The following is a 115,343-nucleotide window of genomic DNA, read 5'->3' as shown; positions in this document are numbered from 1 at the left end:
TTTCGGAATTTCGTTCAGCTCTTCTTTTCCTTTTAATTCTTCTATACTCCTGCTAACACTTAAAATAATACCCAGTGCCACACTGGTAAACAAAATCGACGTCCCTCCCATACTGACTAGTGGTAACGGCACGCCTGTCACCGGCCCTAAACCAACTGCAACAGCCATATTCGCCAATGCCTGTATGGTTAGGCTAAATCCCAAGCCTGCCGCTAGGAAGGCTCCAAACGCACGCGGGCTCAGCGTCACGATGCGTATACAGCGATACATTAACGCAACGTATAGAAAAAGCAGGATAGCGCCCCCGATAGTTCCATACTCCTCTACAATAACCGCAAAAATGAAATCAGAATAGGGATGTGGTAATAAATTCCTACCTACGCTATTCCCCGCACCTTTACCAAATAGCTCTCCCGAAGCGATAGACATTTTGGCCAGATTTGCTTGGTAATTTTTATCTTCTTGAAAGGAGACATTACGCTGTACTGTTTGTTCGGTTTTAAAGAAGCTTTGAAAACGGCTGATATAAGTATCGCGTCGGGGCCCAATCAATATCACTAGCAACAACAGGAATGCTCCACCGACACAAACAATGCCAATTTGCTTAAAGCTCACACGGCCGATCAAAAGTAGCAATACACTTGTACCAAATAACATTAAGGCGGTGGACAAGTTTGCCCAAGCAATCAGGACAAAAACTAGACATACCGTCCCCATTATCGGGATGAATGACTTCTTAAGATCTTTGATTTCATGTGCTTTACGCGACAGCATACGGGCTAGAAACGTAATCAATGCTAATTTCGCCAAATCCGATGTTTGAAACGTTTGATTGATGACTGGAATCGTTACCCAACGGCTAGCGTCGTTGACCTTGTTACCGCCAATCAACGTGAAGAGCAATAGCGGTATGGTAATGATCATCAACAATTTCGAAATACCTGCATAATAACGGTAATCTAATTTATGTGATAAATACATCAGCAACAAACCTACAGCAATAATGGAGAAGTGTTTGAACAGATACAGTTCCGTACCTTTACCTTCTTTATAGGCAAGTGTACCTACCGAACTGTAAACCGCCAACAGAGACCACCCGGATAGGACAATCACAATAATCCATATCCATTTGTCACCTTTTAATTTACTGAAAATCTGATCCATCATCATCTATCACATTTTATTCGTTTTACAAAGACATGACAGCTTCCTTAAACTTTTCTCCCCGCTCCTCATAATTCTTAAACCAATCAAAGCTTGCGCAAGCTGGTGATAGCAGCACTGTATCCCCTTTTTTTGCTAAGTAAGAAGCGATCTCGACCGCGTCCTGCATAGACGAACTGTTTATAATCACCTCGGTTTCGTCCTCAAAGGATTCATGAATACGTACCGTATCCTTACCAATACATACAATGGCTTTAACTTTGGACTTTACGAGATCCCGCAACATTCCGTAATCATTGCCTTTATCTACTCCTCCCATAATCAAGATGATATCGGGCGAGAAACTCTCCAAGGCATACCAAACCGAATTGACATTTGTAGCCTTCGAATCATTAATATAATTCACCCCTCCTATACAAGCAACATGCTCTAAACGATGCTCGATGTTTACATACGATTCCATGCTTTCTTTCATCGTCTGGTTGCGTAATTCCTGAACCTTCGCAATCAAGCCTGAAGCCATGTTATTGTATGCATTGTGCTTCCCCTGTAATGATAACTCTTCCATATTCATCGCAAAAATGTCTTTGTTTGGTACTTGTATTATAATATTCTTTTGGTCGTCTATATAAGCTCCTTGCTCCACCAATTGCTTTTGTGTAAAAGGCAAGTGCTGCGCTTCTGTCTTAAATAAAGACAGTCCTTTTATCGTTTCCTCGTCGTCTAAGCAGTAGATGAAATAATCATCTTTTGTCTGGTTCCGGATTATGCGAAATTTGGATGCGACGTAGTTTTCCATATGTTGGTCGTAGCGGTCCAAATGATCGGGCGTTATATTTAAAATAACAGCTACATCAGCACGGAATTGGTACATATCATCCAACATAAAGCTGGATATCTCCAACACATATACGTCGTACTTTTCACGCGCTACCTGTAATGCAAAGCTTTTCCCGATGTTTCCCGCCAAACCAACGTTTACGCCACCACGCTGCAACATATAATAAGTCAACATAGTCGTGGTCGATTTGCCGTTAGATCCTGTAATGCAGTAAAGCTTGGCGTCCGTATATTGTGCAGCAAATTCTATCTCTGAAATAACTGGAATATTTGCCGCTTTTAATGCTTTTACGAGTGGCGCATGTTCCGGAATTCCAGGGCTCTTCACAACCAGCGCCGCTTGCATAATTTTATCTTCGCTATGTTGTTGCTCCTCGAAAGCAATCTTCTCTTTTCGTAATGTAGCCTTATAGTCATCGCTGATCCCCCCCTTATCGGAAACGAACACATCGAACCCCTTATCCTTGCCTAAAATAGCCGCACCAACGCCACTCTCCCCTGCGCCTAGAATCGCAAGAAAGCCAGATTGTGGATAATGTGTATGTGCTATATTCGACATCTTACCGTGTTTTTAATGTAACAATGGTCAGAATTGCAAGAATAATCGATACAATAAAAAAACGCATAACGATCTTCGATTCGTGATAACCTTTCTTTTGATAATGATGATGTAAAGGAGACATTAGAAATATTCGTCGCCCTTCTCCAAATTTTTTCTTAGTGTATTTAAAATACGATACCTGCATAATCACTGACAGGTTTTCAAGCAAGAATATACCACATAACATTGGAATCAACAGTTCTTTCCGAATGAGAATGGCAAATGTTGCGATAATACCGCCAATGGTTAAACTTCCCGTATCGCCCATAAACACCTGTGCAGGATAAGCGTTATACCATAGGAACCCTGTACAGGCACCTACGAATGCCCCCGCAAAAATTACCAGCTCTCCAGAGTTCGGGATATACATGATGTTCAAATAGTCCGAAAAAATCACATTACCAGACACGTACGCCAAAATTGCCAATGTAATTCCAATAATAGCAGAGGTTCCCGTCGCCAATCCATCTATCCCATCCGTAATATTTGCACCGTTAGACACGGCCGTAACGATGAACACGACTACAATTAAAAACACAATAAACGTGACAACGTAACCATTTAAACCGAACATGCTCAACACCTTCGCATAGTCAAACTCATTGTTTTTATAGAATGGAATATTGGTCTTCGTGGATTTCACATTTTCTGCATAATAACGCTCACCTGTTTGAGTATCCATCATAATCTCCACCGCTTTCGTCGAGGTGGGATTCGGCACTTTTTCCCGAACGACAATATCAGGATGGAAATACATGGTGATAGCGATCAATGTACCAAGCCCTACTTGTCCGATAATCTTAAACCGGCCGGCTAGCCCCTCTTTATTTTTTCGGAACACTTTAATGTAATCATCTAAGAAACCAATCGTACCCATCCAAACCGTTGTGATAATCATGATGATGATATAAATATTATCCAGTTTGGCAAATAAAACTGTAGGCACCAAAATACCTCCGATAATAATCAGCCCACCCATCGTAGGCGTACCGGCCTTTTTCTTTTCTCCTTCTAGCCCCAGATCACGAATCGTCTCACCCACCTGCTTATCTCGTAAAGCCCGTATTAGGCGGCTTCCGTATACCGTTGTAATAATTAACGACACAATAACGGCCATCGCTGTCCTGAAAGAGATGTATTGAAACAATCCCGCTCCTGGTAGATGTATGTGTTCTTGTAGCCAACTGAATAGATAATATAACATCCGTATTTCTTATTGTTCGTTAAACGTTTCTATTAAAACTTCCTTATCGTCAAAATGGTGACGCACACCGTTAATCTCTTGATATTTCTCGTGCCCTTTTCCCGCTACCAATACAATGTCGCCGGCTTGTGCCAAATGGCAAGCCGCCCGGATAGCCTCTTTGCGTTCAGCAATGGTAAAAACATGTTTACGATCTTTCGAATCTACCCCAGCTTCCATATCGCGGATTATAGCTATCGGATCCTCTGTTCTCGGATTATCCGATGTGATAATGACTTTATCACTCAAACGTACCGCCGCCCCCGCCATCTCAGGACGTTTGGATTTATCACGATCGCCCCCACAACCTAATACCGTAATAATCTGTTTACCGCTTTTCCGCAATTCGCGGATAGTCAACAGTACATTCTCCACCGCATCGGGTGTATGCGCATAATCCACAATACCGACCACACCATTTGCTGAGCGAACGATATCAAATCTACCTTCCGCTCCTGCGATATCACTCATCGCGGTCAACACTTTCATGGTTTCCTGTTCCAAGAGAATTGCGGCACCATAAACCGCCAGCAGATTATACGCATTAAATCCGCCAACTAATTTCACCCAGACTTCGTGGCCATCTACCTGTAATAACATACCATCCAAATGACTTTCGACGATCTTAGCCTTGAAATCGGCCATATTTTTCAAACCGTACGTTTTCTTATGAGCAAACGTATTTTGCAACATTACCGCTCCATTACGATCATCGATATTCGTCAACGCAAAAGCAAATCGATCCAAATCGTCAAAAAACTTCTTCTTGGCTTTGATATAATGTTCGAACGTACCATGAAAATCCAAGTGATCGTGTGTTATATTCGCGAATATTCCTCCGGCAAAACGTAATCCTGCAATACGTTGTTGCACGACAGCATGTGAACTTACTTCCATAAAACAGTAATCACATCCTTCGTCTACCATTTCCCGAAGCAACCTATTTAGTGCTATCGGATCTGGCGTAGTATGGGTTGCGGGAATAACTCGTTCGCCAATTTTGTTTTCCACAGTAGATAGCAATCCTACTTGATACCCTAAACTTTTGAACAAGTTGAAGAGAAGGGTAGCAATAGTCGTCTTACCATTTGTTCCCGTAACGCCGACAAGTTTAAGCGCTCTGGAAGGATCGCCATAAAAATTAGCTGCCAACAAGCCCAGTACATACGATGTGTCCGCCACAACCACATACGTCACATCTGTCTGTAACTGTGCTGGCAAGGTGTCGAGCACTAAAACCCTTGCCCCGTTTTCTATCGCTTTATCGAGGTATAAATGTCCATCAGTATGCACGCCCCGCACGGCAACAAAAAGACTATCCGCGGGTACTTTCCGCGAATCGAAGCATACGGACAACACCTCCACTTCGAGGGCTCCCTCGAGCTGTTGTACCGGAATCGCGTGTAATAGTTCTCTTAGCTTCATATCTTCTAATTCAACACCAATTCGATTGGTGTACCTGCCTTTAATCTTTTTCCCGCAATAAGGGACTGATTAACCACTTTACCCCAGCCCGAAATCTTTGTTTTAAACCCAGCATTCTCCATCGTAAATATCGCATCGGACAAACCCATACCCAATACGTTCGGTACAACTCCTTCTTTCACCTGAGCCTCCACGAAAGGAGCGGCTTTGGCGGAGGAATCTGTCGTCTGCGCTATCGCTTCCCAATTTGACGGCTTAAATCCTAGCGCTTGGTAAACAATATTTGATGCTTCTTTCGAGCCTCTCAGTGTAAGTGGTAATTTTGCTCCGGACGTATTTACTTTTCTGTTTGCTAGCGTTCCATGCAAGGTTAAATCATTTGCATAAATCATATCTGCCAATTCCTTAAAGACTGGTCCAGCGATAGCCCCACCGTAGTATCCTTTTCTTGGGTTTCGAATTACCACAATCATAGAATATTTCGGGTTTTCAGCCGGAAAATATCCTGCAAAGGATGATTGATAACGACGCTGCCCGTATCCTCGCGCACCATCGTTCATTTGTGCGGTTCCCGTTTTACCTGCTGAAGTATACAAGGGTGAGCTCAAACGCTTACCTGTTCCTTCTGTCATCACCCCTTCCAACATCGCCTGCATTTTACGGATAGCTTCTTTCGATGCAATTTGCTTGTTAAGCACCTTCGCATCAAAACGTTCCACCGTATTACCCAAATGCCGAATTTCCTTCACAAACAACGGTGCCAGCAATTCCCCATCGTTGGCCACCGCGTTGTAAAGCGCTAACGTCTGTAACGGTGTCAACCGTAATTCGTAACCGTAAGCCATTTGCACGAGCGATAGCTTACTCCACGTCCTACTATCGGGTGTCTTCACCCAAGGAATTGCCTCACCTGGAATCTGCAAACCCAAAGGCTTACCCAATCCAAAATGATGTAATTTCGACGTATATTTTTCCGGTTTCTGTCCGTAATAGGTATTTATCAACTTCGCAACACCTACGTTCGAAGATTCTTCAAAAGCTTCTTTCACCGTCAGGACAGATTTTTTGGGAGCATGCGAATCACGTATCGTATGTGCCGGCACTTTGTACGTACCGTTTCCTATATCCACCGTGCTCGATGTATCCACAAAGCCATCGTCCAACAAAGCCAAATAGCTGGCCAATTTAAACGTAGATCCCGGATCTGCACCCTGTGCTATAGCATAATTATATTTCTCCCGAAAAACACCTTCCTTATCCCGTGTGAAATTTGCGATAGCTCTTACTTCCCCCGTCTTTACCTCCATAACCACAACACAACCATTGTCTGCATCACTCGCTATCAACTGCTTCTGTAAGGCACGCTGCGCCATGTCCTGCATATTGACATCCAGTGTCGAAATAATATCCGAACCATCGACCGGGGCAACCTCTACCTCCCGATTGACAGGCACCCAGACACCACCCGCAATACGTTGCATTAATTGCGAACCACTCTTTCCATCGATATACTTTCCGTACGCACCTTCTAAGCCCACTAGCACCGTATCTCCCTTCGTGTTTTTATATCCTATAGTTCTAGCCGCCAAATTGGTAAAAGGCAAAATCCGCTTATTCTCCCGTATGGTAACCAGGCTTGTAGGATATCTCTTCCTACCCTCCCTAAATGCATGAAACAAAGGAAAGGTCTTAATGATCTTTAAGTCCTGATGCGAAACATTCCGTTTGACGAGAACATACCGCTGTCTTTTTGCTCGTGCATTTTTCAATAAAACCAAGTATTGTCGCGAAGATTTATCTTTAAAATGTGTCGACAAACGTGTTGCTAAAGAATCCACTTTTGAGTGAAACACATCGTCCGCCTCTAACGGTATCGACATAGCATCAAATCGAAGTTCATATTCTGGAACCGACGTAGCCAGTAGACTACCGTCATTAGCATAGATATTACCTCGGGCGGCTTCAATTCCGCGCTCGCTAATAGTCAAACTATCCACCATTGCGCGCCATTCTCCGCCATCTACATATTGCAAATGCAAAAGCTTACCGAACACCGTCAGTGCAAAAAGCACCATGAGGCCGAATGCCACGTATACGCGAATAAGTATAGTCTTCCTAATATTCATACGACTCCGTGTCTGTCTTGTTACTTTTTATCTTTTACTACTTCCAATTTAATGGGTGGCTCCAAACGTTCTTTCAATCCTAAGGTATCCGCCCGTTTCGCAATCTCGGTTTGCGTTGTTAGCTTCATCAACTCTGCAGATAGTGATTTGTAATCCCAACTCAACTCTTTCACATCTCGCCCTAACCGATCAATAGTCCGAACTGTTCTTTCTGCCAAATGCCGATTCGAAATATACAGTAAGCCAAGAAGTGCCACAAATGCCGCAAACGGCAGATTTCTCGCCACCAAATAGCTAGACAAACGCTTTGTTGAAAAAATAGAACGAAGGAAATGCTGTGTTTCCTCCACTTTCTCTTCAACAGATTCATTCATTTTTTCTTGAACCTCTGCGCTTAACTCTTTGTCTCTGACCGTGTTTTTCTTGGACATATCTCTCAAAAAATTTAAGCCTCACGCTCTGCTATACGCAATTTAGCACTACGCGCCCTATTGTTTGTCGCCAATTCACTTAAACTCGCCGTCACCGCTTTACGGCTAATGACTTTAAATGGCTTTATTTTATTCCCAAAGAAGTCCTTCTCCACCTCTCCTTTAAATTTTCCTTTTTGCATAAAATTCTTCACCAACCGATCTTCCAATGAGTGGTAGGACATGACAACCAATCGCCCACCCGGCTTTAGCACAGCAACGGTTTGTTCCAAAAATTCCTGCAATGCCCCCAATTCCTCATTCACTTCAATGCGCAAAGCCTGAAATACCTGCGCGTGATATTTATGTTCTTTTCCTTTCGGAACTAGACGTTTAATTATGTCTTTCAGAGTCCCCACAGTTTCTATAGGCGCATTTGGACGCGCTGTTACGATTGTTTTTGCCAGTGAACGTGCATTTTGTATTTCTCCATACATACCAAAAATGCGGTGCAACTCCGCCTCCGCGTATGTATTCAATATTTTCTTCGCATCTACATCAGCCACCTGATCCATCCGCATATCCAAATCCGCATCGTAACGAATAGAAAAACCACGGTCCGGCGAATCAAACTGATGAGAAGAAACCCCTAAATCAGCTAACACCCCGTCCACTTGTCGGATACCCAGTAACCTAAGATTGTTTTTCAAAAATCTAAAATTGTGCTGAACTAGGGTAAACCGCGGATCATCCAACGTGTTCTTTACTGCGTCTGGATCTTGGTCAAACGCTATCAATCTTCCATTATCGCCTAATCTTTTCAAGATCTCGCGTGAGTGGCCACCGCCACCAAAGGTTACATCCACGTATACACCATCCGGCTTAATACCCAGTCCATCCATACACTCACCCAACATTACCGGAACATGGTAAACTGTAGGATCACTCGCCATCCTGCCCTCCTTCCAAATCAAATGCGCCCATCACTTGCGCAGCCAAGTCTGAAAAATCATCTTCCGATATCGCATCCAACTGTTCTTCGTATTTTGCTTTAGACCAAACCTCAATTTTTTCCAGATTACAAGCCAACACCAGTTCACTTCCCACTTCTGCGTATTCTAACAGGCTCTTCGGCATCAAAACCCTACCTGCCGAATCAAGCATTAATTCTGTTGCCCCACTCATGAACTTTCTTACAAAATCCCGGTTCTTCGGCTGAAATTGATTAAGCCTAGACAATTGCTTCAAAATTTTATTCCATTCTGCACGCGTATAAATGACTAAATTTTTCTCGAATCCACGGTTCACAACAAGCCCATCCCGCTCCACATCAGGCAGTTGCCTTTTGAGCGCGGCAGGAACCACCACCCTACCTTTGGCGTCCAGCTTGCATTCGTATTCTCCGATTAAATAGTTCACAGTCTATATAGCTAATCTAAATTTTAATGTAAAAGTATACACTTTCCCCCACTTTCTCCCACAATATGACACAAAAAAGTTTTCCACATCGAAGAAGTACTACAAAAAGGCTTTTTCCCATCTTTGACCACAAAAGTGGCGCAGAACTCACCACTTTAAATTTGGTGCATCCCTCTACCCCGCACTTTCCCGCGTCGAGAATAGTTTTAAAAGGTGGATAGTGCGATATCATAGCCGAATGTGGGGCAAAGTGGGAGAACGAAAAAAAGAACAAACAAATCTTTATTCTCCATAAAATCCGATATTTTTGCGAACATGTACAGAAGTCACAATTGCGGCGAATTACGAGCAGCCGACATAAATAAAGAAGTCACATTAGCGGGCTGGGTTCAAAAGTCACGCGATAAGGGATTTATGATCTGGGTAGACTTACGTGACCGTTATGGAATCACGCAACTAATCTTCGACGAAGCACGCACCGACGAAAACATGATGCAACGAGCACGATCTTTGGGACGCGAATATGTTGTACAGATAAAAGGTACCGTTATCGAACGGGAATCTAAAAACTTGAATATTCCTACGGGGGAAATTGAAGTCCTCGTCAACGAATTAACGATACTGAACGAGGCTCAACTTCCTCCCTTTACTATCGAGGACGAAACCGACGGAGGGGAGGATTTGAGGATGAAATACCGTTACCTAGACATCCGTCGCAATCCGGTAAAAAACAGCCTATTGTTTCGTCACAAAGTTACACAAGAAGTACGCAATTATTTATCGAATTTAGACTTCTGCGAGGTAGAAACCCCTTATTTAATTAAATCTACACCTGAGGGAGCACGAGATTTCGTTGTTCCGTCCCGTATGAACCCCGGGCAGTTTTACGCCCTACCGCAGTCACCGCAAACATTCAAACAATTACTGATGGTAGGTGGTCTTGACAGGTATTTCCAAATAGTAAAATGTTTCCGCGACGAGGACTTACGAGCTGACCGTCAACCCGAGTTTACGCAGATCGATTGCGAAATGTCATTTATCGAACAAGAAGATATCCTAAAGGTGTTTGAAGGCTTGACCCGACATTTATTAAAAACGATTCACAACATCGACATAACACAGTTTCCCCGTATAACCTACGATGAAGCTATGGCCAAATATGGAAATGACAAACCAGATATCCGTTTCGGCATGGAGTTTGGCGAGTTGAACGCTGCTGCACAGCATAAAGATTTCAGTGTATTCAACCATGCTGAGCTCGTTGTCGGTATTGCTGTACCGGATGCGGCTTCTTACACGCGTAAACAGATAGACGCCTTAATTGACTGGGTAAAACGTCCGCAGGTAGGCGCTTCGGGCATGGTATATTGTAAGTGTGAGCTGGATGGAACCTTCAAATCATCTGTCGATAAGTTCTATGACCAAGCTGACCTTGCCAAATGGGCAGAAGTTACAGGAGCAAAGGCGGGAGATCTTATTTTGATATTGTCGGGTCCAGCGAACAAGACGCGCGCACAGCTAAGCGCGCTTCGGATGGAATTGGCCAACCGGTTGGGCTTACGCCAACCGAATGAATTTGCGCCGTTATGGGTCATGGATTTTCCTTTGCTAGAATGGGACGACGAAACGGGACGCTACCATGCCATGCATCATCCGTTCACGTCTCCAAAAAAAGAAGACATACATCTTCTGGACTCAGAGCCGGGAAAAGTTCGCGCTAACGCGTACGATTTGGTGTTGAACGGCAATGAAATTGGTGGCGGCTCAATCCGTATCCATGATAAGGAAACACAAGCGCTGATGTTTAAACATCTGGGGTTTACAACAGCCGAAGCACAGGAGCAGTTTGGCTTCTTAATGAATGCCTTCCAATACGGCGCACCTCCACACGGCGGGCTGGCATTTGGTCTCGACCGTTTGGTAGCTATTTTGGGCGGGCAGGAAACTATTCGCGACTTTATCGCCTTCCCGAAAAACAATGCAGGCCGCGATGTCATGATTGACGCACCGGCGACTATTGATAATGCACAGCTGGACGAACTAAGCCTAGTGCTGAATATAAAAGGATAATATAGCGTACTCCCATTACTTAACACAATGGGAGTATAGACTCTCTTTATATTCCTCTCTTACCCGGGAATGGCTCGCGAGTGATGCGATATTGCTTCGACTCAGAAAGCAGATGAGTCCAACATGAGTCCGTATTGTGTCCGAGTTAGCCACGTACCGACTTCGCCTAGATTTCTCCCCCATCTCGCGCGCACCTACTAGTACTATCGAACCTTGACCGAGGGAAAGCCTAGTGAAGGTGACCCACACCTGAAGGACGGTCAACGAACACAAAGATCCTTCTTAATTACAGCACCTTGTATATCTTTCGAAAAAAGATTAGTTTTACCTCATGGGAGAGCTTGTTGCAGATAAATTTTTAAGAGATGCCGTGGTTAATTCCGTTAACGAACGCCATCGAGAGATTATCAACACGAATATTGATAAATATAGTCTGGCGTTCGAGCGCGGCAAAAGTAAATTTTTCGATTTGGAAAATTCGAAAAAGAAAGCCCATCTTATGAAGTGGAAAACCATCGAAAACCTAGAGCGCTATTTGTTGGATTTCGAAACCAACTTCACTAAAAATGGCGGACAGGTGATCTGGGCGAACGATGCGGAAGAAGCCCGCCAGGAGATAGCCAAAATTATGGCGCGTCATCAAGCGCAATCTGTAGCGAAATCCAAGTCAATGGTAGCGGAGGAAATCGAGCTTAACCGATATTTAGAAAAACAAAAAATTGAAATCTTCGAGCATGATTTTGAAACGCCGTTAGATACCTCAGCAGAACAACTGACAATAGAAGCCGGTGAATTGTTACGGAAAAAGTACGTGCGGGCAGATATTGGTATCTCCGGCGCAAATTTTATTATCGCCGATACTGGAAGTATTGCCATTACGGAGAATGATGGGAATGCAAGATTTACTACTTCCTTTCCGAAAGTGCATATCGCATTAGCCGGAGTAGAGAAAATTATCCCGAGCATCAACGACTTGGATTTATTCTGGCCTTTACTAGCTTCCCACGGAACGGGGCAAAATCTCACTGCATACAATACAATTTTAAGCGGACCCCGACAAGAGCATGATGCGGATGGTCCAGAAAAAATGTATGTTATCTTACTGGATAACGGTCGGACCAATGTATTGGAAAAAAATGATCAGCGCCAAGCGCTTTACTGTATTTGTTGTGAAGCCAGCTTAAATGTATGTCCAACTTACCAAAATATTGCCGGACAAACGTATGACACCAGCTACAAGACCCTAATCAATTCACTTGTACCTTCCAACTTAAATAGCGTATCGGAGTTAAAACATCCGGCTTACGCTTCACCCCTTTGTGGAAAATGCTTCGAAGCATGTGCTGTTGACATCGACTTCCTCCGGTTGGCTTTACTTAATCGTCGGGATTCGGTGCAACAAGATCTAGTGTCAAAAAAGGAAAAACGCACCTGGAAAATATTTGCTTATATCGTCCAACGTCGTGGACTGATCGATTTTTTCAGTGGAAAAACGAAAAATTTCTTTTTACAAAATTTCTTCAAGAAAACGTGGGGACCGCATCGGAAATTACCAAAACTCGCTGAAAAATCGTTCGCTAAGCAATGGAAAGAGCGAGGCGATCAGTAGGGATCTACATCAATAGAAATACGTACGCCTTTGTATTGCTTCTCCATGCCAAATTGCGTTATCGCTTGGCTGATTAACATTTTCACGCGGGTAATGCTCACATTGGAACGCTCTATTTTTAAGGTTACCGTTTGAATAAAATGATTCCGGACACGGGATATCAACGGTGGTTCCGGCCCTAATACCCTATCACCCAGCTGCGCACGAAGCAAGTTTGCCAAACGGCTGGCCGCATCACTAGCATACTGCATTTCTGTATGACGAACATCCAATTTAATGATGCGATAAAAAGGAGGGTATTGATAGTTTTTACGTTCTTTTATCTCCGTCATGAACATACCTTCATAATCATGCTGAATGACTTGTTCGAGCACCCTATGATTTGGAGTATGCGTTTGAATAATTACTTTTCCTTTATGTTTCCGGCGCCCAGCGCGCCCTGCTACCTGCGAAAACAATGAAAAGGCTCGTTCATAGGCACGAAAGTCAGGAAAATTAATCATTGCATCGGCATTGATAATGCCAATTAGACTAACGCGTCCAAAATCCAATCCTTTTGCCACCATTTGTGTACCCACAAGAATATCAAACTCATGGTTATCGAACGCCGTGATAATATTCTCAAATCCATATTTCCCTTTGGTAGAGTCCAAATCTAGCCGTCCCAGTCGCGCTTGGGGTAGCAACAATTCCAGCTCCTCTTCTACCCTTTCGGTCCCAAAACCTTTGCTCTCGATATGTGGCATTCCACAAGCAGGGCAAACTTGCACCGGAGGTTCGGTATGTCCGCAATAATGGCAATGCAAATGACTGGTGGACTTATGATAAGTCAGACTAACATCGCAATTCACACATTTAGCCACCCAACCGCAAGTGTTGCACTGCATAAATGGTGTATGCCCACGTCTGTTCTGAAACAGAATGACCTGCTCCTTTCGCTCCAACGCATCGGTGATCCCCTGTAACAAAATACCGCTGAAATAAGAAAACATTTGGTCTTTACGGCCTTGCTCTTCTACGTTGACTATTTGTATCTCGGGTAATTGGGATTCTCCAAAGCGCTCCGTCAATTCGACTAACCCATATTTACCCGCCTTCGCGTTGTAGTAGCTTTCTATCGACGGCGTGGCTGATCCCAACAGTACTTTTGCTTGTTGTAGGTGCGCTAAATAGATCGCCGTATCACGAGCATGATACCGCGGGGCAGGTTCATATTGTTTGTAAGAATTCTCATGTTCTTCATCGACCACGACCAAGCCTAAATGCTGAAAAGGCAGGAATACAGACGAACGAGCGCCTACTACCACCTTATACTCTCCTTTCAATACCTTGTGCCATACCTCCGCCCGCTCATTATCATTAAATTTCGAATGATAAACCCCTAGTTTATCTCCAAAATGCAATTTCAAGCGATCCGTGATCTGCGTAGTAAGTGCTATTTCTGGTAAAAGGTATAAGGCATTTTTACCGTCCTTAATGGCTTGCTCAATCAGCCGTATGTAAATCTGTGTTTTGCCCGAAGCAGTGACGCCACGCAAAAGCACAACGTCTTTCGTTTCAAAAAAGCCTTTTATTTGATCGAAAGCTTGCTGCTGCCCAGCATTGAAAATAAAATCTGATGTTACTTCGACCTCTTCTCCTCCTAAACGAGAGACGATCTTCTCCTCCACAACAAACACTCCTTTTTCGATCAGGGATGCGACGATCCCCGAACTCACAGCGGTCAGCTCCATAATATCCTGCCGAGTAATATCAGTTTTAGCTTTTCGAAGCTGCATAAAGCCTAATACCGCATCCTGTTGTTTGGGCGCTCGGTTTAAAGAATCAAGCATGGTCCGTATGCCTTCGGCATCATCGAACTCCGGTGCGAATCTTAAACAGGCTTTACGCTTGGGCACATATCTGTTTTTGATCTCTTCTGATATTAATATATACCCTTGATCAAACAGCTTCTTTAGCAGTGGAAAAACGGTGCTCTGCCCTAATAGCTTAACGATATCGTTTATTGTCAGCTCTCCGGCCACATCCAACGCTTCCATGACCATATATCCCTTGTCGGATAAAAGCGAACGATCTAGGTTTGCATTTTCGGAGGCTGCGATTTTTGTTTCGCTCGCCATCTTTAAAGCCGCGGGTAGCGCCGCTTGCATAACCTCTCCCAAATAGCACATGTAATATCCTGAAATCCATTCCCAAAGAGCTAACTGGTTGGCATCAACCACCGCATTGTCATCTATTACGTTGAGTATATACTTCGCCTCGTAACTTAAAGGCGCTTCTTTGGAAATCCTATGAACAATTGCCGCATAGATTTTGTTGCGGCCAAATTGTACGATGACACGCTTTCCAATCGCAATATCAGCATTCCATTCTAAAGGAACGCGATAAGTGTATGTTTTGGCAATGTATAATGGTAAAATAACATCAACAAACAACGTCTCTCGATCGTTATGAAATAAAGAGGTTTCTGACATAATTCATCTTTCCCCTTTTTTCTTGATAAAAAAGGGGACAAAAAATCAAGACTTAATATTGTTCTGCTATTTTTCTTTGCCTATTCCTAAACAGCATGAAACTCGCTCCGCTCAGACAACATGCTGTTTTTTACGGAATATCCTTCATAAAAATGACCGCAGAACAATATAAGGTCATTTTAATCTACGTAACCGCCATCAATTATTGATCGCTTTATGTTACGCATTTGTATTATCCCTTATTAACACTAAAATGTCGCCTCCGGATGTTTTACAACTGTAGAAATTCATCCTTAATACTATCCCACATGTAAAACATCCGAAGCGACGAATTTTTTGGTTCTTTTTTATGGAAAAAAAGAACATAAAACTTAAGACCGATTCCGGACAGCAGCCACAAACAACCCTACCCATCCTACCATAAAGCAAAGTCCGCCGAGCGGTGTCACTGGCCCTAACCACCCCAACCCGTCTATTCCGATTAATGAACGGACACTTAACAGGTATAGCGATCCCGAAAACAATAGCATACCAATTGTAAATGCAATAAAAGAAATACGTATAGAGGCGTTCTTAGCCCTGGAAAAAGTCGATAAGAAGAGCAAGGCAAAAGTATGATAAAAGTGATACTGGTTTGCTGTTTTCCATGTTTCCAGATGATAATCGCTAATTTTCCCTTCTAAGCCATGTGCTCCGAATGCCCCTAATATTACGGCCGTCAACCCGAACAAAGAAGCTATCAGTATAATTTGTTTATTCATAAAAGAGATTGTATTCAAGTGATATTTCTTCCGTGGGTATAAATGTAATAAAATATACCACATATTGTATTTTAAATTTTACAAAACAAATTTCCAATTTGGAAAACTTGAAGTCGAACAAATATAAAACACTGATACGCAATTAAATTGCAAACAAAATGAATTAGCCGCGATAATTTTTATATCTTGGTATTATGCATTTTTGTTTATTTTTAAACGCTTGCATGAGCCCATTTAACATCTGGTTCGTGAATGCAAAGCTTTTTATTTAGGTTTGAATCCGTTAGAGGTTGCGTTTGATGAGAAATACGATTATCATTACCATTTTATTGTTTGTCGCCATTATTGGTGCTTCCCTATATTATTTTGCAGATTTAGAAGGAGAGAAAAAAGAAACGCTCCGGCCGCTCACTTTCCTCCCCAAAGAAACGTTTCTGGTTACCACCTTTAAAAACGACGCCACTACCGACAACATTTTCAAGGACTTTGAAATCTTCGAAGCCATAGCTGGAAGACAGGAATTTGAGCAATGGCAGACGTTAAAGGCTAAGCTCCTTAGACATTCTATGATCCAACCTTATGTAAATGAAGCCGACCTATACGTTTCTTTTCATCCAGAAAAAGAAACAATTGCTACCTTGTTTACTATCCCCACGTCAACGTCGATGGATAGGGAGACCATTTCTTCGTTCTTAAAGGAAGTCACTTCTACCTACACCGTCAGGCAAAAAGACACGCTTGAAAGCCGTATCTACAGCCTCGATAGGGGGGGTAAGGATTCTGTATTTCATATTGTATATCATGAAAACATTTTCTTTGCTTCCTTTTCGGATAGTCTATTATATAAGGTTATGGACAAACACGCTCCCAAATTGGAGAAAGACGAAATTGATTTTTTTGTAGAAAATAACAGCCGAAATTCTCCCCTCAGTGTGTATTTTGTTCATGAACAGATACCCCGTATCGCAGCTCACCTCATGCGCAGAAAGGCAGGCCATTTCATCAAATTGTTCAACAACCTCGGCGGGCAATCCGCATGGAATCTAAGTTTCAAGAATGATGCCCTTATATTGAGCGGCGAAAGCAAGACGGAGCATAACAAAGAAAACTACATCGAACTGTTCGGAAATCAGGGGAAAACGTCACAGACGTTGTATAATTATTTCCCCGAAAACACTGCTTCTTACCTCTCTTTCGCTATCAGCGATTCCGACAGATTCCAAAAAGATCTACTAGCGTTGTTAAAACGGCGGAACGAACTTGTACAGCTGCAGGCACAGTTTGCTGAAATGAAAAAAAGCAAAGATGTTTCTTTTGAAGAGGATATACGTCCTATTTTTGGACGAGAATTTGCTTTGGTAGAACAAAGTAACCAAACTGAATTAGCTTTTATTTCGGTCGCCGATTCTACGAAGCTAGATGCATTCATTTCATCTATGGCCACGAGGATATCGGATTCTCTCTATCGATTAGACCATTCGAATATTCCATACGCTCTTTATGGCGATCCGCTCAAATCGTTCACCCGTCCATTCTTCTTGCGTGTAGGGAATATTCTCGTGCTGGCCAAATACCAAAGCCTATTGACTGCGTATCAACGTGATTGGAGAGGTGCCAACCTATTGACCAACACATTAGGTTTCAAAAATTCAGAGAGAATACAGGGAAACGAAGCCAATATCACCTGTTTCGTTCGCACAAGCGCATCATCAGCTACTATTAACAATCTGCTCAAATCGGCCTATAGCAAAAGTTTTCGTGATAAGAACGATTTCGGTTATCAAGATTTTTATTCCTGGTCTATTCAGATAGCGGGTAATAATGGTAATTTCCAATCTAGTATTTACGGTGTGTACAAAAGTAAAAATGCATTGGGTGCAACAGCCGACTGGGTGTATGCGTTTAACAATCGGCCGATTACCGCACCGCAAGTTTTTGAACATTCGGATACCAGCCAATTTATTTTGATTCAAGAGCAAGATCATTCTGTGCACGCTATTAGCCCATCGGGTATTAAACTTTGGTCTACCGTATTCCACGGACGTATAGTTGGTGAAGCTCAACAATTGGATGACCGATCCATTGTGTTAGTAACGGACCGAAACAGGCTTTATCGATTTGACCCAGAGGGTCATTCTTTGCCCGGTTTTTCATTAGGGATGGATAGCGAACCGACCTATACGCCTACGATTAGCAACGTTGGTGGCGAACAGTTGATCTTCATTCCTGCAGGCCGTGATTTACTGGTGTACACAGCAGACGGAAAAAAGGTGGAAAACTGGGGTGATAAGCAGCTGGATGGAAAAATATTATTTGATATCAAAGTACACAGCAATCAAGTTTTTGTAGGGACAGAAAATGGTCATTTTTATCAATTCGATGCGCAAGGGAATCTTCTTAAAGAAGAAGTTATAGCAGACAGTCAGTTTAAAAACCCTATAGCGATTACCAAGTTGGAACAGAACCGACCCGCGGTGTATGCCATTGATACTGCTCAGGTTTCTTTTACTATAGATTTTAACGAAGAACCGAAATCCACAAAGCTGGAACAAGGAGGAACCCAATCTTTGATTTCGTATTTTCCGAACGCGGATGGTATCGCGTATCGTATGGCGATTATCGACCAAAAACACTTGCTGATAAAAAATATACAGGATAACGGCACATTATTCGATTTTACATTTACGCAGGAGATAAACGACCGTCCGCAGTATTTTACAGATCGTTCAAATAACTATTTACTAGGAGTTGCTTCTCGTAAAAATTATCTTGTTTATCTGTTTGATGAAAAGGGCTCAATACAGGATGGTTTTCCTATTGAAGCGCTACCGAATTTCTATTATGGTAAAATCGACTACAATAGTACGACCTACTTGCTTTGTGTCAGACGGGACCGAAAATTATATGCATTCAAACATTAAGCGGACATTAAGCTGCCCCACAATTTACAAATCTTAACATTTTTTAAGAAAGAGATAATAGTAAAAATTTTTGCAACCCGCAAAATAATAGTAGGTTTGCACACTTATAAGATTTATGCTGACAGGAGAAAATAATTTACATTTACTGGCCCAACCTAAGAATATCGTTATCACCACTCATCACAAACCCGATGGAGACGCACTAGGCTCTTCTTTAGGTTTATATCATTGGCTAAAAACGAAAGGTCACCAAGTAGAAGTCGTATTATCATCTGATTTCCCAGACTTCCTAAACTGGATGCCAGGGCGTGACGACGTTATTATCTTTCCGAATGAAACAATGCGGGCAGAACGTCTTATACAAGATGCCGATATTATCTTTTGCTTGGATTACAGTGTACTTAGCCGTACCAATATTTTGGAACCTGTTCTTCGCGCCGCAAAAGGTCAAAAATGGATGATAGACCACCATTTGGATCCTGAAGATTTTGCGTCCCTCAGCTATTGGGATGCTACGGCCGCAGCTACCGCCCAACTGGTCTATACATTTATCACCGACGCCTGTGACGACGTAGCGGGTATAACACCGGAAATTGCTACTTGCCTATATGCAGGCATCATGACAGATACCGGTTCATTTCGCTTTCGCTCCACCACTGCGGCGGTACATTTAATTATCTCTAAACTTATCGAATCGGGAGCTAAGAACTGGGAAATTCACGAACACGTTTACAATAGCTCTACTGAAAATCGATTAAAATTTTTGGGTTATTGCCTATTAAACTGCCTGGAAGTTATCCCCGAGTATAACACGGCAGTATTCGCTGTTACAAAAGAGGATTTAGAACAGTTCCAAGTGACCACGGGTGATACGGAAGGACTGGTAAACTACGCCTTGTCTGTTAAAGGTATCCGATTAGCAGCGTTATTTATTGACAGAACTGAATTAATTAAATTATCTTTGCGGTCGACTGGAGAAATTCCATGTAATGAAATTTGTAAAAAATACTTTAACGGAGGAGGACATTTAAACGCTGCGGGAGGAAGTTCGACAGAACAACTCAGCCAAGTGGTAAACAAGTTCAAATCTATATTGCCTGCATATAAAGAAATATTAACAACATAACTTAAGTGACTATATCAGAATGAAGAAATCAATTTTATTCCTTTCGGCCGCTGTAGGCTTACTAGCTACAACCAGTTGCCAAAATTTCAAGAAAGGCGATGGCGGTCTTGAATATAACATTGTTAAAGACGCAGGAGCAGAAAAAGCGCAGCCAGGCGATTTATTATCGGTAGACATGATCGTAACATCAGATCGTAAGGACTCCTTATTGCAAAGCACATACGACATCGGTTTACCTCAAATCGTCAATATTGCTCCAGATTCTATCCCAGGCTTATATGCTGGTGATTATAATTCCATGTTCAAAATGTTAGGAGAAGGCGATAGCGCTATTTTCCGTTTGGACTTAGATACTATGGCTGCAAAAACTGGGCAGCCGAAACCAGAATTTGCAGACAAATACGCTACCTTCAAGGTAAAGGTAAGAAAGCACTTCAAAAAAGGAGATTTGACGGATTCTGCCATGTATGCACAAGTCGACGAATATTTCAAAACAGAAATCGAAACGCTGAAACAAGCTGAAGAAGGTAAATTGGCAAACTACATAGCGAAAAATAAGTTGGACCCTAAGAAAACAGATTCCGGTTTACAATATGTAGTAAAAGAAGAAGGTTCCGGAAACAAGCCAGCTCTAGGAGACACAGTAGTAGTTAACTACACTGGTTCACTTGTATCGGGTACAATCTTTGACACTAATGATGCCGACGTCGCAAAAAAAGAAAATGTATTTAATCCAATGCGCCAATATGAGCCTATCCGTTTCCGTGTAGGCCATGATCCTGTTATCCAAGGATGGACAGAAGGTTTACAGTTATTGAGCAAAGGCTCTAAAGCAACGTTATTAGTTCCATCAAGCATCGGATACGGTGAACGTGGTGGCGGCAAGATTCCTCCATATGCCCCACTGGTATTTGATGTGGAATTGGTTGATATTGTACCTGGACCAAAAGAAGCTCCGGCAGATTCAACAGCTGCAAATTAATTTTTTAGTTATTTTATTTAAAAAGGCGAACGGAAAACTATCCCGTTCGCCTTTTTTATAACTCAGAAGTTTTTACCGTGCGTTTTTTCTATGATCCGATTTGTTATGGCAGGGAATTTTTTCAGCAACGATATGAATAGATTCGTTCGCCATTCCTTGCCCAATTGGCGTTGCACGAAGCGTCCAGCCTGCAGACGTACAGCGAACTGCTTCTTCCATTCGTCCACGTATGCTGCTAGCATTCCATCCAGTGAGAGTTGCTTTTGTAAATATTTATCGACTAGTTGGGTAAGCAATTTACCGCTATGCATAGCCATACTCATGCCATTCCCGCAAAGCGGGGTTATCATACCACACGTGTCTCCGATAAGTGGTGTACGGGCGAAAACAGGCTCCTTTGTATCAAATGAAATCTGAGAAATCGAGAGTGGTTGGTTATATTGAAACTCGCTTTGTTCAAACAATTGCCGCAAATAGGTATTCTTATATAGAAACTGCTGTTCCATCTCTTTAATACTGCCGCTGTCTTGCAAATTAGATGCTGTTGTCAAATAACAAAGACAATATTTGTTGTCTTCAATTTTAGAAATACCGCAATAACCATTCTTAAAATTATGTAGCGCGATTGTATCGTCTGGAAAATCGGTTTTGATGTGATACTTTATACCGATGTAATTGTTGAGTGCATTTGGTTTCCTCGATATAAAGTCGCGCTTCCAATATACATCGATATTACTACGTTTTCCGAAAGCACCGATAGCCATCCGAACCCGGACACTTGCAGTTGGGGAATGGATCAAATAATAATTTGAACGCCTTTCCATATGGTCTACCTTGCAGTTATCCTGAACCTCTACCCCTACCTCCCGAGCACGCATAGCAAGTAAACCATCTATTGTATAACGGCTAATACCAAAACCGCCTAAATCGAGACCCGTGTTCAACAATATCCCGCTTAAAGTACTTACCTGTAGATTCTTAATAACCGGTAGCGTCATGCCCGCTAGCTCAATACCACAATCGACGAGGTAATCCCAGCTTTCCAAACTAATGTATTCACCACAGACTCGGTGAAAAGGAAAACTGTTTTTTTCAAAGATGACAACAGAATAACCCCTTTTCCGTAACTGTATAGCGGTGGTTAAGCCAGCTAAGCCAGCACCGACAATGCCGATATCATAATCAATATCGACCATTCGTACACACAATTAGATATCGGAAAGCCCATCGCCAGTCTATAGTCGCCGCGCCAAGGCCTGCCTTTTCAAACAGATTGACCCACTCTGCTTTCGTAAATCCACGCTGCACAGATAGTGCGGCGTCGTTTTTGACTAGATAAGATTTCGAAAATAGTCTTGTTAACCATTTGATGCTGTAATAGGCAAACGGATGTCGGTGTAAGTCGTTTATAAAAAAGCCGTATCGGCTATTTACGCGCATCCAACGCAGCATCTCGACCAAATCTCCCTCATCAAAATGATGGCAGAAAAGTGAGTTAAAAAAAATATCCGGTTTTTTAGCAAGCCTAGTCGCCCGATAATCGTCACATATGAACTGAATGTCTAATATGCCATAACGTGACTTCGCATACGCGATAGCATGCGGATTGATATCGATACCTGTAAGCTCCGCTTCGATTCGGTATTTTTGACACCATTTGTAAATCACGGCCAGATTATCGCCTCCTCCACAACCAATTTCACAAACACTCACTTTCGTTCTGTTATTTAATAGCTTCTTTAAGCCCATCAAAGTCGTGCGATGCCCACCCAGCCAGGTATTAATCGTACCCAGCTCTTGCATGGTTTGCTTAATATCCTCAAATGGAACCGACGGATTATCTAACAATTCCTTTTCGTCACTGCGTTTTAGAAAATCAGACATGATAAAGATAAAAAGTTTCCAAGGTTAAACCCGGACCAAACGCCATGCCGACCATATTCTTTTTTTTCGCACGATGTGGGCTGTTCCTAATCATTTTTTCCAATACAAAAAGTACGGTTGGGCTACTCATATTACCGTAATCGCGAAGCACCTCGTAGCTGGCGTTCAGTTGTTCCTTTGTAATATCGGCGCCTCGCTCAATGGCTTCCAGTATCTTTTTTCCGCCGGGGTGTACACACCATAGATCCACGTCATCTTTTCCTATATTGTAGCGTTGTAGCGCACGTCCGATGACCGCATCGCAGGTACGCTCCAATATAGCGGGTATCTGGCTGGTCAAAGTCATGAGAAAACCATTCGCTGAAATCCGCCAGGCCATGTCATCAATGCCGTCAAAATTTATTTCACTGTAGAAATCTGCTAATTGCCAACCGCTGGTACGCGCATTATCGCCTTCTATCAGTGCAGCAGCAGCTCCGTCTCCGAAAATGATGGTACTGGTCACATTATCGATTGTCCGATCAGTTTGAAAATGCAGGGTACACAGTTCTACGCATACGAGCAATACCTTCGCGTCGATGTCCTTTTCCGTAATATAATATGCTTGCTTTAAACCATGGATAGCCGCATAACATCCCATGAAGTTTACAGAGGTGCGACAAATATCACTCCGCAGATTAAATCGTTGAATCAAGCCTATATCTATCCCTGGTGCTTTCACACCCGTGCAGCTGACGGTTATCAAATGGGTAATCTTATCTCGTTCAATCTCATCGGGCAAGCATTTCTCTACGACTTCTGCAGCTAATTTAATCGCTTCATCGTCGTATATCGTTAGCCGGTCTTCAAGCTTTCGCTGGATCGTCGTGTCGCTATCGTTGACCAAAAGTTTGCTATCCCCTATGTCCGGACAAAAATCAGGAACGACCGAATAACGGGTATCGATACCGCTCGATCTGTACATAAACCGTAGTTTGCGTTCATCCTCTTCCGTGTTGGCATGTATTTTTTTTACGACCTCAAATATCTGCATCTGTTTTTGCCCATATCGAGGTACCGCCGTCGCAATCGAAGTTAGTGTACCCATATATATAATAACAAATATAGCAGTAGGTGGTTTTGCGCTATTTCTGCTTATGGTCCTTAAAGCGTTACAGGAGCTCGGCCTACTTTGGATTCCAGCTTGTAAATGGGTTTTAGTGCACAGCATCCGCATTTTAGGAATTAGCAAAGAAATCCAAAACCTGTTAAAAATATCATATTTTTTTATCCTCATTAGGTGATTTAGGTGGAAAGCCCTAAATTTAGCCCACAATGACACTGTCTACTGAACCCTATATACTCACCGATACACACACGCATATCTATTATCATGCAGATAAGGCGACATTGGATGAACAACTGCAGCGCTGTTTCGATAAAAACGTTCAGCGTTTGTTTCTACCGAATGTGAACACCGACTCCTTCTCTCTTGTAATGCAAACCGTCGATGCCTATCCGGAGAATTGTTTCCCCATGTTGGGATTGCACCCATGTTCTGTTAGGGAAAACTACAAGGAAGAATTGCAACAACTCGAACAGCAGCTTTCCGAGAGCCCGATTTACGGTATAGGAGAAATCGGTTTAGACCTTTATTGGGATAAAAGCACATTAAATTTTCAACGCGACGCTTTCCGCATTCAGGTTGGCTGGGCAAAAGCTATGGGACTACCCATCGACATTCACTGCCGGGAGGCTTTTGAGGAATTATTCGAATTATTGGAGGAACTGAAGGACGCGAAGCTATTTGGTGTTTTCCACTGTTTCACCGGCACACTCGAACAAGCGAAACAGGCTATTGATTTGGGATTTACGTTAGGCATAGGCGGCGTTGTGACCTTTAAAAATGCTGGGCTAGACGCGGTGGTTAAAGAGATAGACCTACAACATATCGTGCTAGAAACGGACGCCCCCTACTTAGCTCCTTCCCCCTTTAGAGGAAAAGAAAACGAAAGTAGCTATCTCTATTACGTCGCGCAAAAAGTTGCGGATATACACCAAATGGATGTTGCAGAGGTCGCTAGAATAACAACAGATAACTCAAAAAAAGTATTCGGTATTTAAAATTAACCATGCAAAATATATTTATTATTTATACAGGCGGCACCATCGGCATGGTAAAGAATGCTGAAACGGGCACTTTTGTGCCGTTTGATTTCGAATTGATCGCCCGAAACTTACCTGACCTGAACAGGCTGGACTATAAGTTAACGGTACATTCCTTTACGCCTATTATTGACTCGTCCGATATGAATCCTGGCATATGGATAGAAATGGCAGAGATTATTCGAGATAATCACGACCACTATGACGGCTTCGTTATTTTACATGGTTCGGATACGATGTCATTTTCGGCCTCCATCCTAAGTTTTATGTTGGAAGGCCTTCAAAAGCCCGTTATCTTATCGGGTTCCCAGCTTCCCATCGGGGAAATTCGAACGGATGCACGGGAAAATATGATGACGGCATTGGAAATTGCTTCCGCAAAAGAAAATGGTAAATCTATTGTTCAGGAAGTGTGTATTTTATTTGACAATAAACTTTTCCGGGGTAACCGTTCATTCAAATACAATTCGGCTAAATTTGAAGCATTCCGTTCACCGAATTACCCGGTCTTAGCAGAAGCGGGCATCCATATCAATTATAACCGTGAAGCATTATTAGACAATACAGACAAAGAATTCATTATGCATACGGAACTTGACAACCGCGTTGGGGTGCTCAAATTGTTTCCGGGTATCAGTCCAGCTTTTGTGAAAGCCATCCTCGATTCAGATGTCCGAAGCATCGTGATGGAGACATTCGGGTCCGGAAATACCATGACAGATCAATGGTTTCTTGACTTGCTAGCCGAGGCGGTACGTAGCGGAAAGAACATCGTCGATATTTCCCAATGCAAAGTTGGTTCTGTTGAACTGGGACGATATGAGACATCCCAAGGACTGAAAGCACTCGGGATTCTCAATGGTTATGATATGACTTTTGAAGCAGCTGTCACAAAACTCATCTATTTACAAGGACAACTGACCGACCAAGAGGCTGTGGCTTATTGGGTAGAAAGGGACATACGGGGAGAATTGACGGTGAATGACTAGCTCGCATCAAGCCGGCACAACCTCCCTTTTTCTCCGCTCGAAGATACGCTTTATACGCCCTATCTTATAAAAATCGTATAGTGCGATGATTAATAAAATAGCACAAGTAAGGTAGAACGTACCATTTTCCAGATATAAGTAACCGATTCCTCCAAATAATCCGCCTGCTACGTAGGCAATCATAATCGTAAGTAGTAGATGAAATTTGTCTACCAACGCTTTGTTATGTCGATTTTCCTGCTTACTGAACATCGACACTATAATGGCCAAATCGGTCGTCAAACCGGTGAGGTGTGTTGTCTTTACAACAGAGTTTGATATGCTTGCAGTAAGACCATTCTGCAAGCCCATAGCGAAGAGGAGCGCTCCAACTAGAATTTCGGTCTCTTTAAGAGAATTCTGATAAAAAGCATCCAAGTAGATGCCAACGAACAGAATACTTAAGAACTCTAAAACAACCGGAATCGCGTGGGAAATATATTGGCTCCAACGCCCTTTTCCTTGGATAATCACGAAATTGGACAGAAAACTCCCGAGAAAAAATAACGTTACCCATAATAACACCACAGCTCCTTGATACCAATTCCCTTTGCTAATCTCCTGGGCAAGCACGGCATAATACCCCGTAATGTTAGAGGTAAAGGCGAAAAAAACCGTCACCGATGCGACATTGACCATTCCTGCTGAAAAAGCCGTTAATGCTCCCAATTTCACATTGTCGGATTGTGTTCTATGATTACTATATTTTCTTAGCATATTGGTCTAACTGCTCCTTTTTTTCCAAAACTATTTCAATAATCCCCTTAACTTGCAGATCGAAGTTTAAATGCAGTACCAAACGATCCCTGTTGATTTGCTGGATTTGAAAACTCTCAATCGGCTTTCCGTCCCTGCGAAGCTCCAACACATGTCCGCGCCCTTTGATAAACCATTCCATATTGCTTCCTTCTGCGGATGATGCAGATTTTAAGCTGCCGTCTTCGCTGAAATGCCAAACACCGAGGTGCAAATCCTCTACGTTTCGCAGAATTTCCTTCTTGAGCCCAGATTGGATCTGCGATTCCTCATCTGCTCCGGCATTATCCTTTTCTAATCGCCATTCCTTTTCTACCCATTGCCCCTGTATCAGGCGCTCGGGATTTTCAGCGTGTCTAATAACCAAGGAAGCGCCTATCAGCAGCAGGGCCAACAGCAAATAATTCAATTTCACCAATATATCCCTATTCATAACTAAACCTCCATTTCTTCCGAAAGAAAAAGCTATCTAGTGTATCGTGTCTTGACCTCTCGTCTTCACCCATAACTACAGGTATAACTTGGGGTAAAGCGAGCGGTTGGGAACGCAACAGCGCTGCCACATCAAAACTGTTCTCGACCTCTTGAAATTCAAAAGCATCAGGTAACACCACCTGCGTAAACTTACGGCCTTTGAGATAATTGCGTATGTAACGCTTATTTTTTGAAATCATAGAATCAGCATACATTTCCACTACTTTATCCTTAAACCGCGATTTGATAATCTCACATCCTTTGAGAAAATCGTCGTGCTGTAATTCTGCAAGATGATCATCTAACGTGAAGCCCAGCAGCATACTAATGGATTCGCTGAGCTTATACCCTCCGACTAAAACCAGCTCCACTTGTTCATCTTTGTTGTTTTCCAGATATTCTAACACAATTCGTAAAGAATTAACTGTAAAATCTGTTGGAACGAGCACCCGTTGTATCATAGATTTCTTTTTGTTTAATACAAAAGTAAATCAGCAACATAGCAATGGAATAAAACCCCAATTAGAATTCCATTAAACTTTAAGCATGGAAATTAAAACGGGATTAAAATGAGGTGGCGGTATTAAAAAGAGATTAAAGAGGGTTATGAAACCGGACGGAAAGTCGGCAATTCTATACGTACGGTTGTACCTTTTCCTAATGTTGAGGTAACTGATAGCTTGCCATCGTGCATTTTAATAATATTTCGAGCCAAGGGTAACCCAATACCATATCCAGAAAAATGCTGTGTATTGGATGCTCTGAAATAGGGGTCGTAGATGTAAGATAACTCTTGTTCGGGAATACCGATACCTTCATCTTTAATTAAAATAATAACACCTTTGTCAAATGCACCAAGCGCGACATATGCCGTATGATTTGGCGAATACTTACATGCATTGGAAACGATGTTAGAGATAGCTAACTGAAGTAAAGGTGCTAACCCGTTCACCTTAAGCTTCATGCTATCGTCGGGAAGCATGCTAAAGTCTGTCTTGATATGAAATCGTTCGTTAATGGCTTTAACCGTCATCTCCGCATCCATGATAATTTGGTCAATACGGACTGGCTTAAAGTTAAGCTTCGTATCTTTTTCATAGCCGGTTCTGGCAAGCAATAACAGTGCATTGGTTTTTTTTTCCAGATTTTCTGCGGAATCGACGATCTTCTGCATGGCTTGTTTATATTCTTCTTTACTTCGATCTTTGGATAGCGAAAGGTCAGCAATCCCAATAATGGATGTTAACGGTGTATTGAGTTCATGCGATGCATTGCTGATAAAATTCTTCTGCGTTTCGAAGGATGTCTCCACCCGATTAAGCATCCGATTAAAGGTATTCGCAAGCTTGTGCAGTACTCCTTTATAATTGTCCTCACGTAAGCGAAGATATAGATTTTCTGAGCCGATCTTTTTCACCTCGTCGATTATTCCATAGATAGGCTTAATAAAGGAGCGCTTTACTAATAAAGAAACCACAATAACAAATAATACGCCGAGGATAAGGGAAATCAGCAGTAAATTCTGTAAGTAACGTAAGTGATGGGTATAAAAATAGTTTTCTGCCGAGACACCAACAATATAGCTTTTACCCGGTTGTTGGTATAGCTTTGTCGAATAAAATGTATTTCCTTCTTTAAAATTGGTCGCACCGTATTTATCTACCTTTTCCCATAACAGCGCATTAAATCCACTATTGTTTATGATATTCCCTGTTTCATCGAATTCCACGATAAATTCTCGCTGATTGTTAAGTTCTTCCAAATAGGTAATTGACCAATCCTTTTGATTTTCTTTTCCATTTAACATCCGCTCAGCAGCGAGGTCTCGTCGTAGATCTAAGCGTTTGTAAAAATCCGAAAAGGCAAAGTTAGTAACTGAATAGAGGATAAATGCGACGAAGGAAATGGTATAAACCACTAAGATGGTTATCAGGGCATATAGCGTCTTATTGTAGCTCCTCATCTAGTCCTCTATCTTTAATACATAGCCCATACCGATAACCGTGTGGATGGCTTTCACAGGTGTGGCTTTTTCAATTTTCTTACGCAGGTAATTAACGTATACGTCCACGACATTTGACCCTATATCGAAATTGATTCCCCAAATTTTGTCCAGTAATTCGGTTCGTTGGAAAACCTTTTGCGGAGACTGGATAAAAAGTAAAAGCAAGCGATATTCTGTAGCCGTCAGATTAAGCTCTTGCCCGGCAACACAAGCTATTTTCTTATAATCATCGATTTCGAGGAACTTATAGGTATAACGATGCTTCTCGGTAATGTGTGTTTGTTTCGCCATTTCTACGTTTCTACGTATCAATGTTCGCGCTCTCGCCTTGAGTTCGATAAGCTTGAAAGGTTTAGATAAATAGTCGTCTGCGCCACTATCTAAGCCTAACACGACGTTTTCCGGGCCACCCAAAGCCGTTACCATCAGAATGGGAAGATTGGTGTATCCCAAGGTACGAAAATTCTTACAGATCTCTAACCCATTTGTTTCGGGCAGCAACACATCCAGGATAATAAGGTGGATCTCGTTGGTTTGCAGTATACGAAGTGCTTGTTCATAATGCGTGGCATGTCGCACCATAGCGCCGTCTTCTTCCAACCCCTGAATAATCACGTCGGCTACGTTCTTTTCGTCTTCTACCAACAATATTTGTTTTCCTTTCATGATACGCCTAACTTCTTAGCAAATAGATGCGCTACTAAATTAAAAATTTTGAGGGATAATCCTTCAAACAAAAAAGGCGCCTATGCGCCTTTCTTTATAAATTTTTCATGATAGAATGTCCCATCCGGTCCCTTTTTGTCTTGAGATAGTTCTCATTATAAGGATTCGATTCTATTTCTATGGGTACGTTATCTACTACTTCTAACCCGTATCCGACAAGCCCTGCACGTTTAGTGGGATTATTGGACATCAAGCGCATTTTGGAAACCCCCATGTGGCGTAAAATTTGTGCACCCACGCCGTAATCGCGCAAATCGGGTTTAAAGCCTAGCTGTAAGTTAGCATCTACGGTATCTACTCCCTCTTCTTGCAAACGATAAGCATGAAGTTTATTTATTAAACCTATTCCACGGCCTTCCTGGTTCATATAGACAACGATACCTTTACCTTCTTCCTGAATCATTTCCATTGCTTTATGAAGCTGCGGCCCACAATCACATCTACATGATCCAAAAATATCACCTGTCATGCAAGAGCTGTGTACTCTTACTAAAATAGGCTCGTTTTCTTCCCATTCGCCTTTATACAATGCGAGGTGCTGTTCGCCTGTATTTTTTTGCGTGAATGCTTTCAGTTTGAAATCGCCCCATTGCGTCGGCATTAGAACGGTTTCTTCTTCTTGGATAAGCGAATCATGTTTCAGTCGGTACTCTATCAAATCCTCAATACTAATAATTTTGAGATCGAACCGTTCTGCTACCTGCATCAAATCTGGAAGACGTGCCATTTCGCCGTCGTCTTTTAAGATTTCCACCAGCACACCTGCCGGCTCAAATCCAGCTAACCGAGCTAAATCGATAGCGGCTTCCGTATGACCTGTACGTCGCAACACACCACCATCTTTTGCGATTAAAGGAAAGATGTGTCCGGGACGTCCCAGTTCTTCGGGTTTAATATTGGGGTCGATAAGGGCCTGAATGGTTTTTGATCTATCGGAAGCTGAAATACCGGTCGTACATCCATATCCCTGCAAATCTACCGAAACCGTAAAATTGGTTTCATACACTGCCGTATTCTGTCCAACCATCAGTCCCAGATTTAATTCTTCACAACGTTCTTGCGTCAGCGGCACACATACAAGGCCTCTGCCATGCGTAGCCATAAAGTTTATGATCTCTGGCGTGGCATTACGGGCAGCTGTAACAAAATCGCCCTCATTTTCCCGATCTTCATCATCCACCACAATGACAACTTTTCCCGCTTTAATATCTGCTATCGCCTCGGCTATCGTATTTAATTTTATATCCATCTTCGTGTGCTCTTAATCTATGCAAAGGTAGATTTCATATGTAAATAATTTGTCTTTTAATGGTCATATGGAATATCCAGTTGTATTCATTCGTGTTCGTGGTTTACAATCGTAGATATTTCTTTATGCTGTTTTATATAAAAAACTTGTCAAAATCCATTGGCTATCCTTTCTTTCTATTAAATTTGGAGGTGACCCATTTCCACGCCCGCTCCGCTTTCTGCTTATATTGATCTACATCAAATAATGCTGAATCTGTTGTCGATTTATATGTTAAAAATACCGCCAACGGTGTCAGTACGATAATGGCCATCCACATCCCTATAAGAGGATCCATACTACCATCTTTTGCAGCTTTCTCCGCCATCGTGGATATAATATGATATATGAGAAAGAAAATAATAGCTACCACAACAGGCAATCCCAGGCCTCCTTTGCGTATAATCGCACCCAGCGGTGCACCGATAGCGAAAAGCAATAAACAAGATACCGCCAACGTGAACTTTCTATGGAATTCAATATGGTAGCGAATATCTCTATCAGAAAAAGCTCTATATTCTATATCTTTCATTTCTAAGACACCGCTCATTTGTTGCGCTTGGCTCAAAGCGTTGCTCAGAATACTTCGGCGCTGATCTTCGGGCACATAATCCGCTAAAAAATTATGAAACCCGTCCACAGCTACCTGCTGCACTGTGTCTGTCCGGTAATATGGGGCAAAATACGAAACATAACTACGGGTTTCCGATAAAATCTGGCGAGAAACGCTATCCAACTGCAAGCGATTCGAATCGGTGTAGTGTCTAAGCTGTTTTAAGTTTAGCATTTGATGATGTGACTTAAACAAACTTTCATCTGTCCTTTTCATCTGAAACGCTTCCATATCAAACTTCTGCTCTGTTTCCGCAAAACGGAATCGCGTAAATTGCTGTCTTGGGTCGTACCGCTTGGCATTTTTCACACGTGATTCTTCGTATCGGACACCATCTCTGAGTCGCAATATCATATAGTTGTTGTCCGCAGAATTATGCATAAACCCCTCTTTTGCCAACAGCACATTATTCGCTGTATTGCCTGTTCGGTGGTCGTAAATCATCAAATCATACAATATCGTTCCATCTTCACTCTTATTCTTGGCGCGAATAGAATAACCGGGTATGGATTTATTGAAGATTCCGGGTTTGATTAGAAAATCAGCTTTCTTATTACGCACATCCCACAATAAAGAACCCATTTTCAAGTTGACTACGGGTAGTATATAATCAGAAAATAAAAAAGATCCACCAGCAAATAACGTGACGAGCACGATAAGCGGGGTCATTGCTTTTCGCAAGGAATATCCGGCAGCTTTAATAGCCACCAATTCGTAACTTTCACCCAAGTTACCAAAGGTCATAATGGAGGAAAGCAACATGGATAACGGCAATGCCATAGATAACTGAACAGCACACTGGTATCCGATAAGCTCCATCAATACATACCATTCAAAACCCTTGCCGATAAGATCATCGATATACTTAAATAAAAAAAGCATCAATAAGACAAACATCACGATACAAAAACATACCATGAACGGCCTAATAAATGCTTGTAAAATCAATAAATGTATCTTCTTCATGTCACCTCTTATCGCTCATCGCAATACGGATACAAAGATACTACTTTTTTGGCAAGTAATCTTAACTTATGCGCCTATAACACTTTGTAGATAGCCCACGGAATTATTCCATATCTGCTTTCTATCTTCCAAGTTATCAGGCTTTACAAAATCCGTTATAGCTAATGCCACATCATTGGTTAGCTCATCTTGGATAATCTCTACTTCAAAATAATAAGGTTCATCCTCCAACCATTTAAAGCGTACACATTTGTTCTCCTTTACGGAAACTAACTTAGCACGATTCACTTCATCATCCCATATAAACTCATAGATACCCTCTTTATAGTTTACATCATCGGCAAACCATTGTGCCAAGGCATTCGGCTCATGAATAAACGGAAACAAAATCCGTGGAGATGAATTTATAATATACTCTAAGTGAATTTCTACTTTCTTTTCCATATAGTTTCTTTTGGCTAATTATAAAACCAAGCTATTTTGTCTGTCGGTAAGTATACAATTTTATTTTGTGATTCAAAACAGAATGGCGGAATTAATTTCGTATCGAATTAAATGAGAAAACTGTAAAATGGAAAAAAAATTAATGAAAATCATTTTTTGCCTTTGGAAATGGCTACTTATTGCTATATTTGCAACACGAAAAACGGCGGGGTAGCTCAGATGGTTAGAGCGCAGGATTCATAACCCTGAGGTCGGCAGTTCGATCCTGCTCCCCGCTACTGATACAGCCGATGTAAAAATCGGCTTTTTTTATGTCCACGTCATTCTTCAAACGCTGCTGGCAGATTTGTCTACCCATTCGCATCGTAAAACTAAACCACTATTCAAACAGTTACTATCTAATCATGTCTTATTAAATTAAATCGTGATAGCTATATGAAAAAAGGTAAATTATATATCGGATGTTCAAGTTATGCCACGCCATCTTGGAAAACCCTATTCTATCCAGATAACTTATCAAAAAAGGAGTGGTTTAATTATTATACCGAACACTTTAATACTTATGAGTTCAACGGCTCGTTTTATAAATTTCCCACGGTACAAAATCTGTTATTGTGGCACGAAAAAGTCCCAGACAATTTTAAATTTAGCCTTAAGGTTCCCAGAATAATCACGCATATCAGAAGACTGGAACAGTGTGCAGAGGAAGTACACGATTTTTATCAGATAAGCAAAGAAGGGCTTAAACATAAATTAGCATGCGTCCTCTGGCAGCTACCGCCTAGTTTTAGTTTTAGCGAGGAGAGATTACAATCTATTTTACGTGTGATGGATCCGGCCTTTAAAAATGTCATTGAATTCAGACATGAAAGTTGGTGGCGGGAAGACGTCATAAAAACACTGAGTGAAAATAATATTACCTTCTGTAACGTAAACTACCCCACATTACCTACTTCAATTCAACAAACTACTTCAATCGGCTACATACGCATGCATGGCAATCCCAAATTATTTTATTCAGAATATACCAAGAAAGAGGTTGAAACACTGTATGATAAAGTAAACGCCGTTGGGTTTAAGGAAGTTTATATTTATTTCAATAATACGGCATCTACAGCTGCTATCGTAAATGCTTTGCAGCTAAAGGAGGTTTCTAAAAAGAAAAGGTGAATTTAAAACTCATCAAAAAACCGATCACCTCGCAATTAACATATTCTTAAAACAAAAAACATAATTCCCTAATTTTAAGATAGGACTTTTGTCATAAAATAAATTTCGCGATATGAATTTAAAAATTGCATTACTTACCGGCGTACTCTTTTCAAATGTGCTCTATGCACAGGAGATGATTCGAGGTATCGTATATGAAGATGTTAATCAAAATGGAAAAAAAGAGAGACGGGAAAAGGGGCTACCTCAGGTTGCTGTCAGCAACGGAGTAGACGTTGTCCTTACAGATCAGTCAGGAGCTTATCAACTTCCTGTTAAAGACAACAGTATCTTTTTCGTCGTTAAGCCTAATGGGTATCAATTCCCTTTAGACGAAAATAATATGCCGGAATTTTATTATATTCATAAACCTCAAGGTTCTCCCGATTTAAAATATAAAGGCAGCGAACCGACAGGGGAACTACCCAAGTCTTTAAATTTCGCGCTATTGAAAGACGACACCGAAAAAGAGCAGTTCAGCGCACTGGTTTTTGGCGACCCCCAAGCTTACAATATGGATGAGATAGTGTATTTCGATGAGGGCATTGTACAAGAAATCAGCAATAGGGAGAAGTTTGCTTTTGGGCTCAGCTTGGGCGACCTGGTAGGAGACGACTTGACTTTACACGATCCATATAAGAAGACGGTCGGCAAACTTGGTTTGCCTTGGTTTAACGTTATGGGCAATCATGATATGAATTACGATGTACAGCAAGATGTACTTTCTGACGAAACCTACCAAAAGAACTTTGGTCCTAACAACTTTTCCTTTAACTATGGCGGTGCGCATTTTATCGTATTGGATAATATTATCTATCCGAACCCCCGTACGGGAAAAGGATATTTAGGGGGATTCCGGAAAGATCAATTAGATTTCGTGGAGAACAACTTGAAATTTGTCCCAAAAGATAAATTGATTGTACTTGCATTCCATATACCTTTGTTACACGACAACTCGGATGTTTTCCGCAATGAAGACAGGCAACGCTTGTTTGATCTGTTGGCGGAATATCCCAACACACTTTCCCTCTCTGCTCACACGCATCTTCAAAGACACAACTTCTACACCAAAGAGGACGGCTGGAGACAAGACACCCCACATCATGAGTACAATGTCGGCACCACATCCGGAGACTGGTACTCAGGGCTAAAAAACAACCTTGGCGTACCGACATCGACAATGCGTGATGGAACACCTAAAGGGTACGCGATATTAAACATCGAGGGCAATAGGTACACCTTTGATTACAAAGTAGCCGGGGAACCAGAAGATTATCAGTTAAACATCGTCTTCCCGGCAGCTGTACAGCAAAAATATTTGCGCCGCCATACCTTGTCTGTCAATTTCTTTATTGGCGCCTCAAGCGACATCGTAGAATACAGCCTAGATGGCAAAGAATGGAAGAAAATGAGCCATACGGAAACAGAAGATCCAAGCTTTCAATATCACGTATTGAAATTTGATAATGCAGAAACGGTGATGGATGGCCGTAGACCCTCTAATGCGGTAAAATCCACTCATGTCTGGCAAGCTAAGTTGCCCGGCAAACTGCAAGCTGGTCAGTACACCATTCAAGTGAGAGCAACGGACATGTTCGGCAGAACGCATTTGCAGACGAAGGATTTGAAAATAGTGAAATAACAGATCCTTTTTGAACCTAATAAAAAAGCGTGTTAATTTTTTAACGCGCTTTTTGTCTTTTTAACGTCTACCACAAGTGATAGCGCAGACCCAACATCAAATAATTTGGATCTAACTCCTCCCATTCGAAATTAAACTTAAGCTTATATCCGGTATATAATGAAAGGTTAACGGCCGGAAAATAATAGCTGGCACCGATCTGTCCGTTCAACATCGTAAAACTTTCATGCTTTTCTGGCCAAGCCTGCTCTTCAGAAAGTTCTTGATAGCGATAGAAATCTTGGCTTATTCCGCCGCCAAGAAATACATTGAAATTACTTTTTTTTCTATCCAATATCGACAAGATGTAATCACCCCCAACCGCTACGTACCCCGCACGGCCGTATACCTGCGCCTGTACAGCCGAGTGATTTGCGAAGTCATATCTCCCTTGAATACCAAAAGCTCCTTGATATCCCGGAGATTCCAATTGCACGTCACCATAAAACCCAAATGCCCAGGCATGATCCTGTGATTTTCCACTGGAAATCAATGCGAGAAAAAATAACGATAAAAAAAACTTTTTCATAAATAATTATATAATTAGTCTATTTGTTCTCCTTTGTTCTTTCGATATCGTTTATATAGCTTGATAAGAACCATTAATAATATAGCGAGCCCGACTAAGCCTAATACACCATAAATCCAATCGACGGCTGACCTAAAGATAACCAGAAAAACGATGGCAAAAAGAATAATCGTAGACACTTCGTTCCACAAGCGCAGTTGAGCAGAGGTCCACGTCGATTTACCTTTTGCCAACTGCTTCATGATTTGCTGACTCTTAAAGTGATAAAAGAGCAGACCCGCCACAAAAACGAGCTTCACTTGCATCCAGCTTTGATCCAAAAGTCCTGGCGACAGATAGAGCATAACCAAAGCCGAGATAATCATGATGTACATCGCCGGCGTGGTAATTATCCACCACAGCCGCCGCTCCATAAGCATAAATTGCTTATGCAATACCTGATACTCCATAGCTGACGTTTGCTTTGCTTCCGTGTGATAGACAAACAAACGAGGCATATAAAAGAGACCCGCCATCCAACAGACCATGAAAATAATATGTAGCGCTTTTGCGTATAGATATATCATGTATTTGTTCGTTAATTAATAACGGAACTCCTTCACTACATCAATTGCATATTTCACGTTATCAAAAGGAATATCCGGCATAATTCCGTGTCCCAGATTGAAAATAAATCCTTGCTCACCACGCATACGCTCGAATAACTGCATGATTTTATCCTTGATGACATACTTATCGGCATATAATACAAAAGGATCTAAATTCCCTTGTACTGCGATTCCTGCGGGAAGCAATTGCTTCACATTTTTTAGATCTGCGTTCCAATCGATGGATATCACATTCGGATTGGCTTCCGCCATCATCGGTGCAAACACGGACGAACCTTTGCAGAAAGAAATAACGGGAACGGAACGCTTGATATTTGCTAGAATATATTTATTATAATAATGGGAGAAATCGCGATAATCATTCCACGATAGTGCTAATGCCCAGCTATCAAATAATTGTACGGCATTCACACCCGCTTCGATTTGCATATTCAGATAGTTTATCGTTACATCAGCTATTTTTTGCAAGAGCTGATGTGCTAAAGCGGGTTGGTTATTAAGCAACAATTTGGTCCGTTTAAAATCTTTAGATGAGCCCCCTTCGACCAGATAACTTAATATAGTGAACGGTGCCCCCGCAAAGCCGATTAAAGGAATACGTCCTGCCAAACGCTCTTGTATCACATGAATAGCGTCCGCGACATATTGTAATTTATCTATACAATCTGTCTCCAACATATCCACATCAGCTTGTGTACGTACGGGATTATTGAATCGTGGTCCAACGCCCTGCTCGAACGATAATTCTCCGCCCATTGCCTCGGCCGTTACCAAAATATCGGAAAATAAGATTGCCGCATCAATGTCTAAAAGGTCAACTGGCAACATGGTGACATCCGCCGCTATCTCGGGTGTTTTACACATCTCCAAAAAGCTGTATTTATGCTTTATTTCCCAATATTCGGGCATAAAGCGCCCCGCTTGACGCATCATCCAAACAGGAGGTCTCTCTGTAGACTGCGACAACGCAGCTCTAATCAATAAATCGTTCTGTAGAGTTTTGTTCACTAGGTTTGCTTATTTAGTTCTTTTTCTATTTTTTCAATTATCGCTTTTTGGCGCTCCGTTAGCTTTAATCTACTAGCGCGTTCAATATAGACAGGAACGCGATCGTAATTGCGTTTTCGCAAGCTTATGTTCGCTAGATTAATTAATACAAATCCTTTCTCCGCATCACGCTTCCACGGCAAACGCGAAGCTAACTGAAAGTGATATTCGGCATCGTCGACCCGCTCTTCTTTAAGAGCGATATTTCCCATCATAAACTCATAATAATTCCGACGTCTCTTCCGTAGTTTGTCGGGATCTTTAATTTCCGCTAACAGCGCTTTTGTTTTTTCATAATCTTGCTTATGAAACGCTTGTGTGGCTAAAAAAACCGTACCTTCACGGTAATGGCTCCATATAACGTATCCTATTAGCCCTATAATATAAATAATGATATTGTAGTGCCTCTCGTAAATTGCATAAAGAAGAAATGTCAACGCGATACCGATGACAATCATCCTTGATCGTGTGTTCATGTATATACTATGCTGGTGTATCTGTAAACTTATACCCTACACCACGAATCGAATGAAAATACACGGGGTGCTTTTGGTCGGGTTCAAAATATTTACGGAATGTCAAAATAAAATTATCAATCGTACGCGTTGACGGATAAACATCGTAATTCCATACGGTCTCTAGTATCTGTTCCCGAGAAACCGCTTCATTTTTCCGTTCAATCAACAGCTTTAGCAGCATCGTTTCTTTCTTCGTCAATGAGGTTACCGTTCCGTCTGCATGATGAAGCTCATAGGAGTTGAAATAGACCGTTTTATCACCGATGGTGTACGAATTAAATTCTTTTAAATCGTCTGATTTAAGCCCTCTGCGAATTAAATTACCGACACGAAGAATAAGCTCTTCTAAATTAAACGGCTTTACTAGATAATCGTCTGCACCTTTTTTTAAGCCTGTAATACGATCTTCACTACTATTCTTAGCAGTTAAAAACATGATGGGCACCTCCGTGTTCTGTAAACGGACAGTTTCGGCGACCTGAAAACCATCGATTTCAGGAATCATGACATCCAGAATTATCAGATTAAAACGTTCTTCTTTGAATATCTTCAATGCTTTCTTTCCATCTGTCGCTGTCGTAACGCGATAGCCTTCTAATTCTAAATTCAATTTGATAGCTTCCAACAAGTGCTCCTCGTCTTCCACCAATAGTATACGTTGCTTAGTTTGCATAATTTTCAAATGTTACTTCAAAAATACTCCCAGATGGAGTGTTATCTTTTACCTTAATAGAGGCGTTGTGTTTTTGCAATACCGTTTTCACTATATACAACCCTAAACCCGTGCCTTTGGTTTTACGCGTGGACTCATTGCCTATTCGGTAAAACTTATTGAATATGTTTCTTTTCTCCTCTTCCGGTATCCCTTGTCCGTGATCTGCTACCGAAAAAACAATTTTTTGGTTCTCTCTTTCTTTTAGCTGCACTTCTACGTTCGCACATGGAGGTGAATATTTTATCGCATTTTCTATTAAATTATTCACTACATTGGTGATGGCAAACTTATCCGCGTGGATTATTACGCCTTGGTCCAAATCGGGTTTTATGATCTGTGAGCTACAAGCGTTCTTTTGCAATCTGTCTACTACATTATCCACCAATTCCGTAAAATTGAAGTTTTCTTTTGGAAAAACGAAACTTCGGTTCTCCAATTTTGTCGTCAACAATACATTTTCGACGAGGTCGTCCAGCCGTTCGATATCCTTTAACGAATTGGAAAGAAAAACTTTCTGTTGCTCTCTATCTAAGTCACGCTTTAGAATGGTCTGTATATACAACTTCACCGACGCCAAAGGCGATTTCAGTTCATGCGTTACCGCTAACAAAAAATTTTGTTGCTGTTGCTGTTGTTTATGCTCGCGACTAAAGAGTTTTTTTAGCCTCATTGCTCCCCAGATAAAAATCAACAGAAAGAAAAGACCTTCTCCGATAATCATTCCCTTACGTTCCGGTTCATAATTAACGAGGAGATATCCCCACCAAAGCAATTGGGTAATGGCGTAAAAAACCAAAAAGTAAAACAATACGAGCGCTCTCTTCATCCAATAAATTAATGTCACGCAAAAATAACCATTTGTTAACCTCAAAGGAAATAGTAGATGGATTATGACAATAGGTTAAGAAAGGTGTTATCTTTGTAGTATGTTTTTCCATAAAAAAGATATTTTCTTCGATTTAGACCATACCATTTGGGATTTTGATAAGAATGCACAAGAAACACTACACGAGCTTTACTACAAATACCGTTTTGATAAGTTGATCGGAAAGAGTGATTCCGACCTTTTTATTGAAACTTATACTGTTAACAATCATCGTCTTTGGGGACTTTATCACCATGGTAAAATTGATAAACCGACTTTGCGTCGGTTACGGTTTGCCGATACGTTTACCCAACTAGGCGTCGAACCTGAATTATTTCCAGCGGCATTTGAAGAAGAGTATTTAAACATCTGCCCTACCAAGACGAATCTCTTTCCAAACGCGATTGAAACGTTGACCTATCTACAGCGTAAATATAGACTGCATGTAATATCGAATGGCTTCAAAGAAGCCTGTGAAAAGAAGTTAGAGCACAGTAAACTGAAATCTTATTTTAAAACCATTGTTATTTCGGAATTATTTGGCATAAATAAACCCGATCGAAGAATCTTTGAGCATGCTTTACAAAATGGAGAAGCCGAGTGGAAAACATCTATCATGATTGGGGATAATCTTGATGCCGATGTTCGAGGTGCGCAAAACGCAGGGATGGACGCTATCTTCTTTAATGCAGTTGGTCTTGAGCAACCGAAAGATGTACGCCATATGATTCGGGATTTAGGCGAATTGCAATTGGTTTTTTAACAGTAAAGACGCCGGCGAGCGCCTTTACTGTTAAAATTTTACAATACCTTCACGGTAATATTCTTCAGCCACACATCATCGCCATGGTCCTGAAATCCAATAACACCCGATTTGGATTCTCCACCGACGTTATTCAGTAATTCGAATGCCAACGGCCATTTTTCCTGACTGAACTTACTAGCTTGTAACAAGGTTGTCCACTCCGGTGTCCGTATAGTATATTCGACCACTTTTTTATCATTTTGATAGTGGATTACTTTCCCATTGTTTACAACGATCTTCGCTTTGTTCCATTCGCCCGCCGGTTTGCCGTTCTGTGGTTTCGCTGGAATCATATCATAAAGAGAACCCGATTTTCGATTGCCATTAACTCCCTGTTTAGCATCAGGGTGATTTTCATTATCCAACAATTGATACTCTGGGCTGGATACATATATCGGTTGTCCTTCTACTTCTTTCGCTAAGAAAAATACGCCGGAATTACCTGCGTGGGAAATCTTCCATTCAAACTCCAATTCAAAATTTTCAAAATCATACGCAAAAATAATGTCTCCACCATCTTCTTTAGTTAACCCCGGTCCTTTGTTGGAAAATTTCAACGTACCGTCTTCAATCACCCATTTTGCGGGAACTTTTTCTTTGTTGTATCCCCGCCAGCCTGTTAACGACGTTCCGTTAAATAGTACATACGCCCCATCCCCATTCTTCGGAAATTTGTTAATATCAACTTTCGGAAGGTTATTTAGCTCATACGGCGGAACCTTATTGCCAACAGCCGTGACGTTTTGTGCTTGGCAAATAGTGGAGGACAATAAGACGACCACCCCTATCATATACATAAATCTTCTCTTCATTTTATAAGATATCTTTTAGTTTTCCCCTAAAGGTAGAAAAATATATGAATTTTTAAAAGCCTCCTTCCATGCCCTCATCCATACCATTCTCTCCTCCACGATCCTCTCGCTTTTTGGTTAAATCCTGGATACCAAAACGGTAAGTGAAGGATAGGGAAAACATTCTACGCATCCATCGGTTTTCCATTTGAATGAACTGCGTCGGTAGGTTATTCTCCATCCGGAATCTACGTGTATTGAATACATCCCGCACATTAAACATCACACTTCCTTTCCCCGAAAGCACATCCTGACGTACTGCCAAGTCAAGTCCTGCCATAGATCGCATCCGGCCTTGAACCCATTTTCTGGGAGCGCGGTAGAAACCTCGGGCTTGCAGGGTGGTAGATTTTGTAAACTTCACATTGGTATTGATGTTACCATTCCAGCTGAAGTTTTCGACGTCACCGGTATTGAATTCCGCATAAGGCATTGTTTTGTCATAAAACAAGTTAACGTTAGCCGTTGCATCCCACCATTGCAGAAAGTTCACTTTTGATATCAGCTCCAGTCCCATCGCGTCCTGCTTCGATACATTTTCCCACCGTCTAAACGTTACGTTACTTCTATCACCGACAATATCGGCTATTTCTTCGGGATCTATTAAAAACGGGCTCATCATATCGCTTGATCGGCGATAGTATGCGGAACTAATGAAATTCCATTTGTCGTAAAACTTAGCAAAGCTCAATTCAAAGGAATGTATATCCTCTGGTAATAGGTTCGGATTACCTTGCCGGTAATTCATTTCATCGCTCACATTGACGAATGGGTTCACTTGCCATCCACCCGGCCGTTGTACACGTCGCGTATAAGAAAGCTGTACTTTATCGCCGGAGTTGCCCACTTCGTATGATAAGAAGGCACTGGGATAAAGGCGGAAAAAATCCTGATTTCCGTCATTTGTTCTTTCATCTTCCGGGGCATCCGGATCCAAATTATAGTAAGTGGACCTTAAATAGGTTTGCTCTCCGCGAAATCCCACCTGCACACCCAGTTTCTCTGTCAGTTTACGTTGATAATTCACATACAATGCGTGCACGCTATTGGTCAAATCAAAATCATTACTGACACTATAGTCTGGCATAAATTGATTCGTCACAGTATCCAATACGTTCGACCATTGGGAATCTTCACTGTTACGCACCATGGTACGGTAACCCGCCTCAAATTTGTGGTCTTCAGCAAATGGCAAGACATAATCCATTTGAAAATTCCAATTCTTTCCAGCTTCACTCGTCACATTCCGGCGCTCGAAAGGGGCACGTCCGTTGTCAAACCTTTGATAAAAATCGTTCGTCCCGTCTTCCGTATCATTTCCGTAGGTGATATTGGCGGTAATCTCCTCGCCCTCCCTTTTGAGCTCTTGCTTAAAATCAAATGTGATATCTACACCCAAGTCTTCTTCATATTGTTGCGAAACCCGAGAAGCGCGCTCTCCTAGTTCCGGAAGATTAAAATACTGGTAATTGATGTCCGAACGTCTATCATTGTCCCGAATACTTACATTCGCTCCCAAGCTAAGGGTGGTTTTGGGTGCAGCATACCAATCGGTTCCAAATCGCAGGGTATGATTTTTTCCTTTCCGGTTATTGTCACTCGTACTAATCGTTCGCGCACTATTTTCCTGAATCACGCCATCGATAAGCTCTGTGTTATCATTAAAGCCGTCGCCCGGGCGAACTCTATTCGCGTAGTTATATCCACCAAAGAAATTAAACTTACGATCTCTGTAATTCAGGTCGATTCCAGCATTGTAATTATCATAAGAGCCTCCCGATGCCGTCACACTGCCATTCAGCCCCGTTCTCACGTTCTTTTTTAACACGATATTGACAATACCTGATTGGCCCGCCGCATCATATTTTGCAGATGGGTTGGTAATAAGTTCAACCTTGTCAATACTGTTTGCAGGCAACGATTGCAGCAATGCATTTATATCAGACCCGGCCATAGCCGACTCTCTACCATCAATCAAAATTTTCACACTGCTAGAGCCTCGGAGGGAAACATTCCCGTCAGCATCTACATCTAGCGTTGGAACATTTTCCAGTAAATCACTGGCTGAACCTCCCACACTGACTAAACTTTGGGAAACATCGAAAACTTTTTTATCGATCCCCAAGCGCATCTCCGGCACCCGTCCTTCGACAACAACCTCTTCAATCAACTTTCCATCATCCATCATGGACACCCCCGCTAGTTTTAATGGTTGTTGGCTCGCTACGCTTACATTTTCAATAAGAACATTTTCTTTTCCAACATAGGTTATCCGAATCATGTATGTTCCAAAATCAACGTCAGAAAACACGAGTTTTCCCTCGATGTCACTTTGCGCACCCTGAACATAACTTTGATTGGATTGTTGAAGAAGAGAGGCGCTAGCACCGATAATAGGCTCGCTGGTTTCCTCATCAATAACAATGGTTTCTATCTTCCCCTGTTGTGCGAAAAGAAAGAGGGGACAAAAAATAATAAAAAAAATAAGCTTCAAGTTCCTAGTGAATATCATGTGAATAAATGTCCTTTTCACAAAAAAACAAAATAAAAGCTGCTATCGTTCTATCGTAACTGCATTATTACGATGTCATTTTTCTTTTTTTCCCGTAGAAAAAGAAACAAAAAACCTCGTCTCTTCGGATATTTGAGAGGAGGGGATCGTACTAAAAATGAGTTTCTACAAATCTCAAAAATCCCGATGCGACAATTAAAGTTAAGGAGAGATCCTACAATGGTGTAGAGAAACGTGATTGATATATAGTTGCCAAGGCTTCTCATGTTAAGGAGACGGCACCAGCTGCAAGCTCGCGCCGGCATGTGTAGCTTAAAGCGGATCAATATTGCTTCGCTACAAAGCGGACTAAAACGGCCTCATATTGTTTTGCGGCCATTTTTATCAAGAAAAAGGGGTTGAAGGAAGGTTTTTCGCAGGAAAAGAACACAAAAAAATTATTCTACGGAAACAGTCAACCCTTCGGATTTTAAGATCTTCCGGTACACTTCCATCTCTGTCAAAGAACCCTCGAGCACAGCGCACTTGCCTTTCGTATGGACTTTCCACGCTATTTGCTCAGCTTGTTCTTCTGAATATTGTAAGTGCTTCATTAGGCAATTAATGACATGGTCGAAAGTATTAATCTCATCGTTCCACAGAATCAGACGGTTTGAAGACTGGACAACTGCTAATATCTCTTCAAGCGTAAACGCTTCTTGTTCTGTTTCTACACTCATATCGCAAAAATAATTAATATTTTAAAGTTATGAAAGGGTTGTTTATCATCGACATCGCATGCCCTGCACCTAACAATTATCATGCTAATAATCAGCATGGTCAACACTAGTATACATCCAGATGTCTACACATCACATTAACGTTATTTTATATTATTGAAACGTTAGTTTATCTCTAAACAACGTTACTAAAGACTATTTTAACGTTTGTTTATATAAAAACATCGGTTATTTAAAGAAATAAAACGTTATTATTAAATATAAATGTGTTAATATTATATATGCTAACGTTTATATTTTATTTTTTAACGTTATTATAAAATATAAATCTGTTATTATATCTTAATTCAACGTTAAGTATAAATAATACAACGTTATTATTTCATATAATAACGTTTGTTTAATTGATAATTACGTTATTATAATTTATATTGACGTCAGTATATACGATCAAAACCGTTTCTTTGGAGTCAATTTCAGATGTTTTTTTGGTATAATATGACATCATCCCCTAAGCACGAAACGTGCTTAATCATTTAAATGCTTAAAATTTGTAGATTTACACACTAATCATCAGGAAAGGAAGTAAGATGTTTCAATCGAAAATTGCCGGCATAGGATATTACGTGCCAAAAAATGTATACACAAACGATGATCTTACCCGGTTTATGGATACCAGTGATGAATGGATCCAAGAGCGGACAGGCATTAAGGAGCGACGCTACGCTGACCGTATAGGAGAAACGACGACGACAATGGGTATCGAAGCAGCTAGAATTGCGATCGAGCGGGCAAATACAACAGTAGAAGACATTGACTTCGTGATATTTGCAACACTATCCCCCGATTATTATTTTCCGGGTTGTGGGGTGTTATTACAGCGTGAAATGGGGATGGGAGAAATCGGTGCACTTGATATTAGAAATCAATGTTCAGGCTTCGTATACGCACTCTCTATTGCAGACCAGTTCATCAAAACCGGTATGTACAAGAACATCCTGGTTGTTGGTTCTGAAAAGCATTCTTTTGCCTTGGATTATTCCACCCGCGGACGTGCTGTTTCGGTTATCTTTGGCGATGGTGCCGGAGCCGTCGTGATGCAACCGACTACCGAAGCCGGAAAAGGTATCCTCAGCACCCATTTACACTCGGATGGCGCCGAAGCTGAAAAGCTCGCCATGTATTATCCTGGAACGTCCGGAGGAATATGGTTGGACAAACAGCCAGATTGGTCTGAGCAGGAACTTGGAGGTATGTTATTTACAAAAGAAATGTTAGAAGATGGCTCTGCATTTCCATATATGGATGGACAAGCCGTATTCAAAAAAGCCGTGGTTAAATTTCCGGAAGTTATACAAGAAGCATTGGCAAAAAATAATCTCCAATCGACCGCCATTGATTTACTTATCCCTCATCAAGCCAACCTCCGGATTGCACAATTTGTGCAGAAGACGTTGGGATTGGGTGACGATCAGGTTTTTAACAATATTCAAAAATATGGCAACACGACCGCAGCTTCTGTTCCTATTGCATTATGCGAAGCGTGGGAAGAGGGAAAGATCAAGGACGGTGATTTAATCTGTTTAGCTGCCTTTGGTGCCGGATTTACTTGGGGGGCTGCATTGATACGGTGGTAAATAAATGAAAAAGAAGCTGATTAGTCAGCTTCTTTTTCATTTATAGTGTTTTTCTCCTTCTTTTTCCTGAAACCGGAATCGAATATAACATCCCATATCGCGGAACTCACTCCGAATCCACGCTCCGGATCAGCATAGTGATGGAGCATATGGTGATCTTTTACTTTCTTGAACAATCCCGATTTAAAATTAGCATGATGCATGGCATAGTGACATTCGTCGTAAATAAGGTAGCCCAATAGAAATCCAGCGAAAAAAGCGGCTAATATAAATTCCGGTAAAAATAGACTGAAAATAAAATAAATAATAGCAGCTAGGGGGATACTCGCTGATAACGGCATGACTAAACGTAACCGATCTTTTGGGTAGTCGTGATGTACACCATGAAAAATAAAATGTATACGTTTACCCCAATTAGACGTTGGTTCGTAATGAAATACCCAACGGTGTAAAATATATTCTGCCAATGTCCAAAAAGCCAAACCAGCAAAAAAATACAAAGCGATATTTCCCATAGACATTTCACCTTTTGTGTAGGCTTTATAAATAAAATAACCTATGACTGGAATCCAAAATATCAACGGAACACTGTAATGTATTTTAGTCAAGGATTCCAAAAAATTATTCTTAAACATCCGAACGGATTCGGTTCCGTTTGATACATATAACTTCTTTGCCATAATACGCAATTTTTATGAACTTTTGTCTTTCAAAACCGGAAATAAATCTCCATTTTGGTCCAACCGTCAGACAGGGTTTTCCAGTATAGTAATACAAAACTACCAAGTATTAGACTCTTATCAAAGCTTTACTTTTTGAACATTTTCATATTTTTGTCAAATACGCGTTCTTCCTATACTATCCGCACCAGCAATCCCTTTAAATATTCGCCTTCTGGAAATGATGCTCGAATTGGATGATCTTCCGGTTGATTAAATTGTCGAATAAATTGGATTTCCTTTCCGGCATCCAACGCAGCCCAGGCAATAACTTGTTTAAACGTATCGATATCCATTGCGCCAGAACAAGAAAAAGTAGCCAAGACTCCACCACTTTCTAATAAAAGCAGTGCGCGTCTATTCAAATCTTTATACGCCCTAGCTGCCTTATCCAAAGCCGAACGGGATGGAGCATACTTTGGAGGGTCTAAGATAATAACATCAAACTTCTCCCCCTCTTCTCTCAATTGGCGAAGATATTTATTGACATCAGCCTGAACGGCTGTATGCGTAATAGGATTAAAACCATTTAATACGATATTCCTATGCAGTGTCTCTATAGCCAAAGCTGAGCTATCAACAGAGACAATAGAAGATGCTCCTGCTTTAGCAGCATTTAGTGTAAACCCTCCGGAGTAACAGAAACAGTCTAGCACACGTTTATCTTTAACGTACTGTGCTGTCAACGAGCGATTATCCCGTTGATCACAATAAAAGCCGGACTTTTGCCCTTCGACAATGTTTATCTGGTAACGAATACCATTTTCGATCACCTCGACAAATTCGGATGGCATCTCCCCGTACAACAATCCATTCGCGTCTGCTAATCCTTCGTGTTGGCGGGCATTTAGATCGCTTCGCTCATAAATCCCTTTAGGCTGTAAAAGCTGTACCAATTCTTCAACGATGATGGTCTTTACGGCTTCGATACCCGAAGAATGTATCTGTACCGACAAGAACTCACCATATTTATCGACAATAAGCCCCGGTAAAAAGTCAGCTTCCGCGAAAATCAGTCGTACCGTATCGTTCTGATCCGTTAATAAAGGCGTTCGCAGTTCTACAGCACGTTGTATGCGGCTGCGCCACCATCCATCGTCTATAGGATGCTGCTGGTTCCATTCCAATAGGCGGACAGCTACCCGCGAATGGGCATTGTAAACACCATAGGCTATAAATTCCTTATCTATATTAAAAACCTTAACAACGGTACCATTTGCAGGTGTCCCCTCTACGCTTTTTATTGCGCCAGAAAAAATCCAAGGGTGTAATTGCCAAGCTGCTTTTTCTTTGTTTTTATGCAGTATAATTTTGTTCATACCTGCAAAAGTATGGGTTAAGTAGCCAAAAAAAATCAGAATAGCGATATTTTATTTTTTAATACATAAAAAAACGGGTGAAAGTTTCTTTCACCCGTTTGGCTTTTTAACCAAGATTAATAACCTGGGTTTTGTACCAATTCCGGTTCGATTTTTAATTGCAGCTCATGATGCGGCCACAAATAATTATGTGGTGCGAACGTCCTATTTTCGATATGTAGCGTTTGCTTTTGATTCCCCACCATTCTGGTATGTCCTAATGCCGGTTTATTCAATACATCTTCCGCAATTTTCCATCGGAGAATGTCGTCATACCGCATTCCTTCTCCAGCAAACTCCGTACGGCGTTCGTTACGGATCAATTCAATCCATTGTTGCTGTGTATAAGCGCTGTATACTGGTAACGTCACATCCGCATAGTTCATATCTAGGCCGGCTCTTCTTCGGATCTGATTAATACAGTCTTTTGCTAATGCATTGATATCGTTCTGCATAATCTTTGCCTCGGCGTAAGTTAACAACACCTCTGCGTAGCGGGTGATGCCAAAGACCAAATTACCATTACGAAAAGCGTCTTCTTCGGGTACAAACTTCCGGTACCAATATCCCGATTTGCTGGCTCTCAGATTTTGGTAGTACATCGGGCTTTGTGTGTTATAAATATCAATTTCCTCCCCGTAAAAAATATCTCCATGCCCCATAATGCTCGCCTGGAAACGTGGGTCTCTGTTCAACTTGGGATCCAGTTCATATTCCTCTTTCGTATGCAACGGACAATTGCTTATAGGGCGTCCTTGTAACGTCCAATAAGCATCTACCAATGCTTTGGTCGGAACGCTATAAGACTGACCGTTCCCTGTACGGAAATGTGGGCCTAAATCCCTGAAAGAGTACGTAACATTGGTACCGACGGCCTCTAAGTTGTGATGCTGGATAAATTCTTTGTTTGAGGATGCTCCCGCATATTGAAATAAATCGCCATAATTCGGATAAAGCTCATATTGTCCGCTATCCATCACTTCTTGTGCTAATCGGGCCGCAAGTTCATATCGTCCATGGTACAGAGCATAACGCATCACGAGTGTTTTAAACGATTCTTTATTGAAAAAGAATTTATCTGTAGAATATTCGCCGGACGGCAATCGGTTTGCAATGCTTTCCGACATTTCAAACAGTCTGCCCAACACCTCCTGTTTAGGCAACGGCTTTTGTTTGGCCTCTTCTATCGTTGCCGGCTCCAGCAGAAAAGGAATGTCACCCCAACGTGTTGTAGCTTCAAAATAGTGCCAAACCCGTAGACCTTCCAAGATGGCTTTATACTTCTCGCGAATGGCTTCATCTTCCACATAAGGTGCATCGATAGTAGCAATATAATTATTGATCCGCCCGATATGTTTAAAATGTAGTGTATAATAATACTCAAATGCGCGGGTGTTAGCATTGATATTTCCGTTGGCAATCCGTAGATGGTGGTCGGTCTCAACACGTGCATAAGCGTCATCGGATCGCCCATCTTTCATATAGAATAGCAACCTACGATCGCTCCGCGGCGTAAAAAAGTCTAAATAGGAACTGTATGCGACACGCCGTAGATCTGCTTCGGTATTAAAAAACTCTTCAAAGGTAGTGGCTGTAGGATCCCGCTTGTCCAAAAAGCTTTCACAGCCACTTAACGTTACCGAGAGCAAAATCAAATATATATATATATTTTTCATTGTTTCGTTATTTTGTGGATTACAATATTGTTGCCTTAATACCTATGCTATAGGTCGCCATACGCGGATAACCTCCGTTGCCTGCGTAGCCGTCTTCACGCTCTGGCTCCAATCCTTCCCATTTGGTAAAAGTGAAGGCGTCTTGTGCATTTAGATACACGCGTACGTTACGGATAGACTTACCTACATTCCGAATCGTATAACCGAGTTGTAGGGTCTTTATTCGGAAATAAGAAGCATTTCCTAACCAAACATCGCTTAGGTTGGCATTTGGTGTAGCACCGGTCCAGACGCGGGGGAAACGACTATATGGGTTATCTGGTGTCCAACGGTTATCCATATAATATTGCCGTGGTGTTCCCATACTATTTTCCGTACCGTCCATTATTACTGGATACGCTTCTAATCCTTTAATCCGTTGTGTACGGCGTCCCACACCTTGTCCCAGCAAGCTAAAATCCCAGTTCTTATAGCGTAAGTCTACGTTTATCGCATAGTTCATGTGTGGGAAAGGATCACCCAAATTTACCCGATCTTGCTCGTTAATAATTCCGTCACCGTTTTGATCTACGTAGCGGATATCGCCGACACGCGTATTGGGCAGCTTGGCTCCTTGAGCATTTAATTCGTCTTCATTTTGGTAGTAACCATTACTTTGATATCCATAATAATTGTCCAATGCTATTCCGCGGTACCAGATTTTGTCCTCATTACCTTTAAAAACTAGCGTATCGGCTGTCGTATACCCTGCTTTTAAAACCCTGTTCACGTTATCAAATAGCATTCCGCCAACACTATAAGATAAATCGTCTATTTTATCATTCCATCTCGCTGACAGTTCCCAGCCTTTATTTTCCACCTCTCCAATATTCAATGCTGACTCCAAATTATTAGAACCTGTTAATGGGGGTACGGGAAAACTATCGTAAATTAGATCGTAAGAGTGTTTATGGTAAAGCTCCGCTGTAACGCTCAATCGATTTTTAAGTGCCATTAAATCCATCCCGATGTTCCACTGCTTTTGTTTTTCCCAGCTGAATTCCGGGTTCGGTACTCGCATGGTCCACCCCCAATTATTCACCACTTCCTGCCACAGATAGGGAGCCACGTTCTCATTACCTATCAAACCATATGAGAAACGGAATTTCAAGTTGTTAATAGCGCCATTTTCTCTTAATCTCTGAAAGAATCTTTCACTATGTACATTCCAAGCTAAAGCAGCCGACGGGAAGAATCCCCAACGGTGGCCAGGAGCGAATTTACTGCTACCGTCAGATCTAGCTGTCACCTCTAGCAGATAACGCTCGTCAAATGCATAATTTAGTTTCCCGAAAAACGAGGCCTTATTGATCTCTCGATAATCAGTATAAATATGCGACATGGTCTCCGTTCCCGCGATCAGATAAATCTTGTCCCGGTCGTTAAACAGAGATTCATGATAATTTATATTGGCGCGAGCTGTTAATTGGCTGGAACTGACAGCTTGCTCCGCCTCTACCACGTTCCCCCAAACTAAAGCAGGCTTACCGTCTTCGTCATAAAAGCGATACGTCAATCGCTCTTGTTTCCATGCGGACTTATTGATTAGATAAGATACATTTCCGTCGATGGAAAAATTCTCGGTAATAAAATAACGTGGTCTTAGATTGATGGTGCTACGGTCGTGAACGTTATTCCGTATGCCCCCGTGATAAATGGATGCCACCGGATTGATGTTGTTATGCAGCGCATAATGATTTGGTCTGTCGGTATCATAAAAAATAGATTGCGTAGGGTTCATTTTCCAAGCATCTTGATATAGACCATGGCCGTTCGTATTTGCCATCAACCGATCCACTTGCAAGCGATGTGCATAAAAATCAGCTAGCAATACAAACTTATCAGCCATATTGATATTCGTGTTGAAACGCGCGCTGTATTTATCGGAACCTTCGACTTCATTAAGTCCGTTGTCCGTAATATATCCCAACATCAAATTAAATGATCCTACACCACCTCCACCAGAAATATTAGCAGTCGTATTATGCGAATAGGGCGTACGTTCTTTAATAGCACCCAACCAATCTACCGAAGGCGTTTCACCTGATTCAGCTCTTGCGATGTCCTCATCCGAAAAAAGTAGCGTTTGTCCTTGCATGCCACGAGCTTCGTTGTTCAAACGCATATAATCAGCAGCGTTGACAAAATCTGGTTTGTCAATTTGTGAACTAACTCCAGTCCACGAATGTAAATCGACTTTAAATTGCCCTGTCTGACCACGGTGCGTTTCAATAATAATAACACCGTTGGCACCTCTCGAGCCATAAAGCGAAGCGGACGCCGCATCTTTCAACACAGACATACTCTTGACTTGGTTGGGATCGATATCTGTTAACGATTGCTCCATCCCATCAACGATAACCAATGGAGCTTGGCTTTGAAGCGTACTCACGCCGCGGATAGAGATACTACCAGGGACAGCTCCTGGCATATTGCTGCCTTGTAACATCGTAACTCCCGGTACCGTACCGCTAAATGCTTCTTCTAGTTTAAAAATAGGTCGATTGGTTACCCTGTCCATGTCTACTTCTGATACCGAAGAGGCTACGTGCCTTCGCTCAATTTCGCTATATCCTGTCACCACTACTTCTTCTATATCTCGCGTATCCGAACGTAGCACTACGTCAATACGGTTTCGGTTCTGGGTGTTTTCTTCCACTTCTTGATATCCCATCATACTGAACATCAATGTAACCTCACCGTTTATGGTAATCTGGTAGCGTCCTGCATCATCTGTAACGGTACCCACTGTAGACCCTTTAATCAATACATTTGCAGCCGCGATGGGATTACCATTTTCATCCCGCACAGTACCGGAAACAACTCGTTGCTGTACTTCTCTTTTCGGCAAAACAGTAATTTGGTTACCTGTAATGGTGTAGTCTAAATTTTCAGCATTTAACGTCTTTTTCAATAAACGTTGCAAATTTTCATTTTTAACAGTTATACTGATCTTTTTATCGGCAACTAATTTATCTCTATACAGAAATACGTATTCGCTTTGCCCTTCGATTTCCTCGAATAAATCGATCAATTTACCGTTTCTGATATCAACACTGACATTTTGCGAATAGGTATCGGCATGCACTGCCATCATTCCTAAGCACAAGAAAAGCGCTGTTAACTTTATCATGCGGATTGCTTTTTGGTATAGACTTTTATGCCTTTCTCTGACAAAAAAGGTTTGCCTATTGTAAAGAAACTTCATAGATTTACAATCGTAATAAATTAATATCTTGTTAATTAATACATGCATAAATAGGTAGATGTAGCCGCATCTGCCTATTTTTTTCCGTCAACTGTCTTCGTCGACCAATCAACATTAGTTTTATCTTTTATTGATAATGATCCTCCTTTCTTGTTTTTGAAGTTGATATTCAAGTGGATTATATAGTGTTGTCAGTAAACTCGTTAAAGGCTGTGTTAAATCTAACCTCCCCGAAAAGGTTTCATTAGACCCAGACGTAGATTCTACTGTAATATCCGTATTATAAACACGCTCCAGTCTCGCAGTAATCTCTGCCAAAGGGGTATTTTTCAAAATAAGTTGTTTCTGTCTCCATGAGATATGATCTTCAACAGTTTCGTTAGAAATAGATAAACGTTTACTGTCCTTGCGCAATACGGCAGCAGTTCCTGGTTTTAGGACCTTAGGCTCGAACAATGTTTCCCCTACTCCCTGTAATTCTATCTCTCCACTAAGCAACACCGTTGATGCAAACGGATCGTCTTTATAAGAACTAATATTAAATGTTGTTCCCAAAACTTTGACTACCATATTTGCCGTATGAACGTAGAAAGGACGTTCGAGTTCCCCTTCTACATCAAAATAACCTTCACCTTCCAAGTATACTCGTCTTTCAGCGGTTTCAAATATGGTTGGAAACGTCAATTGCGATCCCGCGTTCAACCACACTTTTGAATTATCTGGCAATATGACCTCAATACGTTTCCCGTAAGGCACGGTAACTGTATTGAACGTAGGCGCTTTCTTTTGCCTATTTTCATTCGCTTCACTAGAACGCAAATCGATAATTTGCCCATCAGAGACAAGCATCTGTTGACCGTTACCTTGCCGTATAGATACCTCTTCTTCCTCCGTTATCAAATTTTGGCTATTTGTAGCATTATACAATAAAGATTTATATGATCTATCATTATCTTGCCTATTCCAAAAAAAGAATGATAAGATAATAAAGGCGCAAGCAACCGCACTATATTTTAAGACTCTGATTTGACGGTTTCGTTTGCTGACTTTTTTTGTTGTTTCTTCTATGCGCATCCATAATGCTATATAAGCGTCAGACGACAATTTATGGGATCTCGTCGATTGCAATATGTTTAAAATACGATTTCCCAACTTTCTAATGTCGACCGCCTCTTTATCGAGATCCTCACGGGGTGAGTCGCCACTTAGAATGTCCTCTACTTTACGTCCCATATATTGATTAACGCTTTTTGGGATTTATAAATAATTCCGTCTTTCATCTATATAGATAGAGAGCCGAATTATCTTTTTATAGACAGGAATTTTGAAAAAAAAGAAAAAAATTAGAAGCAAATCGGAAATCAACGTAAAAAAGCAAAAGCTTAAATACACGGAACAGAAAACACGTTGACTAACTGAGGATGGCGCGACTTGTAATAGGTTGATCGTTAATTTCCCGGACCGGGAGAAATGCAATGAATAATAATTGAGAAATTTTATTATTTTCCATCCGTAGACGCAAATCCTTTATAGCCCTATATATAAGCGTACGACAAGATGCAATAGAAATATCCATAATCTGGGCAACCTGTTCATAGGACATTTCACAGGTAAAACGCAAATAAAGAGCCTCTTTTTGACGGTATGGCAATTTCTCCATTTCAGCACGTAGTTTCGTTAATACCTCGTTTTCTTTATCGTCGGATAACGTAATATAGTCTTCGGTTTCCAATCCCAGTCGAAAACGATAGTTTTCGGCAAAAATAGAACGGTCTATACTTCTTCTCTTACTTTCTACCACTTTTCGGCGAAGAGAACCAAACAGATAAGCTTTTACATTCACGTGGGGATTCAATCTGGAACGATACCGATGTAAATCAACGAACAAATCATGTATGCTATCCTTTACTATTTCCTCGTCCGCACAATATCGAATTGCATAAGAAAAAAGCGCATTGACATATAGGTCATATAAGCTTCTGAATGCCTCTTGATCTCCCTGAATAAAACGTTGCCAATATTCTATGTGCGAATAATTCGTCATATCTAACTTAAACGTCGGACTCGATAACGAACCATTGGAACATCATAATCCGATCGATTGCTATATTGCGTTTACAATATAGCAATCTTTCTGCCATCTACCCAAATTAATTTGCGCACAAATATCCTTAGCTTTTTGTTAAATTAAGGTTATCTTTTTAAAATACAACAAGCACATTAATAGTAGAACGGTTGCTTTTAATCCTTTTATAGTTAATTATTAACCAACAAATAGGATTTAAAAATTTCGTAATCCACGGGTATTTCTGTTACAAGTTTCTCCTTACCGGCCAACTCTTCTGCCCCTTTAGGCAGCCCAATTTTGGAAAATATCTCTTCGGAAATAGCATCTGGAAATTTGCATGGGTGAGCCGTCGATAAAAACACGGAAGCATATGTTCCCGAATAATCTTGACGATATTGATTACAAGCGAGATAGGCGATAGCCGTATGCGGACAAGCAATATATTGATACTTATCATAGAGTTCTTCCATAGCTTTTACTGTCTGCTCGTCGTCATAAGTATAAGATGAAATCATGTCACGAAGTTCTTCTAGGCTGTTGTGAAACATATCCTGTATTCGCACCCAGTTGCTCGGATTACCTACATCCATGGCATTTGCCAAAGTCTGCACTGATGGCTTTGGATCATAGGTTCCCGATTGTAGGAAACGTGGAACAGTATCGTTAACATTTGTTCCCGCTACAAAATGCTTTACAGGCAACCCCATTTTATAGGCCAGTAGACCAGCTCCAATATTACCGAAATTGCCGCTAGGCACCGTAAAGACTACTTCGGATATGCCTTGGGATTTTAACTGTGCATAAGCCCAAAAATAATAGAATGTTTGCGGTATCAATCGTGCAATATTAATGGAATTAGCAGAAGTCAATCTCAGCACGTTATTAAGCTCAGCATCATTAAATGCCGTTTTCACCAGTGCCTGACAATCGTCAAACGTACCGTCAACCTCTAATGCACGTATATTTTTCCCGTTCGTCGTCAACTGTTCTTCCTGCACTTTAGACACCTTGCCTTTGGGATAAAGTATGGTTACACGTGTACCTTCGACGCCTAAAAACCCTGATGCGACAGCTCCACCGGTATCTCCGGAGGTAGCAACTAAAACATCTAACAATTGATCTCCTTGCTTAGAGAAATAACCCATAACACGACTCATAAACCGCGCGCCAAAATCCTTGAAGGCGTACGACGGTCCGTGAAACAATTCTAATACGGCTGTTTCTGCATCCAAAAACCGAACGGGAGCATCAAAATTAATCGCATCGGCAATTATAGACTTTAAATCACTATTCGGAATATCGTCGCCAATTAAGGTATGTGCTACCTCAAAGGCAATCTCCTGCAAAGAATATTGTTGGATATTACGAATAAAAGCTGCGTCTAAAGATGGAATAACCGACGGCATATATAGGCCTTTGTCTGCAGGCAATGAATTGAAAACGGCTTCTTGAAAAGAAACCCGAAGGTTCTTATTATTTGTACTATATAATTTCATTTTTTTAATGTTATTGCTATAAAATCTTTGGTCCATCAATATTGACAGGGGATACATATTTAAGACTGTCAATCTCGCAATCTGTTAAATGTTGCTGAATTAAATTCGCGGCATTTTCGGCGATTTCTTTTCCTCGAGAAACAGCTACCACAGACGGGCCCGATCCTGAAATACCAAAACTTAGGGCCCCAGCATTTAATGCAATTTGCTTCATTACGTAAAACTCGGGAATCAGAATAGCACGAGTAGGCTCGATAAGTACGTCGTGCATACTTCTGCTAATCAGTCCGTAATCGCTTTCATAAAGTCCTGCGATTAATCCAGCGATATTGCCCCACTGCGTCACTGCATCTTTCAAAAGAACTTTTTCCTTGATAAGTTGCCGAGCATCCCGCGTAGGCACATCGACCTTCGGAAAAACAATTCCTGCATATAGCTCTTCGGGTACCGGTAATTTAATCACGTCCAATGGATGGTGCCCGCGAATTAACGTAATCCCCCCCATTAGTGCCGGTGCAACGTTATCCGCATGTCCATGACCACAAGCAAGGCGCTCGCCTTCCACGCAAAATGGCAACAATTCTTCCTTGGTCAACGGGTTTCCCAAAAGACTATTGATGGCAAATAATCCAGCTACGGTACTGGCGGAACTCGACCCTAAGCCACTGCCGATGGGCATATGCTTAATGAGTTCTATCTCCACACCAATCTCTCTTGAAATCCCCAAATGTTCCAATAACATTTTAACGCAAGCGCTTACCGTATTTTTATCTGCGTCCAAAGGCAACCTACCCTCATCTCCGGTAATCGAGCGAATACGTACACCAGGCGCCGTTACACGGTGCATAAGGACTTCATCCCCTGGATAATCTACCGCGAATCCCAATATATCAAATCCGCATATCATATTGGCTACGGTGGCAGGCGCAAACACACGTACGGTATCCATGATTTTATCGAAATCTACTGCTTTAGCTGTTTTATTCTGATTCATTATATATAACTTATCACTCATGTTTCGATTATGCACCTACATTAACCAGATCGGCAAATACGCCTGCAGCAGTTACTTCTGCTCCCGCTCCAGGACCTTTTACGACCAACGGACGTTCTTTATAGCGTTCTGTCGTAAAAGAAATAATATTATCACTTCCCGACAATGTGTAGAAGGGATGGTTTCCATCGACCATTTCCAAAGCAATGGACACTTTACCATCTTCCAACTTACCAATGTACCGGATTACTTTCTTCTGACTTTCTGCTTCTTCTTTTAGTGCATTGAAGTATTGGTCAGCTTTGAGTAGCGCAGCATAGAAATCGTCTACAGATGTTGCTTCCAAACAGGCTTGAGGAAGGATAGCGCCGAGGTCAACGTCAGATGGTTCAATTACATGTCCTGCATCCCGTGCCAAAATCAACATTTTCCGCATGAAGTCGATTCCTCCCAAATCATCACGGGGATCAGGCTCCGTGTAACCCAATTCCTGAGCGCGTTTCACGACTTCGTAGAACGAAGCGTCTCCTGTAAAGTTATTGAATATATAAGAAATAGTTCCCGAAAGAATCGCTTCGATCCTTACGATACGATCACCACTCAACATCAAGTCCTTCAATACCCTAACAATAGGTAAACCTGCGCCAACATTGGTTTCATAGAAAAAGTCTACGCCATATTTACGTGCTGTATCATGGAGTGCCTTGTACTGCTTATATTCGCCGGAATTTGCTATTTTATTACAGGTGACAACCGAAATATTGGATTTAAATATATCGATATAATAAGTGGATGGAAGCGGACTGGCTGTATTATCAATAAAAACACAGTTAGGTAGGTTCATTGCTTTCATCCGTTCTACAAAGTTAGACAAATCGGCCACTTCTCCTTCTCCTTCCAATTTCGTACGCCAATCGGTTAAATCGACACCTTCCGCATCAAATAGCATTTTCCGAGAATTAGAAATGCCAGCAATTTTTATTTCCAGATCATTATTCTCTACCAAAAAATCATATTGTTCATGGATCTGATTAAATAACGTGGCGCCGATATTACCCGTACCCACACTGAATACATATAAGGTCTTCTTTAATTCCGAGAAAAATGCGTCATGTACGGTATTCAACGCTTTGGCCATGTTTTCCTTCTCAATAATAACGGATATATTGAGCTCTGAAGAGCCTTGCGCGATGGCACGTACATTGATACCATTTCTTCCCAATGCATGGAACAAGCGACCCGACATACCCGGTGTACGTTTCATATTTTCGCCAACAATGGCCAATACCGAAAGCTCATTTTCTACCGTGGGCAAAATCAGTTTATTTGCATCCAATTCCAGTTCGAATTCGGTCTTAATAAGCTGTACAGCTTTCATTGCATCGTTAGGATGAACGGCAAAAGTAATACTATGTTCCGAAGATGATTGGGTGATCAGCACTACATTTATTTGCTCTCTCGCCAACAACGTAAATAAACGACCACTAAATCCGGATTTTCCGATCATTCCGCTGCCAGAAACATTGATAACAGAAATATCAGCAATAGATGAAATCCCTTTAATCGGATAGACAGATTTTCCGCTTTCAAACTGAATAACGGTACCTGGAAATTCCGGCTCAAACGTATTTCTGATTACAATTGGAATTTTCTTCAAAAAAGCCGGAATCATCGTGGGCGGATATATTACTTTCGCTCCAAAGTAAGAAAGTTCCATTGCCTCGTTATACGATAAGGTTGGTTGCGAAAATGCTTTCTTTACGATACGAGGATCAGCCGTAAGCATACCATTGACATCGGTCCATATCTCGATGGCGGTAGCCCGCAATACCGATCCGAAAATTGCGGCCGTATAATCGGATCCTCCTCTTCCCAACGTTGTAACGCGACCGTCTTCATTCGAACCTATAAAACCAGTAACAAACAGAAGTTTATTAGCGTGCGTATGTGTAAGAGACTGAATAAGTTGATTCGTAATTTCCTCATTAACGTGTGCATGTCCAAAATTGGAATCCGTTTTTATATAATGAGACGCATCTAGAAACGCTGTTTGCTCAATGTATTGCTCCATTACTTTAGCAACCATGTAATTCGACAATCGTTCACCGAAAGAAACAATCAAATCTTTACTTTGTAAGCTCAGCTCCCGAAGTGCACTAACACCTTGCAGAATTTCCTCTAATTCATTGAGCATCAACTTCAATCTCGTAAAAACCGGATTTTGATATTTTACCGCGATGAGTTTTTTCACCACTTCAAAATGACGCTCTTCCAACAATTTCAAATCGTCATCAAAAGAAATATGCTCGGCTGCATTTTCTGCCATTCTTGTGAGTAAGTTCGTTACGCCAGCCATCGCTGACAATACGACCAAAGGCTTTTCTCCTTCGTCGTAAGACTTCTTAACAATGCCTAATACAGCCTTTACACTTTCCACATTGCCAACTGATGTCCCTCCAAACTTTAATACTTTCATTTCAGTTTATTTATAATTTAAAATAATGTATATACTAACCAAAAAAGCCTTCCCATTTGGAGGAAGGCTCTATATTTTATGTACACTTTCTTATACAATAGAATTACTTCCTCCGATGAATACTGTCGGTGGTAATAATAATCGTTGTAATAATCACGTGTAAACTTTCCATATTTTTGAAAAACGATCTAAATATACGAGTTTTTATTTGAATACATCAAATATTTTTAATTTTTATTGAAATTTTAATAATGAATTTTTATAGAAAGTAGTTATATAGCTACCCTGACATAAAAGGTAATGATACTGAATGCCAATAAAAAATATGTTAAAATTCGTTAAACAACAGCAAAATAACGAACAATATACTTGGAAGCCTAGACATTATGTATTAGATTTGCTTCAGTCCTGTAGAAAATATAAGACAGAAGACTAAACGTATCATAATCAAGTGAAATAGGCGAACATAATGAATACAAAAAAACTGATAGCAGGCATGCTCTTCGTAGGCTTATGTGTAGTGTCTCAGGCACAAACAGCAAAATCAACCTCTGCTGACCCTGACAATCTAGCTAAAGAATATTTTTCACAAATAATGGGTGTTGCCTCCAATGCAATGGCAAATACGAAACTTTATCAATTCGTATACGAGTGGTTAGGTACTCCCTACCGCTTAGGCGGAGATTCTAAGAAAGGGATAGACTGTTCTAAATTTTCACTTGCTGTTTATGAGAATGTTTTTAATACTACGATAGGTTACAACAGTCGTAATCAATACGCCAATGTAAAACCAGTTCGCAAAAATGACCTACAACCAGGAGATCTGGTATTTTTTAAAATTCGCAGTAGACAAATCACGCATGTCGGTATTTACCTTGGCGACGACAAATTTGCCCATGCCGCGTCTAGCAGAGGGGTCATGATCAGCAACCTTAATGAAGCTTATTGGAAACGATATTACTATAACGGAGGCAGACCGTCAGAAATAAACGAAGCGATGCTAGCTGATGCCAGCTCCGATGAAGATGACAAAAATTTACACTAGTTTTTTCTCTCATGACATGATAAAAAGGTTCGGATGTATAAATATCCGAACCTTTTTTATGATAAGATTTCGTATTTTTATGCACAGTAATCAACGTGCATAATATGTCTAATAAACGAACACTTATTCTTAATAAAGAACAGATCCATCAAAAATCTATTCGTATCGCATACCAAATTCTCGAAGATAATTTTGAAGAAAAATCATTGGTGCTGGTGGGCGTTGCAGACCGAGGGTATGTATTCGCAAAAAGGCTTCAAAAGTTCTTACAGCATATTGCCTCAGAAAAGAAAATCGAACTGATTAAAATCACTATTTCGAAAACGAAAAGAAGTTTAGAAGCAACTACCGATGTACCTATTGAAACTGCAAAAAATAAGGTCATTATATTGGTTGATGACGTTCTCAATAGTGGTCGTACCTTGGCTTACGGTTTGGGTTTATTTCTCAATGTTCCGCTCAAAAAAATGCGAACAGCGGTATTGATTGACCGTTCTCATCATCAGTTTCCGTTATTCAGTGATTATTATGGCCTAAAACTTTCTACCATATTAAAGGAACACGTCGAAGTTGAGCTTGAGGAAGTTGACCAACGAGAAGATGCTGCGTGGCTGTCGTAGTGTTTTAAGATTTTTTAATCCTTAACTTCTGCCCTATTTTTAGCCGGGTGCTCCGTAAACTGTTATCTGCTTTTATTTGAGATACGGTAGTCCCTTTAAATCGAGCTGCAATATGTGATAAGGTGTCTCCTTTCTTCACCGTATATGTGGTATAAGCCACAGAACGTTTAGTAGATTTCTCCGAAGCTGCTGCCAATCTAGGCTTTTTAGCAGATAAGTGCGTCGTTGCGGCTTTGGATGATGTTTCTTCCGCACTTGCCAGCATATTTTCCGAAAAGTCCAATTGGTTATTCAATGCAGCATATAATAAGCTATCACTCAGATATTCGGTATCCGGCAGAATCAAACGTTTTGGGCTTTCAGCACTGCCATTTATAACCGAACGCTTGTAAGCAGGATTGAATTTTTTAATCGTTTCTAAAGGTAGGTTGACGGCGTGAGCAATTTGTTGCAAGTTGACTGTTTTTTCAACCATAATCGGTTTTGCTTCCCAAGCAAAATCATTTGTCATTGCCGATATCCCATATTCGTCCGCGTGTTTTAACGTATATGTCATCGCAATGAATTTCGGTATATAGTCTTGTGTCTCCTTTGGCAAATAAGGCGAGAGCTGCCAAAAATTCGGATTTTCTAATCCTGATCGTTGAATAGCACGGCGTACACATCCTCGTCCGCAATTATAGGAAGCCAACGCCAACAACCAATCATTAAATTCGTCGTAAGCATCAAGAAAATAACGGCTTGCTGCATAACTAGCCGCATAAGGATCTTTACGTTCGTCTACATAACTATCTATCGCCAGATCATAGACTTTTGCTGTAGGATACATAAATTGCCATAAACCTACAGCACCTGAACGTGACACCAAATGTGGATCTAATGAAGACTCAACAACAGATATATATTTGATTTCATCTGGCAACTGGTTTTCAGCAAGTATTTTTTCATATATCGGAAAATAATATTCCGCCAATCCCTGTAACTTGCTCAAGTAGGGATTGTAATTACGGGAAATATATTTATCGATGTAAGATTTTATTTTTTCGTTTAAGGCTAATGGAATGGTTCTTTGTATTTTACGCATACGATTGAAGACCATTGAATCTTCTTTCGTGTACAAAGGATCACAATAAGACAGGGTTTTAAGCGAATCCAAAGCAGAAATAATAATCTCCCGTTGGCTAGATGCGGCCTCTATGAGATGTAACGGCACGGGTTCTGTCTCCGCATTGACCATATCCTGGGCATGCAGTGATGTCTTTAATCCGAGTACACAAAAAAGGATTAACCACAAACGGTTTTTAATCATACGGTATTAGGTGTTTTTATATGTAAACGTATATCTTCCCCAATTAGTACATTTACTCCAAAAAAACTAAAGAGTTTCACAGCGGGGTAGCCCTCCACGAAACTCTTATTTTTTACCCTATTCAGTTCTGCGGGTTATTGTTATTATTTGTGCTGCTTTGGTTCTCCGTAGGTTCTTCACGTTGTCCATCTTTAAATTCTTTCACGCCACGTCCTAGACCACGCATCAATTCTGGAATTTTTTTGCCTCCAAAAAGTAACAAAACCAAAACTACTATGATAATAATCTCTTGCGTCCCAATAAATAATAATCCCGATGTATACATAGTTTTAAAATTCTTAGCGTTGCTTTCATTATCAACGCATTACAAATATATAATTAAAATTCTGAATTTCTTGTAATTATTTTGCTAACCAGGAAACAGGATTCATCGCGGTCTGTCCTTGAAACACCCCAAAGTTCACTATAGAGTATCCGGCATCTGGATCTTCACCTGCGGTACCAATCTGTTGCCCTCTCCCTACTTTTTGTCCACGTCTTACCGATACACTTTTCAGATTGGAATACGAGGTGAAATACTCTCCGTGTTTGATAACCACGAAACTTCCGATTACTTGTACAACGTCTCCTTCAAAAACCGCTTTTACCGATGCGTTGTCCGCTGTGCGAATCGCTACGTCGGAGTTGTCAATCCGCACGTTACGCTCCACGGTTTCGAACCCAAAGTTACGCACAATATTTCCTTGAGCCACCGGCCACGGTAAACGCCCGCGATTGGATTTGAAATCTGCTGATAGCTTAGCTGCTTCTGGTGTAGAACGCAAAACTTCGCTGTCTGACTTCCGAGGTGCCGATTTCTCAACTTCCTCAACGGTTTTACCCGTCCGTTTAGCTTCTGCTTCAGCGGCTTTTCTTCGAGCTTCTTCTGCAAGTCTGCGCTGTGCTTCGATTTCCCTACGGATTGCCGCCTGTATCATCGCATCGATACGTTTCTTTTCCTGTTGCTTCTGGCTCAGTTGCCCTTTATACGTAGATTCTTCTTTTTTCAACTGACTAAGCTCCTGTGCGTGTGCTGATCGGTCTTTAGCAATAATTGCTTTCTCTCCTTCTTGCTCCTTTAACAGTTTGTTTTGCGTTTCGCGATCGCTCTCCAATTGTGCAATTTTCAGTTCTATTTCCTGCTTAGTCGCTTCAATTTCTGCTACTTTTATCTTACGCGCATCGTTAAACTGCTGTAAATATTTCACGCGCTTAAAGGCTTGGTTAAAATCTTTCGACGCGAAAATAAACATCAGTTTATTATACCCATTTTTATTCCGGAAAGCAAAAAGAATCATTTTTTCATAATCTTTCCGCATCTTTTCCAAGTCTGCCTTTAATTGATTAACCGCTTTCGTATTCTTTTGGATATTACTTTTGATAATCCGTAGCTCTGCATTTATCGTCTTGATCTTATCTTCCCGAAGATTTAACTGGCGGCTTAGCGCATTCACTTCTTTTTGAGAAAGCAACTTTTCTTGTGTTTTTGCGCGCACAATCTTCATTAACTCGGCAATCTCCGCATCTATCTTCTCTCGCTGCTTTTTTAGTTCTGCACTGCTTTGAGCAGAAACATACCCTAGTCCAACACCGCAAAAAAACAAGAAGCTAAATAGTATTTTTTTTATATCCATGAACCGTTTTTCTCTATATCTCGGCAAACAAGCCTACAAAAATAAAGATTATTTTGTGCTTTTATTGTGATAATCACTAATTTATTACCTTGTATCTACTAGAAACAGAAAAAGGCATTTCTATATTTTCATTAAAAGCCACACGGTTATAGCCTAATTGTACTTTTAATGACACTTCCTCTCCCACGATATTTAACGCTAGATTCCGCGGAAAATTATATCCAACCGTTTTAGCATAATCTCCATAAAAAGCTTCGAGATTGTGCGTTCCTCCTACTTCTTGTAAGACAAAATTAAATGGCCTGTTTTCCTTATTTATTCGATATTGATAAGATAATTGTTCCTTAATCCCAACCACTATAAACTCATCCGTAGCGCTAGCTACCTGTACATTTTCGGTACGTAACAAGTTCGAGGACACATTTGCCATTAGTAAATCCTGTAACGTAGTAAACGTAACGCCGCGGTTTGTATAATTATAAATATACGAAAATGGCTTTGCGATGTACTCTCCTTGAAATTTATTGAGTATCTTAACACTATCCGGTGTAATTAAAATGCGAGCCACTTCGACCCCTAGTATCGCTGTAACCGATAACCATATCGCCTTATTTCGTTCTATCCGGACATTTAATGTAACGTCATGCAGATTCTTCCCCATTTCGATTTTTGCTTTTGCTCGTCCGGAAAATGTATGGAAATCCAGATTATTCATTTCGAAGGTCTTAATACTTGCTGCGTTGGCTGCACTGATTTCCGTTGGTGTATCAGGAGATGGCATTGCTATTTTTCGTTTCGTCTTACAAGAAGTAAAAACTAATACACTTACTACCATCACCAAAATCATTCTACTCCACATAACTTTTCGTTGCTATTTTTGACTTTAATTTTTCCACATCTATACCACTTCCATCACGCATCGCCAAAGCCTTCTCCCATTGTCTTATTGCTTCCTTACTATTCCCTGATTTAAACAATATATCGCCATAATGCTCATAGAGTACTGCTGATGGAGATGATCCTCGAACAGCCTTTTCCATCCATTTTAACGCCTCTTTATATTTTTTTTGCTTAAAGAGTACCCACGCGTAGGTATCTTGAAAAGTGCTAGAACCAGGTTCTAATTCGTTGGACTGCCTAGACAACTTCTCCGCCAGTTCTAATTTCTCGTTACGTTCCGCTAAATAATACGCATAATTATTCATTGCTGTTGCGTTCGTACTATCCAGTTTAATCGCTTCTTCATAGGCGACATCAGATACCTCGGCCATCTCCAACTTGTGATATAAATCACCAAGACCTGCGTAGATAAGCGATTGCAAATACGTATTTTCCGCTCCGCTATTATCAAGTGCCGCTTCCATGAACTTACGGGCATTCTCCCCCTCATCTTTCACCATATACGCTAATCCGGTAAAGTAGAGAAGCATCGGGTTATTCGGATTTGCTTCTAATGCTTCCAGGCCATGATTAACAGCTTGGTCTACCTCGTTAAGTGCCATTTCCACATTCATCAACATGCGCCAAGCATCGATATGTGCTCTGTTAATCCCTACTGCCGTAAGAAACAACGACCGCGCTTCCTGCAGATTTCCCTTCCGCCAAAGCACATCTCCTTTCGCCACATGGCTATCGGCAATGCGTGGATGTTTTAACACTAATATATTTGCCAAATCTTGAATCTGCCCTAACGTCAGTTCGGATTTGCCACTCAACAGTGTAAACATGACGCGATGTTTATCCATATAGTTGACATCCGTCGACTCAAATGCTTTTCGCAAGGCTTCAAATGCCTGCCTATCCTTCTTTACAGCCGTATAGGCGTCTGCGAGGTCCAAATACAACAGGTGGTCGTTCGTGTTCTTTAACCCTCGTTCCAATATTTGTATAGCCTGTTTGGTTGAATTCCTTTCCATGTAAATGAACCCTAAGGTGCTATAGACTTGACGAAGACTGGAGTTATTCTGTAATCGTGGTAATAGTATTTTTTCTGCCTCTTGCTTCCTATCCAGATCAACCAGCATCTCGGCCTTCATAACATCCAAGGTATCAGAATCTCCAAATTTCACAACAGCCTCATCATAGACTCGCAAGGCTTCATCTGATTGCTTAGAAGCATGCAACAATAGCATCTTCTCCCGGTACAAAGATGCATTGTCCGGATGCGTAGCAATTGCACGGTCGATAACTGGAATCGCTCCGGCGACATTTCCCTGACTTTTATGCAACTCAATAAGATAGTTGAGATAGAGTATATTTTTTGGTTCTATTTCCGAGGCTTTCTCGGTCAATGGAATAGCGACATCAAAATTACGGGCCTGTCCGTATAAAAGCGCTTTTGCATAATATACTTCTGCCGCATCGGGGTATTTTGCGAGGATATCGTCTAACTTTTCTATAGCTCCGGCCAAATCTCCTGTACGAAGCTTCCCCTCCACCTCCACCAACAATTGCTTATAAGGCTTTTCTTCAATTTGCCCCTGTTGTGCATACATATCCAAGATGCAAAACACTCCTGCGATGACAAGTAATCCTATATAAGCTATTTTTCTATACATATTCATTCAAATTCCTTCCTATTATTATAATGGAACAAACCTCCACTTTATAAAGATGACAAAAAAAAGTAAAAGTTTACCGTTTGTATCTTAAAATAGGTTAAATTTTAAGATTAAGGGTAAAAAAATATAGCCTGTCCGCTATCCGGATAGGCTATATTTCTTATTTTAGACATTTGGGCAGAATAGCTTCTGCCCCTGAAATTACGCTCCCAGCTGTACGCGCTTGAATGCTGTAACAGTCAATCCCTTTGAAACAGAGTCCAAGAATTGAGCAATATTTTTTGAAGAGTCTTTTACAAACTCTTGGTTCAACAAAGTCGTGTCTTTGAAGAATTTGTTCAATTTACCTTGCGCAATCTTTTCTGCCATTTCAGCTGGTTTTCCTTCAGCAAGGATCTGTTCTTTTGCGATGGCGATTTCGCGGTCGATAGTTTCTTGATCTACACCATCTTTATCGATAGCAACAGGATTCATGGCTGCAATTTGCATTGCAACATCTTTACCCGCCTCGTCAGCACCAGCTGCATCTGCAGATAGACCTACCAACACACCTAAACGATAGTTACCGTGGATATACGCAATCACTTTCTCTGCAGAAACTGACTCGTATTTAGAAATGTCGATTTTTTCACCTATTACGCCTGTTTGCTCAATTAACGCATCAGCAATATGCTTACCATCTAATGTTAAGGCTTTCAGTTCCTCTACGGAAGCAGGACTATTTTGCAAAGCAAGGTCAGCGATTTTTTCTGCGAAAGCTACGAAGTCTGCATTTTTCGCTACGAAGTCTGTCTCACAGTTTACCTCTACCACGATACCTGATTTACCATCAGCAGCTGCTTTAGCGATAACCACGCCTTCGTTAGAATCACGGTCTTGACGACTAGCCGCCACTTTAGCACCCTTTTTACGCAAGTAGTCGATAGCAGCTTCGAAATCACCGTTTGATTCTACTAACGCTTTTTTACAATCCATCATACCAGCGCCAGTTTGTTGACGCAATTTGTTTACATCTGATGCAGAAATTTGTACTGACATGTTTTTATTTCTTTAATAATTTTAAGATTCGACAGCCTGACAAGTATAGCAAATATATACAACCCAGGCATTAAACTTTTGTTAAATAAAGGAAAACCTTCGTGAAACATTTCCGTTGGCCAGATAAAAGCACGACAAGGCTTCTTTTCTATCCTTTGAAAATATACAACGTAAGAAAAAAACCGGACAAACCTTGGTAGACTCCGTGAAGCAGAACTTCATAAAGACTAACACTTGTTTATCCGGCTTTAATACGGAGAAATATTATTCTCCGTCTTTTGCTTTACGAGGACGTTTTCCAGTGTTAGCTTCTTCAGCTTCACCGTTGTCTACCGCAGCCTTAACAGCCGCAGCTTCTTTTTCAGCTTCCTCTTCTTTATCGCGTTTGCGTTCATCCAAACCTTCTTGGATTGCTTTTCCGATAATTCCAGCAATCAAACTGATAGATTTTGTTGCATCATCATTTGCCGGAATAGGAAAATCGATATTAGAAGGATCTGAGTTTGTATCTACCATTGCAAAAGTAGGGATGTTCAACTTAATTGCTTCTGAAACCGCGATATGCTCTTTTTTCACATCGATGATAAACAAAGCTGCAGGCAAACGGTTCAAATCAGCAATGCCTCCTAAAAGGCTTTCCAGCTTGATACGCTCACGTTGAATCATCAATTTCTCTTTTTTAGACAGTACGGTGTAAGTACCATCTTTTTGCATTTTGTCGATGTTGGACATTTTCTTGATAGACTTACGCACTGTTGCAAAGTTTGTAAGCATCCCTCCCAACCATCTTTCTGTTACGAAAGGCATGTTTACAGCTTTCGCCTGCTCAGAGATTATTTCTTTTGCTTGTTTTTTCGTTGCTACGAATAATACTTTACGACCTGATTTTACGATTTGCTTAATAGCTGAAGCCGCTTCTTCTAATTTCGTTAGCGTTTTGTTCAAGTCGATGATATGAATACCATTGCGTTCCATGAAAATGTACTTAGCCATTTTCGGATCCCACTTACGAGTAAGGTGACCAAAGTGAACACCTGCATCCAATAATTCTTGATATGTTGTTCTTGCCATTTTTTGATCCTCCTTTGATTAACGTTTACTGAATTGGAATCTTCTACGTGCTTTACGACGTCCTGGTTTCTTACGCTCAACCATACGGTCATCGCGTGTCATCAAGCCTTTTGCACGTAGCGCTGGTTTAACTTCTGGGTCTAGCTCAACCAAAGCTTTAGCAATTGCTAAACGTACAGCTTCGGCTTGGCCTTTAACACCACCACCATCGACGTTAACTTTCACATCAAAATTCCCCGCAACACCCGCTACCTCAATAGATTGGGTAACAATATATTGCAATGGCAATGTTGGGAAATATGTTTTATAATCTTTACCGTTTACGGTAATGTTTCCGCTACCAGCTGATAAGTAAATGCGGGCAACAGCTGTTTTTCTTCTTCCTGAAGTATTCGTTGTTGACATGTTTGCTCTCCTTAAAATTTAACTGGTTTTGGTTGTTGTGCCTCATGCTTGTGCTCTGTCCCAGCATAAACATAAAGGTTTTTGAATAATTGACGACCTAAACGGTTTTTAGGTAACATTCCCCGAACCGCTTTTTCGACAAGGCGTTCTGGATGTTTAGCTAACAACTCTTTTGGAGAGGTAAAGCGCTGACCACCTGGGTAGCCTGTGTAACGTGTGTACACTTTCTCGCTTAACTTGTTTCCAGTCAACTTAACTTTGTCTGCATTGATAACAATCACGTTATCTCCACAGTCTACGTGTGGGGTGAACTCCGGCTTATGCTTGCCACGAATTACTTTCGCAATCTGGCTTGCTAAGCGCCCCAAAATCTCTCCTTCAGCGTCAACAACAATCCACTCCTTGTTAACGGTGTTTTTGTTGGCAGAGACAGTTTTGTAACTTAACGTATTCACTTGCTTTTGCTTAAATTAAATAATTAATAAATACTCTATCTTCTTGTAATCCCTACAATAAGGTCTGCAAAGGTACAATAATGAATTTTAAAAAGCAAAACATTTTATCTAAGTTTGGGGACCTCATCTATAATAATTATGCGAACAAAATATCTCTTGATCATTGTCGGATTATTAAGCAGCCTTTCAGACATAAGAGCCCAACAGGTCATTCCGTCCTCCAAACTCACTGTCCAAGGCAGGGCGTTTACGGAAAACCTTGGTTTTCATCGGGTAGACACCACAAAATACAAGAGTCTTCCCTCCGCCGTAAAGAAATTATTTACGCATTCGGCAGGCCTGTTTGTCACGTTTCGTACGAATAGCACGAAGCTCTCTATTGACTGGGAAACCGGGGACGCCGCATTAGCTAACAACTCCACTCCTATCATGTCCCGTGGATTTGATGCTTATGTAAAAGAGTCCGACGGTTGGCGCTTTGCTGGTGTAGCACGTCCACACCTAAAGAACGTGGAAAGCAGCTTTACGATCGTAGAAAACATGGAGAAAACAGAGAAGGAGTTCCTACTGTATTTTCCGCTTTATAAAGAGCTCCGATCGTTTCAGTTACACATTGACGAACACGCAACTTTTTTCCCTACCGTGCAGCAGTTTGATAAAAAGATAATTGTTTATGGTTCCAGCATCGTACATGGTGCATCGGCCAGTCGTCCGGGTTTGGCTTATCCGGCGAAGATTGCACGTAGTATACATGCGGATGTCATCAATATGGGGGTCAGTGGAAACGCGAAGATGGAACTGGAAGTTGCCCAAATGATAAACGACATTCAAGATGTAGATTTGATTGTGCTCGATTGTGTACCCAACTGTTCGCCTCAACAGGTTACGGAGCGTACTTTCGCCTTCGTTCAGGAACTTCGGAAAGCACATCCAAATACGCCGATCCTACTGATGGAGAGTATCATCAGACAAATCGGAAATTATAACCTCGAATGGAAGAAAAAGCGACATGAACAAAACATCAATTTTAAAGCAGAATATGAACGATTGCTTGCAGCAGGTTATAAAAACCTCTTCTACCTACCGGCAGACCATCTTATTGGCGATGACTACGAAGGCACTGTGGATGGCACACACCCAACAGATGTCGGTTTTGAACGCATGGTAAAAATTATTCAACCAGAAATAGAAAAGATATTGCAGCGATAGGAGCAGCTATGGCACACTGAAAAAAGCACATAAGATTTCAAAACCTAACGCTAATTATGTATTTTGTGCGGTATAGTGACAAGCGATGAAATACAAACAAATTAACAACAACTCCATCAATCAGATTATGCTGATCATTATCATTGTCTTGATATTGATCCTCGTTTTCAGCAATCTGTCCTACTATTTGCCCGGATTTCTGGGTGCTATTACGCTTTATATCCTATTCCGTAAGTCCTATTTTCATCTTACAGAAGTTCGCCGATGGAAAAAGACATTAGCTAGTATCTTTTTCATCGTATTATCAATTGTGTTTATCGTACTGCCCCTTTGGGCACTTATTGATTATCTGATTGCACAACTTAACAGCTTTTTGGGGAATCGCGAAGAGATTGTGCAAAAGTTTAATATGTTGAAGGAATACATGGCCGATAAACCTCTTTTGAGAGACATCGATATGTCGGACGCTGCTTTATTGACTTTGCTGCAAAATTTAACGCGCTATGTTCCTAGCATTTTAAATTCCGTTGCTGAAGTAGCTATCAATATTATCGTGACGCTTTTTGTCCTTTATTTTATGCAGGTTCATGCAAAAAAGATGGAACTCACGATTTATCGCGCTATTCCATTCAGCCGCATGAGTAAGCAGGAGATATGGGACGAAGTGCATATGATGGTCCGCTCAAACGCATTGGGAATCCCTATACTTGGATTTTTCCAAGGTGTGGTTGCTATGATAGGCTATTGGATTTTCGGGGTCGAAAGTTATATCTTACTTGGACTATTGACAGGCATAGCATCTATCATCCCTATTTTGGGAACCATGACTATTTATGTACCCATTTGCCTCATCGCATTCGCAACGGGTTCACTCGGCAACGCCATTGGTTTGACCCTTTATTGCTTCTTTTTAGTAGGTGGAATCGATAACATTTTACGCTTTACCATCCTAAAAACCATCGGAAATGTCCCGCCAATGATCACCGTATTTGGCGTATTACTAGGTTTGAATCTCTTCGGCATGCTTGGACTTATTTTCGGACCGCTGATCCTCTCCTCCATTGGCGTATTAGTCAAAGTATACAGCAATGAATACGGAAAAGGCATTGTACGCGATTACAGTCGTCCGCGTGTCCTACAACAAAAGGACTCGTCCGATGAAAACGGATAAATCAGTGGATATAACTGTAATTTTTCAACACCTCGGCCACTACGAAATTGCTTCCGCCCACGAAAATTAAGTCCCCCTCCAGATACGCCTCTTTTGCAGCATCCACCGCGTTGTTAACGGAAGGATACGCCATACCTTGCAATCCGTATTGCGTTGCTTTATTTTTCAATTCCGCTGCAGACATGGCGCGCGAAATATCCGGGCTACAAAAATAGTAAACAGCTTCTTTCGGAAGTTGTGGTAGCATGTGACTTATGTCCTTATCACGCATTACACCAATGACTATATGCAGCTTCCTATGCGGTGTTGAATAGATGTTTGCAAGAACCTCCCGAATACCATCTTCATTATGTCCCGTATCGCATATGATGAGTGGATCTGTTGATAGAGTTTGCCATCTCCCTTGTAAACCTGTATTCCGTATTACATTGGCAAGCCCCTCACCTAACTGTTCTGCTCTAATCGTCCAATTCCTTTTCTGCAGTTCATCCACTGCGACCAAGACACCCAAGATATTCTTTTGTTGATAATGTCCCGCTAACCCAACATACACCTCTTTAGTCCGGTGATGCATATTATCCTTTATCTTTACCAGTAGACCTTGGCCACTATGTTCACAACTTCGCACGGCTAACTCTGTTGAAGCAAAACGTAAGGGCGCGTTCATTTCTCTTGCTTTCTGTTCAAATATATGAGCTATCGTTTCGTCTCGCTCGGATACGACCACAGGCACCTTTGGCTTGATAATACCAGCTTTCTCTGTTGCTATCTCCTCCAGTGTATTTCCGAGCAAATCGGTATGATCCATTCCGATATTGGTAATCACACATACCTCGGGAAGCAAAATATTGGTACTGTCCAGTCTCCCTCCCAATCCTACTTCGATAACAGCAATGTCTACCTGCTCTGTCGCAAAGTAATCAAACGCCATAGCCACGGTTACCTCAAAAAAAGAGGGCTGTATCTGTTCTATCAAGGAACGATGCCGACTAACAAAGTCAATCACGTTTTCTTGGGGGATCATCTCTCCGTCTATACGGATACGTTCTCTAAAGTCGACAAGATGGGGCGAGGTATATAATCCAGTTTTGTATCCGGCAGCAGCCAAAATGGAAGCCAGCAGGTGCGATGTAGATCCTTTGCCGTTTGTCCCAGCAATATGGATAGATTTAAATTGTCGATGAGGATTACCTAATGCTTGGCATAGCCGTACGGTATTGTGAATATCTTTCTTTATCGCACTTGCACCGTCACGGGTAAACATGGGTAATCGACCAAACAAGTACTCGATGACCTCCCTATATGTCTCTTTCATTAAAATAATTGCTTAATCGCGATGAAATTTGCAGTTCATGCAGATATTACAGAAAGACTTACCTTAACTTGAAATTGAAAACAATAATCCCCGTTTGAGATTCGGGAGCATTTGGCAGTTGATTCAAACGCGCCGACATCATTGCACGTTCACATTTCTCCAATAATGCACGACTCGATATTGTTGTTCCTCTTACACCCGCGCGCGCATGCGTAACCACTCCGTTTTTGTTAACCCTAAACTCTACTGCCACACGGCCGGCCTGCTGGCCATTGTCTTCTATCTTAGGGGGCACTTCAAATCGCCTGTTCGCAATCGTCAACATCATATTTCCATCGCCCGATCCCCCTTCACCATAATTGCTCGCTAGCGGATCCCCAAGGTTGCTACCTTGATTTCCGGCAGTCGTTCCAGTTCCATCTCCTCTTCCTGTAGCATTATTTTGCTTCCCTTTATATAAAGCGTTTGGATTCACTGCTGGTTTCGACTCTTTCTTTTCCGGTGTAGCTACATCTGCGTTCGCCTGTACCGGCTTTTCCTGTTTGGGCACCGCTGGGGCGTCATCCATATCCTGCGTGGCAACCACCTTATCTGTTACCTGCTGGGATGGTGTAGGTACAGGTGTTGTATTTGGATCCACTTTATCAGGCTGTACATTATTAGCATTTTCACTCATCGATGGTTCATCTACACTCATATAATCATCTCCCATGCCTTCGTCAGAAGTACCGTAATTAACAATAATACCACCCATACCATAATGCGGTACTTCTCCTCCAAAAACGATAAAGAAACCGATTAACACGAATAACCCCATCACCGCCGTCGACAAACCAACTGCTTTGGGCATATTATTTTCCTCTTGTGAATGGTAATACATGTCTATTTCATCTATTTATTTCTGACTTCAACGGTTAATGAGAACTTGACGTAAATAACCATTTACCGTTTGACCATATGATTGTCAAATCGTTTAATGCTAATCTTTCTTTGGTTCCGTTGCCAAAACCATTCTTACCCGATTTCTATTCGCGATATCCATTACAGCGATGACGTTTTGGATAGGTACAGCGCTATCCGCGTATAGCATAATCGTCAATTCCTCACCAGTTGCTATGTTCGACTGAATCAAGGGTTCCAATTGTTCTAAACTCACCGGCTGCTTGTCTACATGGTAAGTTAAGTCTGACGTAATGGAAACCGTCATCGTTTTTTTTGCTACCGATTGCTCACCCGCACTGGACTTTGGCAACAATAATTTGACCACTTGCGGGTTGGCCACTGCAGATGCTAACAAGAAGAACAACATCAAAAAAAACATGATATCGTTCAGTGCAGCTGTATGCACTTCTGCCGTGGGCTTATGTCGTCTATTTCTTAAATTCATCCCTTAATGTTTTACGCTCCCGGCTCATCCAATAAATCGATAAATTCCACCGCCTCGGTTTCCATACGGAGAATCAACCGCTCCACCATCATATTCAACGCATGGTAACCGATATAGGCTAAAATACCTACCGTCAATCCACTGGCCGACGCAATCATCTTGACATAAAGACCCCCGGAAACCGTACCAATATCAATCCCGCCCGCTATCTCAACTTCACGGAAAATCTGAATAACCCCAAAAATTGTTCCGACGAACCCCATCATGGGCGCGATACCGGCTATGATACCCAAGATATTAATGTTCTTCTCCAACTTGGAAACTTCAAGTTTACCCGCATTTTCTATAGCCCCTTCTATATCCTTAATCGGCCTCCCTACCCGAGACAACCCTTTCTGAAGCATCCTTCCTAAGGCGGAATTACTGGAACGGCAAGCTGAGATAGCTGCGTCCAAACGGCCAGACATCACGTTACTCTTCACATGTGACATCAACCCCGTATCCGATTTTGTAGCCTTTCTGATCGTGATATACCGCTCAAAGAAGATAACCAATGCGAGAAACAAAAGAAACGTGATCGGAATCATGATCCATCCTCCTTTCATCAACATCTGAATCATGTTTAGGCTCTCTTCTGTAGTTGCTAATTCTATAGCCTGCTGTTGAACTGTGTTCAAAGAATCCATCTCTTGCATAAATGACATTGTCTTTATTGTATTTGTTTATGGGGTTTATTTACTTCCTATTTAATCTTATCTGGCCAAGCATCCTTAATATGATGTCTTTGCACATATCTCAGTGCCGAATCTACTTCTTGTTTTGTTTCATACGAATCCCAGATTACTTTCTTCCGATTCTTTGCCAAATTGCTTGGAATCACCCTTACCCGCGGGAATCCAGCTTTATGGTAGGATTCAGCTTGTTCAAAAGCTTGTGCCAATGTCTTGTGTGAACCTATGATAATTTGCCACCTGTGATGCTCGGGAATCAACGGCTCCTGCCCTATTGCTTTTGCTTCAGTACTATCTATAGGATGTTGTGCTAGTGAGTCCGTAATCATTGTGGAATCTCCTACAAGAGAAAGCGCTGCCGTATCTTGCTCACGTAGCTTCGAATCGACAACAGACACTTGTTCTTGCGACCCTGATTGGTTTTGGTTCGCAAAATATAAAGCCACCATGATACCTACCGCGATCAACGCAATAATGACATACCAAATGGTGTTACTGCGGGATGTCGGCACCTCTTCTTCATCGGCAACAGTAGGTTCCACGATAGCTGCTGCCACCGGTTGCTCTATTTCGCTTGTTGCTTGTACTTCCGTCAGCGACTCATAATCGACGTCAGCATACCTCTCGGTTTCAGGTACCATTTCTTCTTGGTCTAGTTCTGGCGCTTCCGTTGTGAGAGGTTGTGGTTGCCCGACTAAGTCTGCTTCTACAGGTTCATAATGAAAGCCGGACAAATCCAACGCTTTGAACACATAACTGTCTCCATAACTTACTAAATAGCCTAGGTCATCTAACTTCGCTTGACCATCTTGTTGTACCCGACGAAGCAAGTCCGCCACTTGCGAGGCCACAGTTTCCTCTGCTTCCTTCCGGTCAATAAGATAGAGCTGTTGTATATATTGAATAAAATCGTACCCTCGATTGCCAGTTCTATCAAAATCAATAAAGGTTATAGGAGGAAGATAAACGTTCCGCTTCTCATCATACGTCGCCGACGTGTGATTCCGTCTAAAAGAGCCTAACCCGTTTACATGTACTTCGGATTGCCTTTTTAACAGATTATAAACGTTTTTACCTAAATTCATCCTATCTTCTATTAATTTGCAAAGTTATAATGTTCTGCGCTTAAAATGAAAAATTTAAACCACCAAGCACGTTAAATCCGAGTCTCGGATAATATAAATATGTCTGATATTCCGTATTGAATATATTATTTGCTTTCACAAAAAGCCCCAACTGTTTCGTTGCCTTATATTCTGCGCCCGCACTTAAATCAAAAAACGAGGGCACTTCTTTTCGATAGTAATCATCTGCCGATATGATGCCTCCAGTGACAGCATCATAATCGAAGGCTTTTCCATAGGAAACCCCGTGGAACAATGCTTCTGCATCAATATACAATTTCTCCGAGATATTAAAGCGCGCGTTAGCGGCCAACCGCAGCTTAGGCGTATGCCACACTTCCTCTTGCTGTGCTGCTGTATATTGGTCAATGTTTAAGCGACCGCCCAAATTCACGAGTTCGGAAAGACGTACATTGAGTTCGCCTTCTATACCAACATGTTTTACGGCTTTGTCGCCATCTCCGTCGTACACCATATCAAACCAAAAAGGTCTTTCCATATTATTTACAAACAACGGCATTCCCTCCAATTGCCTATATATGGCTTTTACTTTATAACCGAACGTAGCCCCTGCATTTCCCTTGATACCTCCAAAAACGTGTAAACGTTCCACCATATTTTGAATTGTCAAGTTTGGTCCTAAAAACGGATTTTGTCTTGCAAATTCCCGATAAGAGGCTTTTTTTACCCCCCCGTTTACTCCTCCGAAAATATGGAAGTACTCCGGCGCTAATGCGAAGTCCACTTCAGCGGAAGGAAAAATATTGAAGCTACTGCTATCCCCGAATTCGGGAATAAAGTTGGCTCCTAAAGTAATGGCATAGTTGTCTCCTTTAAATCGGATATACGGATTTAAAATAGCCAAGGAATTCTTTGTTCTTCCACCGTTAGTCATATTGTTCGTACCGTCGACACTGTTTATATCAACACTTACATTAGCACCCACATTAAAAGCATTCACGCGTTTATTTAAATAAGCGGATAACGCAACCGATGTTTCCTTCGCATCGAACTTATCATTAAATGAGTAAGCATCCAACTTTGCTGAGTAACTAATTGCCTGGTCATCATCCGGATCGTAATTACTGGTTAACTCGCCGGTAAAATAGATATCGTTGAACGCCTGACTTTCGGGTGATGGGTTTAGGGATGTCATGCCGTCATCTGCCAAAGGTATTCCATAAAAATTGGTAGCATAGCGATTATACCCGACTAAACCATCTACTGTAAACAAGGGTAAAATCCGTCTACCGAATACGCCCACTTCCTGACGAGAAAATTTCTGTCCTTCCAAGCTTCCCTTTTGACTTAAATGCTTTAGGAAACCACCTACCTGCATATCCTCGTAAGCATCATAAGCGAAATATCCTTCGCCCAAGATCGTATTGAAATTTCCTAAGCCAAACTTCACGTAATTGCTTCGTAGATCTTGTTCCCGTGAAAAAGGTGTTTCCTGTACATTTAGTTCCTTTAATCCCGTGTTGATGTCCAACTTTTTGTCCGGTATATTTCCATAGGATAGTTTCGGCATGTAACTACGCTTGTTTGTCATATCCGGACTGCGACGAATCTTGACAGCATCCGCAAGAAGGGGCCTATAATCACGGACAATATCAAAAGAATCAATCGTCACCGGTCTATCCGGAACGGTATCCCGCTGTGCATATCCCTTCACACCTATACCAAGTAACAACGCCATTATTGCGTACTTCCCAAATACTGTTTTATGCAATTTCATCTAAGTATTTTTTTCTTTATGGCTGATGAGCGCGCGCTCCGCTTGGCGGATCGGCTCCATCTAACTCTGTTATTTTAATTTTTGCAACCTAGACTTGGCTTCTTTTAGCACATCGTCCTTTTCGTTATCGTAATTATCTACTACACTTTCCAACGTTGACTTCGCTTGGAAGATATCGCCTTTGCCAGCGTAAGCATCAGCCATCAGGATAAACCCTTTTGCCACCCAATAGTCATAAGAAGAGAACGTATCGGCAATATCGAATGCAGATTCGATTGCTTTATCGTATTGTTTTGCTTTCAATTGCTGCTCCGCCACGAGATACCTTGCCTCTGCACCCGTAATTGTATTGCTCTTCAGCGCAGCCAGATTAAATTCTTTAAGCGCCTCGGCCGCCTTATTGGTAGCCACGTACGCTTTACCAGAGTAAAGGTGTGCAAGAGCGATATCTTCTTCGGAAGATTTATCGTGTTCTTTCACCAATTTCGCGTAGCGTTGTGTCTCCACATAATCGTCTATATTATAGTAGCTGATCAATTGGTTTTTTATCGCGAAACCGTAATTTGATTTATATTCAGAAGTCAACTCCAGCTTTCGCAATACCTGTACAGCCTCATTGTATGCTTTTTTGTTTAAATGCAATCTAGCAACGCTAACCAACGTTTGTTCCGTATAGGCACTTGTCCAGTCGTTCATGATTATATTAAAATCATGAAGGGCTTCATCATCCTTGCCTAACCGGGCGTAACTTTCTCCCCGGATAAAGCGTGCATGTTTTTCCTGAATGGGTTTCGGAAATTTATCAAAATAGGCGTTAATAGCTTCTACTGCCCCCTGATAGTTCCCTCTGTCAAATAGTGTCTTTGCTACGCTAAAGGTATGGGCGTCCTGTTCCGCTGTGCTCAGGTCACCAATATTGGTACTCGTCGCATAGCGAATATAGCCGGAAGCATCTCCCTTATCCAGATAGATATTCTCAATAGAACGCATGGCTTGCTGCGCCTCGTCAGTTATAGCATATTGATCAACTACACGCTGAAAAGTCTTTAGTGCCGCGTCGTTATCATTTTTATTATATTGCACCAGTCCAATCGTAACCAACGCTCTTGGCACATAGCTACTACGTGGATAATCTTCTACCATTTGCTGTAAACCATCAATTGCGCGGTCATGATCGCCCATTAAGAAATACGTGTAAGGAATCTCAAAAGCCACATCATCGGCATAGTTCGATTTTGGGTATTTTTGAACAACCGAATTTAACGTCGCGATTTTAGCGTTGTTATTCCCTTGCAAACCTTGTATAATACCTCTTTGGAATAACGCATAATCTTGACTTGCAGCACTGGAACTAATCAAACGATTATATTGTTCCATGGCCTTTCCGTAGTTTTTCATGCCGAAATAAGAGTCAGCCAAACGAGCAATAGCGTCATTACGTGTGTTCAACTCGATTCCGTCTTTACCGCCTGTTGCCAAGAAGCGTTCGAAATAGTTGGCTGCTGTAGTATAGCGATCGTTACGGAATGCAGCATAAGCAAGTGCATAATTCGCATAACTATAGACGTCGGTTTTACGAGCTGCAGGTAATTGCATAAATCTATTAAAATTGGCTACCGATTCGCCATACTTACGAACCTCATACATTGCCTCCGCTTTCCAATATAATGCCAGCGCGTATATTTCTTCATCGTATCGGTTCGCCTCCGAGCGGATAAACATGGATATGGCATTCTCAAAGGCGCGTTCATTGTAGAACTCTAGACCACGGTAATACGTCACCTTTTGATACGCCGCATTTGCATCTCGTCCACGCTTTCCTATACCCTCCAAGATATCCACCGCCGCACGGTAGTTTTTTGTGCTTAGCAACACTTCAGCCAACAACGTTTTTGCTTCTTCCAAACGTGCTGAACGTGGATACGTATCTAGGTATTCTTGCGTCGCATCCAATGCCACTTGGTGAAATTCCAACTCGTATGACAATTTAGCATAGTTGAAAAGCCCTTCTTCCTTAAGCTCTGGATCAAAATCCAATTTTGAAGCCCTAAAGAAAGCATTACGCGCACTTTGTTTATTACCCGTTTTCAAAAAAGAATCTCCCAGCGTAATCATCGCACTTTGGTAGTAGGCATCTGGTTCACTCAGTTTTTCCAGTTCGCTTATGGCTTTATCATAGTCTTTTAACCTATAGGCTATATAACCAATTTGATAGCTATCTTGATTATTTTGGGTCTTGCCTTGATCCTGGGACTGAAATTTATCGTAATAACTTTTTGATTTTTCTAAATCTCCTTTGATGAAGTAGGTTGCCGCCACTATACGGAAAAGTTCCGTCTCATTCTCTTGCTTAGTGCGGTCCAGAATAGGTAGCGCATAGTTCAATACGTCATCGTAGCGTTTGTCTAAGAAATAAAGTGCTGTAATATAGTACGGGTAACTAGTTTCATATGTTTTCGATCCAGCTAGTCGCTCAAATTCGTTCAGCGCGGTCTTATATTCTGCATTTAAATAACTCAGATAGGCATAGTAATAAATAGATGCTTCCTGATACTGGCCACTTTCGTCTTTTAATCGCTCAAATAGCGGTTTGGAAGCCTCGTAGTCATCGGTCATAAACTTTGCATAAGCAAGTTTGAACCGATATTCTACGTTTTCCGCTCCTGCAAGATTTTTGCTATCAATCTTCTCAAACCACTCGATGGCTTTGGTATATTCTTTCTTCGCATAATATGACCGACCTATCTGAAAATAGGCCGCCTTTGAATTTGCACTAGCCGGATAGTCTTTAATATATTTCAAAAAACGGGATTCGGCATTGGTATCGCCGAGCTCCAGCGCACAGATTGCCTGATAAAAGCGAACATTTTCTTTGATCAGGGTAAGCTCCTCCGTTTCGTCCAATTGCAAAGTGGATTTAGTTCGGATGTCCTCGACCCTGTCAAACTGCTTTACAGCAGAACTAAATTTCCCTCTTTCAAACAACTCCATTCCGGATTTGTACGCATTGTTTATCTGTTGCCACGCTGTTTGCTGTCCAAACGCAGTGGTTCCAATTAAACTCAATGCCAGTCCCACACCATAAATTTTCTTATTCATACTGATGAATTATTCAACAAAAAATCTTCGCATTATACATAAAAACGCCTCACCTCAAGGCTCAATTCTTCAGGATACTAAATTATAACTAAACTTTCACGTTTTCCTCAAAAGTTCTTAACATCTGTTGGTAACCATGCATTTATAACGAACTTTTTACCCAAAAAATATGCCCGACTTTCAGAAGTTGAGCATATTTTTATTTTTTAATATCTTCGGCAAATACGCAGACCTATTATGGTCCTTACCCCCGTTGCCCCGCAAGCAGATAAAGTACCGCCATACGCACCGCTACACCATTTTCAACCTGTTCTAAAATAATGGCATGTTTACTATCCGCGACATCGGATGTGATCTCCACTCCTCGATTTATCGGGCCGGGATGCATAATCGTGATTTCTTTGTCTAAGGAATCCAATATTTCTCTATTAAGTCCATAGAGCATGGAATACTCCCGTAATGAAGGGAAATAACCTATGTCCTGCCGCTCGAGCTGTATACGTAGCATATTGGCCACATCACACCATTGCAAAGCCCTACGCAGATTATGTTCGATCTTAACGCCGAGGGAGCCGATATATTTAGGAATAAGCGTTGTGGGTCCACATACCATTACTTCTGCTCCCTGTTTTTGCAAGCAAAGGATATTTGACAATGCAACACGCGAGTGCAATATATCGCCTATAATCGCCACTTTCCGTCCAGCCACATCACCAAGCCGTTCCCGAATAGAAAATGAATCAAGCAACGCCTGTGTAGGATGCTCGTGGGCACCGTCCCCCGCATTGACAATTTGCGCGTCGATGTGTTTACTAAGAAAAATACCAGCACCGGCATATGGGTGGCGCATGACAATCATATCAACTTTCATGGCCAAGATATTGTTTACCGTATCAATCAACGTTTCACCTTTGCTAACGGACGAAGAAGAAGCTGCAAAATTGATGGTATCGGCAGAAAGGCGTTTCTCCGCCAACTCAAACGACAAACGCGTGCGTGTAGAGTTTTCGAAAAACACATTCGCTATCGTAATATCTCGTAAGGAAGGTACTTTCTTTATCGGGCGGTTCAATACTTCCTTAAAATTTGCTGCTGTGTCTAGGATAAGCTGAATATCATTTTCATTCAAGTCCTTTATTCCTAGAAGATGTCTTGTACTTAGCTGCTCAATTGTAGTTGACATGTTATGAAAATTTTCTCTCGCTTTATTTCTTTTCCGTAATCAGCACAATGCTATCTGCCTCATCAATATCCTGCCAGCTCACAATTACCTTTTGCGAATCTATAGAATCGACCTGTATCCCGATATAATCAGGTTGGATGGGTATCTGGCGGGAAAAGCGACGGTCGACAAGCACCATGAGTTCCATTTTCCCCGGTCTACCGAAAGCCTGCACGGCGTCCATAGCCGAACGGATCGTTCGCCCTGTCCATAGCACGTCGTCAATCAAAACAACGTCTTTATCATCCAGCATAAAATCAATATCCGTACTACTAGCGGCCAGTGGATTAGCGCCCTTCATTCGAAAGTCATCCCGGTAAAACGTGATATCCAAAATACCCAACTGCACGTCTACACCTGCTATTGCTTTAATTTCCTTTTGAATACGTTCTGCTAGATAGGTGCCTCGGGGCTGGATACCAATTAACACCGCATTAGAAAAATCACCATGATTCTCAATCAGTTGCTGGCACAGACGTTTAATTGTTATCTGGAATTTGGCTCCTTCTAATAAAATAGACTGTTTCATCATCGGAATATTTAAGCAAAAATAACGTATTTTTCGGGCTTTTTTATCTTTATTCGCCCCCTTGTTCAAAATAATGCCTATACGTATTAAACAGTGCATCGGCCTGTTTTTTCAGTTCGGGCTGATCGACTTCATCTAATAATTGTTTGTATCGCTGAATCGACGCTAAACCGAAACGCATATTCCGATATTCCAGATTAGACTTCGTTTTTGCCACAGCTTCGTAATAAGCCATGTTTTCACGAATATACGTTAAATTTCGCTGTGCAATCTCGTTTGCTTTCGTAGTTTCACCGACCTCGTACATCACACTCAACAGCGGAACGTACCCCATCACCTCAGACATCAGAAAAGCTCTTTTCGGCATATTTTCATAAGCATCCAGCACCAAATTCTTTGCCTTATCCGTTTCACCTGATGAAAGCAATTGTTGTGCTGGTTGACCATATATCGAGCCCACATACATGCTGATATAGCGATAGGAATCGGGATCTATATACGATGCATTCCCAATATTACCCCACGAAAATTTATTCATCACATTAGCGTAGATTTGATCTATATTCTCGATCGTAGAAGGGTCTCCTTCTTTCAATCCGAAATCGACAGGCATCAAGCGATACGCAAAACCTTCGTTTACCAAGTATCTGTCTAATCCCATATAGTTGGTTTCCGGCGTCGTAATCGTGTAATATATGGGGCGTTCCCAATTGTTGTTGGCAAGAATCGCTAACATAGAAAGTTCTGCACGGCTCGCATAGTTCTGGCTGTATGTCCAACGCATCGTATCCACAAGAGCAGATTCCCATTCTTTGGGAACAACCTTATTGGCTAATACCGCTTGTTTATCTACTGCCAATTCCATTTTCTTGGTTGGCAATACGTTAACAAACTCGCCACTTTGCAGCTGAGCTTTATTTTGCGGGTTATCGGATAACATCACCTTCAAGAGGTCTTGTACCGGAACATACCCCGGAATATTATAATCTTGATAATAAATGACATCACGCACCCCGTCTTTAATCAATTCGGGATCAATATTAATAGGCAGGGCGTCGGCATCGTTCACTTTTTTCATCATCTGTTTCATATACCAATCAGCACTAAGCAAACTTAAATTGACGACACGTACATCGGTACGGAAACCCTCAACCTCCTGCACGTACCACAGTGGATAGGTGTCGTTATCACCATAACTGAATAAAATCGCATTTGGTGCACACGATTCTAGGTAATTTCGGGCCATATCGCGGGCTAAGGATTTCTCCGAACGGTTATGGTCATCATAATTCTGTGCAATCAGGATGACGGGGCCGGCCAATACGCCCACGACTGCCGCTGCATATCCAGCAACTTTAACATTTGTCTTCTTCCGAAGGAAATCTGCAATCGCCATGACTCCTAATCCGATCCAGATACTGAATGCGTAGAACGAACCAGCATAAGCATAGTCCCGCTCACGAGGCTGCAACGGGTTTTGGTTTAAGTACAGCACAATAGCGATACCAGTAAAGAAAAACAACAGTCCTACTACCCCCGCATCGCGCTGCCGCTTGCCAAAATGCCAGAAAGCACCTAGTAACCCCAGGATAAGCGGAAGGAAAAAGTATGTATTGCGAGACGGATCTGTTTTTGCGGAAGCAGGCAAAACATCCTGACCGCCAACCAATGTATTGTCAATGGGCTTGATACCACTGATCCAGTTCCCTTCAGTAAAAGAGCCATGCCCTTGTTGATCATTTTGGCGACCGGCAAAATTCCAAAGGAAATAACGCCCATACATGTGTCCTATTTGATAACCAAAGAAGAACTTTACATTGTCTGCAAACGTCGGAGATTCATTGGGACCCAACCCCAAATATTCACGATAGTATTCGGGATGCCCTCCTTTATCACTATAAATTCGCGGAAATAGCGTTTCTCTGTCATAACTGTATACGGGATTACGTTTGGCAACCACATACTTGTTACCATCTTTACGATATACCTTTTTGCCATCCTCAACGCCGGTTGGACGCGCATCAAAGAACTTCCCTTTAAAGAGGGGTTCATCGCCGTACTGTTCCCGATTCAAATAACTGAGAAAAGAAAAGGCATTATCGGGGTCACTATTATTTAACGTAGGGTCAGCCTTTGCCCGAATCATAATCATCGCAAAAGAACTGTATCCTAAGATAATAAATGCCGTACTGATCATGGCAATGTTCAAGATATATTTGTTCTTTTTGCTCGAATAATAAATACCATAGACCAATCCCCCAACAAGCAATAGGATAAAAAATGCAAGTCCTGAGCCAAAACCCAAACCGAGCGTATTCACAAAAAATAAATCAAAATAGGCTGCAATTTTAACAGAATATTGGATAACCCCCCATAAAATAAAGCCCAACACGACGACCCCTAAAGCCAATGCTTTGAAGATACCTGCTCCGGTACTCTCCTTCGTCTTGCGGAAATAAATAACCAAAGCAATCGCCGGAATAACGAGCAAGTTCAGCAAGTGTACCCCGATGGATAGCCCCATCACATAGGCGATCAATATAAGCCACTTATCGGCTTGCGGCTCATCTGCACGCGCTTCCCATTTCAATATAGCCCAGAATACAACAGCGGTACAGAGGGAAGACATGGCGTACACCTCAGATTCCACAGCAGAAAACCAAAATGTATCTGTAAAAGCATACGCCAACGCTCCGACCACGCCGGAAGCCATAATTAAAAACAGTTGCAAAGGATTTATCTCGACATCACGTAACGTACCAACAAAGACCTTGCGTGCTAAGGCAGTAATCGTCCAGAACAAAAAGAGAATAGTTAAACCGCTGCATACCGTCGACCCAATATTCATCCAAAATGCGATACGAGTGACATCTCCCATAGCCAAATTAGAAAAGACATTTTGAATCATCAGAAACAGCGGTGCACCTGGCTGGTGCACAATCTGCATTTTATATGCCGAGGCAATAAATTCCCCACAATCCCACCAACTCACCGTGCGTTCCACCGTCATGACATATACTATAGTCGCGATGATCCCACATATCCACCCTAAAAGGTTATTGATCTTCTTGTAATCCATTCTCTACTAGATAAGGTTATTCTAAAATATGCTCCGAAAATAAGGAATAGTAATCGACTATTAAATAATATTTGCACATTTTAACGAAGTTTGTTACAAACAATAAGGCTCGGGCGTAGCGTATCATGCTCGTGATGAAAAATATTTCCTTGAGAATCAGTCTGGATATAGGAATTTAGTTATTTTTTTTTGTAAGTTTTAAAAACTGGCGTATATTTGCATCGTCAAAACGGGAACACGCTGTTTCGACGAGAGTTTGTCCCATAGTATAAGGGTAGTACAAGTGATTTTGGTTCATTTAGTCTTGGTTCGAATCCAGGTGGGACAACAAAAAAGGAGCGCAGGTTTTGCGCTCCTTTTTTGTTTAGGCAAGTATTTAATATTTTTTTTTCACATCTTCTAGCAGCTGATCGCCGGGAAACCCATCTTTTAAATCGCAACGACTACCGAACGGTAAATTCGACGTAAACATTAAACACTTCCTTTGTTTCTTGATAATCAGACTTTAGGTAAAATTTAACAATCCTGTAATTCCCGACTCTATAATCAATCTGTTCGGTGAAAAGGTCCTTTTCGTAAGTATAAAAAACCGAGGGAGAGAAGTTGTAACTTATATCCTCGAAAGTTTGCTCGGGCGATACTTTTATCCATTCTTCATTTTCATAAAACTCGATCCAGTAATGCAATCCCGCCGAGATAGTTTCCTTCGTATTATTTATCATGGTTACCTCTACTGTCTCCGGAAGCTCGGGGAGATTAAAAACACCCGGCGTAACCGATAAGGTTACGCTTTCCTCCTGTATCGGCGTGTTACTCGATAAAAAAATAGCCGACATTATAAGCAAAATAAACTTTCCCATATAGTCTTGTTGCAAAATACGAATACTTGATATCTTATCCAATATTTTCTGTGCAGGATTGGCTCAGCCCCTCGCCCCCCGGGCCAGCTCTGAGCCATCCTTCGGATCGAACCACGGTTCTTCACCCTGCCTATAACGAAAAAAGCCCGACTTTCGTCGAGCTTTTTCGTCGGGGTGGCAGGATTCGAACCTACGACCTCCACATCCCAAATGTGGCGCGATACCGGGCTACGCTACACCCCGAAACGGTACCTTTTTTTTCTGTGGCACAAATATACGGCATATTTCATTACTGTCAATACTTTATTTAAGATTATTTCCTAAATATCTCATTAATTGCGCGATAATTACCTTTTTTGGGTTCCAGAAATCATTTCACACATGACACCTCTTTCGTAGGAATGCCAAGAATAGCTTTCAAAATTCCTTCCGGGCACAAAAGATAAATATAATATAAAAAATAAAAACTTTTCCCTATCTTTGCACCCGCTTATCAAAAGCCGTTTAATTAGGTTTTTGAAAAAAGTATTTTTTTATTTAAAATAAAAGCTGTAATATTGCATTCCGATTTTTACAGGATATAAAATCGTTTAATAAGTACTCGAAATCATGGATTTAGTAAAATTTGTAGAAGAACAAGCGGTAGTGAAAAATGAGATTCCCGCTTTCAAGGCCGGAGATACCATCAGCGTTCATTATAAAATTCGCGAAGGAAATAAAGAGCGTGTCCAAGTGTACCAAGGTGCAGTTATCCAGTTAAACAGCGAAGGTACTAACGCGACTTTTACCGTTCGTAAAATTTCTAACGGCATAGGTGTTGAACGTATTTTCCCTATAAATTCACCTAATATTCAAAAAATAGAAGTTAATAGCGTAGGTAAAGTTCGTCGTGCTAAATTATTCTATTTGCGCGGCCTTACTGGTAAAGCTGCACGTATCAAAGCAAAACGTGTATAATAACGTATAATTGTAAGACATAAAAAAACCGCTACTAAATTAGCGGTTTTTTTTATGTAACTCGGTTAATCCTCTGACCCTTCACGATAACCGCAGTATATTTGCACCAAGTGACGCTTGCGGTTTTTTATGCTTTAATTTCGGTTAGTATCGAAAAAAAACTTATCTTTGTATCCCGTACATAAAGCAGATTTAAAGCCACATTTAAGGCTTAAAATAGTTGAAATTCCATTATTGCTATGAGTAAATATATCTTCGTTACGGGCGGCGTAACCTCGTCGTTAGGAAAAGGCATTATAGCTGCTTCCTTGGCCAAACTCCTACAAGCTCGGGGACTTAAGGTAACTATCCAGAAGTTTGACCCCTATATCAACATCGACCCAGGAACCCTGAACCCGTACGAACACGGAGAATGCTACGTAACCGAGGATGGAGCAGAAACCGATCTGGACTTAGGTCATTACGAGAGGTTTTTAAATGTTTCAACTTCACAAGCCAATAATGTCACAACGGGAAGAATATACCAACATGTTATCGATCAAGAACGGGCGGGAGCTTATTTAGGCAAAACAGTTCAGGTCGTACCACATATTACCGATGAAATCAAGCGTCGGATGCAACTCCTTGGACAAACCGGCGAATATGATATCGTTATCACAGAACTAGGCGGCACAGTAGGCGATATAGAATCCCTTCCATTCATTGAAGCAGTAAGACAATTACGCTGGGAACTTGGCAATAGCGACTCTTTGGTAATACACCTCACCCTCGTACCTTATTTAGCGGCGGCAGGAGAATTAAAGACAAAACCCACGCAACACTCCGTAAAAACGTTGCTAGAATACGGTATACAGCCCGATATTCTGGTGTGTCGTACGGAGCATAAACTAACACACGATATCAGGAAAAAGCTCGCCCAATTTTGTAATGTAAACATCAATGCCGTAGTCGAATCTATCGATGCGCCGACTATATATGATGTACCTTTAAATATGCTAAGGGAACAATTGGATAAAACAGCTTTAGCAAAACTGAAATTGTCCAATAAGAATGAACCGAATCTAGATAACTGGAAAACGTTTCTGGGTAAGCTCAAAAACCCGACGAGCGAGGTATGTATAGGGCTAGTTGGTAAATACGTAGAACTTCCTGACGCTTACAAATCAATTACAGAGGCTTTTATTCACGCAGGTGCAATGAATGAAACCAAAGTAAAAGTTAAGTATATCGCCGCGGAAAGCATAACTGATGAAAACGTAGCCGAGAAACTAAAAGACCTTGCCGGTGTTTTGGTTGCTCCCGGTTTCGGTGAGCGTGGATTAGAAGGTAAATTAAGCGCTATTAAATATGTACGAGAAAACAAAGTTCCGTTCTTCGGTATTTGCTTAGGCATGCAATGTTCCGTCATTGAGTTCGGAAGGAATGTGCTTGGTTTGAAAAAAGCGAACAGTTTCGAAATGGACGAAAAAACGCCTCACGCTGTCATTAACCTAATGGAAGAACAAAAATCCATTACAAATATGGGCGGTACCATGCGTCTCGGAGCGTATACATGCGAAATTAAAAAAGGCACGAAAGCTTATTCTATTTATGGTAAAACCAAAATATCCGAAAGGCACAGACACCGCTATGAATTTAATAACGTATATCTAAAGCAATATGAAGAAGCCGGTATGACCGCCTCCGGCAAAAATCCAGAAACAGGATTGGTGGAAATCGTCGAATTGAAAAACCACCCCTTCTTTGTCGCGGGTCAATTCCATCCCGAGTTAAAATCGACCGTAGCAAATCCTCACCCTCTTTTTGTTAGCTTTGTAGCCGCCGCTATCGCCTACAAAAAGGGTTGATATACACGTTATATAATATTAAAAAATAAAAATAAGAAATGGATAGAAATACCCTCATTGGATTAGTGCTAATTTTTGGAATCCTAGCAGGCTCTTTTTATTTGATGAAACCTACAGAGCAGGAACTTAAGCAAGAACAGCGACTTCAGGATTCGTTAAAAAGGGTAAGAGAAGGTCTCCCCCCCGTAGCTGATACATCAAGCGCCAATCTTCAGACAACAATAGATACTGCTGAAATCTCAAATAAACCGTTCGGTAGCGCCCAACTAGGTGAAGAACAAATCGTCACACTGGAAAACGAGTTACTTATCGCCAAAATAAGTTCCAAAGGTGGACAAGTCAAATCTGTTCAATTAAAGGACGAAACAAATTATGACGGCAAACCGCTCATGATTATTGACGAAGGGCAGAACCAATTCGGCTTCGTTTTCAAAGCCAACGGCGAAAATATTAGCACCAGTAGCTTGAACTTTACACCGCAAAGTGGAAATATTTCAATTACAGGCGAATCTACCCAATCGATAGGCTTTAGATTAGAGTACAGTGAAACCCAATATTTAGAATACACCTATACAATTAAGGGTAATGACTATAATATAGGTCTTGATGTCAAAGCTGTAGGTATCCAAAACCTCATGGACATCAAAACTAATTCTATCGGGTTAAACTGGGAAACTACCTTATTGCGAAAAGAACGTAACGCAAAATCCGAACGTGAGCGGTCAACGATATTCTATAAGGAACTTGCCGGCGACGTAGACAACCTTTCGGAAACAAGTGACGATAAAGAAAACCTCGAAAACAGATTAAGTTGGATAGCGTTCAAACAGCATTTCTTTTCTACTGCGATAACATCAAATCAACCGCTGAACAACGCGGAACTAAGTGTATCTTTCGATGCAAACGATGATGTTATAAAACATTATAAAGCGGTTGCTGATTTGGAATTCTCCGCCCAAAAAGACAATCATTACACGTTCGATTTCTTTTTCGGTCCCAATCAGTATAAAGTATTAAAAGCACATGGAGATGATTTCGAAAAGATCATCAAGATGGGCTGGGGACCTATGGGTTGGATAAACAAATTCATCACGGTGCCTATTTTTGATCTCCTCGATGGTCTTCATTTAGGCTACGGTATTATCATCTTAATATTAACACTTATCCTAAAGGGCGTATTATTTCCATTGACCTACAAATCATACAAATCAATGGCGAAAATGCGCGTATTGAAGCCACAGATTGACGAAATTAAAGAAAAGGTAGGTGATGATAATCCCATGTTACTCCAACAGGAGACTATGAAGTTGTATAAGCAAGCCGGTGTAAATCCGTTAGGTGGATGTCTGCCACTCTTATTGCAGATGCCTTTTACGCTCGCTTTCTTCTTTTTCTTCCCCAACCTATTTGAGCTGCGGGGTGAGAGTTTCCTTTGGGTAAAGGATTTATCTACTTATGATTCGCCGATCACTTTTTCTCCAATTTTCGGAATTGGACACATCTCTTTTATGTGTGTGCTCATGACATTGACAACGTTGTTGACTACATGGTATAACAATGCGACATCGGGAGCTGCAGCCAACAACCAAATGAAATACATTGGTTACTTTATGCCATTGATATTTTTCTTCGTGCTAAACAGCTTTCCAGCAGGATTAAACTACTACTATTTCTTATCAGCAGTTTTGACATTCCTCACACAATTTATTATCCGTCAGTTTATCGACGATGATAAAATTTTAGCGAAAATTGAGGAACATAAGAAAAATCCGAAAGCGGCAAAAAAATCATCGTTTCAACAAAAAATGGAGGAAATGATGCGCCAACAGCAAGCACAACAAAAAAACAAAAAGAAATAAAAATAAAGCCCGAACAGATGTTCGGGCTTTATTTTTTAATGTATATTCTCTACTCTTATACAAACGCACTTATTCCTGTAATACTTCTTCCAACAATCAGTGAATTTATCTCCTTTGTACCTTCATAGGAATAAATAGCTTCCGCATCAGCCAGGAAACGAGCAACATTATATTCTAACAAGATTCCATTACCCCCCATAACTTCACGTGCCCTTGACACAATGTCTCGTGTACGCAGTGTGCAAAAAACTTTAGCCAAAGAAGCATGCTCGTCCTTTAGTTTTCCCTCATCTTGCAGCTCTGATAGTCGAAAAACCAGCGTCTGCATAGCCGTCAGATTGGAAAGCATCTCTACCAAGTGATTTTGAATCAACTGAAATGAAGCTATAGGCTTCCCGAACTGTTTGCGCTTTAATGTATAGTCCAGCGCATTTTCATAAGCACCACGGGCACAACCAACCGCCATCCAAGCTACCCCTGCACGTGTCATCTGCAATACCTTTGCGGTATCCTTAAAACTATTTGCAAGCGGCAAACGATCAGACTCTTGCACCAGGCAGTCTGTCAACGTAATCAGTCCATTTTGCACGATACGCAATGCCATCTTACCCTTTATTTTCTCGACCATAAATCCCGGGTTGTCCTTGCGTACGATGAAGCCTTTTACTTGATTATCATCTACATCGCGAGCCCAAATGATGGTAATATCGGAGAACGTAGAATTCCCGATCCATTTCTTCTGACCGTTTAGCACCCAACCTTCCGCCGTCTTACGACAAGTAGTGGTCAAGCCTCCTGCCGTTGCTGATCCTACTTCCGGTTCCGTTAATCCAAATGCACCAATTTTCTCTAATCGCTGCATTTGGGGCAACCATTCATTTTTTTGCTCTTCAGAACCGCACATATAAATAGACCCCATTGCCAAGCCACTTTGCACACCTAGAAACGTCGCAATAGAAGGATCTATTCGTCCAAATTCCGCGGCTATTATGCCATCCATCAACGAAGTGCCTCCAGCGCAGCCATACCCCTTATAAACATATCCACACACATTCAACTCGGCTAACTTAGGGATAATTTCAAAGGGGAATTCGTCATGCAACCAATACTTATTTACGATAGGTTTGATTTCCCGTTCTAAAAAACCCCTCACCTTTAATTGGAGATTGCGATCATCGGCAGATAACTTAGCTTCTATGTTGTAAAAATCAGCATCGATTTCCGGGGCTTCCCGTTTCTTTCTATCGCTTGTTAACAACTTTGCCATTCCTTTCAGCTGTTCTTCACTCATTTTTGACATTCCATCCATGAGCGCCGGAATATCGACTTTCTTGGACAACGCATCCAGCTGCTGTAAGTCTACGTGCTTCAACAATTGAAGCATATTTTTCAGTTTCTTTATCATGTTCCGTTATTTGGGTTATTCTTTTAAAAAGTAACATTTTTTTTATGAAAAATGTTTTTTATTATTGTTTTTCAGCAAAACACTACTATATTTGCGCCGGCTTTGTAACAGGTAATATACAAAACGTGATTCGTTTTTATATATATTTTTTATTTAAAAGACGGGTTACCTTTTATAATTGCTGGTATTAAAGTGTAATAAACAAATTTGTTTCAATAAAATAGAAAATTAAAAATGAAAAATTTATTAAAATTCGGATTTTTAGGTCTAGCTTTAACAATTGGATTCGCTTCTTGTGGCGGTCAGCAAACTCAAAACGAAGATGCTACTGAAACAGTAACTGAAGGAATTGAAAACTCAACTGAGCAATTAGCTGACTCATTGGAAAATGTAGCTGACTCTGTTAGAGCAGAAGGCGATTCTATCGTTGACTCTTTGGAAAACGTTCAGTAATCCGATCAATTAAAAAATAAGTCAAAACCCACACCGCTGTGTGGGTTTTCTTTTTTTGAAAGCGTTTGTTTTCGAGTTTTTCTTATTTTTGTTCCGTAGTTTTATCGCGCCCCGAAAGGCAGGTATCTAAATTTTAATTTTTATTTTCGTTATCATGAGCTTATCATCTCTAACTGCCGTCTCTCCTATTGACGGACGTTACCATAACAATACAAAGGAACTCGCAGACTTTTTCTCGGAATTTGCCTTGATTAAATACCGCGTCCTAGTGGAAGTAGAATACTTCATCGCATTGTGTGAATCAGGAATCCCACAATTAACACATTTTGACGGTTCACTCAATGATCGCCTTCGCCAAATTTACGAGAACTTTTCGTTAGATGATGCGCAATGGATTAAGGATACGGAGAAAGTAACTAACCACGACGTTAAGGCAGTCGAGTATTTTCTAAAGAATGAGTTTGAGAAACTAGGTTTGCATGACTCGATCGAATTCATCCATTTCGGATTGACTTCCCAGGATATAAACAATACCGCTATTCCATATTCCTGGAAAGATGCCCTGCACCAAACGTATCTTCCAAACATTCAGGAATTGGTGGAAGAACTAAAGTCACTTGCTAAACAGTGGGAGAACGTACCTATGCTAGCGCGGACACATGGGCAACCTGCTTCTCCTACCTGCTTGGGAAAAGAAGTGAGGGTCTTTATCGAACGCATAGAGAAGCAATTGGAATCATTACAGCAAGTCCCCCTTTCAGCAAAATTTGGTGGCGCTACGGGTAATTTCAATGCACATCATGTGGCATACCCTGCCACGGATTGGGTGGCCTTCGGCAATCATTTTGTAAATGAAAAACTCGGTCTCTCCCGTTCCCAAACCACTACCCAAATTGAACATTACGATAATTTTGCTGCAAGTTGTGATGCTTTCAAACGTGTCAATACTATCCTCATCGACCTGTGCCGGGATATGTGGACATATATCTCAATGGAATATTTCAAACAAAAAATTACAGCGGGGCAAATTGGGTCATCGGCCATGCCGCACAAAGTAAATCCGATAGATTTTGAAAATGCAGAGGGCAATTTAGGTCTTGCCAATGCTTTGTTTGAACATTTGGCAGCAAAGCTTCCTATTTCACGCTTACAACGCGATCTGACTGATTCGACCGTTTTACGAAATATAGGTGTTCCATTTGCGCATACCATTATCGCGATCAAATCCACCCTTAGAGGCCTTAGAAAGCTTATTCTTAATGAACCTGCACTCGAAGCAGATTTAGAAAACAATTGGGCGGTAGTAGCAGAAGCTATTCAAACAATATTACGAAGAGAAGGATATCCTAAACCTTATGAAGCACTAAAAGATTTAACACGCACCAATACGCATATAACACAAGAAACAATCGCTTCCTTTGTAGATAGCTTGCATGTAAGCGCCGAGATTAAGGAAGAAATCAAAGCGATTTCTCCCAGTAATTATACCGGCATGGTACGATAAGCTTTGACGTCAAAATGACCTGCATTGGCATATTTTTGGCGTATATTTGTCAACTATAAGTAGATTACAAAAAAATATGGCAACAATTAACGTATATACAGAATCGACTCCTAACCCTTCTACCATGAAGTTCTTGGTCAATAAATTATTGATTAACGGTAGTTTGGATTATCCTGACCGGGAGAAAGCACAAGAATCCGATTTCGCCAGAGAGTTGTTCAAATTCAACTTTGTAGAAGGCGTCTTTTTTGCGAGTAACTTTGTAACCGTTACAAAAAGCGAAGGAGTCGAATGGTCTGATATCGAGCCATTATTAAAAGACTTTGTAAAAGGCGCAGTGGAATCGGAACTAGCAGTTAAGCCAATCGAGCACTCCGAGGAGGTAAACTTCGAAGGCACGGAGATCGAAGTAAAAATTCAGCAGGTTTTGCACGACTACGTTCGCCCAGCAGTAGAACAGGACGGGGGGGCTATCGCATACAGATCATTTGATAACGGCGTGGTCACCGTAGAATTACGAGGTTCTTGTAGTGGCTGCCCTTCATCTACCATTACCTTAAAAGCTGGTATTGAGGGATTGTTGAAAAGAATGGTACCAGAGGTGGAAGAAGTGGTCGCTGAAGCCCTGTAACCCAAAATAAAAAAGTAAAAAAAAGGGAAGATTGTATAATCTTCCCTTTTTTAGTTGTGCTTTTTATCAGCTACTCTACTAAAAATCATTAACTTTATAGCCAAAATAACCGAAACATTATATTTCAAAAATGAGTGCAGATATCAACAAACTAGAACAGATTGCTTCACAGGTAAGACGTGACATCGTTCGTATGGTACATGCTTGCCAATCGGGTCACCCGGGAGGTTCGCTTGGTTGTACGGATTATTTTGTAGCGTTGTACTTTTACGCGATGAAAAATGATCCTTCCTTTAATATGGACGGCATCGGAGAAGATTTATTTTTCTTATCGAACGGACACATTTCTCCCGTTTTCTATAGTACACTGGCCCGTGCGGGATACTTCCCTGTGAGTGAACTTGCTACGTTCAGAAAAATTGATTCACGTCTTCAAGGTCACCCCACCACACACGAAGGGCTACCGGGCATCCGTATCGCTTCGGGCTCGTTAGGACAAGGTCTATCAGTTGCTATCGGTGCTGCGCAGGCGAAGAAATTGAATCAAGACGATAATTTAGTTTATGTAATGATGGGCGATGGCGAGCTACAGGAAGGACAGGTTTGGGAAGCGGCGATGTATGCCCCCCACAACAAAATGGACAATATTATTGCTGCCATCGATTACAATGGTGCGCAGATTGATGGTGCGACAAAGGACGTTTTGTCCTTAGGAAACCTCCGCGCAAAATGGGAAGCTTTCGGCTGGGATGTGATGGAAGTAGAGCAGGGAAATAACATGGCTGCCGTTATACAAGGTTTAGACGAAGCTAAATCACGCACAGGAAAGGGCAAACCTGTCATGATACTACTACACACGGAAATGGGTAAAGGTGTAGATTTTATGATGGGATCGCACAAATGGCATGGTATTGCCCCTAACGACGAACAGCTAGCGTCTGCATTGGCACAAAATGCGGAAACCTTAGGAGATTATTAATAGATGTTAGACAGGAGACGATACTAAGAAATGAAAAAATATACTTATACAGAATCGAAAGATACCCGTTCCGGTTTCGGTGCCGGTCTATTGGAGGCAGGGAGACAGAATGATAAGGTTGTGGCACTTTGCGCCGATTTGATCGGGTCACTAAAGATGAACGACTTCATTAAGGAGTTTCCGGAACGTTTCTTTCAGATCGGAATCGCCGAAGCCAATATGATGGGCATCGCGGCTGGCTTGACCATAGGTGGCAAGATTCCTTTTACAGGTACGTTTGCCAACTTTTCAACAGGTCGCGTATACGATCAGATTAGACAATCCATCGCCTACTCAGATAAAAATGTGAAGATATGTGCTTCGCATGCCGGATTAACGTTAGGAGAAGATGGCGCAACACATCAGATACTGGAAGATATCGGATTGATGAAGATGCTTCCGGGAATGACGGTTATCAACCCTTGCGATTTTAACCAAACAAAAGCGGCTACGCTAGCCCTGGTCAATCACGTGGGACCTGCTTACCTACGTTTTGGGCGTCCTGTTGTACCTAATTTCACACCGTCCGACCAAGTCTTTGAAATCGGAAAGGCCGTCATGTTAAACGAAGGTACAGACGTGACGATTATCGCTACAGGACATTTGGTCTGGGAGGCCATCCAAGCAGGTGAAGAATTAGAAAAGCTAGGTATTAACGCGGAGATTATCAATATCCACACAATTAAACCCTTGGATGAGGAAGCCGTCTTGAATTCGGTTAGTAAAACAGGCTGTGTGGTTACCGCCGAAGAACACAACCGTTTAGGTGGTCTGGGGGATAGTGTCGCGCAGCTTTTGGCAACGAAGAGACCTACTCCTCAAGAATTTGTTGCGGTTAATGATAGCTTTGGCGAATCAGGAAAGCCGGCACAACTGATGGAGAAATACGGACTTAATGCAGCTTCGATCGTAGCAGCAGCAAGAAAGGTAATCACTAGAAAATAGTTACGGAGAACAAATGGAAGACGCCTTAATTATATCAAAATTTGCTGATGAAAGCACACGCGAAGAGGCGTTTGGCTATTTGCTCAAAAAATACCAACAAAAAATATATTGGCACGTCCGCCGGATGGTTATTGACCATAACGATGCAGATGATGTCGTGCAGGATATATTCATCAAAGTTTGGCGAAACCTTGAAAAATTTCGGGAAGATTCCCAACTTTATACGTGGCTATATCGCATAGCTACGAATGAATGTATCACTTTTCTAAATAGAAAAAAACAAAAGCAGAGCATGTCGTTGGACGACGACAGCTCTGCTTATCTAGCAGAAACGTTAACAGAAGGAAGCTATTTTAACGGTGACCAAGCACAAATGAAATTGCAACAGGCACTTTTGACGCTTCCTGATAAACAGCGATTGGTATTTAATATGAAGTATTTTGAGGATCTCAAATACGATGAAATATCGGAGATTCTTGGCACCAGTGTCGGAGCACTAAAAGCCTCTTATCATCTGGCAGTTAAAAAAATAGAGCACTTTTTTACATCACACGATTAAACCCTAACAGGCTTTTCGACTCTAAACAAGTGACTATGAAGGAAGATAATACATATTACGATGGAATGGATGGTTTAAACCTACCGGGATCATTACGTATAAATCCCTTTATGGTACCCGAATCCTACTTTTCTCAGTTAACAGACAACATACAGTTCCACGTCAAAATGGAGCAGTATAAAAATGTTGTACAAGGAGAGTGGGAGGTTCCTCCAGGATACTTTGAAACTTTATCGGATAAGATCCTTTCCCAGACTAGCATAGAGGCCGTCGCGAAACAAGAAGCGTTAGATGTTCCGGCAGGCTATTTTGAGAACCTATCTGAGCGTATTCAAACCACAGTATTTGAAGATAAGCTAAAAGAACGGATAGCTACTGATGGCTTTACGATTCCGGATGGTTATACTGGGATACTGAAGGATAAGATTCTTGCGCAGACAGCGAGCAAAGAAAGAAAAAAAACAATGGTGCGAAGGCTGAATTCCAACAAATGGATTCAGTATGTGGCAGCAGCTTGTGCGGCTTTAGTGATCGGAGTTGCTTCCTACAATAGTATAGACCGTGAAGTTGAAGAAAGTTTCTATGAATCACATCTGTCTTCTATTCCCGATGACGAGATCATTCACTATCTAAGTGCTTTGAATGACAGTCATGATATTCTTTATATTATGGAATGCATAGATCATTCTCATGACGCTGGCGGGGTTTGTACGCATGTAAAGGAAAATGATATTGAAGACTATTTAAATTATGCGTTATAATGTTACGTTTTAAACATTTATTTGTCACGATCGGTGCAGTTATATTTTGTATCTTGTCAGCGAGTGCACAGCCTCGGGATTCCAAACGATTTGCAGCGATTGAGAGCGAAAAAATTGCTTATATCACGAAAGAGCTTAACTTAACCCCTGCTGAGGCGCAGCGTTTCTTTCCTATATATAATCAATATAGTAAAGACGTTTGGACCATTCGATCGCAGAAAAAAGAAAATACCGAAAGCCCTTCTCCGAGGGGAGTAAACTCCTTTAACAGGTCCGATAGATCGAAAAAGCGGGATGTACTCTCTTACGACGCCAAAGAGCTAGAGATTAAAAAAGAATATCGAAAAAAGTTTGCTGAAGTAATCGGTTCAGCAAGGGCTTCGCAGTTCTTCGAAGTTGAACAAAGTTTCCGTGAATTGCTTTACAAAGAATTGCAAAGAAGAAACCGTTGATTAAAATGACGGAGTAATCAGTGACGAAGTAACAAAACAACCATCGCTGGTTACTCATACATGTTTACTGGTCACTCATCTTGTTTGATTACCTGTCAACTAAAAAATGATTAGCAATAGAGAACTCTTTCTTAAAAATACTGCCCAAACCTCTTCCTCCCCCCGATTATTTGAAATCGTAAAAGCAGAGGGAATCTATCTATATGGAGCTAACGGAGAACGTTATATGGATCTTGTATCCGGTTTTAACGTCAGTAACATCGGACATCGGCATCCCAAAGTATTAATGGCTATTCAACAGCAATTGGAGAAGTACCTCCATGTCACGGTGTATGGCGAATTTGTCCAAGCACCGCAGGTACAGTTTGCCACCGAATTATTAGCAACCCTTCCTTCCTCGTTCGGCGCCGTTTACCTGACGAACAGTGGCACAGAGGCCGTTGAGGGTTCCATGAAAATTGCAAAAAAGTATACAGGACGTCGGCAAATTATCGCGGCTGAAAAAGCTTATCATGGAAGCACCCAGGGGGCTTTAAGTTTAATCGGCAACCCTGCGTACCAGGAAGCATACGCCCCCCTACTCCCCGAAATAGAATTTATCAAGTTCAACAATATAAGTAGTTTAGATAGCATCACAAACCAAACCGCAGCGGTTATTGTGGAAGCTATCCAAGGAGAGGCAGGCGTGCGTGTTCCGTCTACCGAATTTATGCAGGCTCTCCGCATAAAGTGCGACGAGACGGGTGCAATTCTGATTTTTGATGAAATACAAACTGGCTTCGGAAGAACGGGAAAGCTGTTTGCCTTTGAACATTTTGGAATCGTCCCAGATGTTTTGATGTTAGCAAAAGGTATCGGGGGTGGTATGCCACTCGGTGCATTCGTTGCACGAAAGGAGATTATGGATGTCATCAAAGACAACCCGATGTTAGGACATATTACCACTTTCGGGGGACATCCTGTAAGTTGCGCTGCTGCATTAGCTTCTTTGCAGGTCATCCAAAATGAAAACCTGCTGGATACAGTGGAAACAAAGGCTGCTTTGTTCCGTAAGGAATTGAATCATCCTAAAATAAAAGAGATTAGAGGAATGGGATTGATGATGTGCCTACAATTGGAAACCTTTGAACAAGTATATCAAGTAAGCAGCTTTTGTGCTGAGCACGCTGTGATGATCGATTGGTATTTACACTGTGAAACCGCCTTACGAATAGCCCCACCACTTACGATATCGGAAACCGAAATAAGACATGCTTGTGAAATAATTCGACAAGGTATTGAAAAACACGCTTAAAAAGACTAACTTGGTTTTATAAACCTTCACTTTATATGGAAACCAGAAGAAAATTTTTAACGAAAAGCCTCCTTACCTTAGGAGCCGCCACTATAGGCACACAGGCATTATTTGCAGCAGAAAACAACCTAGCGAAAGGTAGTAAGTTACGTATACAACAAAATGATATCATCTTATTTCAAGGCGATTCAATTACGGATGCCGGACGCAAACGAGATAACTTAAAACCAAACGATACCGCTGCTTTTGGTCACGGGTATGCGATGATGGCTGGCGCCACGCTACTCAATACATATGCTGATAAAAATATTCAGGTTTATAACCGGGGCATCAGCGGAAATAGAGTTCCAGACCTTATCGACAGATGGGACACCGATACGCTTCAGCTCCGACCGACAATATTAAGCATCCTGATCGGCGTAAACGATTTTTGGCGCACCATCGATAGAGGCGCTCAAAATACGCCGCAACAATATAAACAACAATATCAACAATTGTTGGATACGACTTTAAAACATCTTCCACAAGTTAAACTGATTATTGGCGAACCATTCGGTGTGAAAGATGTAAAACACGTAACGAATGTATGGTATCCTGACTTTCTAGGTTATCAACAAGCCGCGAGAGAAATAGCAAAAGAGTATAATGCAACGTTTCTGCCCTACCAATCGGTGTTTGACAAAGCCGCAACCCGTGGTGCTGGCGATTATTGGACAACAGACGGTGTACATACTTCTTTGGCGGGCGCAAATCTCATGGCAGAAGCATGGCTAAGCTTGATTAAATAATAATCTTAGGGCCGGGTTCATCCCTGCCCTAAAAATCACTATTCCAATAATACAAACCATCACGTAAGATAATCTGTTGTTGATCTAGAAGCAAACGGATCACGTGCAGCTTCGTGTCGTCGTCACCAAAAGTTAATTCATCACCAAGCTGCTTCACATCTTTTCCGCCTGCTAACAACGCTGTCTTTATCTCTTCCTGTAATTTTTCGTGTATTTCATGCCGATGCTGACGGATCAGACATAAATCACAAATACCACAAAACGTCTCTTCTTTTTCCCCAAAATAGGTCTGCAAAGCTATACTTCGACAGTCCTTCGCATCGAGATATGCATAAATAGCTTTTATTTGTTGTTGTTTAATATGCTTTCTCTCTTCAATAAAGGAAGTATCGATAAAAAGGTGCTTATAGTCGACACGTGCTTGACGAAATTCAAGTTGTGGAGCATCCGTCTTGGGAAGATACGAAGCAACTTCCAATTGCTGAAGACCTTGCAACCTATTGACCACTGTATCATAAGAAACTTTAAGTTTCTTTGCCAGTTCATACTCGTTCAACGCTACGTAAAAATCAAATACACCGCCCGTCGTACGTAAAATAAGCTTGATGAGCAGGTCATACTTCGCTGACTGCACCTGAAACTTATACAACTCTTGGTAATCTATCTCAAATTTAAATCGGGAGGGGATAAAGACGGCTTCAGATAAGGAAATCCATCCATCCCTTTCCAAGAACTTCAAGGCACTCAACGTTGGAAAAACATCAATTTTATATCGTTTACAAAAATCGACTACATCAAAATCAAAGAAAAGCCCTTTTCCGGCACCGTACGCAATTTGGAAATAATTTCCTAAGTGATGATAAACCTGTTGTATGAAGGGTATCGGCGGGAAGCTGGATATAAAATTCTCCCACAATTTTTCGCGATCAGCCTGTTGATACATCAGCACCGGAAACGCTTTTTTTCCGTCGCGGCCTGCCCGGCCTGCTTCTTGGTAATAGGCTTCCAACGAATCGGGAATATCTAAATGCAGTACAAACCGTACATCCGACTTGTCTATCCCCATGCCAAACGCATTGGTAGCCACAATAACACGTACGCGGTTTTCCATCCAGCTATCCTGCTTTTGTGAACGGGTTTGTGAGTCAAGTCCGGCATGGTAGAAGTCCGCAGGTATGCCGTGATTAATTAAATATTGCGCTACTTCTTGTGTCTCTCGTCGATTACGCACGTAAATCACCCCCGCTCCCCCAATCTTGTGTATCATGCGCAACATCCGTCCCATCTTATCCTCTTCTGCCAAGACCATGTAGGCTAAATTTTCTCTGCGGAAACTCTTTCGAAAAACTTGTCCTCCGACGAACCCCAGCTTATCTTGGATGTCTTGGACGACACGCGGCGTCGCTGTAGCCGTTAGTGCCAAAAAGGCTGTATTGGGATGAATCTCTCGCAACTTTGCTAGCTCTAAATAAGCTGGACGAAAATCATACCCCCACTGCGAAATACAGTGTGCTTCATCGATGGCGAAAAGACTTACTTTCATATAGCGTATCCGTTCTTTTACCAAATCACTATACAGACGTTCCGGGGCGAGATAAAGAAACTTAATTCGTCCGTAAACACAATTATCCAATGCAACATCAACTTCTCTATGAGACATGCCCGAAAAAATAGCGACCGCTTCAATACCTCTTTTTCGCAGATTCTGGACCTGATCTTTCATCAAAGCGATTAGGGGACTCACCACAATACATATGCCTGCCATTTGAAGTGCCGGTACTTGAAAACAAATTGATTTTCCCCCGCCTGTAGGCATTAACGCCAAGGTATCACGACCTTGTAACACTGCATTTATAATGTCTTCCTGCAGCGGACGAAAGGTCTCATGACCCCAATATTGCTTTAATATACCTAGACTTTTATTTTCCATCACTTCTTCTCCCAAACATAAGCAAAATTATTTTTCAAGACATAATACGGCATTCCCAAAGCATCCGCATTTTCTTCTATTTTCAGTAAAATGTCAGACGTATTCGAGCCGTCAATGATCAAAAGTCCAACATCGCTAAAGTATCCAACATCTAGCGTATGATATGATGACATATTACGCCATAATAAAATATCACACCTCATTGGCTTTCTTTCCACCGAAGCGCCGTCCATAATGCCCAATATGCCCACTGAAGTTTGAATCCTCATTTGTTGGTCATTTTTTAATTCTAGTTTATAAAAAACGATATCTTCCGTTCGTATATAATGATTAAGATCTGGCAGAACCTGCATAGCTAGCCGGGGATGCTCTACACTATCCAACGTGGACATCAACGAAACCTTTCCCTGGTCAATCACCGCAATGGCAACCTCACGTCCCACATTATATATTTTTATACCACTGTAGGACATATATCGTATCGAGGTAATGACGGCAGAAAGTAGTAAAATCGCTACCGAAATGAGTGTACACCACAAAAATTGTTTACATTGGCTATACCAAGTGACAAGTAAAAATATAATAACCAGAAAAAATAAGATAAGTTGTGTTTCCGATAAACTTATACCCTGCGCAGTCGCAAAAGGCAATCCTTTGATAGCTTTAAGCCCCCATAGGAGTACGTGACACAAATAGGTTAAACCCGTCCCTAGATAGGTACTGACGAACGGAAACGGGCATATCGCTAAAATTATACCTCCGTACATCAACACGGCGGCGGGTACCGGTACAAAAAGATTCCCGAGCAGAAAATAATTGGGAAACTGCTGGAAGTAATATAATGTTAAAGGCATTGTGAAAAGTTGAGCACTGACCGAAACCAATATAACTTGCCATATAATACGCATCCATTTGCTGTTTACAGGAAATGCCTTATTAAGCAGCGGATAGATGGTAAATAATCCAAAAACAGCTAAATAGGACAACTGAAAGCCGATCTCGAAAATCGTAAAGGGGTTAAATAGAAGTAAGCAGCATGCCGACGCGAAAAGCGAATTAAGGTTTTGGTTAGCGCGCTGACTCCATCCGGCTATTAATAGAAAAGAAAGCATTACTCCTGCACGTAGTACAGATGGCGCCATGCCGGTCAGCAAAACGTAACCCCATATCGAGATAAGAATCAGCGTGAACCGAATGGGCCTACCATGCGGGTGCCGATCTAAAAAGCCGAGCAAAAAATTCAATAGGAAAAACACCATACCGACGTGCAACCCCGAAACACTTAAAACGTGTACCGTACCTGTATTAATAAATGCAGTTAATGTCTCCGTCTGAAAATTGGCCCGATAGCCTAAAATCAACGCCGAGCAGATCTCCAGCGCTTCTCTGTCTGTTATAAAGCTATCAAATTTACGGACGAAATATTGGCGTATGATCAATGCCTTTGCCACCAGACTATTTCCTTTCTGACTTCCAATAAGCCGCATATCTGCAGGTTGTATATATGCCTGATGATATATGTTTTTGTGTGCTAGATACCTTTTATAATCGAATTGTTTAGGGTTATACGGCGCACGTGCTTCCACGACGTTATTACGAAACAACAATTCATCGCCATAAGATAGTATTAAATCAGGCTTCTCGTTCTTCCGAGCAATACTTAACATGATTTTTCCTGTCGCCGGACGCACTTTTTCCGTCTCTACGGCATAACGGATCTCTACAGGAAAGCGAATACTCGCCTCGCCAAATACCGGCTCGTCTCTAACTACCCCTACCAGATATTCGGCTTCTGCAGACATAAAATGTCGTAACTGCTGTGCAGGGAGTTCCCGTCCGATCCAAAATACACCTAGAAAGAACAACATGATATAAAAAACCGGCGGAAAGACAGTTCGTCGCCACCGCTTATTATATACCTCACTGCACATCAAAAGCAGGAACATAATGATGATACAGCCATAAACGATCTGAAAAAGCAAAATCGACAGCGTTATATAATAACCGCAAACAATGCCTGTTCCGAAAAACAAAAAAACTTTGGCAAACGGTGTTTTTCGTAAAACCAAATAAACAGATTGTTCTACCATCGATATCGGAATTGCACTTTGATAGCTGACCGACGAGGCCCGTCGCTTCGATCTAATCCCGAGCCTACAGTTTCCGTATCTAAATAGTGATTTTGGCTATAACGCAGCCAGAAATCGATTTTTCGACCGACACGATATCGTAGGTTGATATAAGACCGACCTCCCTTCCCATTATACATCGGGAACGCACTCGCATACAACACATCGTTTTCGTACGCGTACAGCCTCGCATCATACGAATCGGTAGAAAACATGGCAAAACGCATATTTGCCTGCAGAGGCAAACGAGTCGGTTTCCAGAATACATCTTGGTAAGCTAGCCATCCAAAATCAATTCTTCGTTGCTTCTCATACCGCACAGCTTCTGCCCGGCTCCGGATTTCCCACTGTTTGGACAGCTTATATTGAAAGGCTAGGCGTAACTGGTCCTTTAACACGTCCACAACTGCCCTATTTGGAGGTCTCTCACTATTATTCTCTTGCTTTAACCGATGGCGATAACGCAGCGAAATACGTCCTATCTTGTACCACGTATAAGTAAGTTGAGATAGAACATCCATTCCCTCACTCGGTTCATCAACCCGATAACGCAACCATGGAAAGCGGAACACATCTATATAGTTTACCCATTCTATCTTTCTATTAGGATGAAACATGAATCCGGTATAAATACCTTCCTCATTGACAACCGCGCTCCCTTCTCCCAATGCTTGCGCGAAAACAGCATGGTAGTTCCGTTGATAGTTTCGATAAGTGGCGAATGCTGATATTTTCGGATGCAAACTGGCAATCAAACCATTTAATGTAGCCCATCCCCGTCCATACTCATGGGCCGTTTCACCAAACAAATACATGTTCTTAAATGTATATTGGTAATTCACACCAATATTGGCCAATCGGTCCCCCTCAAAAGCATACGCGTGACGGGGCGCACCGTTGCGTACGATGGTGCCATCGTATTGGGTATAGATACCGATGGCTCCTAACTTGAGACGTTTATAACGATAGGTTATATCTAGTCCAACCACTCCTTGATTAATAGCTCGACGGTTACGCAGCTCGTTCGGCGTTCGATGTAGCCCAGAGGTCGAAATAGAACTAATAATATAATTTCCGTCGGCTGTCATCGAACGGTTGCCGGATAATTTCCGCAAAGAAACGAAAGGTGTAACATCCCAATTACCAAAAGATAGACGCGTGGCAATACCTGAAAGATAGTTATGCTCATTCATAGACGTATAGCTCCGTAGCCCTGCCCCTTGCCTGGCACTGCTCGTAATCATTGCTCCTTTACCAAAACTCAGACCATTCCACATCACAAGCCCCTGTCCGATCTGCAACGCGTAGTTACCTAACAGTACTTCTTTAAATACACCTAAATCTTTTACATACAGGCTGACGCCATAATGATCAAAACCGTAACGTTGCTTCTCCCGAAAAAAAGGCTCCCCCGCATCTTTTTCCATATTGACTGCCAAGCGTAATCGATTACGAAAATTAAAACGGTAACGCAGCATATACCGATTTGCATCCCCCAGATAACGTGATCGTGTACTATCCGTAATCAGGTAACCTTGTTGTTTCTCGAATACGGTGCCGTAGCGCAACATCAGCTGTTGCTCACTATCATCATAAAGCTTCTGCCAAGTTAATCCCCTGAGCGGGGATATAGCAGATACCGTGACGAACGGGCTTAATCGCTCAATAGTAGGTAGATCAAAATGGTCAATCCCCTGCAACTCCAAAACCGAGAGAAATTTTCCTGCCTGCTTGCGATGTGCCAAAAGACTCGCAATCTGTATAGGCGACAGAAATAAGAGCGTAGCCAGTTCCCGCTCGTCCGTTTTGTTTAAATCAATTGGCCGTATACTGTAATGACGAAGAAGCTCAAGAAGTTCATCAACTTCGATTTCTTTGTCCGATTCCTCCACAAGCTGCTCCACAATTTGTTCTACGACTGGGCTTTCGCCCCATGTTTGGCTTTTTACCAGCGTACTATACCCTGATAAAACAGCAGCGGTTAAAATAAATACGGAAATAAAACGCATAGCGCATGAGCATTAAAAATAAACCAATAGGGAGTGTTGAACCATATGGTCCAGTACGGTGTGTTGTCCGCCAGACTGTCTGGCAGAAAAACGCTCATTTTACACGTCAAAGCATTATTTCCCCTCCAATGCAAAGCGGATAAATAATACTGCTGAACGGATAAATAGAGCATTACAACGGTTAGTGGTAATCTTCCTTTCATCACAATTCATTATAATTGATAAAGTGAAAATACAGAATATTAGAACGTTATCCAATTTCCCTATTAATCTTTTTAAAAAAGCAGATTTCATTTTGGTTTAAGCATAAAAAACGCTATCTTTGTGGCACCAAAAACATTGCGGGGTGGAGCAGTTGGTAGCTCGTCGGGCTCATAACCCGAAGGTCATCAGTTCGAGTCTGATCCCCGCTACTAACAGAACAAGCAAAGCGCGAGGCTGAGCTTAAAAATAAAGAAATATTGCGGGGTGGAGCAGTTGGTAGCTCGTCGGGCTCATAACCCGAAGGTCATCAGTTCGAGTCTGATCCCCGCTACTAAATAAAAAGCGCCAAGGAAACTTGACGCTTTTTTTGTTGGCGACCCTGATGTTTAGGGATGGACAATACAATTGCATGAGTCTTCCTTGACTTTAATTGTCGCATAAGGAAAACCTTCTATCATATCAACAAAAAAAGCGACCCTTAAGTCGCCTCATTCTTAAAACCACAAGGTTACTGTTATTTTATATCAAACAAACCAGAAATTGATCCGTGTTCGTTTACGTTTTTAATCGCACCTGCAAATAAGTCTGCCGTAGACAATACGTTAATTTTACTGCAACTTTTTTGCTTCTCTGGATTTAATCGGATAGTATCCGTAACAATCATCTCTGTCAAGACCGAGTTCTCGATGGTATCATACGCCTTTCCTGATAATACCGCATGCGTACATACCGCCCTTACCGAACGAGCACCATTTTCCATAATCAAGGCAGCCGCCTTTGACAGGGTGCCCGCTGTATCGCAGATATCATCGATTAACACCACATCTTGATCCTTCACCTCTCCAATGATAGACATGGATTCGATTTCATTGGCACGTTTACGACGTTTGTCACAAATAATAACCTCAGCATTGAAGAATTTAGCAAATGTCCGCGCGCGATAAGACCCCCCCATATCCGGAGACGCAATGGTAAGGTTTGGCAAATTCAACGATTTAATATAAGGCACAAATATAATAGAACCATCAAGATGATCGACTGGGATATCAAAGAATCCTTGTATCTGTGCAGCATGTAAGTCCATAGTCATGATACGATGTGCACCGGCGGCCATGATAAGGTTTGCAATTAATTTTGCACCAATGGCTACGCGAGGTTTATCTTTTCTGTCTTGACGAGCATACCCAAAATAAGGGACGACCACCGTAATATAATGAGCAGAAGCGCGCTTTGCGGCATCAATCATGAACAAAAGCTCTAAAAGATTATCGGTCGGTTGGTTCGTGGATTGGATTAGGAATACGTCGCTTCCGCGTACTGATTCATTGTAAAAAGGCTGCATTTCTCCATCACTGAATTTGGATAAGGTCATGTCGCCGAGCGGCTTCCCATAAGATGTAGAGATTTTTTCCGCTAATTCCACTGTCCCAGACCCTGCGAACAGCTTCACCGTGTTAAATTGCAAAGGCATTTCTTATGCGTGTTTTATATGTTTGTTGGATTACTAATATTTCCAATAGAAAAAGAAAATCAAAAAGTTGTCCGACCTGGATTCGAACCAGGACTAAATGAACCAAAATCATTTGTACTACCCTTATACTATCGGACTAAAAAACGTTAAGATTAACTTAGCTTTGCCGCAAAGTTAGCCAAATGTTTCTTAAAACAAAAGAGTTAAATTACAATGGGTTAAAGAGGTTTTCAAATAAATTTGCTAATCAAAAAAAATACCGTATTTTTGCACCTCAAATAGATGATTAAGAGGTGAAACCGATCCCGATTTATCGGGGGAGCTCTCATCAACCATTAAAAATTAAAAAAATTAGATGAAATCAATTGCTATTAGCGGTTCTGTTAGACAGAACGTAGGGAAAAGAGATGCAAAAGAATTGCGTTACGAAGGAAAGATTCCTGCAGTTCTTTATGGTGGCAAAGAACAAACCCACCTAGCTGTATCCGCAGCTGATTTGAAATCTGTTCTTTATACTGCTGATGTGGTATTTGTAGAATTAGATATCGACGGCAAAAAAACACGCGCTATTGTTCAAGACGCACAGTTCCACCCACTTACCGATTTGGTAACACATGTGGATTTCTTAGAATTGTTTGATGACAAGCAAGTTTCTGTAAACATTCCTATTAAATTAACAGGAGATTCTCCCGGTGTTAAAATGGGGGGTAAACTTGTTCAGAAACTACGCGGCCTTCGCGTAAAAGCATTGCCAAACAACCTTCCTCAAGAAATTGAGGTTCCTATGGAATCCTTAGAGGTTGGTAAATCTTATCGTGTAAGACAAGTAACATTGGAAAATGCGAAAGTTCTTAACAATGCTGATGATACCATCGTATCTGTAGTAATGTCTCGTGCATTGCGTCAAGCAGAGCAGGAAGCAGCGAAAGCAGCAAAGGGAGCTAAGAAATAGTACCCAGCATTTAGACAAATAAAAAAGCATCGCTTATGCGATGCTTTTTTATTTGTCTAACATCTAATTCTTATCTTTGCGCTCATGAATTATTTAATTGTCGGGCTGGGTAATATCGGTAAGGAATACGCAGATACACGCCATAATATCGGGTTTATGGTGGTGGATGAAGCGGCCAATCAAGCCGGAGCAACCTGGTCATTAATGAAGCTTGCCTATTATACCGAATTTAAATTAAAAGGCAGAAACGTATACATGATTAAGCCCACCACCTTTATGAATTTAAGTGGTAAGGCTGTAAACTATTGGATGCAGGAATTGAAAGTTCCGTTGGAGAATGTACTGGTTGTGGTAGACGACCTAGCCATTCCGTTTGGTTCTTTACGCATCAAACCCAAAGGTTCTGCCGCAGGTCACAATGGGCTCCGTTCTATAGAAGCTACTTGCGGTGGGCAAAACTACCCTCGTCTGCGCTTCGGTATCGGTGATAATTTTCCAAAAGGACGCCAAGTAGATTATGTATTGAGTCCTTTCGATCGCGATGAACAGAAAGAATTGCCTGCGCTTATCGATCATGCAGTTAAAATGATTCAGAGCTTTGTCCACATTGGAATTGAATTGACAATGACGAATTTGAATACGAAGTAGGGACAAAAAATTATTTGCCTTTACTTACTCTTTTGTTGTCACCATCACAACGCCATCATATGTACCTAAATCTATTGATCGGTTATGAAACTTAAAGTAATTATTTGCTTCTTTTTTAGATAGGGTGACGATACTCTTCTTCTCGCCTTCATCTATTTTGGCATATTCTTCTTTCGACACCATTAAACCATCTACCACATACCCCGGATTCTTTAAAGGCTCGGGTGTCTGAAGGCTCCAAGCCCGTAATCCTGACGCATTATTTCCTTCTCCTTTCCTTTTAGTCGCAATAACAAGCACGCCATTTTTTCCTTTATCACCATAGACAGATGTCGCCGATTTGTCTTTTAACACAGAAATGGATTCAATTTGATTTGGATCTAAAGTATCCATAACATCCTGTCCGTCACGCTGTATAACACCATCTACCACGTACAAGGGCGCAGCATCTGATGTCAATCCCCTGAACATTAACACCGGGTGCTTTGCCGTATCCAACGCGTTCGCTTTTACTCCTCGAACCTTAACCGTACCGAACTTCTCGACCCGTTCTGCCGAGGTTATTTTTTCACGATAACGAATACCCGCATTCAATGTATCAATTATTTTCTCTTGCAAACCTTTTTTTCTCACCCCAGCGTCTTCCTTAGCTTTCGCTTTGGTGGTAATTTCAACAACTCCTTTAGCGGCTTCATCTCCATATTTCAGTATAGCTTCCGCACTCTTCTTCCAAACATTTATACGCTCAATATCGTTCGGGTTCAACTCGTGTACATCATAACCTGACAGCATCCGTTTACCATCGACGATATACAACGGTTCTCCCTGAAGCCCTTTAACGGTCAATGTACTTTTTTCTCTAGATAAGGTATCTTGTTCATCTTTTATCGTATCTGTGCTTACAATTACGCTCTTTAACAGCTGCTGAGCATTGTTACGTCCTTCATTTTTTTCTTCAGCTTTGAAAGAATCTAATCGTTTTTCCCTAACCACTTCCGCCGCTTCTGTAATCTTCACATCAGCTTTACTGATCGTAAATGCTCCTGCCGAGAAGATGAAGATCGGTAGCAGGAAAGCATATTTGCTCAATTCGAGTTTCGACGACTTTTTCTTGTTCATCATCATAATGCGCTTTTTTAAAAATTTAAAATTAAACTGATTGCTCATGCCTAATGAAGCACCCTGCTTCGTGACATTCAGCAACGAATACTGATAGGTTTGCCGATCGACCCCCTTATTTAGCACTTGTTGATCAGTCAAGTATTCCAAATTCTGACGTACAGCTCTGCGCATGAGCCACACGAAGGGATTATACCAACAAACTATCAGTAAGATTTCAAACATTAGTATATCCAAGCTGTGAAGGCCTTTCACATGAATATCCTCATGTTCAAAAATATCATGAAGTTCCGGTTCTTGATGTTGTTCCTTATGGAGATAAATTTTGTTCAGAAAGGAAAACGGAACAATAGGAAATAATACATTTTGGTACCAATACGTTTTCCATACCGTTTTCCGTGAATAAATATGAATACGCAATAAACTCAATAACTGTATGCATAGTCGCATCGCAAACCATAATCCGGCAACCGCGATACAACTATATATAGCGTTCTCCAACGTATAAACAGGCTTAGCTACTTGTTGCATATAAAAATCCGGCAAATACCCCATCCACTTTCCTACAGGCTCTATATGTCTCCGAAAGAGGGATTTAATATCCAAAAAGGGGTATACAAAGGAGAAAATCGCTCCGACAAGAAAGAACCCTCTATTTAGACGATAAAACGTCAATCTTTTCAATAAGACGGAATACCCTATATAAACAACAGTTAATAAGATATTCACCTGAATGATATAGGCGAGTAAGGAATACATAAGCTAAGATTTCTTTTTCTTTATCATGTCCATTATTTCCTTTAACTCCGCAGCGGAAAGCTTCTCCTCTTTCACAAAAAAGGAAACCATTTCCTTGTAGGAATTTCGAAAATAATCCCCTACAAATCCGTGCATAAATTTTCCTTTATATTGCTCTTCCGAAATGATAGGCTCATAGCGCTTTGCGTTGGCATACTTGACAGCTTTCACGTACCCCTTACGTTCTAGATTCCTAATCGTCGATGCCAAAGTGGTATAAGGAGGCCTTTCTCCTTTTAAATTGTCCAATACTTCTTTCACAAACCCACCGTTCAGCTGCCAGATCGACAACATCGCCTCTTCTTCCTGAATCGTTAACTTTTCCATAATCAAAATACTAACCTTTCACAATATTACGAAATACTCGTAGATAAAACAAATGTTTTAACAAAAAAATAATACATAGCGTTACAATTCTTTGTCATTTAAATTGTCTCGCTATTAGATTTTATCGTCGATTTTTATACATTTGTAGAAAGTAGATTATTTTAGATTAATAACATATGTCGGATAAAGCAACAATAAATTTAGGCGGAAAATCTTACGAATTGCCAATTATTATTGGTACTGAAAACGAGAAAGCGATAGATATCTCCAAGCTGCGAGATCAATCAGGATATATCACATTGGACCCGGGATTTAAAAATACAGGAGCCACCAAAAGCGCAATTACCTTTTTAGATGGGGAGCAGGGCATTCTACATTATCGCGGTTATCCTATCGAGCAGTTAGCAGAAAA

General features: G+C 41.4%; 97 protein-coding genes and 4 tRNA genes (2 of these 101 running past the window's edge). 34 read left to right on the top strand and 67 right to left on the bottom strand.

The window, feature by feature from the left end:
- The 8 genes in view from C5749_RS13845 to mraZ are tightly spaced (at most 25 nt apart) and all read right to left on the bottom strand, a layout consistent with a single transcriptional unit that may run on beyond the window.
- A protein-coding gene (locus tag C5749_RS13845) for an FtsW/RodA/SpoVE family cell cycle protein (RefSeq protein ID WP_105727058.1) crosses the window boundary here: on the bottom strand, positions 1-1,164 show its 5' portion. 30 nt of this gene lie to the left of the window's left edge; 1,164 of the gene's 1,194 nt are visible here — the first part of the coding sequence; it begins with the start codon at positions 1,162-1,164; its stop codon lies off the left edge, out of view.
- Positions 1,165-1,189: 25 nt separating this feature from the next.
- Complete coding sequence (murD, locus tag C5749_RS13840) at positions 1,190-2,563, bottom strand: UDP-N-acetylmuramoyl-L-alanine--D-glutamate ligase (protein WP_105726741.1); 1,374 nt, start codon at positions 2,561-2,563, stop codon at positions 1,190-1,192.
- Position 2,564: 1 nt separating this feature from the next.
- On the bottom strand, positions 2,565-3,809 hold the full coding sequence (mraY, locus tag C5749_RS13835) for a phospho-N-acetylmuramoyl-pentapeptide-transferase (RefSeq protein ID WP_105726740.1): 1,245 nt from the start codon (positions 3,807-3,809) through the stop codon (positions 2,565-2,567).
- 9 nt (positions 3,810-3,818) lie between these two features.
- On the bottom strand, positions 3,819-5,273 hold the full coding sequence (locus tag C5749_RS13830; protein WP_105726739.1) for a UDP-N-acetylmuramoyl-L-alanyl-D-glutamate--2,6-diaminopimelate ligase: 1,455 nt from the start codon (positions 5,271-5,273) through the stop codon (positions 3,819-3,821).
- Positions 5,274-5,278: 5 nt separating this feature from the next.
- On the bottom strand, positions 5,279-7,399 hold the full coding sequence (locus tag C5749_RS13825) for a penicillin-binding protein (protein ID WP_105726738.1): 2,121 nt from the start codon (positions 7,397-7,399) through the stop codon (positions 5,279-5,281).
- Positions 7,400-7,419: 20 nt separating this feature from the next.
- Entirely contained in the window at positions 7,420-7,830 is a 411-nt protein-coding gene (locus tag C5749_RS13820) for an FtsL-like putative cell division protein (protein WP_105726737.1), read from the bottom strand.
- Between the two features lie 14 nt (positions 7,831-7,844).
- Positions 7,845-8,762: a 16S rRNA (cytosine(1402)-N(4))-methyltransferase RsmH gene (gene rsmH / locus C5749_RS13815; protein ID WP_105726736.1), complete on the bottom strand. Its 918-nt coding sequence runs from the start codon at positions 8,760-8,762 to the stop codon at positions 7,845-7,847.
- Positions 8,752-9,228: a division/cell wall cluster transcriptional repressor MraZ gene (gene mraZ, locus C5749_RS13810; protein WP_105726735.1), complete on the bottom strand. Its 477-nt coding sequence runs from the start codon at positions 9,226-9,228 to the stop codon at positions 8,752-8,754. Before mraZ ends, rsmH begins: the two co-directional genes overlap by 11 nt.
- A gap of 315 nt (positions 9,229-9,543) precedes the next feature.
- Between mraZ and aspS the strand changes: the two genes are divergently transcribed.
- Positions 9,544-11,298: an aspartate--tRNA ligase gene (gene aspS, locus C5749_RS13800; protein WP_105726733.1), complete on the top strand. Its 1,755-nt coding sequence runs from the start codon at positions 9,544-9,546 to the stop codon at positions 11,296-11,298.
- Positions 11,299-11,629: 331 nt separating this feature from the next.
- Complete coding sequence (locus tag C5749_RS13795) at positions 11,630-12,907, top strand: LUD domain-containing protein (protein WP_105726732.1); 1,278 nt, start codon at positions 11,630-11,632, stop codon at positions 12,905-12,907.
- On the opposite strand, the gene priA is transcribed toward C5749_RS13795, so the two are convergent.
- Both priA and C5749_RS13785 read right to left on the bottom strand, forming a co-directional pair.
- A complete protein-coding gene (gene priA, locus C5749_RS13790) occupies positions 12,901-15,381 on the bottom strand; it encodes a replication restart helicase PriA (protein ID WP_105726731.1) in 2,481 nt (826 codons plus the stop codon). The two genes, C5749_RS13795 and priA, sit on opposite strands and share 7 nt — an antisense overlap.
- 371 nt (positions 15,382-15,752) lie before the next feature.
- Positions 15,753-16,142 (bottom strand): DUF423 domain-containing protein, encoded by a 390-nt coding sequence (locus tag C5749_RS13785; protein WP_105727057.1) that lies wholly within the window; start codon positions 16,140-16,142, stop codon positions 15,753-15,755.
- Positions 16,143-16,441: 299 nt separating this feature from the next.
- Between C5749_RS13785 and C5749_RS13780 the strand changes: the two genes are divergently transcribed.
- From C5749_RS13780 to C5749_RS13770, 3 genes are all read left to right on the top strand, one after another.
- On the top strand, positions 16,442-19,063 hold the full coding sequence (locus C5749_RS13780; RefSeq protein WP_105726730.1) for an NHL repeat-containing protein: 2,622 nt from the start codon (positions 16,442-16,444) through the stop codon (positions 19,061-19,063).
- Between the two features lie 115 nt (positions 19,064-19,178).
- The gene (locus C5749_RS13775) at positions 19,179-20,189 is read left to right on the top strand and encodes a DHH family phosphoesterase (protein WP_105726729.1); all 1,011 of its coding nucleotides are present in this window, start codon (positions 19,179-19,181) and stop codon (positions 20,187-20,189) included.
- 19 nt (positions 20,190-20,208) lie between these two features.
- Positions 20,209-21,171, top strand: a complete 963-nt coding sequence (locus C5749_RS13770) for an FKBP-type peptidyl-prolyl cis-trans isomerase (RefSeq protein WP_105726728.1) — start codon at positions 20,209-20,211, stop codon at positions 21,169-21,171.
- Between the two features lie 62 nt (positions 21,172-21,233).
- Here C5749_RS13770 and C5749_RS13765 read toward each other — a convergent pair whose 3' ends face one another.
- Genes C5749_RS13765 through C5749_RS13755 form a run of 3 tightly spaced genes read right to left on the bottom strand, consistent with a single transcriptional unit; the run spans position 21,234 to position 24,142 of the window.
- Complete coding sequence (locus tag C5749_RS13765; protein ID WP_105726727.1) at positions 21,234-22,367, bottom strand: NAD(P)/FAD-dependent oxidoreductase; 1,134 nt, start codon at positions 22,365-22,367, stop codon at positions 21,234-21,236.
- Entirely contained in the window at positions 22,354-23,055 is a 702-nt protein-coding gene (locus C5749_RS13760; RefSeq protein ID WP_105726726.1) for a methyltransferase domain-containing protein, read from the bottom strand. Before C5749_RS13760 ends, C5749_RS13765 begins: the two co-directional genes overlap by 14 nt.
- Positions 23,048-24,142 carry a type III polyketide synthase gene (locus C5749_RS13755; RefSeq protein WP_181151424.1) on the bottom strand — a complete coding sequence of 365 codons (1,095 nt, stop codon included), beginning with the start codon at positions 24,140-24,142 and terminating at the stop codon, positions 23,048-23,050. The genes C5749_RS13760 and C5749_RS13755 overlap by 8 nt, the downstream gene beginning before the upstream one ends.
- Before the next feature lie 227 nt (positions 24,143-24,369).
- On the opposite strand from C5749_RS13755, the gene C5749_RS13750 reads away from it, so the two are divergent.
- Together C5749_RS13750 and C5749_RS13745 are read left to right on the top strand one after the other, a co-directional pair.
- Positions 24,370-25,158 carry a TatD family hydrolase gene (locus C5749_RS13750; protein ID WP_105726724.1) on the top strand — a complete coding sequence of 263 codons (789 nt, stop codon included), beginning with the start codon at positions 24,370-24,372 and terminating at the stop codon, positions 25,156-25,158.
- 8 nt (positions 25,159-25,166) lie between these two features.
- Positions 25,167-26,189 carry an asparaginase gene (locus C5749_RS13745; RefSeq protein ID WP_105726723.1) on the top strand — a complete coding sequence of 341 codons (1,023 nt, stop codon included), beginning with the start codon at positions 25,167-25,169 and terminating at the stop codon, positions 26,187-26,189.
- 6 nt (positions 26,190-26,195) lie between these two features.
- On the opposite strand, the gene C5749_RS13740 is transcribed toward C5749_RS13745, so the two are convergent.
- From C5749_RS13740 to C5749_RS13705, 8 genes are all read right to left on the bottom strand, one after another.
- Entirely contained in the window at positions 26,196-26,945 is a 750-nt protein-coding gene (locus C5749_RS13740) for a YoaK family protein (RefSeq protein WP_105726722.1), read from the bottom strand.
- Positions 26,929-27,417, bottom strand: coding sequence for a hypothetical protein (locus tag C5749_RS13735; RefSeq protein ID WP_105726721.1), 489 nt, complete (start codon positions 27,415-27,417; stop codon positions 26,929-26,931). The genes C5749_RS13740 and C5749_RS13735 overlap by 17 nt, the downstream gene beginning before the upstream one ends.
- Positions 27,410-27,919, bottom strand: coding sequence for a hypothetical protein (locus C5749_RS13730; RefSeq protein WP_105726720.1), 510 nt, complete (start codon positions 27,917-27,919; stop codon positions 27,410-27,412). Before C5749_RS13730 ends, C5749_RS13735 begins: the two co-directional genes overlap by 8 nt.
- A 143-nt stretch (positions 27,920-28,062) precedes the next feature.
- Positions 28,063-29,421, bottom strand: coding sequence for a HAMP domain-containing sensor histidine kinase (locus C5749_RS13725; RefSeq protein WP_105726719.1), 1,359 nt, complete (start codon positions 29,419-29,421; stop codon positions 28,063-28,065).
- Positions 29,422-30,129, bottom strand: a complete 708-nt coding sequence (locus tag C5749_RS13720) for a response regulator transcription factor (RefSeq protein ID WP_105726718.1) — start codon at positions 30,127-30,129, stop codon at positions 29,422-29,424.
- 94 nt (positions 30,130-30,223) lie between these two features.
- Positions 30,224-31,438, bottom strand: a complete 1,215-nt coding sequence (locus C5749_RS13715) for a bifunctional 3,4-dihydroxy-2-butanone-4-phosphate synthase/GTP cyclohydrolase II (protein ID WP_105726717.1) — start codon at positions 31,436-31,438, stop codon at positions 30,224-30,226.
- A 163-nt stretch (positions 31,439-31,601) separates the two neighbouring features.
- Positions 31,602-33,056: an LptF/LptG family permease gene (locus C5749_RS13710; protein WP_105726716.1), complete on the bottom strand. Its 1,455-nt coding sequence runs from the start codon at positions 33,054-33,056 to the stop codon at positions 31,602-31,604.
- Between the two features lie 66 nt (positions 33,057-33,122).
- Positions 33,123-33,500 (bottom strand): START-like domain-containing protein, encoded by a 378-nt coding sequence (locus C5749_RS13705; protein WP_105716576.1) that lies wholly within the window; start codon positions 33,498-33,500, stop codon positions 33,123-33,125.
- 204 nt (positions 33,501-33,704) lie between these two features.
- Here C5749_RS13705 and C5749_RS13700 point away from each other — a divergent pair.
- The 3 genes from C5749_RS13700 to C5749_RS13690 all read left to right on the top strand — a co-directional run bounded on the left by C5749_RS13700 (position 33,705) and on the right by C5749_RS13690 (position 36,351).
- Positions 33,705-33,778, top strand: a tRNA-Met gene (locus C5749_RS13700).
- A 157-nt stretch (positions 33,779-33,935) separates the two neighbouring features.
- On the top strand, positions 33,936-34,670 hold the full coding sequence (locus C5749_RS13695; protein WP_105726715.1) for a DUF72 domain-containing protein: 735 nt from the start codon (positions 33,936-33,938) through the stop codon (positions 34,668-34,670).
- A 112-nt stretch (positions 34,671-34,782) separates the two neighbouring features.
- Positions 34,783-36,351 (top strand): calcineurin-like phosphoesterase C-terminal domain-containing protein, encoded by a 1,569-nt coding sequence (locus C5749_RS13690; RefSeq protein WP_105726714.1) that lies wholly within the window; start codon positions 34,783-34,785, stop codon positions 36,349-36,351.
- A 67-nt stretch (positions 36,352-36,418) separates the two neighbouring features.
- On the opposite strand, the gene C5749_RS13685 is transcribed toward C5749_RS13690, so the two are convergent.
- The 6 genes from C5749_RS13685 to C5749_RS13660 are packed head-to-tail and all read right to left on the bottom strand — an operon-like array spanning position 36,419 to position 40,633.
- Positions 36,419-36,919, bottom strand: coding sequence for a hypothetical protein (locus C5749_RS13685; protein WP_105726713.1), 501 nt, complete (start codon positions 36,917-36,919; stop codon positions 36,419-36,421).
- Positions 36,920-36,933: 14 nt separating this feature from the next.
- Positions 36,934-37,485, bottom strand: coding sequence for a protoporphyrinogen oxidase HemJ (hemJ, locus tag C5749_RS13680; protein WP_105726712.1), 552 nt, complete (start codon positions 37,483-37,485; stop codon positions 36,934-36,936).
- A gap of 15 nt (positions 37,486-37,500) precedes the next feature.
- A complete protein-coding gene (gene hemE, locus C5749_RS13675) occupies positions 37,501-38,535 on the bottom strand; it encodes a uroporphyrinogen decarboxylase (protein WP_105726711.1) in 1,035 nt (344 codons plus the stop codon).
- Positions 38,535-39,050: a hypothetical protein gene (locus tag C5749_RS13670; protein ID WP_105726710.1), complete on the bottom strand. Its 516-nt coding sequence runs from the start codon at positions 39,048-39,050 to the stop codon at positions 38,535-38,537. Before C5749_RS13670 ends, hemE begins: the two co-directional genes overlap by 1 nt.
- A gap of 7 nt (positions 39,051-39,057) precedes the next feature.
- Positions 39,058-39,765, bottom strand: a complete 708-nt coding sequence (locus tag C5749_RS13665; protein WP_105716583.1) for a response regulator transcription factor — start codon at positions 39,763-39,765, stop codon at positions 39,058-39,060.
- Entirely contained in the window at positions 39,755-40,633 is an 879-nt protein-coding gene (locus C5749_RS13660; protein ID WP_105726709.1) for a sensor histidine kinase, read from the bottom strand. The genes C5749_RS13665 and C5749_RS13660 overlap by 11 nt, the downstream gene beginning before the upstream one ends.
- A 100-nt stretch (positions 40,634-40,733) precedes the next feature.
- Here C5749_RS13660 and C5749_RS13655 point away from each other — a divergent pair, with 100 nt between their 5' ends.
- Positions 40,734-41,435, top strand: a complete 702-nt coding sequence (locus tag C5749_RS13655; RefSeq protein ID WP_105726708.1) for a YjjG family noncanonical pyrimidine nucleotidase — start codon at positions 40,734-40,736, stop codon at positions 41,433-41,435.
- Between the two features lie 38 nt (positions 41,436-41,473).
- Here C5749_RS13655 and C5749_RS13650 read toward each other — a convergent pair whose 3' ends face one another.
- The 3 genes from C5749_RS13650 to C5749_RS13640 form a co-directional block, all read right to left on the bottom strand.
- Complete coding sequence (locus C5749_RS13650; RefSeq protein WP_105726707.1) at positions 41,474-42,289, bottom strand: 3-keto-disaccharide hydrolase; 816 nt, start codon at positions 42,287-42,289, stop codon at positions 41,474-41,476.
- A 52-nt stretch (positions 42,290-42,341) separates the two neighbouring features.
- Positions 42,342-44,840: a TonB-dependent receptor gene (locus tag C5749_RS13645; protein ID WP_105726706.1), complete on the bottom strand. Its 2,499-nt coding sequence runs from the start codon at positions 44,838-44,840 to the stop codon at positions 42,342-42,344.
- A 437-nt stretch (positions 44,841-45,277) separates the two neighbouring features.
- Positions 45,278-45,559, bottom strand: coding sequence for an ATP-dependent Clp protease adaptor ClpS (locus C5749_RS13640; RefSeq protein ID WP_105726705.1), 282 nt, complete (start codon positions 45,557-45,559; stop codon positions 45,278-45,280).
- Between the two features lie 590 nt (positions 45,560-46,149).
- On the opposite strand from C5749_RS13640, the gene C5749_RS13635 reads away from it, so the two are divergent.
- On the top strand, positions 46,150-47,196 hold the full coding sequence (locus tag C5749_RS13635) for a 3-oxoacyl-ACP synthase III family protein (protein WP_105726704.1): 1,047 nt from the start codon (positions 46,150-46,152) through the stop codon (positions 47,194-47,196).
- Positions 47,197-47,216: 20 nt separating this feature from the next.
- Here C5749_RS13635 and C5749_RS13630 read toward each other — a convergent pair whose 3' ends face one another.
- From C5749_RS13630 to thrA, 9 genes are all read right to left on the bottom strand, one after another.
- Positions 47,217-47,876, bottom strand: coding sequence for a sterol desaturase family protein (locus tag C5749_RS13630; protein ID WP_245893781.1), 660 nt, complete (start codon positions 47,874-47,876; stop codon positions 47,217-47,219).
- Positions 47,877-48,049: 173 nt separating this feature from the next.
- Positions 48,050-49,234, bottom strand: a complete 1,185-nt coding sequence (locus C5749_RS13625) for a class I SAM-dependent rRNA methyltransferase (protein WP_105726703.1) — start codon at positions 49,232-49,234, stop codon at positions 48,050-48,052.
- Positions 49,235-49,350: 116 nt separating this feature from the next.
- Positions 49,351-50,949, bottom strand: a complete 1,599-nt coding sequence (locus tag C5749_RS13620) for a RagB/SusD family nutrient uptake outer membrane protein (RefSeq protein WP_105726702.1) — start codon at positions 50,947-50,949, stop codon at positions 49,351-49,353.
- A gap of 19 nt (positions 50,950-50,968) precedes the next feature.
- Positions 50,969-54,121, bottom strand: a complete 3,153-nt coding sequence (locus C5749_RS13615) for a SusC/RagA family TonB-linked outer membrane protein (protein WP_105727055.1) — start codon at positions 54,119-54,121, stop codon at positions 50,969-50,971.
- A gap of 195 nt (positions 54,122-54,316) precedes the next feature.
- The gene (locus tag C5749_RS13610; RefSeq protein WP_105726701.1) at positions 54,317-55,429 is read right to left on the bottom strand and encodes a FecR family protein; all 1,113 of its coding nucleotides are present in this window, start codon (positions 55,427-55,429) and stop codon (positions 54,317-54,319) included.
- Between the two features lie 178 nt (positions 55,430-55,607).
- On the bottom strand, positions 55,608-56,240 hold the full coding sequence (locus C5749_RS13605; RefSeq protein ID WP_105726700.1) for an RNA polymerase sigma factor: 633 nt from the start codon (positions 56,238-56,240) through the stop codon (positions 55,608-55,610).
- Positions 56,241-56,452: 212 nt separating this feature from the next.
- Positions 56,453-57,760, bottom strand: coding sequence for a threonine synthase (gene thrC, locus C5749_RS13600; RefSeq protein WP_105727054.1), 1,308 nt, complete (start codon positions 57,758-57,760; stop codon positions 56,453-56,455).
- A 16-nt stretch (positions 57,761-57,776) separates the two neighbouring features.
- Positions 57,777-58,754, bottom strand: a complete 978-nt coding sequence (locus C5749_RS13595) for a homoserine kinase (RefSeq protein ID WP_105727053.1) — start codon at positions 58,752-58,754, stop codon at positions 57,777-57,779.
- 28 nt (positions 58,755-58,782) lie between these two features.
- The gene (gene thrA, locus C5749_RS13590; RefSeq protein WP_105726699.1) at positions 58,783-61,230 is read right to left on the bottom strand and encodes a bifunctional aspartate kinase/homoserine dehydrogenase I; all 2,448 of its coding nucleotides are present in this window, start codon (positions 61,228-61,230) and stop codon (positions 58,783-58,785) included.
- Between the two features lie 469 nt (positions 61,231-61,699).
- Here thrA and C5749_RS13585 point away from each other — a divergent pair, with 469 nt between their 5' ends.
- Both C5749_RS13585 and C5749_RS13580 read left to right on the top strand, forming a co-directional pair.
- Positions 61,700-62,275 carry a C40 family peptidase gene (locus C5749_RS13585; protein WP_105726698.1) on the top strand — a complete coding sequence of 192 codons (576 nt, stop codon included), beginning with the start codon at positions 61,700-61,702 and terminating at the stop codon, positions 62,273-62,275.
- Positions 62,276-62,379: 104 nt separating this feature from the next.
- Positions 62,380-62,895, top strand: coding sequence for a phosphoribosyltransferase family protein (locus tag C5749_RS13580; RefSeq protein WP_105726697.1), 516 nt, complete (start codon positions 62,380-62,382; stop codon positions 62,893-62,895).
- A 4-nt stretch (positions 62,896-62,899) separates the two neighbouring features.
- Here C5749_RS13580 and C5749_RS13575 read toward each other — a convergent pair whose 3' ends face one another.
- The 9 genes from C5749_RS13575 to rplM all read right to left on the bottom strand — a co-directional run bounded on the left by C5749_RS13575 (position 62,900) and on the right by rplM (position 71,407).
- A complete protein-coding gene (locus tag C5749_RS13575) occupies positions 62,900-64,204 on the bottom strand; it encodes a lytic transglycosylase domain-containing protein (protein ID WP_105726696.1) in 1,305 nt (434 codons plus the stop codon).
- A 121-nt stretch (positions 64,205-64,325) separates the two neighbouring features.
- On the bottom strand, positions 64,326-64,529 hold the full coding sequence (locus tag C5749_RS13570; RefSeq protein ID WP_105726695.1) for a twin-arginine translocase TatA/TatE family subunit: 204 nt from the start codon (positions 64,527-64,529) through the stop codon (positions 64,326-64,328).
- 76 nt (positions 64,530-64,605) lie between these two features.
- Positions 64,606-65,877 (bottom strand): murein hydrolase activator EnvC family protein, encoded by a 1,272-nt coding sequence (locus C5749_RS13565; protein ID WP_105726694.1) that lies wholly within the window; start codon positions 65,875-65,877, stop codon positions 64,606-64,608.
- A 76-nt stretch (positions 65,878-65,953) separates the two neighbouring features.
- Positions 65,954-66,736, bottom strand: a complete 783-nt coding sequence (lolB1, locus tag C5749_RS13560) for a lipoprotein insertase outer membrane protein LolB1 (RefSeq protein ID WP_105726693.1) — start codon at positions 66,734-66,736, stop codon at positions 65,954-65,956.
- Positions 66,726-68,435 (bottom strand): tetratricopeptide repeat protein, encoded by a 1,710-nt coding sequence (locus C5749_RS13555; RefSeq protein ID WP_181151422.1) that lies wholly within the window; start codon positions 68,433-68,435, stop codon positions 66,726-66,728. The genes lolB1 and C5749_RS13555 overlap by 11 nt, the downstream gene beginning before the upstream one ends.
- Positions 68,436-68,639: 204 nt before the next feature.
- Positions 68,640-69,476, bottom strand: coding sequence for a translation elongation factor Ts (tsf, locus tag C5749_RS13550; protein ID WP_105726691.1), 837 nt, complete (start codon positions 69,474-69,476; stop codon positions 68,640-68,642).
- 264 nt (positions 69,477-69,740) lie between these two features.
- Positions 69,741-70,547: a 30S ribosomal protein S2 gene (rpsB, locus tag C5749_RS13545; RefSeq protein WP_105726690.1), complete on the bottom strand. Its 807-nt coding sequence runs from the start codon at positions 70,545-70,547 to the stop codon at positions 69,741-69,743.
- 18 nt (positions 70,548-70,565) lie between these two features.
- Positions 70,566-70,952, bottom strand: coding sequence for a 30S ribosomal protein S9 (rpsI, locus tag C5749_RS13540; RefSeq protein ID WP_105716600.1), 387 nt, complete (start codon positions 70,950-70,952; stop codon positions 70,566-70,568).
- Positions 70,953-70,963: 11 nt separating this feature from the next.
- Entirely contained in the window at positions 70,964-71,407 is a 444-nt protein-coding gene (rplM, locus tag C5749_RS13535) for a 50S ribosomal protein L13 (protein WP_105716601.1), read from the bottom strand.
- Between the two features lie 138 nt (positions 71,408-71,545).
- Here rplM and C5749_RS13530 point away from each other — a divergent pair, with 138 nt between their 5' ends.
- Together C5749_RS13530 and C5749_RS13525 are read left to right on the top strand one after the other, a co-directional pair.
- Positions 71,546-72,616 (top strand): SGNH/GDSL hydrolase family protein, encoded by a 1,071-nt coding sequence (locus C5749_RS13530; protein ID WP_105726689.1) that lies wholly within the window; start codon positions 71,546-71,548, stop codon positions 72,614-72,616.
- 85 nt (positions 72,617-72,701) lie between these two features.
- A complete protein-coding gene (locus C5749_RS13525; RefSeq protein WP_105726688.1) occupies positions 72,702-73,787 on the top strand; it encodes an AI-2E family transporter in 1,086 nt (361 codons plus the stop codon).
- A 1-nt stretch (position 73,788) separates the two neighbouring features.
- On the opposite strand, the gene C5749_RS13520 is transcribed toward C5749_RS13525, so the two are convergent.
- The 12 genes from C5749_RS13520 to C5749_RS13460 all read right to left on the bottom strand — a co-directional run bounded on the left by C5749_RS13520 (position 73,789) and on the right by C5749_RS13460 (position 89,114).
- The gene (locus tag C5749_RS13520; RefSeq protein ID WP_245893780.1) at positions 73,789-75,102 is read right to left on the bottom strand and encodes a bifunctional folylpolyglutamate synthase/dihydrofolate synthase; all 1,314 of its coding nucleotides are present in this window, start codon (positions 75,100-75,102) and stop codon (positions 73,789-73,791) included.
- A gap of 58 nt (positions 75,103-75,160) precedes the next feature.
- Positions 75,161-75,982, bottom strand: coding sequence for an energy transducer TonB (locus tag C5749_RS13515; RefSeq protein WP_105726687.1), 822 nt, complete (start codon positions 75,980-75,982; stop codon positions 75,161-75,163).
- A 99-nt stretch (positions 75,983-76,081) separates the two neighbouring features.
- On the bottom strand, positions 76,082-76,489 hold the full coding sequence (locus C5749_RS13510; RefSeq protein WP_105726686.1) for an ExbD/TolR family protein: 408 nt from the start codon (positions 76,487-76,489) through the stop codon (positions 76,082-76,084).
- A gap of 11 nt (positions 76,490-76,500) precedes the next feature.
- Positions 76,501-77,193, bottom strand: coding sequence for a MotA/TolQ/ExbB proton channel family protein (locus C5749_RS13505; protein ID WP_105726685.1), 693 nt, complete (start codon positions 77,191-77,193; stop codon positions 76,501-76,503).
- A gap of 38 nt (positions 77,194-77,231) precedes the next feature.
- Positions 77,232-78,305, bottom strand: a complete 1,074-nt coding sequence (locus C5749_RS13500; RefSeq protein ID WP_105726684.1) for an HU domain-containing protein — start codon at positions 78,303-78,305, stop codon at positions 77,232-77,234.
- A gap of 40 nt (positions 78,306-78,345) precedes the next feature.
- Positions 78,346-80,082 (bottom strand): porin family protein, encoded by a 1,737-nt coding sequence (locus C5749_RS13495; RefSeq protein WP_105726683.1) that lies wholly within the window; start codon positions 80,080-80,082, stop codon positions 78,346-78,348.
- A 69-nt stretch (positions 80,083-80,151) separates the two neighbouring features.
- Entirely contained in the window at positions 80,152-83,181 is a 3,030-nt protein-coding gene (locus C5749_RS13490; RefSeq protein ID WP_105726682.1) for a tetratricopeptide repeat protein, read from the bottom strand.
- Positions 83,182-83,425: 244 nt separating this feature from the next.
- Entirely contained in the window at positions 83,426-84,364 is a 939-nt protein-coding gene (locus C5749_RS13485) for an aspartate carbamoyltransferase catalytic subunit (protein ID WP_105726681.1), read from the bottom strand.
- A gap of 22 nt (positions 84,365-84,386) precedes the next feature.
- Positions 84,387-84,932 (bottom strand): bifunctional pyr operon transcriptional regulator/uracil phosphoribosyltransferase PyrR, encoded by a 546-nt coding sequence (gene pyrR, locus C5749_RS13480; protein WP_105726680.1) that lies wholly within the window; start codon positions 84,930-84,932, stop codon positions 84,387-84,389.
- A gap of 49 nt (positions 84,933-84,981) precedes the next feature.
- Entirely contained in the window at positions 84,982-88,011 is a 3,030-nt protein-coding gene (locus C5749_RS13475) for a glycosyltransferase family 117 protein (RefSeq protein WP_105726679.1), read from the bottom strand.
- A gap of 443 nt (positions 88,012-88,454) precedes the next feature.
- Positions 88,455-88,871: an immunoglobulin-like domain-containing protein gene (locus tag C5749_RS13465; protein WP_105726678.1), complete on the bottom strand. Its 417-nt coding sequence runs from the start codon at positions 88,869-88,871 to the stop codon at positions 88,455-88,457.
- 169 nt (positions 88,872-89,040) lie between these two features.
- Positions 89,041-89,114: transfer RNA gene (locus C5749_RS13460), tRNA-Pro, on the bottom strand.
- 366 nt (positions 89,115-89,480) lie between these two features.
- Here C5749_RS13460 and rplS point away from each other — a divergent pair.
- The 3 genes from rplS to yidC all read left to right on the top strand — a co-directional run bounded on the left by rplS (position 89,481) and on the right by yidC (position 93,534).
- Positions 89,481-89,828 (top strand): 50S ribosomal protein L19, encoded by a 348-nt coding sequence (gene rplS / locus C5749_RS13455; RefSeq protein WP_105726677.1) that lies wholly within the window; start codon positions 89,481-89,483, stop codon positions 89,826-89,828.
- A 239-nt stretch (positions 89,829-90,067) separates the two neighbouring features.
- Positions 90,068-91,675, top strand: a complete 1,608-nt coding sequence (locus tag C5749_RS13450; protein WP_105726676.1) for a CTP synthase — start codon at positions 90,068-90,070, stop codon at positions 91,673-91,675.
- Positions 91,676-91,713: 38 nt separating this feature from the next.
- The gene (gene yidC / locus C5749_RS13445; protein ID WP_105726675.1) at positions 91,714-93,534 is read left to right on the top strand and encodes a membrane protein insertase YidC; all 1,821 of its coding nucleotides are present in this window, start codon (positions 91,714-91,716) and stop codon (positions 93,532-93,534) included.
- A gap of 55 nt (positions 93,535-93,589) precedes the next feature.
- Here the strand turns inward: yidC and C5749_RS13440 are convergent, their stop codons facing one another.
- Positions 93,590-94,939, bottom strand: a complete 1,350-nt coding sequence (locus C5749_RS13440; protein WP_105726674.1) for an acyl-CoA dehydrogenase family protein — start codon at positions 94,937-94,939, stop codon at positions 93,590-93,592.
- A 234-nt stretch (positions 94,940-95,173) separates the two neighbouring features.
- Between C5749_RS13440 and C5749_RS13435 the strand changes: the two genes are divergently transcribed.
- The 10 genes from C5749_RS13435 to C5749_RS13390 all read left to right on the top strand — a co-directional run bounded on the left by C5749_RS13435 (position 95,174) and on the right by C5749_RS13390 (position 103,344).
- On the top strand, positions 95,174-95,392 hold the full coding sequence (locus tag C5749_RS13435; protein WP_105726673.1) for a hypothetical protein: 219 nt from the start codon (positions 95,174-95,176) through the stop codon (positions 95,390-95,392).
- A 154-nt stretch (positions 95,393-95,546) separates the two neighbouring features.
- Complete coding sequence (gene purB / locus C5749_RS13430; RefSeq protein ID WP_105726672.1) at positions 95,547-96,896, top strand: adenylosuccinate lyase; 1,350 nt, start codon at positions 95,547-95,549, stop codon at positions 96,894-96,896.
- 76 nt (positions 96,897-96,972) lie between these two features.
- Entirely contained in the window at positions 96,973-97,527 is a 555-nt protein-coding gene (locus C5749_RS13425; RefSeq protein ID WP_105726671.1) for a NifU family protein, read from the top strand.
- Between the two features lie 130 nt (positions 97,528-97,657).
- Positions 97,658-98,506, top strand: coding sequence for a transketolase (locus C5749_RS13420; protein WP_105726670.1), 849 nt, complete (start codon positions 97,658-97,660; stop codon positions 98,504-98,506).
- A gap of 30 nt (positions 98,507-98,536) precedes the next feature.
- Positions 98,537-99,490, top strand: a complete 954-nt coding sequence (locus tag C5749_RS13415; RefSeq protein WP_105726669.1) for a transketolase family protein — start codon at positions 98,537-98,539, stop codon at positions 99,488-99,490.
- Positions 99,491-99,503: 13 nt separating this feature from the next.
- Complete coding sequence (locus C5749_RS13410; RefSeq protein WP_105726668.1) at positions 99,504-100,049, top strand: RNA polymerase sigma factor; 546 nt, start codon at positions 99,504-99,506, stop codon at positions 100,047-100,049.
- A 35-nt stretch (positions 100,050-100,084) separates the two neighbouring features.
- Positions 100,085-100,810, top strand: coding sequence for a hypothetical protein (locus C5749_RS13405; RefSeq protein WP_105726667.1), 726 nt, complete (start codon positions 100,085-100,087; stop codon positions 100,808-100,810).
- Positions 100,810-101,262 carry a hypothetical protein gene (locus tag C5749_RS13400; RefSeq protein ID WP_105726666.1) on the top strand — a complete coding sequence of 151 codons (453 nt, stop codon included), beginning with the start codon at positions 100,810-100,812 and terminating at the stop codon, positions 101,260-101,262. Before C5749_RS13405 ends, C5749_RS13400 begins: the two co-directional genes overlap by 1 nt.
- 106 nt (positions 101,263-101,368) lie before the next feature.
- Positions 101,369-102,556 carry an aspartate aminotransferase family protein gene (locus tag C5749_RS13395; RefSeq protein WP_105726665.1) on the top strand — a complete coding sequence of 396 codons (1,188 nt, stop codon included), beginning with the start codon at positions 101,369-101,371 and terminating at the stop codon, positions 102,554-102,556.
- Positions 102,557-102,591: 35 nt separating this feature from the next.
- A complete protein-coding gene (locus tag C5749_RS13390; protein ID WP_105726664.1) occupies positions 102,592-103,344 on the top strand; it encodes a GDSL-type esterase/lipase family protein in 753 nt (250 codons plus the stop codon).
- A 28-nt stretch (positions 103,345-103,372) separates the two neighbouring features.
- On the opposite strand, the gene C5749_RS13385 is transcribed toward C5749_RS13390, so the two are convergent.
- From C5749_RS13385 to C5749_RS13375, 3 genes are all read right to left on the bottom strand, one after another.
- A complete protein-coding gene (locus C5749_RS13385; protein ID WP_105726663.1) occupies positions 103,373-105,274 on the bottom strand; it encodes a RecQ family ATP-dependent DNA helicase in 1,902 nt (633 codons plus the stop codon).
- Complete coding sequence (locus tag C5749_RS13380; RefSeq protein WP_181151419.1) at positions 105,274-107,256, bottom strand: ComEC/Rec2 family competence protein; 1,983 nt, start codon at positions 107,254-107,256, stop codon at positions 105,274-105,276. Before C5749_RS13380 ends, C5749_RS13385 begins: the two co-directional genes overlap by 1 nt.
- A gap of 101 nt (positions 107,257-107,357) precedes the next feature.
- A complete protein-coding gene (locus tag C5749_RS13375) occupies positions 107,358-109,412 on the bottom strand; it encodes a ComEA family DNA-binding protein (protein ID WP_105726661.1) in 2,055 nt (684 codons plus the stop codon).
- Positions 109,413-109,752: 340 nt separating this feature from the next.
- Here C5749_RS13375 and C5749_RS13370 point away from each other — a divergent pair.
- Positions 109,753-109,825, top strand: a tRNA-Met gene (locus tag C5749_RS13370).
- A 49-nt stretch (positions 109,826-109,874) separates the two neighbouring features.
- A tRNA-Met gene (locus tag C5749_RS13365) sits at positions 109,875-109,947 on the top strand.
- Between the two features lie 183 nt (positions 109,948-110,130).
- Here C5749_RS13365 and C5749_RS13360 read toward each other — a convergent pair.
- Positions 110,131-111,087 carry a ribose-phosphate pyrophosphokinase gene (locus C5749_RS13360; RefSeq protein WP_105726660.1) on the bottom strand — a complete coding sequence of 319 codons (957 nt, stop codon included), beginning with the start codon at positions 111,085-111,087 and terminating at the stop codon, positions 110,131-110,133.
- 355 nt (positions 111,088-111,442) lie between these two features.
- On the opposite strand from C5749_RS13360, the gene C5749_RS13350 reads away from it, so the two are divergent.
- Together C5749_RS13350 and pth are read left to right on the top strand one after the other, a co-directional pair.
- Positions 111,443-112,039, top strand: coding sequence for a 50S ribosomal protein L25/general stress protein Ctc (locus tag C5749_RS13350; RefSeq protein WP_105726659.1), 597 nt, complete (start codon positions 111,443-111,445; stop codon positions 112,037-112,039).
- A gap of 84 nt (positions 112,040-112,123) precedes the next feature.
- On the top strand, positions 112,124-112,687 hold the full coding sequence (pth, locus tag C5749_RS13345) for an aminoacyl-tRNA hydrolase (protein WP_105726658.1): 564 nt from the start codon (positions 112,124-112,126) through the stop codon (positions 112,685-112,687).
- Between the two features lie 24 nt (positions 112,688-112,711).
- Here the strand turns inward: pth and C5749_RS13340 are convergent, their stop codons facing one another.
- Positions 112,712-114,565 carry a M56 family metallopeptidase gene (locus C5749_RS13340; RefSeq protein ID WP_105726657.1) on the bottom strand — a complete coding sequence of 618 codons (1,854 nt, stop codon included), beginning with the start codon at positions 114,563-114,565 and terminating at the stop codon, positions 112,712-112,714.
- 3 nt (positions 114,566-114,568) lie between these two features.
- Complete coding sequence (locus C5749_RS13335) at positions 114,569-114,931, bottom strand: BlaI/MecI/CopY family transcriptional regulator (protein ID WP_105726656.1); 363 nt, start codon at positions 114,929-114,931, stop codon at positions 114,569-114,571.
- Positions 114,932-115,107: 176 nt separating this feature from the next.
- Between C5749_RS13335 and C5749_RS13330 the strand changes: the two genes are divergently transcribed.
- Positions 115,108-115,343 carry the start of a citrate synthase gene (locus C5749_RS13330; RefSeq protein ID WP_105726655.1) on the top strand. It continues 1,051 nt past the right edge of the window, so only the first 236 of its 1,287 coding nucleotides appear in the window; the start codon lies at positions 115,108-115,110; its stop codon lies beyond the right edge, outside the window.

The organism is Sphingobacterium gobiense (assembly GCF_002980575.1).
GTDB lineage: Bacteria > Bacteroidota > Bacteroidia > Sphingobacteriales > Sphingobacteriaceae > Sphingobacterium > Sphingobacterium gobiense.
Note: the sequence above shows the minus strand (reverse complement) of the source record. Positions and strands in the feature narration are given on the sequence as shown.

What these genes read in the sequence shown, in the direction of transcription:
- murD (WP_105726741.1), bottom strand. Translation starts at nt 2,563, where the DNA reads ATGTCGAATATAGCACATACACATTATCCACAATCTGGCTTTCTTGCG.
- mraY (WP_105726740.1), bottom strand. Translation starts at nt 3,809, where the DNA reads ATGTTATATTATCTATTCAGTTGGCTACAAGAACACATACATCTACCA.
- C5749_RS13830 (WP_105726739.1), bottom strand. Translation starts at nt 5,273, where the DNA reads ATGAAGCTAAGAGAACTATTACACGCGATTCCGGTACAACAGCTCGAG.
- C5749_RS13825 (WP_105726738.1), bottom strand. Translation starts at nt 7,399, where the DNA reads ATGAATATTAGGAAGACTATACTTATTCGCGTATACGTGGCATTCGGC.
- C5749_RS13820 (WP_105726737.1), bottom strand. Translation starts at nt 7,830, where the DNA reads ATGTCCAAGAAAAACACGGTCAGAGACAAAGAGTTAAGCGCAGAGGTT.
- rsmH (WP_105726736.1), bottom strand. Translation starts at nt 8,762, where the DNA reads ATGGCGAGTGATCCTACAGTTTACCATGTTCCGGTAATGTTGGGTGAG.
- aspS (WP_105726733.1), top strand. Translation starts at nt 9,544, where the DNA reads ATGTACAGAAGTCACAATTGCGGCGAATTACGAGCAGCCGACATAAAT.
- C5749_RS13795 (WP_105726732.1), top strand. Translation starts at nt 11,630, where the DNA reads ATGGGAGAGCTTGTTGCAGATAAATTTTTAAGAGATGCCGTGGTTAAT.
- priA (WP_105726731.1), bottom strand. Translation starts at nt 15,381, where the DNA reads ATGTCAGAAACCTCTTTATTTCATAACGATCGAGAGACGTTGTTTGTT.
- C5749_RS13785 (WP_105727057.1), bottom strand. Translation starts at nt 16,142, where the DNA reads ATGAATAAACAAATTATACTGATAGCTTCTTTGTTCGGGTTGACGGCC.
- C5749_RS13780 (WP_105726730.1), top strand. Translation starts at nt 16,442, where the DNA reads ATGAGAAATACGATTATCATTACCATTTTATTGTTTGTCGCCATTATT.
- C5749_RS13775 (WP_105726729.1), top strand. Translation starts at nt 19,179, where the DNA reads ATGCTGACAGGAGAAAATAATTTACATTTACTGGCCCAACCTAAGAAT.
- C5749_RS13770 (WP_105726728.1), top strand. Translation starts at nt 20,209, where the DNA reads ATGAAGAAATCAATTTTATTCCTTTCGGCCGCTGTAGGCTTACTAGCT.
- C5749_RS13765 (WP_105726727.1), bottom strand. Translation starts at nt 22,367, where the DNA reads ATGGTCGATATTGATTATGATATCGGCATTGTCGGTGCTGGCTTAGCT.
- C5749_RS13760 (WP_105726726.1), bottom strand. Translation starts at nt 23,055, where the DNA reads ATGTCTGATTTTCTAAAACGCAGTGACGAAAAGGAATTGTTAGATAAT.
- C5749_RS13755 (WP_181151424.1), bottom strand. Translation starts at nt 24,142, where the DNA reads ATGGGTACACTAACTTCGATTGCGACGGCGGTACCTCGATATGGGCAA.
- C5749_RS13750 (WP_105726724.1), top strand. Translation starts at nt 24,370, where the DNA reads ATGACACTGTCTACTGAACCCTATATACTCACCGATACACACACGCAT.
- C5749_RS13745 (WP_105726723.1), top strand. Translation starts at nt 25,167, where the DNA reads ATGCAAAATATATTTATTATTTATACAGGCGGCACCATCGGCATGGTA.
- C5749_RS13740 (WP_105726722.1), bottom strand. Translation starts at nt 26,945, where the DNA reads ATGCTAAGAAAATATAGTAATCATAGAACACAATCCGACAATGTGAAA.
- C5749_RS13735 (WP_105726721.1), bottom strand. Translation starts at nt 27,417, where the DNA reads ATGAATAGGGATATATTGGTGAAATTGAATTATTTGCTGTTGGCCCTG.
- C5749_RS13730 (WP_105726720.1), bottom strand. Translation starts at nt 27,919, where the DNA reads ATGATACAACGGGTGCTCGTTCCAACAGATTTTACAGTTAATTCTTTA.
- C5749_RS13725 (WP_105726719.1), bottom strand. Translation starts at nt 29,421, where the DNA reads ATGAGGAGCTACAATAAGACGCTATATGCCCTGATAACCATCTTAGTG.
- C5749_RS13720 (WP_105726718.1), bottom strand. Translation starts at nt 30,129, where the DNA reads ATGAAAGGAAAACAAATATTGTTGGTAGAAGACGAAAAGAACGTAGCC.
- C5749_RS13715 (WP_105726717.1), bottom strand. Translation starts at nt 31,438, where the DNA reads ATGGATATAAAATTAAATACGATAGCCGAGGCGATAGCAGATATTAAA.
- C5749_RS13710 (WP_105726716.1), bottom strand. Translation starts at nt 33,056, where the DNA reads ATGAAGAAGATACATTTATTGATTTTACAAGCATTTATTAGGCCGTTC.
- C5749_RS13705 (WP_105716576.1), bottom strand. Translation starts at nt 33,500, where the DNA reads ATGGAAAAGAAAGTAGAAATTCACTTAGAGTATATTATAAATTCATCT.
- C5749_RS13695 (WP_105726715.1), top strand. Translation starts at nt 33,936, where the DNA reads ATGAAAAAAGGTAAATTATATATCGGATGTTCAAGTTATGCCACGCCA.
- C5749_RS13690 (WP_105726714.1), top strand. Translation starts at nt 34,783, where the DNA reads ATGAATTTAAAAATTGCATTACTTACCGGCGTACTCTTTTCAAATGTG.
- C5749_RS13685 (WP_105726713.1), bottom strand. Translation starts at nt 36,919, where the DNA reads ATGAAAAAGTTTTTTTTATCGTTATTTTTTCTCGCATTGATTTCCAGT.
- hemJ (WP_105726712.1), bottom strand. Translation starts at nt 37,485, where the DNA reads ATGATATATCTATACGCAAAAGCGCTACATATTATTTTCATGGTCTGT.
- C5749_RS13670 (WP_105726710.1), bottom strand. Translation starts at nt 39,050, where the DNA reads ATGAACACACGATCAAGGATGATTGTCATCGGTATCGCGTTGACATTT.
- C5749_RS13665 (WP_105716583.1), bottom strand. Translation starts at nt 39,765, where the DNA reads ATGCAAACTAAGCAACGTATACTATTGGTGGAAGACGAGGAGCACTTG.
- C5749_RS13660 (WP_105726709.1), bottom strand. Translation starts at nt 40,633, where the DNA reads ATGAAGAGAGCGCTCGTATTGTTTTACTTTTTGGTTTTTTACGCCATT.
- C5749_RS13655 (WP_105726708.1), top strand. Translation starts at nt 40,734, where the DNA reads ATGTTTTTCCATAAAAAAGATATTTTCTTCGATTTAGACCATACCATT.
- C5749_RS13650 (WP_105726707.1), bottom strand. Translation starts at nt 42,289, where the DNA reads ATGAAGAGAAGATTTATGTATATGATAGGGGTGGTCGTCTTATTGTCC.
- C5749_RS13645 (WP_105726706.1), bottom strand. Translation starts at nt 44,840, where the DNA reads ATGATATTCACTAGGAACTTGAAGCTTATTTTTTTTATTATTTTTTGT.
- C5749_RS13640 (WP_105726705.1), bottom strand. Translation starts at nt 45,559, where the DNA reads ATGAGTGTAGAAACAGAACAAGAAGCGTTTACGCTTGAAGAGATATTA.
- C5749_RS13635 (WP_105726704.1), top strand. Translation starts at nt 46,150, where the DNA reads ATGTTTCAATCGAAAATTGCCGGCATAGGATATTACGTGCCAAAAAAT.
- C5749_RS13630 (WP_245893781.1), bottom strand. Translation starts at nt 47,876, where the DNA reads ATGGCAAAGAAGTTATATGTATCAAACGGAACCGAATCCGTTCGGATG.
- C5749_RS13625 (WP_105726703.1), bottom strand. Translation starts at nt 49,234, where the DNA reads ATGAACAAAATTATACTGCATAAAAACAAAGAAAAAGCAGCTTGGCAA.
- C5749_RS13620 (WP_105726702.1), bottom strand. Translation starts at nt 50,949, where the DNA reads ATGAAAAATATATATATATATTTGATTTTGCTCTCGGTAACGTTAAGT.
- C5749_RS13615 (WP_105727055.1), bottom strand. Translation starts at nt 54,121, where the DNA reads ATGATAAAGTTAACAGCGCTTTTCTTGTGCTTAGGAATGATGGCAGTG.
- C5749_RS13610 (WP_105726701.1), bottom strand. Translation starts at nt 55,429, where the DNA reads ATGGGACGTAAAGTAGAGGACATTCTAAGTGGCGACTCACCCCGTGAG.
- C5749_RS13605 (WP_105726700.1), bottom strand. Translation starts at nt 56,240, where the DNA reads ATGACGAATTATTCGCACATAGAATATTGGCAACGTTTTATTCAGGGA.
- thrC (WP_105727054.1), bottom strand. Translation starts at nt 57,760, where the DNA reads ATGAAATTATATAGTACAAATAATAAGAACCTTCGGGTTTCTTTTCAA.
- C5749_RS13595 (WP_105727053.1), bottom strand. Translation starts at nt 58,754, where the DNA reads ATGAATCAGAATAAAACAGCTAAAGCAGTAGATTTCGATAAAATCATG.
- thrA (WP_105726699.1), bottom strand. Translation starts at nt 61,230, where the DNA reads ATGAAAGTATTAAAGTTTGGAGGGACATCAGTTGGCAATGTGGAAAGT.
- C5749_RS13585 (WP_105726698.1), top strand. Translation starts at nt 61,700, where the DNA reads ATGAATACAAAAAAACTGATAGCAGGCATGCTCTTCGTAGGCTTATGT.
- C5749_RS13580 (WP_105726697.1), top strand. Translation starts at nt 62,380, where the DNA reads ATGTCTAATAAACGAACACTTATTCTTAATAAAGAACAGATCCATCAA.
- C5749_RS13575 (WP_105726696.1), bottom strand. Translation starts at nt 64,204, where the DNA reads ATGATTAAAAACCGTTTGTGGTTAATCCTTTTTTGTGTACTCGGATTA.
- C5749_RS13570 (WP_105726695.1), bottom strand. Translation starts at nt 64,529, where the DNA reads ATGTATACATCGGGATTATTATTTATTGGGACGCAAGAGATTATTATC.
- C5749_RS13565 (WP_105726694.1), bottom strand. Translation starts at nt 65,877, where the DNA reads ATGGATATAAAAAAAATACTATTTAGCTTCTTGTTTTTTTGCGGTGTT.
- lolB1 (WP_105726693.1), bottom strand. Translation starts at nt 66,736, where the DNA reads ATGTGGAGTAGAATGATTTTGGTGATGGTAGTAAGTGTATTAGTTTTT.
- C5749_RS13555 (WP_181151422.1), bottom strand. Translation starts at nt 68,435, where the DNA reads ATGTATAGAAAAATAGCTTATATAGGATTACTTGTCATCGCAGGAGTG.
- tsf (WP_105726691.1), bottom strand. Translation starts at nt 69,476, where the DNA reads ATGTCAGTACAAATTTCTGCATCAGATGTAAACAAATTGCGTCAACAA.
- rpsB (WP_105726690.1), bottom strand. Translation starts at nt 70,547, where the DNA reads ATGGCAAGAACAACATATCAAGAATTATTGGATGCAGGTGTTCACTTT.
- rpsI (WP_105716600.1), bottom strand. Translation starts at nt 70,952, where the DNA reads ATGTCAACAACGAATACTTCAGGAAGAAGAAAAACAGCTGTTGCCCGC.
- C5749_RS13530 (WP_105726689.1), top strand. Translation starts at nt 71,546, where the DNA reads ATGCGAACAAAATATCTCTTGATCATTGTCGGATTATTAAGCAGCCTT.
- C5749_RS13525 (WP_105726688.1), top strand. Translation starts at nt 72,702, where the DNA reads ATGAAATACAAACAAATTAACAACAACTCCATCAATCAGATTATGCTG.
- C5749_RS13520 (WP_245893780.1), bottom strand. Translation starts at nt 75,102, where the DNA reads ATGAAAGAGACATATAGGGAGGTCATCGAGTACTTGTTTGGTCGATTA.
- C5749_RS13515 (WP_105726687.1), bottom strand. Translation starts at nt 75,982, where the DNA reads ATGTATTACCATTCACAAGAGGAAAATAATATGCCCAAAGCAGTTGGT.
- C5749_RS13510 (WP_105726686.1), bottom strand. Translation starts at nt 76,489, where the DNA reads ATGAATTTAAGAAATAGACGACATAAGCCCACGGCAGAAGTGCATACA.
- C5749_RS13505 (WP_105726685.1), bottom strand. Translation starts at nt 77,193, where the DNA reads ATGTCATTTATGCAAGAGATGGATTCTTTGAACACAGTTCAACAGCAG.
- C5749_RS13500 (WP_105726684.1), bottom strand. Translation starts at nt 78,305, where the DNA reads ATGAATTTAGGTAAAAACGTTTATAATCTGTTAAAAAGGCAATCCGAA.
- C5749_RS13495 (WP_105726683.1), bottom strand. Translation starts at nt 80,082, where the DNA reads ATGAAATTGCATAAAACAGTATTTGGGAAGTACGCAATAATGGCGTTG.
- C5749_RS13490 (WP_105726682.1), bottom strand. Translation starts at nt 83,181, where the DNA reads ATGAATAAGAAAATTTATGGTGTGGGACTGGCATTGAGTTTAATTGGA.
- C5749_RS13485 (WP_105726681.1), bottom strand. Translation starts at nt 84,364, where the DNA reads ATGTCAACTACAATTGAGCAGCTAAGTACAAGACATCTTCTAGGAATA.
- pyrR (WP_105726680.1), bottom strand. Translation starts at nt 84,932, where the DNA reads ATGAAACAGTCTATTTTATTAGAAGGAGCCAAATTCCAGATAACAATT.
- C5749_RS13475 (WP_105726679.1), bottom strand. Translation starts at nt 88,011, where the DNA reads ATGGATTACAAGAAGATCAATAACCTTTTAGGGTGGATATGTGGGATC.
- C5749_RS13465 (WP_105726678.1), bottom strand. Translation starts at nt 88,871, where the DNA reads ATGGGAAAGTTTATTTTGCTTATAATGTCGGCTATTTTTTTATCGAGT.
- rplS (WP_105726677.1), top strand. Translation starts at nt 89,481, where the DNA reads ATGGATTTAGTAAAATTTGTAGAAGAACAAGCGGTAGTGAAAAATGAG.
- C5749_RS13450 (WP_105726676.1), top strand. Translation starts at nt 90,068, where the DNA reads ATGAGTAAATATATCTTCGTTACGGGCGGCGTAACCTCGTCGTTAGGA.
- yidC (WP_105726675.1), top strand. Translation starts at nt 91,714, where the DNA reads ATGGATAGAAATACCCTCATTGGATTAGTGCTAATTTTTGGAATCCTA.
- C5749_RS13440 (WP_105726674.1), bottom strand. Translation starts at nt 94,939, where the DNA reads ATGATAAAGAAACTGAAAAATATGCTTCAATTGTTGAAGCACGTAGAC.
- C5749_RS13435 (WP_105726673.1), top strand. Translation starts at nt 95,174, where the DNA reads ATGAAAAATTTATTAAAATTCGGATTTTTAGGTCTAGCTTTAACAATT.
- purB (WP_105726672.1), top strand. Translation starts at nt 95,547, where the DNA reads ATGAGCTTATCATCTCTAACTGCCGTCTCTCCTATTGACGGACGTTAC.
- C5749_RS13425 (WP_105726671.1), top strand. Translation starts at nt 96,973, where the DNA reads ATGGCAACAATTAACGTATATACAGAATCGACTCCTAACCCTTCTACC.
- C5749_RS13420 (WP_105726670.1), top strand. Translation starts at nt 97,658, where the DNA reads ATGAGTGCAGATATCAACAAACTAGAACAGATTGCTTCACAGGTAAGA.
- C5749_RS13415 (WP_105726669.1), top strand. Translation starts at nt 98,537, where the DNA reads ATGAAAAAATATACTTATACAGAATCGAAAGATACCCGTTCCGGTTTC.
- C5749_RS13410 (WP_105726668.1), top strand. Translation starts at nt 99,504, where the DNA reads ATGGAAGACGCCTTAATTATATCAAAATTTGCTGATGAAAGCACACGC.
- C5749_RS13405 (WP_105726667.1), top strand. Translation starts at nt 100,085, where the DNA reads ATGAAGGAAGATAATACATATTACGATGGAATGGATGGTTTAAACCTA.
- C5749_RS13400 (WP_105726666.1), top strand. Translation starts at nt 100,810, where the DNA reads ATGTTACGTTTTAAACATTTATTTGTCACGATCGGTGCAGTTATATTT.
- C5749_RS13395 (WP_105726665.1), top strand. Translation starts at nt 101,369, where the DNA reads ATGATTAGCAATAGAGAACTCTTTCTTAAAAATACTGCCCAAACCTCT.
- C5749_RS13390 (WP_105726664.1), top strand. Translation starts at nt 102,592, where the DNA reads ATGGAAACCAGAAGAAAATTTTTAACGAAAAGCCTCCTTACCTTAGGA.
- C5749_RS13385 (WP_105726663.1), bottom strand. Translation starts at nt 105,274, where the DNA reads ATGGAAAATAAAAGTCTAGGTATATTAAAGCAATATTGGGGTCATGAG.
- C5749_RS13375 (WP_105726661.1), bottom strand. Translation starts at nt 109,412, where the DNA reads ATGCGTTTTATTTCCGTATTTATTTTAACCGCTGCTGTTTTATCAGGG.
- C5749_RS13360 (WP_105726660.1), bottom strand. Translation starts at nt 111,087, where the DNA reads ATGCCTTTGCAATTTAACACGGTGAAGCTGTTCGCAGGGTCTGGGACA.
- C5749_RS13350 (WP_105726659.1), top strand. Translation starts at nt 111,443, where the DNA reads ATGAAATCAATTGCTATTAGCGGTTCTGTTAGACAGAACGTAGGGAAA.
- pth (WP_105726658.1), top strand. Translation starts at nt 112,124, where the DNA reads ATGAATTATTTAATTGTCGGGCTGGGTAATATCGGTAAGGAATACGCA.
- C5749_RS13340 (WP_105726657.1), bottom strand. Translation starts at nt 114,565, where the DNA reads ATGTATTCCTTACTCGCCTATATCATTCAGGTGAATATCTTATTAACT.
- C5749_RS13335 (WP_105726656.1), bottom strand. Translation starts at nt 114,931, where the DNA reads ATGGAAAAGTTAACGATTCAGGAAGAAGAGGCGATGTTGTCGATCTGG.